This is a genomic window from Enterococcus sp. AZ128 (genome assembly GCF_051714485.1).
Lineage (GTDB): Bacteria > Bacillota > Bacilli > Lactobacillales > Enterococcaceae > Enterococcus_A.
In genome coordinates this window covers 1-115343 of record NZ_JBIORZ010000001.1, presented here as the reverse complement: position 1 = coordinate 115343, position 115343 = coordinate 1, and the positions used below count along the sequence as shown (strand labels likewise).

Below are 115343 nucleotides of genomic sequence, written 5' to 3'. Positions count from 1 at the left end.
TCTCTTCAACCTGATAGCTTCCTTGACCGTCTTCCAGATCACCACTTACATTTTGGAAAGCAAGATTTTCTGGCAGCTGATAAGATAGAAGCGTTCCATCCTCGATTGCGCCTTCTTCACTTTGCTCCCAATGGATCTTGGCTGTGACATCTGCACCGGCAGCCACCCGATTTTCATCAGTGACCTCATCACCGTCTGTATTCATCAATGTCGCTTCACTTATTTTAATTCCCATTGCTTGTGTCGTTTCTGCAAACACCTGCATCGGTAGAATATTCAACAACATCCCTACCAACACAATGACTGTATTAACCTTGCTTACTAATTGCTTCTTCACTTATTTATCCCCCTTAACAAAATGAGTACCAAAAAGAATTGAGCCGCTCATTCTGGAAAGGTATAGCGGCAATACTATTGAATCCTCCCCTTCTGGTAAATAGATGTCCTCTTCTAAAGTCATTATCTTGTCCTCAATATTCTTAAATTTTTTTCTGACCTCTTTTTCACTGTGATTCGAGATTACTAAAGTATTATTTGTCGTTTCCGCACTGAAATATTGAACTGATTTTTCTGAAGGATAGCTCTGTTCTTTGTACAGTTCATAATTTTCCACCCAGAAAGTACTTGTCGGAAAGAAGAATATCGTTGGAAAAAGCCAATATTTCCATTTTCTTTTATCCATGATTCCCTCCCCTTACGGTTAACAAGAGCGTCCCCAGCTCACCCCAATCATCGGGTGTAGGAGGGCGCTTCCAAATCATCTGTTCACAAGATAATCCTTCTATTGCAAAATCAGAGAGATATATTTGCGTTCTAGAGCTTAATTTTTCCTCATAAACAATATGCATACTTCGTAACGTTAACAACATCGAACAAATGTATTCGTTGTAGCTTGTTCCATGAGAAAAATCGATATAAACAAAAATCGGCTCTTCTAGTTTTTCGATTGGAATTTTTGTGATCAAAAAGAATAAGTAATCATAATAAAGCTTGTTCTTCTCTTGCGAATTCACAAATAATTTATTGTCCAAACCATCAATAAAACTTCGAACTAAATATTCAAATTTGGGATTTATTTCTTGAAAGTATTTAAGTTGAATCTTTGAAATAAATGTTGTCTCTCTAAAATGATAGGTTAACCATTTTCGGTTAATCATGAGCAAACCATCAAAAATTGTCTGCGAATTCTCTAAGTCCAGATAATCAAAATTAAAATCACACAATAATTTCTGTAAAAAATTTTGTGTATTTCTTATAGCAAATTGATCAACCTCTTCAAGTAAAAAATCATCCACGAATTGTTGACTGATATCCTCCAAACTCAAAAATAAAAAGAAGTAAGAAACTTCTTTATCACAAATCTGCTTATCAAGCGAAAAATGCGTTTGGATCATTCTAACTAGATAATCCTTGAAGGAATCATTTTTGACCGATACATACTCATTGCTGATCATGTGTCCTTGAGTCAGTCTAGTTAACCAAATATTGATAAAAAAATTCAATTTGTGTTCCTTCGTTTTTGAAATCGAAATATTTTGATAACTCACTAAATAATGAATAATTTTTGAGGTGATTTCCTTACATTTCTCAGGAAACGGGTTGCTGATTCCATTGAAGACATCATAGTAAAAACCAAAAAGAAAACTTCTTAAATGAAACTCTGAGCCGATAATCTGATTTTTAGATAACTTAAATCCTTCTTCTTTCAATAAGCTCTTAAGATATTTTTGATATTTATATGCCAGCGAACGACTGATGTGCAGCTTCTCAAGCTGCGCCTCGACACCCACTTCTTGCGTAATGAAATTATGAAATATCAAATAGTAGGGACTTTTTTTTAGGAAGTGAAGCTGCATTTTCTTTAACACTAAATTGGTTACACCCTTTAGATTCACTTCTCCTGTCGGCTCTACTTCGATACAAGCATTCGGCTCTATCATCGTAATTTCGATCTGCAATGCTTGGATATGTTTTTCTACTTTATACTTTGAAATCTCTAACAAATCACACAGTTGATCAATTGAACAATATGTTGACTTTTTTATCTCAAGCATTTGTAAAATATAGAGCTGATATCGTTCTTCTTCCATGAGTAAATCGCTTGTTATCATGATTCTCCTTTCTTTTTTTGATGAACCAACTTTATATTTTTATTAACTTGATTATTAAAATTATCTCATTGCGTTCACCTAAAATGAATAAGACTCAGTCTCCATTTTTTCCGAATAATAAAAAAAATGAAGACAAAATTAATCATCCTCAATCCATTATATCAAAACAATAACGTTAATTTAATATTTTTATAAATATATTTCTATATTTAGTTAATCTTATGATTGCACTTCGATATAATCAACTATACATATCACCGCTCGAATTATATATCTAACTACATTTGTCAGGCTATTACATATAACACAATATTCTGATCAGTTTTCAATATTTTTTAAATCAATAGTTATAATTATCCAAATAGTTGACTTCAGAGTATTGTCTATTTTCCGATCAAAAAAAGAAGGATTCAGAATCATAAAAAAATGATCCTGAATCCTTCTTTTTTATTACTCTCCCCAAACTTCCTTCGCTGTTTCAATAACCAATTTCAACTTCGCCCATTGATCTTCCTCAGTAACCTTGTTTCCTTCATGAGTGGAAGAAAAACCGCACTGTGGGCTTAAGCAAAGCTGTTCCAACGGAACAAATTGAGTGGCTTCTTTGATTCGTGCTTTTATTGTTTCCTTGTCTTCTAACTCGGGGGTTTTAGTCGTAACCAAGCCTAAGACAATCCGTTGGTCCTGAATATTTTTCAATGGTTCAAAGCTTCCAGACCGCTCATCGTCAAATTCTAAGAAGAAGCCGTTGAATTGTGTGATGGCTAATAAGCGTTCCGCAATTTTGTCGTAAGAACCGTTGTATAACCAATGAGACTGGAAATTCCCTTTACAAAAGTGGAAGGTCACGGATAAGTCAGCCGGCTTATTCGCCAAAACGGCTTCAGTGATATCGCCGAATTCTTGAATCAATTCATCCGGATCGTACCCATGGTTGGCGATCAATCCGCGAAAGCGTTCATCGAATAACCCGCCCCAGCTCGTATCATCTAGCTGCAAATAGCGACAGCCTGCATCATAAAAAGCTTGAATCGCTGCTTGATAGGTCGTGATCAGATCCTGAACAAATTCTTTTTTGTCTGAATAAACAGGATTCTCATGGTATTGCTTGGATAGGATGAAAGAATCCAAATAGATCATATTCGGTCCTGGAATGGTTTGCTTCGCGACTGTCTCTCCCGCTTGTTCCTTCGTAAATTTGAAATGATCTAAAAATGGATGGGCAGGATCAAAGGAAAGCGGTCCGCTGACAAAAGTTCCTTGTGCTTCCGTCACGATCCCAAAGGCTGTCGTCTCAAAATCAAAAACAGTAATCCCGTTTAGTCCGGCGATAAAGTCTAGGTGCCACCAGCGACGACGAAATTCACCATCGGTCACGGCATTCAAGCCAATTTCTTTTTGTTTTTGGATTACTTTGATGATTTCTTCATCTTCTACTTTGGTCAATGCTTCCTTAGTGAGTGCTCCTTGCTTGAACGCCTCACGCGCTTTTTTTAGCCTCTCGGGTCTTAACAAACTGCCGACTTGATCAAAACGAAATGGAATACTGTTCATAAAATCCTCTCCTTTTTCTTCTTAAAATAAAAATACCCTTAGACAGCCAAATAACTGTCTAAGGGTATAATTGATATACGTTACCACCTTGGTATGCAGCGCTCTCACGAACGACTGCCTCAATAAGTGCCCCAGTACTGGGAAACTTTTGTTGTTTAACGGAACATCCCGTACCTTCTTAACTAGTCAGAAGATCCACTCAAAAGCCATTTTCAAAACAACTGCTTTCCGTCTCTTTTCAGCTGCCGAGACTCTCTGGGGGAAATCATTATCTCTACTTTCTTTCTCATAGTGTTTTAATATGAATTTAAACTAAGGATAGCGGTCAGAAATGGATTTGTCAAACCTTTTTAAAGCTGTCCATCAATTAACTCCATAACACTGCGCCTAATTCGTCCACCTTACTGCTTGTGTTATGTCATAAATTTATTCCTAGTTTTCTATCATTTCCCCATGTCTCACCTGGGTTTTCTCTAATGAATCAAAGCTTTCTCCGCCATTCGTAACCAGAGTCAAGACAACGTCAGCTTTTTCAGCAGCTCGAACCTTTGCGAAATCCGCTGTAACTAATAACGTTGTTTCATCAACCGCTTGCCCTTCTTCCACATGAACTTCAAAAGGTTCACCTGCCAATTCAACCGTATCTAATCCGATATGAACCAGCACTTCACAGCCGGATTTACTGGTCATTCCGATCGCGTGTTTTGTTTGAAAGATCGTTGTGATCGTTCCTTTGATGGGCGCGTATATTTCTGAGGAAGCCGGTTGAACACCAAAGCCCTCACCCATCATTTTTTGTGAGAATACAGGATCAGGAACATCCGTCAATGGGACGAACTCGCCATCGACTGGCGCGAAAAAGTGATCTGTTTTTTTCTTTTTGAATCGCTCGAACATTTCTTATCCTCCGTTTCCAAGATTAATCATCGCGTCCTAATAATTGATTGATCTCTTGGCTGTACAAATCAGCTTTCCCGCCAAAAACGGCTTGAATACCGCCTTGAACTTCAAAAACAGCCGTCGCCCCAAGACGCTTGAACACAGGTTTTTGAACCTGCTCCCCTTGCTTTACTGCAACCCGTAAACGAGTCGCACACGCTGTAACAGTTTCAATATTTTCGTCTCCGCCTAGTGCTTCAATGATTTGCCACGCTTCCTCTTGCAAGCTCTTTGAACCAGAATCATCCACGACTTCTAGTACCTCGTCATCATTTTCCATGCCAGGAATCGCTACACGGAATTTCTTGATAAAGAAGCTGAAGACGAAGAAGTAAATCACTGCCCATGCAATCCCGAATGGAATCACTTTTATCCAGTTGGTTTTATCATTTCCTTGAAGAACACCGAACAGCAAGAAGTCGATCAAACCGCCAGAGAAGGAATTGCCGATTCGGATATTTAAAATATCAGCAAAATAGAAAGACAATCCATCTAGAAATGCATGAATCACATACAGCCAAGGAGCCACAAATAAGAACATGTACTCGATGGGTTCCGTAATTCCGGTTAGGAAAGAAGTCAACGCCCCGCTGAAATACAAGCCGCCGTTCTTCTTACGATTCTCTTTTGGAATCGCACGGTACATTGCGTAACACGCTGCCGGCAAACCAAACATCATTGTCGCGAAACGTCCTGCAAAGAAACGTGTTCCATAAGTAAACAATCCTGTATGACTAGAATCTGCTAACTGTGCAAAGAAAATATTTTGCGCGCCAGATATCGATTGTCCCGCTACTGTTTCTACCCCGCCTAAAGACGTGTACCAAAACATCGAATAAATCGTGTGATGCAATCCTACCGCTCCAGTTAAACGAAGCAGGAAACCATAAAAGAAGGAACCGATACTTCCCAATTGCGCTACCTGATGTCCAATACTAACCATCCCATTCTGAATCGGCGGCCAAATCAGATAGAAGACACAACCAATCGCGATCGCGCTGAAAGAAGAAACGATCGGAATAAAACGCGAACCGCCGAAGAATCCTAAAAATTGCGGCAGTTCGATCTTCCGATACCGATTGTGCAGGAATGCCACGGTCCCGCCGATAACGATAGAACCGACAACACCGGTATCAATGCTGGCATCTTTAGCTGAAAATAATTCCAATAATCCGCTGATCGTCGCCGTATAAACTAAAAATGCTACTCCGCCAGCTAACCCGGCCGTTCCCTTATCTCCTTTCGCTAAACCTACCGCGATTCCAATCGCAAAGATCAAAGCTAAATTGGCAAAAACCGCATTTCCGGCAAAACTCATGACACTCAGAATCGTTTGCAGCCACGGTTGATTTAAAAATGGATAAGCCGCCACCGCACTTTCATTGGTCAGTGCGCCTCCTAATCCCAACAACAATCCGGCCGCTGGTAAAATAGCGATCGGCAGCATAAATGCTCGCCCTAACTGTGAAAACTTTTTAAACATACTTCATTCTCCTCCTTGTATTCATCGGTTTGGTTCCTTGATGGATCTGTTAAATCTTAAATCTGTATCCTTTTATTTCGTTAACGCTTGGATAAATCGAGATGCAATCTCCTTCGGCCGTGTAATCGCACCGCCGACTACCACACCTGCAGCTCCTAAATCCTTAATTTTTCTTGCTTCCTCTGGCGTATGGATCTGTCCTTCGGCAATGACAGACACCCCTTCATCAACGAACGCCTTCACTAATTCAATTGTTGATAATGTGTCTGCTTCCGTATAGCCTCTTAATGTCGTGCCAACAAAATCCATCCCTGCTTGCCACGCATTGATCCCTTCTTCATACGTCGCGATATCAGCCATCAATAATTGCTCTGGATATTTTTCCTTAATTTGTTTGATAAATTGATTGATCGGCTGATTATCCGGTCGTTGACGCAAGGTACAATCAAGGGCGATGACCTCGACTCCAGCAGCGACTAATGCATCGATCTCTTTCATCGTAGGCGTGATGAACACCTCCGTGCCGGGATAGGTCTGCTTAATAATTCCAATAATCGGCAGATCCACTTTTTCTTTTATCTGCAGAATATCTCTTACGGTATTCGCTCGAATTCCAACTGCACCCGCTTCTTTTGCCGCCAATGCCATGAAAGGCATGATCCCTCCTTCCGCTGTGTATAATGGTTCTCCCGGCAATGCTTGACAAGAAACGATCAAGCCGCCTTTGACAACATTCAAAAAGTCTTTTTTCTCCACGCTCCATTTTCACTCCGTTTTTAATAAATTTTGGATTATTACTCCAAAAATATAGCATGCGCTTTCAAAAATGTAAATAGAAAATGAAAAAAAAACTGTTTTGACGTATAATTTAAATTGACGACGGAGATGTTAAAGGAGAACGAATGACCATTACGTATACGATTCAAGAAAATTACTCAACCTTAACAAAATCAGAAAAAAAAATCGCTGACTATATTTTATCCAGCGGTGAAAAAATCGTTCACAGTACCATGAGCGATATTCGAGAAGCAGCGAGTGTTGGTGATGGCACGATTATTCGTTTTTGCCAAAAAATAGGTTTTTCCGGCTTTTCTGATCTGAAAATCGCGATTGCGAAGGAAGATTTCAGCAAACAGCAGGAAAACTCGCAAGAATCCGATCTTTTCGATAAACGAATGAAAACAATCAACAATGCGTTAAAAACCACAAATAAACGATTGAATAGCGAGAAACTCAAAGAAGCTGTCCAATTAATCACCGCGGCGAATCAAATCTATATTTTTGGGGTGGGATCAAGCGGCAATACTGGAAATGATCTAGAAGCCATGCTGCTGCGCGTTGGTGTCCAATCTCGTTCAGTGATTGATCCGCATTTTCAATCACAGATCGCGTCATTGTTAACAGAAAAGGACCTAGTTATCGGATTTTCCTTATCTGGCAGAACCAAGGACACTCATGATTCATTGAATATCGCTAAGAAAAATCACGCGAAAATTATTGCGGTCACCAATTATCAACTATCCCCTATCGCGCAGCTGGCAGATGTTGTCCTGCAAACCGCGATCGAGGAATTTTTGGATGGCGCTTCATTAGCCGGGAAAATCTCCCAGCTGTATTTATGTGATCTGCTTGTTCAAGGTTATGAGATTGAGAATAACGTGAACTCCATTGAATTACGAGAAACAGTTTTACGTTCAATTTTGGATAAGAGTTTGGATTAAAAACAAAAAGGAACTGTGACAAAAGTCTTGTCACAGTTCCTTTTTCCGAACAAACGGTGTGTCAGAAGTAGCTTCTTCTTCGCAAGCTACGCATACAGTTACTGCTAAGTTTCACTAAGCAGAGCTAGCATTCGGAAATAAGCCGAAATTTCACAAAAATTTAAGAAGCAATTTTCGGAAATCCCTTCTTATTTCTTGAAGCTGACCACTTCTGTCACAAGCTCTTTTATTTACTTATGAACGTATTCAAGTTCGTTTGCCATAAAACATACTTCAATTTTATCGTTAAAATAAAAAAACTGCCTATCCTTTTTCGATAAGCAGTTTTTGAAAATTATTGTGCTGTTTGTTGATCTTGATCCGTTGTTGGTTGTGCCTCTTGATTAGCATCCGTTGTCTGTTGTGGATGGGTTGCGAAGTATTGCGCCTCCCGGTTTTCTGCATTTTGCTGCAGGTTATAGTAATAGAAACTGATGTCATTATTTAAATACGAACCGGCTGGATAAAGTTTTCGTGTGCTCTCCGGCATTTCATATTTAGCTTTATCAACGGTTGAAGACACCACTAGACCTCTTGTTCCATCAACAGTCGCGTCAGCAAGATTCATGACTTTGGTGTAGTCGCCCTCGTCATTTCGGACATAAGAACCTAGGTTTTCTTCAGCAGTCGCTGGTGTGCCATCTGTTTTCCAGTTGATCGGATTAATCGCTAGTGCGCCATCATCCCACGTTGGCAATTCACCAGTGAAATCTGGAGACACTGTATTGTAAGAAACAACAACACCGGTATCATCTGGACCAGTCGCGAATTTCACTTGCGGATTGTCGTTCATTTCTTGCTGCGTCACTGATTGGCCAAGGACATAGGCCGCGATCATGCGGTCGCTGACACCAGGATTATTCTTGAAATAATCATACATAATAGCCTTGATCATGCGGGCACCTTGAGAATGACCGACTAGAATAAATGGGCGATTGTTATTTTCATGCTTAATGTAGTAGTCAAAGGCAGCGTAAACATCGGCTTTTGGTACTCCATCAACGTATTCATTCTGCTCAGTTTTTGATTTTGTGTACAACCAATTTGCATCTAATTGACGATAATAGGGCGCGAAAATATTTCCGCTAGTATCAAAAGCAGAGCCTTGCGTCGCTAAAAACACTTGTGCACCAGCACGCATCGTAGCATTGTCAATTTTGGCCACAGGTGAAGAATTTTTATCCTTTTGTGCGTAAGCCGTCGGATAAAGCATGAAAACATCGGCTTGGCTCGTGAGCTCGGTAGGCTTTGCCAACCAGTTATTCGAATCGCTATAGTCGCTGGCTTTGATTGTCTCCCCCGATTTTTCTGGGTCTTTCGCTTTTTTTATCGTTGTTTTTCGTGTTTCTTGTTTTGGTGTATCCTCTTTGCCGAAAAAGGTTGTATACGCATAATATCCGCCAGTACCTAATACAGCTACTATTACTAATCCAATTAGGAATTTTTTCATCATGTCCTCCAAGTAAAAAAAATTATGTCCCTATCTATTATAGGGGAGTTCGGTTTTAATTGACAAATTTCGTTGGGATTTAATGAAAAAACAAAAAGAGCCGAGGCCCTTTTTATTTTTCTTTATTTGCTTCTAACGCATTAGACAATCGCGCAAATTCTTCCAATGACAAGGTTTCTCCCCGACGTTTTGGATCAATCTCCGCTTGCTGCAAACTAGTTTCCAGCCAAGCTTTTTTAGCATCGTCTTTGCCATAGCTATTTAATAAATTGTTCCACAAGGTTTTACGTCTTAAAATGAAGGCCGATTTGGTCAATTTAAAAAATTCCTTCTCATTAGTCACTTCGACTGCCGGTGTTTCTCGGCGAACGAGACGTAAAATCGCAGAATCCACATTTGGCTGTGGAATAAAAACGGTCTTCGGTACGATAAATGCGGTCGTTGCTTCCATGTAATATTGAACAGCGATCGATAATGAACCGTATGCTTTTGTGCCTGGTTTCGCTGAAATCCGATCGGCTACTTCTCGTTGCATCATGACGACCATTTCATCGACAGCAAGATCTGACTCCAAGATATGCATCATAATCGGTGTTGTGATGTAATAGGGCAGATTCGCCACGACCTTGATTGGACCCTCTTGATCAAAATAGTCCGTTTCTTTTTTCAAATCGACTTTCAAAATGTCGTTATGAACGACTTTGATATTCTCATAAGGACTCAAGGTATCAGCCAAGATGGGGATCAAACGATCATCGATCTCAAAAGCCAAGACTTGGTGAGCAGCCCGTGCTAAATGTTCGGTCAGCGCGCCGATTCCCGGTCCGACTTCGATCACATTCGTGTGCTCGTTGATCTCGGCGGTAGCGACGATTTTTTGTAAAATATTGGGTTCAGTCAAAAAGTTCTGACCAAGACTCTTCTTGAAGGAGAATCCGTGTTTTTGCAGGATTTCTCGCGTTCGCGAAGGCGTTGCTATATCTTTGTTCACAAAGTTTCCTCTACTTTCCTCATTGCCTCGTGCAGTTGTGCTTCGGTGATTCGAAACATCAGTAAACGTTTCTCTAATTGTTTGGCGTTCGTATAGCCAATCTTCAGCTCATCACCCAGTCGTTCACGACGTTCACGGGCTTGAGCTCCCGCTATTAAACCATAATCCAACAGCGTTTGTCTAGCAATTTTTTGATCGTCGCTCTCCGCTGGGGTCACAACCTTACACAATGCTTCTATGATCGCTTCGTCACTGGCATGTTCCACACCCAGACTTGCGCCGCGTTTTTGCGGGGCCGCCATTCTTCTAGACAAAAAAGCGTGCTGCGCATCAGGGATTGCTTCCATAATCGTCTTGCGAATCTTCTCACCAGAAAAATCAGGATCAGTAAAAACAATCACTCCGCGTGTTTCTTGCGCATGCTCGATTTGTTCTAGGATCGTTTCATTAATCGCTGAACCACGCGTCTCGATCGTATCAACATCAAAAACTTCCTTCAAACGTTTCGTATCATCCTTACCTTCAACGACGATGATCTCTTCGATTTTTTCTTTATTCTGCTTAGTCATTGGCATTGATCCTAAATAACCGATGCGCATTTTCTGTCGTTTGATGCGCAACCTCTTCCATCGGCAAATTGCGCAACTCAGCGATTTTTTCAGCAACATAGCGGGTATAACCTGGTTCGTTGCGTTTTCCGCGATATGGCATTGGTGCTAAATAAGGCGCGTCTGTCTCGACTAATAATTTATCCATTGGTACGATCGTCGCTGCTTCTTGTACATCCAATGCTTTCTTAAACGTCACGACACCAGAAAAAGAAACATGCATTCCTAAGTCTAAGAAACGTTTCGCCCATTCACCGCTGCCACTGAAGCTGTGCATAATCCCACCGATATCACGGATATCTTCCTCCTTCAAAATCTTATAGGTATCTTCCATTGCATCCCGTGTATGGATACTTATCGGTAAGTTCATTTCTTTCGCAATCGCGATTTGACGACGGAAAACTTTTGCTTGAACTTCCTTGGGATCTTCCATCCAATAATAATCCAGTCCGATCTCACCTAATGCCACCACCTTAGGTAATGTCAATTTCTTGATCAAGTCTTCTTCGATCGCTTTCGAGTAGCTGCCCGCTTCTGTCGGGTGCCAGCCGATAATGGAATAAATCCCATCGTATTGCTGATTCAGCTCCAAGCTTTTTTCAATCGTTGGTGTATCAAACCCGACCACAGCCATTTCCGTCACACCAAGTTCACGTGCCCGTTCAACTGTTTCTGGAATTTCTGCTTCAAATTGTTCCGCATTCAAATGTGTATGAGAATCAAAAATCATTTGTAGGCCTCCTACTATTTACATTCCGAATTCATTTAGAATCAACTCATTTTAACATAATGAGGTAAAACAGACTAAAATCTGGCTATTTTCTTCACTAAAAAAAAGAACCATAAAGCGAGAAGCTTTACCGTTCCTGTATTATTTGGTAGTTTAAAAAAATCAGTTAGGAAATTTCTGGAAAAGTTATGATCCCAGCAAAATAGCTATCATATCTAAAACACTTTCATGATTATTCGAACCAATGATGCCCTTCGAAACGTTCTTTACTTCTGGTTGAGCATTCTTCATAGCAAAGCTCGAACCTACATACGACAGCATTTCAATATCGTTGCCGCTATCCCCAAAAGCAGCCATGTTTGCTGGGGAGATCCCCCACGTTTTACTTAGCTTTGCCAGCCCATGTGCTTTGTGGATACCTGGAATGATCAGATCGATATCTCCATGTCCGCTGGAAACTGGGATCATTTCGCCTTTCAAAATTTCTGTTAAAGCCGCAAGCTTTGCCTCAATCTCCTTCGGTAAAAATGACAAGGCGAACTTAAAGATCTCATCCTCTTCTTGCGCTATATCTGTTAATTGGTCAAGTTTTTTGAGACTCGGATAATAAAATTTTACACTTCTGAACACGTCTTCCGGCATTTCCTTTGAAACATATGCACTCTTTTTCCCGCAAACCACGATCGCTATCGGGTCAAGTGTACAGATTCCAGCTAAGGCTTCCAGTACTTTTTCCAGCGGTAATTTAGCATTGTAATAGTTCTCCCCCTCAACCACAATGTTCGCGCCGTTCTCAGAAATGAAGGTCATTTCAGTATGAAGCTTTGGGAAAAAGCTTTTTAATTGATCGTACTGATTCCCGCTGGCAACTACAAATTTCACCTTTTGCTCTTTCATTCGTTGAAAAATTCGTTGAAATTTCTCACGGTTATACTCCTTCTGATCATTTAGAAATGTTCCGTCCATATCAACTGCAATCATTTTAATACTCATTTTTGCTCCTCCTATTTTCTTGACTCGGTTTCAGTTTGTTCATTGAACAAGACCAATTGACATTTATGAATAAAAAACGTAAATACGAAATAGTAGATAAAGAATGCTCCTACACCAACAACCAATAACATATAGGGTTGGTTGGCTATCGGAATCTTTCAACTTAATAGATAATCAACTAAACCTGAACTAAAACCAAATCCAGCTGTCCATTTGAAAAATGAACAAATGAATAATGATATCCCGGTTAATCCCGCATGCAGCAAAAACAGCGGTGGAGCACTGAACATGAACAACAGCTCAATTGGTTCAGATACACCCATGAGAAAAGCGGTAAAGGCATTTGCGATCAACAAGGATTTGATTTTTTCGTTTTTATTGGGGGCACTGCGATACATCGCTAAGGCCGCGCCTGGCAATCCAAACATCGTGATCGGGAAAAAGCCCGCTTGATACATACCTACGACCCCTTTTTCACCTTGTGAAGACCAAAAGTTGGCGATATCGTTGATCCCTGCGATATCAAACCAAAAGACCGAATTCAACGCATTATGCAGTCCGGTAGGGATTAGTAATCGATTGAATAGACCAAACAAACCTGCGCCGATGCTGTCTAAGCGGCTAATGCCCTTTCCAAAATCTATTAGCAGCGAAAAAAAGAACGGCCAAACGAAATACAGCAGGATTACCAATAGAGCTGTCGCTAAAACAGTTAAAATCGGAACAATCCTCGGTCCCTCAAAAAAAGCAAGATACTTAGGCAATTTAGTCTCGGAAAATCGATTGTACAAGTAAGCCACCAGAATTCCGATCAGAATCCCAATGAACTGGTTATTTAATTTTTCCAACGCATCCAGTTTTACTGCATCGGTTGTCAGTCCTATTTCTTTTAAATAAGGCGCCTTAAGCAAGTTTGAAACGATCAGAAAAGCCAGTGTTGCGCTGATAGGCAGGCAAACATCCTGCTCCTTCGCTAAGCCGATCGAGACAGATAAAGCAAATAAAATCGAAATATTTCCTAAAATGAAATTTCCTAAAACAATCAACCCGCCGGCTAAAAAACTATCGCTTTGAAAGGAATGAACCCATTGTCCGATCCCCAACATCAATGACGCCACGGGTAATACTGAAATCGCCGGTAACAGTGAACTGCCTAATCTTCTCAATTTCTCCACATGAGTTCCTCCTTTATCGTTGTTACAGCAATCATAAATTCTGGAACGCTTCCCATGTCAAGCAAAAATTGAGCAAAAAAGACTCTTATTTTCTGAAAATCCGCCGAAAGTCGGATGTTTCTTTCCGTTTTTCACTCTATACTAGGTATTGTCATTGGATATGCGACTTGAAATCGCCTATCTACTATTTAGAAAGAGGTGAGTTTATGCCTAATTTTCAACAGGATTTTCCGAATGCTGCACGCTACCTAAAACAAAGATATCCAGATAAGGAACCCTTGAGCAGTTTTTGGCATTGGGCGACATTAGTCTTATTTGCTATTTTATGTATCGTAACAATCAAGCAGCAATTATTATTGATCGGGATCTTGATCCTCGCTGCCGCATTGATCAAAGGACCCGGGATCTTACTTTTTGGTGTTGTCTATTCATTCTTAGTGAGTCTATTTCCGCCAATCGGAGTCGTTCTTTCAGCACTTTTCTTCTTATTTAATATTCGTTTATTGACTAAAAGCTGGCGCGTGAATATCGTGACCTCATTGTTCTACCTGTATCCATTGAGTTTGAGCTTATTACGCTACTTCACTCATTGGGATGCGGCCTGGCAGATCGCACTTGAATTGTTGCCTGGATTATTGTTGCTGCATTTCGTATTAATGCAGGTCTACTATTTCCATCCAAGTGCTCGCCAGGTTGCCTGGACTGTTTTAGCTACACCATTTGAGTTGATCTCACTACTATTACCTAAGCGCTTCAAGAAACCGTTTCGGACTATGGCACAACCAACTAGACTAAAGCGCAAAAAAAGTTATCGTTAAAGGAGGTTTCCCCTTCTTTAACGATTTTTTTGTTTAGGTATAAGAATTAAAAGAGCTCATGGTAAAATGAAGCTATACCTAACTTGAAAGGCGGGATTCCCACGAGCTCAAAATACGAACTTCCAACCAACGAAGCACACTTAGCCGAAGAATTTGAAAAATTGGGCCGCTGTTTCTTTGATAAAGTTGATGCAAAAAATTTTACCCAAGCTTATGAAATATTGGAGCAATTATCCGATACTACCCGCAGCTATCCGCAAGACACAAAGGTTTATGACAAAAATTCAAAACTTATCTAACCAGTCCAAAAAGACGACAAGAAGATCACTCGATCCTCTTGCCGTCTCTTTTTTTAAGAATTCTGTGGTCATTTAAGATACGTTCACTATTGGGCGGAACCGGACCCTTTCAACCAGCTAGCTTACTGATGAGCTGCTGTAATTGAAACACATCCTGATTCGTTAAGAATGGATCGATCACAACCGTTGGATATTCCTCTGGTACCTCTTCCACACTGCTGGAAGTGATTAGCGCGTCATATTTTTCCAATTCAGAACGATGGATGTCATTGCTTAATTTTTTCTCTACATAATGAACTTCAAAATTCCCATAGATTTGATTTTCAATTTGGTTGCCTAAAAAGAATTCTTCTGTCGGCGACAGCTCAGACAGCAGCAGCAGCTTCAACGGCCGATCGCAGCTGGCCAATAGCGTCAAGCTTTGCGGAACCATCGTAATCAAGATGTAGATATAGTTCAAAACAAAATCTTCTTCTTGATAGATTTGATACCGTCTGACAAAATAATCGACGATCTTCTTAACCTTTTTGACCGCTTGATCATGGGTCTCTGATAATTTCTCAAGGAAGATTTTTCGTTGTCGAAATAAAATATCGATCAATTGACCATTTGGTTCATAGATGCGATGCTCATTCAACAGGACGATCGCCAATTCTTGCTTCTTGTCATTGCCTAACGAAAAATTCAAAAGACTGTCGAATTCCTCGACCAGCTCTAAATGACGATAATAGTAGTCCGCATACTCGTCTTCTTTTTTTAATGCGCTATGCAGTTGACTCCTGCTGGCAACCACTATATCCGCATAAGACAACCAGAGACAATCCTTGATCTTGTCCGATGACAGCTTCACGCGAAAGACTTCCATCGCCATCCGTTTAAAGGCATCCAAGGCCTGTCTTTCCGGCAGCATCAAATCACTGTCCAGCTCTTCCTTTGGATAATAATGACCGTTTTTGATCCGCCATAGGCCAATGTACATGTTATACCCCAGACGTTTGCGGGAAATAAAATTATCCTCCAGTTTGTTCACTTGGATAAATTGATTCACCAGCTCCGTGATCGCCTTGATTTGAAACTCCTTCAAATCACGATACAGCGAATCCAAACGATCCGACTTCTCAATGAAATAGCGATAGTACATATGTCGGATCACACGTTCATTGCCTTCCAAACGCAGTGGCCGGTATTGTAGTGTGATTCCTGTTTTCAGCAACACACTTTCGATCTTCTTCAGGTTTCGCTGTGTTTTTGACGGACTTAAAAAAAGCTTCTTCGAAAGATCAATAATGTTTTCGCACTCTTCATACAGCAATTCTTCAATAATCTGGAACTCCGGCGACTGCTGGATCGTGTCCGCGTACAATCGATTAATACTGACATGTGATTTAATCTGCAGCTGATAAAGACCCTTATATTTCACGATTCGAAAGGCATCCTGCTGACTATTGATCAGTTTGACATCCTTTAATAAAACAGACAGTGAGCATTCTAATTCCTCTAATAATTGGTCGCTTGATAGACCTATCCGACATGCGTACAGCAATTCGACCAAACGCAGATGCCGCAAATTACTCACTCCTAAAATTTCTCTAAAATTCATATCCTCACCCTCTTCATTCACTCCTATGCTAAACGCCACCAACGATCGACTCCAAAGAGCAACCAGCTCTTTGTGTATGAACCAAAACCCCTTTCGCTTCATACTAAATCCTTAATTGCTAAACCGTTTATGCAATCAAACTAGTGTGTTTCCCTCCTTTTTCGCTTTCGCCTGATAAAAGAAAAAGCCAAGCAATCACGCAAATGCTGATTATTGCTTCGGTTTATCCGTTGCCTTACTGTATAATAATGGTAACTGATATGGACTTTCTCTGCTTTTCGCAAATAAAAAAAAGAGTTCGTTATCGAATGACATATTTAGCACGTCATAAATAGAATACGCAAAAACTCACTAGTTATTTAATTCACTTTTTAAATTTAAAATAAATTTTTTTAAAAACTAATAGTTAAATTTTTTTGTTTCGTTTGAATTAATGATATTTTTTAATGATTCTGAACAAAAATGAGCGTTTTTGTTTTTGCTATGTTCAAATAAAATTTGATTTATCCACTTTTAAATAATCTTATCCATCACAAAAAAGAGCAATCCCGCTAAAAAGGATTGCTCTTTGCTATATTAAGTCACTATTTGGCTGTACGAATAGTGACGAATTTGACATCCACGTATTCTTCGACTCCATATGTGCCGTTCTCACGACCAAATCCCGAGTGTTTCACCCCGCCGAATGGTGTAGCTGAGTTTGAGATAGCTGTATCATTTACACCGACCATGCCATACTGTAATTTTCTGCTGACATTTTCAACCGTATGGATATTGGTCGAGAAGAAATAAGAAGCCAAACCAAATTCTGTATCATTGGCATCCTCAATGACTTTTTCCTCATCCTCAAAGGTGATTAATGGAATCACCGGACCAAAGGTTTCTTGATAGAAAATAGCCATCTCTTTGGTAACACCATCTAAGACGGTCGGTTCAAAGAAATTGCCGTTCGCATAGTCACTGCCTTCCAGCTTATGACCACCAGCCAAAATTTTCGCTCCTTTATCCGTCGCATCCTTCAATTGCTCCATTACTTTTTCAACGCCGTCTTGATTGATCAGCGGACCAGTTGTCGGATCTTCTAACCCATTTCCAACGGTGACATCTTTGATTGCTTCCACGATCCGATCTGTCACCTTTTCCTTAATGTCCTTATGGATAAAGATTCGATTCGGTGACGTGCAGACCTGACCATTATTGATAAATTTCGTTTTAATCAGAGTTTCCACCGCACGCTCGATATCCGCATCTGGGAAAATGATATAAGGCGCGTGACCGCCTAATTCCATCGACACATTTTTCAAAGTCGGCGCTGCTTGTTCATTCAGTTTCTGACCCACAGCGGTTGAGCCAGTGAAGGTGATCTTTTGAACAGCCTCTGATTCTGAAAGAATCGTTCCGATCGTTGAAGAATCGCCTAACACGATGTTCACTACACCATCAGGAAAGCCAGCTTTATCAAACAATTCCATCAACGCTAAGGCTGAAAGCGGCGTTTCTTTTGATGGCTTCAAAATTACCGTACAGCCAGCCGCGATCGCTGGTGAAATCTTGCGAATGATCATATTCGATGGGAAGTTCCATGGTGTAATCGCACCTACCACGCCCACCGCTTGCTTGCGGACCTGCCATTGATTCGTCGCTGGTGAGGGAACGATTTCTCCTAATAAACGCTGCCCTTCCGCCGCGTTCCAGCGTAAATTCTCTACGTTTGTTTGAATTTCACCTTTAGCCTGTGCTAAGGGCTTTCCTTGCTCCATCGTCATGATGGTCGCCAAGCGATCCGTATCTTTTTCGACTAAATCAGCCATTCTATTCATTAATTTTGCTCGTTCAGCGGGCGACTTCCGTGACCATTCAGAAAACGCACTGTTCGCTGCCTCGATTGCTGAATAAACTTCTTTTTCGCCTCCAACATGAACGTCTGCTAATGTCTCTCCTGTCGCGGGATTCGTTACCGGCTTGGTTCCTTCTGAGCCTTCCACCCAGTTGCCATTAATATAGAGACGTGTTTCGACTGCTGGTAAACCTTGCTGTTTTGCCATATGTCTAATTTCCTCCTCGTTTATGGTTTTTAAATGAAAATCAGGATTTCTTCTGACCTTCAAACGTTCCGTTAGTACATAAATAACCGTAACACGGATAAAATGACAGTTCAAAAAATCAGCCTAAGGCTCTCTTTCGATTGAAAATTAAACGGCTTCTCGTGTATCCATCGTCTAGTTTTCTTTTCGCTTCCCTTTCTGTTTTATACTGCAAACACGAAAAAATTCATTACTTTATCGACTCTCGTTGTCATCTTTAGACATTTCTAATGTAGTATAGTCTTCTTTGTCAGCAAATTAGGCTGAAATAATTGAAAAGAAGGTGAAGTTAATGTCTTCCAGAATTACACATATTCGTTTCGCTGAAAACAATGCAACTTCTACTGAAGGTATAGATCAGGTAAAGTTAGACTCAGGGGAAGTGGAATCCGTTGAAGATTTAGTGAGGTATATCGATGATGTATCCATGATATTCTTTTACACATTATCCCGAGAAGAATCCGAATCATTCATTGAAACAGTTCAAACAAACCAGGGAAAAGCGTATATACGAACGAGATCGAGTCGCTCTCAAGACGATAATTTGTTAAAGCTTCCGAGGTTTTAAGTTGTCGTGAGACAGATGATCTAGAATACTTTCTTTTTTTTAAAGCGTCTATCGAACTTTCTTCATACTTTGATGTTAGATTGCTAGTGTGTCAAACAGACCGCGATAATTATTCTCTCATTGACACATCTTGACGGAAAATGATCTTCTTGTACATTGCAGCGTGCGGTCCGCTGCTTTTTTCCGTGGTGGAATGTATCGCACATTCATAAAATAGCGCCTATTGATGATTCCCCTTTGTTCTTGTACAATTTGAACAGAACAATAGTAGAGGAGCCTTCATCACAATGTTTTCGACCGTTTATAAATTTGAAGTTCGCAGACCTTTTTTAGCAGTATATTCATTACTTATTCTTCTTGGATTGGCGCTTACTATTGGACGTTGGTACAGTCAATTCACGGATTTTGTCATTATTAATTCGTCCATCAACTCCCATATCTCAAATTTCTCATTAAGTTTGATGGCGTATCTTGGAATCGGTTTTATTTGGCTGATGGGAGACATTAAGTTTCGTTTCATCATGGTTCTAGGTGTTGTATTTATCGCAGGAAATTTATTCTGTGAAACGGTGATGACCTTCTTAAACACGCCTGATATTATCGATGCCTATTTTGGTATCGTAGGCACATTGATCAGCTTTCTTTTTCTGCTAGTTACTAAAAAATTCGGACTCACTCCAATAAAACAGAAAGATTAGCTACGCTGAAGAGCCTCAAAATTTCAATTTTGGGGTTCTTCAGCTTTATCTATAAACGATTACTTTCAAGTCCTATATAGTAGACTTTTTTTGTTCATTTGATGAATGCATATTATACTTCCCATAAAGCTATTTAGAAATGCCTTAGGAAGGATTGTATATATGAAGCTAAATTTAACGCCATCAATGCAGTTAACACAGGAGCAAAGAAAACGAAATGTTTGGATATCACTAATAATCGGTATTGTAATTGTTTTTCTTGTCCAAGGGATTTCAATGATTCCTGCTGACTATATTGAAAACACTGGTGCCAAAGAAGTGTATATTCTATTTGCAAATATATTTGTAATCCTTGCAGTAACACTCTTTTGTCGTTTCTTCCAAAAGAGATCTCTAGCTTCACTGGGATTTAGTTCAAAAAAAATAGCAAATAGAATCCTCACGGGAACAACTCTCGCGATTATTTTTTTGACGATTGTTTTCTTGCTAAATTTATTTGCAGGTTCAATTAGAATATCTTCTAATTTGACAACAGTTAGTTGGATTTATGTATTGACCGCCTTCTTGGGGTATTTTCCACAAGGTTTAATGGAGGAAATAGTCTGCCGCGGATTTATCATGAATTCAATAAGCGCCAGATATAACATCTGGACTAGCTTACTAGTGAATTCTTTAATTTTTGCTATACTCCATGGGTTAAACCCAGATATCACTCGACTTGCATTGCTAAATCTATTTTTGGCAGGGCTGCTATTATCAACAATTTTTTATTTAACGGACAATATTTTGTTTGTTGGGGCTTTCCATGCAGCTTGGAATTTCATGTTGGGGCCAGTATTAGGGGTTCCTGTCAGCGGCCTTTCCATTTATTCCTCTTTATTTAAAACAACCTTGTTACCTGATCACTCCTTAATGAATGGTGGCGGTTTTGGTTTTGAAGGCGGCCTTGGATTAACTATTTCAATTATTATTGCTTTTATCACGCTATTCTTCCTCGTCAGAATAAGAAATAGACAAGAAGTTGGATAGCTACTTTTCAATATTTCTTCAAAGAAACTATTCTAGGCTTTCTTTCTACTTGTTTGATAGGTGTGCTTAATAAAATTAAATTCTCAACTCTTTTTTAGTATACTATGCTAAAAAGGAGTTTTTTGTTTAATGGGCCTACCAATATTCTTACTATCCTTTTGTATAATTCCGATACACTATTTACTATATAGGTTGGCTTTAAAAAGGTTCCCTAAATTGAATCTCTTTCTCAAATTGAATTTATCTGCAATCCTTAGCAGTGTCCTTTTGATAGTATTCCTAAATTTAGTTCTCGTATTACCTACAAGTCTTCGTGGCGGTTATGATTCAGCAGGAGGAGATTTAACTATTCTCCCTGTACTAATCATTTGTATCGGTTCCGTTTTGTTTTTGCTGTTGTATCTAGTAGTAGTTAATGTCGTTATGGCAATTAGAATAGATCGTTAAGTTGATCTAAACTCATTTAAATTGCGTATAGTTCTCCTCTCAATGATTTCTTCCGCTAGAAAAAATTTTGCAAAACTAAATGCATTACTTATTCATCAATTTTAAAAATTTTAATGAATAAAATTTTAAATGAATATACAATGAATTCAGGGAATGATTGGCCAATCTTCCAATAATACATTTGGAGGAACATACATGAATTATCTAATTGAATCACTACCATCTAAAACAGTATTTTATAAACGTCGAGTTGGTGCTTATGGACCTGAAAACTATGCTTTAATGGACTCTGTAAAAACTCATCTGAAAAAAGAAAAACTCTTCTCGGAAAATACGATTATCTACGGTATTGCATTAGATGATCCGAATAAAATCTCGGCAGAACATTGCCGTTATGATGTTGCTGTGGAATCGGATGCGGCTATCACAAACATGAACTCAAGAGAATTAGATTCAGGAGAATACGCAATTTTCCAAATCGACCATACTAGCAACGCTGTTTCTGCTTTTTGGAATACCTTTCCATCTTTATTAAGTCAAGATTCTTATACGATAGATTTTTCCAGACCTATTTTAGAGAGGTACAAAATTAGTTTAATTAACAATGAACGATGCGAAATGCTAGTACCAATAAAAATGAAATGACATTTATGTAGAGAACCTTTCATAGGTTCTCTTTCTACTTGATAGCTCCATCGACTGGAACTCTTCCATTAACATAGTTATGATTTAGCTGTTTTTATAATCGCTATTACGACACTGTTACATGTCTTGCAATACTGTTTGATACATCAAGCCTTTTTTAAGTTACTATGGTTCTAAATAAAGGAGTGATTTAACTAATGAAGTTTATTAAAAATTTTTTTTATTCTTGTCTTTAGGATTAATCGGATATTTTGTCATTACAAAAACAACATATGACTATCCTTATAGAACCTATAAGACCATTTACAAAATAGAAAAAAAAGTTGGAAAAATTGATAGAGAGAATTTGGTTATTTATAAAGAAATCCATAGACCTATCTACGTTTTCGAGGGAAAACTATCTAAATCTAGTAAAGTTATTTGTCTTGAGATTGAAGAATCTTCGTCATCACTAAAAGTAGTTGAGATCAACAAAAATAGAGCTATTTATGATTTATCGTTTAGTAACTTTCAGCGTGTACAAAAAACATTTCAATTGGAATAGTTTCCGTAAAACTATGTGATACCCTCGATTAACCGAGCTTTTTCATTAGATAAAACGTTAAAATTATGGTATATTATTAAGTGGAATTTCGTTATGAACGTTTTAGTTGCCTTTCGTCACTAATGAGAAAGGAGAATGCTATATGACATTCACTAACAACAAATTGGAATACCGCGTAACTTTAGATACTAACTTAAATCTATTTATTGTTTTCGACAAACAAGACGAAAACAAATTTGCGACAGGTACGACAATCGAAAATGCAGTACAAGAATTAGCAAAAATCGCATAAGGAGTGTAATTCTCTAATGGACAATTACTGTTCGTACTGAAAGCATCTACTGTAGATCACGGTAGATGCTTATTTTTTTCTGCTATATTTGTTCCAAATAGCGTTTTCCTAGCCGAGAAAACAAAAAACTCAGACCAATAAAAATTGGCCTGAGCGGATTCTCTATACAAAACTATTCTGTTATCTCCTCAACCGTTGGACTAATCCAGCCAAAATAATCCCTTTTATCGACCCATCACTCAGTCTGTTTAATACTCACTTTGATTACGACTATTAAGTTTTCCATCCTTTAATTCTATCGAAAATATTTTATTAGAAATACTCCATGTATAATTATCATAGGTATGCCCCCCATGACGCATGATCATCTCTGTATTTGGATACCCCATAGTTTCAATAATCTCTTTTTTGGAATAGTTCTCTCCGATTGTCATTCCATTAAACCCATCTAGAAATGCTTCTTTCGTTTCACCTTGTTTCTCACTAATAGTCAACGACTTGGATATAACTTTTCCGTCTTTACAAGTAATCATTGCATAAGTGATAGGGTCATCCCAAGGAAAATAATTCCAAGAATAAGAAATCGTTTTTTCTCCTGCATAATAATCTTCTGTCTTTGAATCTGGTTCTCCAAGCATTCTTTCGACTTGACTGCTCTTACTTCCAGCAACATCTGATTCTTCTTCTCCCACTTCTATTTTCTCAAAGACTTCTTTCAGAGATGGAAGATCATCGACTTTTTTATTCATTTTTTGATCATCTATAGAACTGGTTTCTTTACTTGTAATTGTCGGTTCACTCGATATAACAGTATCCTCTTGACTATTCAAATAACTGAATAATGCTAAAGCAAAACAGACGAGCAGCAGTCCAAGTACAATTAAAGAATTATAAAATATTTTCGAATTCCTTTTTCGCAAATTATCCTCCTCATGTTGCCACGTAATAAATGATTTTCTATGTATTTAATTTTAACTTATTTCCTTTTGCAAATAATCTCTTTTTAGAAAACATTTACAAATAATTTAGCTTTTTTTATTAATCAAAATTCGACTGTAACGTGCTCGGGCATCGTGCTTTTGGATACATTTATTCCATTCCTTTAATACAGCTTATTCAATTCTATAGGTATAATAAACTGAACAATGCTACATTAAAGCGATCCACGAGTTGTAAAACTAATCATAACACCTTATATTCAATAAACATTTTTAACCTATTCAATGATACTTATTTTTTCAGGTCGCATTTTTCTCTTTAACAATATATAATAAAAAAAGTTATGCTAATTCCCAAAAATAATTCTCTACAGAATTTTAGAGTCAACAAAACTTACAATTAGCACTATAAATATATAGGAGTGAGCGTTTGAACAACAATATCAAAAAGAAAGCATATAGAAATACACCTGCCTTTGTCCTTTTATCTTGGGGATCATTTATCTTCTTCTTAGTCTTAATACTTATTGGTTTGTATACGTTAAAGGAACCGTTAATGGTTAAGGGCTATTATTTGATGGGTTCAGTTGGCCTGATTTCGTCATCCTTTACGCTATCAAAAGTCATTAGAGACAATCAGGAAGATGAGGAACGACACAATAAAATGTTCCGTGCTCAAGATGATGATGAAGAATAAATGACATTCAAAACGGCATAGATCTATGCCGTTTTTCTTTTTAGTATACTTACCGCTGACATCTCATTGGAAAAATTTCTGGAAATGGTCGTTAGAGTTTTCTTCAGCAATCTTTATTTACAACCCCGATAACCTCTGTTATAGTTCGAGAAAAAGGAGCGTGTGAGGATTTGATTAAGATTATCGTACTTTGCTGCATTATTGCTTTGCTGCCTCCTTTCTCCCCATTAAAGAGGCTGTTCAAAAAATAAGTTGCTCTAGCAGCCTAATTGGCTGTTTTTTTACCTTTGATGGGCCAGATTAGGAGCGATTCCTTTTTTTGATTCCCTTATCATAGAGCAATACCATCTCCTCTGATTGCGTGGCTACTTGATTGTCTTCCGATCAGTCATTATTTTTTTACAATTTTTTCTACTCTCTGGTTCACTTCCTCTGTTTCCATTTTTTTCTTCTTAACTATTCTCAGTATTCCATTTTGCAATTGATTTGTGGTACCATTATTCAAATTACCACATAGGAGGACATTTAAGATTACGTTAGAACAATTTGATGAAGTGGACATGAGAGTAGGCACCATTACAGCCGTTTCCTTAAACAAAAGAGCCAGAAATCCCGCTTATAAAGTGACTGTAGATCTAGGAGAATTGGGCATTAAAAATAGTTCTGCTCAACTTACTAACTATACAGCAGAAGAAATTGTTGGCAAACAAGTCGTTTGTGTTTGCAGCTTTGACCCCATCCGAATTGGAGATGTCAAAAGCGAAATAAGAATATTAGGCAGCGATACTGAAGATGGATGCATTTTATTGACTTCCCTAAGTAAGGTTAAGAATGGAAGTAAAGTATTTTAAAGTTAGTCATCTTTAACCCTTGTGATAGGCTGCTTATCTTCGGGTAAGTAGGCCTATTTAACTTTGTTCTTCAATCAAAACCTAAATATAGTAACGAAGAAAAATCTACTTTCACTAAAAACAGAAAAACTCAGGCAGGCACTAAGCCTCCTGAGTTTTTCCACCCTATTCACTTTTTTGAAACCTCTTTTGCATTAGATACCTACATATTTTTTCGATTCAAGAAAAAGTAGAACAGTCCGACTATCGTAGAAATGCCGACCAAACCAGCAGAAACGATCATCATTTTATTTCGTCCTGTACCTCCGGTATTTGGTGTTTGTCCTTCAATTTTCTTATTCTTTACTTCTAATGTAATCTTATTTCCTTCCGCAGTAATACTGCCCGATCCTTCCACCAGATCATCATTCTCGATCGTAACAACGCCCAACTCAGAAATCGTGATCTCAATATCTTTATCTAAGCCAACATATCCACTTGGCGACTTTGTTTCGGTTAAGAGATAGCGTCCAGGTTTGAGCTGATCAAACGTAAATTTCGTTCCACCATCAAGTGTCTTATCATAGATGATACCGTTCGTTCCGCGCAGGCGGAAACTTGCGCCAGACAACAGTGTATTCGTGGTGTCCTTTTTCGTGATCTCCATAGTGAAGTCTTTCAATTTATTCGTGACTTTATGCCGTCCCGTTGAGCCGTTGACTTTAGTAATCAAGTTACCATTCGTGTCCTCTTCAACCGTAAAGACAAATTCAGGCATTTTTTCATAACCAGTCGGTACATCGGTTTCTGATACGATATACATCCCAACCGGCAGATTCTCAAAGGTCACTGTTCCCGCTAAATTTGGAGAAACATTCGTGATTTTCTTGTGAGACTTCGCATCCTCAACCTCGAAAACTGGATGGCTTCCAGCAGTTGGGAATGGCGTCTGTCCATCATTCTTAAACTTGTCAAATTGGAAATTAGTTTTCTTCAACGTATTGGTGACCTCAACAGTTCCACCGCCTAAATCATCTTTCGTAAATTCTGCTGGACTGTAGCTGACACTATGCCCCTGAGGAACTGATTTTTCCACTACGCGGTATCTGGAACCAGGAATATCAACAATATTAGTAAAGCTGTCACTCCAATTTTTGGCTTTGTTTAATACTTTTTCTTCGCCTATTTTCGTCCAAGTCGAACCATTCTGTTTCTGCAGCTCAACTGTAACGGATTCACGACGTCCCCAATAATCCTCGACATTATTGACTTTATCATTTGCCCAAACTTTCTTAACCGGAATCGAAATGATTTCGTCGGCTTTAACGCGAACAGACGGTACACCAAAATCTAAAATATCATTTGAACGTTCCGGCGTTGGTTGCAATGTGGTTGGACCATTAGTTTGATACCATACACCTTTTTGGTATCCGGGTTTTAACTTCACGCGGTAATCAATCTGAATCTGTTCTCCTTTTTTCAAGGATAAATTCGTTACAACGATCTCATTATTGGCATTTACCGTTGGTCCATTCGGCTGCGGATCAAGCGTAATTTGATTGCCATCTTTATCATAAGTCTTTTTCGTTGGACCAGAAACGAGTTCAAACATATCTCCGATTGGGTCGGTGATGATCCCATGATTGACTGTCGAGATAACTGTGTCATACCATTCCTTGATTCCAGCTGTTAAATCTTCTGTATCTGCGACAGTATTGAAGAAGTAGTCTGATGTATCGTTACCCGAAGTGTTCACCTTTTGCGTTGCCATTCTTGATAATCCTTTTTGTAAATCAGCGACTGGATGATCAGCGTTAGAATTTCTCGACATCCCTGCAGACACTGTATGAATCTCTATCCCCTCTTGCTTCAAATCATAAGCGGTTGAATTGGTCGTTGACAAGTGAGTACTCAAAGATAGCGCATTGTAATAGAGCAGCTTATCAAATTTGGTTTTATTCGCAGTTGCTTCTAAGTTACTACCATTATCTGCTTTATAGCCATTCGGCCGCTCTTGTGTTGGATCGTCCACCATCAACCAATTCTTGATGTGTACTTTATCCGGATAAATCGCATCATTTCTTGTCGCTTCTCGATTGTATGGATCTGGCAAAAAACTACTGTTGGGTGCACCGTCTGTCAATACAAATAGAAGTTTTTTACGTCCCAACGTATCAGAGTTACCACGATCAAAAATTCCTTTCGATTGTATCAACCCCCGTTGAGTAAAAGTCGGACCTTCTGGTGGTATTGCTTTATGATTTTTTACGATGGTATCCCAAGAAGTCGTATTACTACTTAACTCATAACTATACGGAGCTGAAAATCCTTTTTCATATTGACCACTACTAAAGAAATAAGCACCTACACGAATATTCTCATCGATCTTTGAACCTTTCAATTCATCGATCATTTTTTTTAGTGCCGCATTTGCTCTATCTCTTCTTGAGACCCCATTCGTTTTGGTACTCATTGTCCCTGTATGGTCAATCAAGAAGACAATATCCACCCCTGGTTTATACGTCGTATTCCCGCGAACATTCAAACGGATATTAAATTCATCTTCCTTATCCGTTTCGTAAGCCAATTTTCGGATCGCTAAGTTGGGATTTGAACTATCATCGCCGTAATTAATATAAGACTTCGAACGATCGTCTTGACTAACATTCCAACTGGTCAAACCATCCCAGCTAGTTGCTGGATCGGCGGAGTTTCCCCCTTGATGATTTCGAATCGTCTCTGATTGTCCATCAGGAGACCACGAATTCGTTGGGTATTTCCCGTCTTGTGCGGATTCTGTATAAGCTGGTTGTTTGTTCGTGTATTGATTTTGATATGCAGCAATTCCGCCGCCTCTAAATGTGGATTGTGTCGAAAGCTTAGGCCCAATCAGTCCCGTTTTTTCTTTGCTTTCAGCACTAGAAGAGCTGGTCGTTTCCTTTTTACTGGAACTTTCCTGCTTTTTACTTGAGCTTTCTTTTGTCGTTTCTGTCTGCACCTTCTTGCTCTCTAGTTTAAACGGTTTTTCCAGCTCCAAGGTATCTTCTTTAATTTCAGAATCCTCAGCTGTCCCCTTTTGATCCATTTCTACATAAAGCTTCAGTGCATCCATCGATTTAGGCAAATCTAAAACAATCTGTCCTTCCATCGCATCTGTAAAAGTCTCTTCTACTAACCAACTCTTGGTTTCTTTTATATTTTCAATAACAGGATAATCGATGGTCTCATTCTTTTCGTCCGTCACCTTTAATTTTAAACGTTGGTGAAGGTTTTCAGATTGACTTTGTCTTGCAAAAGTAATTTTCCATTGGATAGAATCGTCTTTCGTCTTATAGTCATATTCAAGTTTTAGCGCATCGTCATTTATTAATTCTACCTTTGTCGTTTCCGCGTGGCTGATTTGTGTATTCACAACATTTTCAACGATAAAAGAAAAAAGCATCCCTATTAGTATGATAAAATTGATCTTTTTCATCTTCTAAGCTCCCCTTTCCCCGTTTTATCCTGTATTCTTTCTATACCAATAGTAACTGATTCTTTTTTTTTTCGCTTTTCAACCCAACATTAATAAGTCGTTATTTTTAACGACTTAAACCTATAACAGCAACTTACCAAAGCAATATCAAGTTATTTGATTTAATAAATTAATTAATTATAAAGTAAATTAAAGTTCGTTTTACATATTAAATATTTAGTATTTGAATCAAAAAAAAGAGGCTGATAGCAACTTTTACCAGCCTCTTGCGTCAACTATTTAATTGAATCGTACGTTTTGTGAATATATAAATAAATACGAAATTTGAAGATATTTTCCTATAGCTAGAACTCGTTAACATTGAAGAACTGCTTATAATGAGCTACAGTTGAACACTTATCTTCGAATACTACCACTTTTCCCCGTTTGCGAGTTATTTCAAACCGTTCGCGGTTGACTCAAACATCTATTTTGATAAAATCAGTCTGTCTAGCGGAAACTAGGCATTGATCAATGTTAAGAGGTAGTCGGTGGTCGGCTGCCTTTTAAATTAATAATCCGATAATTTGTCTTATGATTAAGCAATCATTCCTTTTAGAATCGAGGTCATTTAACTGTGAGTATTGAAGAAGCTATTCTACTTGATACCTTGCGTTGCCGACTTAATTTCCTACGAACTAAAAACGAATACACCAAAAAACGAGTCGCTGACCAATTGAACATCTCTTTAGAAACATACGAGACTTATGAAGAGGGAGACGCATTACCCGATATTTTAGAATTGATCGACATTATCGATTTTTATGATGTAACACTAGATTATTTAGTTGGAAGAACCGAAAGCTGAATCATTCCGACTCGCGTTCGATTGCGTTCACTCATTTTTTCGCTCCGATAATATGTTAAACTAGAAGTGTGAATTACTGTAATGAAGGAGTGGGTAGTATGATTACCAGAGATATCGTCGCTTTTCTCATTTGTTCACTTGGTGCTATTTTGGGAGCATATACGATTGCTTTATTCGGCAAAAGATTGTCACTTTTGAAAATGTTTACCGCCGCATTCTTTTCTGGCGGATCACTCGTATTTTTTTATTATTATTTTGAAGGCTTTGATTCAAGCTTTATACCATTGATGTATTATGCAGTTGTTGTCACCTCTGCTGTACTCTTTTCAAAATTTAGAGACAAGCTGCACTCATGATCATCCAATTCTTTGGATGATTTTTTTATTTTCGATAAGTAACATCCAACTTGATTAGACTTTTACATTCACTTAACAGGGAATTAACATTCATAAGCTAAAATGAACCTAGAAGGGAGGCGCTAGCATGAACGAAACTAAAATGGAGGATCGTTGTATTTGTGTAACGTTCAACACGAAACTCAATCGATTCCTTGTGTATGATAAAAATGTTCCACATAATTTCGCGATCGGTGTTACCATCGAACAAGCAATCAACAAACTTAAAATTGCTGCTTAAGACAACTACTGAATTTCAGTAGCTTTTTTATTTTCTCTTCCTATTTAAATAGAGAAATTTATGATGGACGTTTTTACCTTCGATTTCATCCTCCTATCCTTAATAACTACTTTGATCATGTTTATCATCCTTGCTGATTGCCTCGATCACTAGACTTTTAAATTTACTCGATTAACCACTCTTGCGATACTCTTCCTTTTCAAAATCATAGAGAACAAATAAATTTTTTCTCAGATTTATTTTACAAACAAATTTCGTTTGTTACAATTATATTACAAGACACGAACTAGGAGGCCCATCCTGAAAAAGATGTATACATTTTTATTCCTGTCCCTATCACTTCTTACCTTGTCTGCTTGTAATAGAAATAATTCCACGGACACTAAGACAAAAGAACCTGCTGTAAGTACAAGTTCAAAGAAAAAATCCGAAGCGAAGAAAGAGTCTACTTCAAAATCATCAAAAGCCACCTCGTCTAGTTCGTCGCAAACAGCGCAAACGTCAGAGACATCTCAAGTTGAGCAGCCAGCCCAAAATAATCAGCAAGTACAGACTCCCGAGGCAAATTCTACCATTCCAAACCAAACAAATCAGACACCGCAAACGCCAATTGTTGAGCAACCGGCTCAAGAGGCAGCAACCACAAATGAGCAGACACAAGCCGCAAATAATTGGATGTCTCCTGAACAGAGAGAGAACTATATCAACGCAGGTCAGTTTGATCCTAATTATCTCGATAACTTGTCCCAAGCAGACTATCAACTTGCTGTTGATCGTGCACAACAAAGGTTAGAAGAAACCGGATTTGGTGATGTATCACTTATTTGGTATGAGCTATACAAAATGAATCCTGAGAGTACAACGCTTTATGACACTCCTCCCTATGATCCTTATGCAGAATAGTTTTTAGAGCTGATATTTCGTCAGCTCTTTTTTGGTTAAAAACATCAGATTTACTCTATGATAGGCTGAGTTAGTGTAATTCATTTTGAATTTCAAATTATTGTTTTTCCCACTAATCTTTTTTTGTTTAGAGAACTTGATAAAGAGGAATTACTAACTATGTCACTTAATGAATTCCCAAAGACCAATTTACCTGTTTCATTTCACCATTCTCAAAAATAGATTTTGCATAGCTGTTTCCCAACATCCTCATTGCTCATGAGCACCTTAGTTACCATTAACCTATTCGTATCCTATAACTAACTAATCACCTTTCGTTTTTCCAGCTAAAATACAAATTATTAACGTTTATTTTATATTATTTATCACTTACTACCGTTCGCGGTTGAAATTAGAAACATTCTCTTGTTAAAATCAATTTGTCTAAAGAAATTAGACAGATATTGTGCGCGAGCTAGGCTTCTTACCAATAAATTAATTTCCCCATTTCCTAGCTCTAAGACTGCCGTTTCATACCACGGCAGTCTTTTTTTTAGTTCCCAGCAATAATAATTAACTTAAAATTAAAAATATATTTACTTTGTAACCGTTCTATTGATATAATCACTTCATAAATTAATAATTGAGGTGATTGGTTTTGAACTTCTTTTTTTATAGCGATATTCCCAACCAAGCAAACGAACACTTGATTCACACTGATTCCTGCAAATCTTTACCTGAAGTTGCGGGTCGAAGTTTAATAGGAAAAGCAGCTTCCTATCAAGAAGCTCTAACGATTATCGAGCGTCAATGTCCTGAAAAGAATTTTTCATCATGCAAACATTGTTGTTTAACTTAACCAACTATTTTGAGCATCTTTTCTAGATGTTCTTTTTTATTGCCTCGGTCGATGAATTATTTTTTTCTTTCTGTTAGGTTATCATTCTTAGTCTCAACTCAAACTATGTTAGACTGAGAAAAATAGTTCCTTTTATAACGCAGCGTTTTGTAACAAGTCCATAGAGATAGAAAAGGAGATGTTCTTATGAAATTAGGTTTTATCAAGTCAAATTTTCCTCACGAACGCCGGCTCCCTTTACTACCTGAACACATCAAACACTTTGCCAATTCACTTTATATTGAGACTGGTTTTGGTGACTCTTTAGACATTCCTGATGAAGAGTATCTAAAGGCCGGATGTACCATCTTAACCCGTCCCGAAATTTTTGCTTTATGTGATAGCATATTCTCCCTAAAAAGAATCCCGCCATCCGATTATGACATGATTCGACAAAATCAAGTAATTATAGGTTGGACGCACCCGTTAGGATCTGGAAAAGAGTTTATGGAGTCTCAAGCGATTCCTAAAAAGCTCTATGTACTTGATATCGATAATCAAACTCCTTTGATGTACTATATGGGAAAGGCTTACAAAACACAGCTGATTCCTAAAAACTTTGTCTATCAAAATAGCTTTTACGCCGGTTATGCTGGTGTTTTGCATGCCTTGCTGAGTTTTGGATTACTGCCAGAAAGCGATGTGGATATAGCTATTTTGGGTTCAGGGAACACCGCTCAAGGTGCTTTTCACGCAGTCTCAAAACTCACTTCATCCGTTCAGCTTTTTTATAGAAAAACACTTCCAGATTTTAAACAGCAACTATCTAAATATTCGATTATCATTAATGGCATTAGAGTCGGTGATTCGGGTACCCCGATTATGACCCTTGAAGAGCAGGCTCAGACAAAAAAAGGCACCTTCATCATTGATATAGCAGCAGATGCTGGAAATGCAATTGAAGGAAATAGCTTTACAACTGTCGATAACCCAATCTATCAAAAAAATGGTCTTTACTACTATACTTTACCTAACACGCCTACTTTTGCTTATCGAAATATAAGCAGCATATTAAGCGAGCAATTCAGCCGATACATCTTTAAAAATGATATCTCAATCTTTATTGACGAAATTTCAGATTAGGTTTGTTAAGGAGTTCGTGTGGTTCAGTTTCACCTGACATAATTTCTGTAAAAAAGAAAGGAGATAATTTTATTTTTTTATGGCTGATATTTATACTGACGCCCATAAGCTTTGTAGTAACAATAGAGTACTATTAAAAGAGTCCAATTTATGTGGATGTTTTTACTGCCAAAGTCTATTCAACTATGACAAAATAACTGATTGGATAGGAGATACTGCTTTGTGTCCCATTTGTGATATTGATTCTATTATTCCAACAGGAAAAAACTATTCTTTCCCTGTTGATATTTTGCAAGGAATGTATGATAGATGGTTTTAACTTTTTTAAATCTGTAAATTACCGATAATTAACTACTTACCAACTCAAAAAAAAAACGAGCAAAAGGCCTCCGCCTTCTGCTCGTTTTTATCTTTCAATTAAACTTCAAACTGTACACGACGGTAGCGAACGATCGCTGCTGCCATCAAGCCTAGACCGATTACGATGAAGGCGATGATTCCCATACCACCTGTTGATGGTAATGTGCCGCCTTTAGTAATATTTTCAATCTCTTGGTCGGCTGCGCCTTCATAAGAGCCTTTTTCAACTTCGAATTGTACGTCACTTGTTAATTTTGAGAAGCCGCTTGGTGCTTTGGTTTCTCGCAAGTAGTACGTACCATATTCAAGTCCAGTTACTTCGAATTTACCATCAGCGCCAGAAACATATTTCGTAGCTGTCGCGAAATCTTCATTCGCTGCAACTGCTGTCCATGTCATTGAAGTAGCGCCAGCTGTTAAGTAGTAATCTACTCCGTTCACACGTTTGATAACGACAAATTCTGCGCCACCCAATGGTGCTTTGCTTGAACCCGCTTCATATTTGAAGAATTTCTTACCCCCAGTAGTGATTGGATCAATCGGTGGGTTCACTTTTGTATCGTCTTGTCCACCGTCATGGTTCATCGTTACTGAGAATTCGTTGTTAATGTCGCGGTCAACTGGTGTTTCATCAGTGAAAGATACCGTATAGTAGATTTCCATTGTTTGACCAGCATATTGACTTAAGTAGTTAGCTGTCGCAGGACCCGCCGCACCAGTTAAGTTCATCGCAATGTTAAACCCAGCATAACCAGAAAATGGTGCCGCTGTATTTGTATAAGTATCTGTTGCATTACTTAAGAATGTCGCTTCATTGATCGTTGTACCGTTCATCACGATCCGATCAATTCCTTCAAATCTCACGCCTACTGTGTCCACCGCATCGTTCATTTCCAATTTCGTATAACGAGGTGCGCCGTTGACGATATCACCGATTTGGTTAGGGATCATGAAGCTTGCACGGTAATGAATTTGTTGACCAACTTCAAAATCGTAAGCGCCGGCTGGACGTGATGGCAATGGATCGCCATTTTCATCCACTAATTCCTTTTCAGGATCTTCGCCTTCTACTTTATTCTTCGGATACAAATGAATGTTTGTGATCTCGCCATTCCCATCTTTAAGAGGCAACATTAAAACTAGTTTGTATGAACCAATCTCTACACCTGGTGATGCATGCTCTTCAAAGAAATAAACTTTGTAAGAACCGTCTGCATTTTTAGATGGCAGGTTCGCAAAATTTGCTTCGCCGTTTGCGTCAGTTGTTTGATCACCAACATCCACAGCATTTGGTGCTGCGTTTAAATCAAACGCATCCATGATTTGTTTTGCTTTCGTATTGTACTCTGCATCTGTTTCATTTCCCGTTAAGATAGCATCTAATGCATCATAGAAATCTTCGGTAATGTCCCAAGCAGTGAATGTAATCCCAGGCAATCCTTCATAGCGATCAAATTCCGTCATTTCTTTACCAGTATTTATCTGGCTGTCATTTGGAAATTCGTCCATTTTTTTCTTGTGCAATGTTACGTTAACTGAATCTGACGCATAAGCACTTTCCCCTCCACCTAGCACCCCTGCTAGTAAAGGAATCATGCATAGCAGCGTCGTTAATAACGCCATCCATTTTCTCTTATTTTTCATAATTTTTTTCCCCCTTGTTTTTGTTTAATCCAACTAAACCAACAATCATCAGCAACAACCCTAGAAAACAATAATTACGTATCAACTCATTTGTAGAAGGAAGTTCCTTTCCTGAGTAACTTTTTGGTCCCTCCCCTCCACTTGGTGTTCCAATTGTCTTTGGCAAGTCTTTCCTTGGTCCTGAGCTATCTGTTATCGGCGGTTCTGTCGATTTAGTTGTAGTCGTAGGTGTCGTCGACGGCGGTGGCTCTGTCGTCGGTATAGTCGGAATCTCATCATATTTGCAATTGAACAGCAAACTGGTGTATTCCCTTGTCGAATCAGCCAGCAGCTGCGGCAGATAGACGACGATCGGCAGCATATGATACTTCCCGGTTTCCCCTGAAGAAAGAATCAGGTATGCAGCATCTTTTTCGTTTTGATAGCGCGGTAACGTAATGCTCGCGCTGCCCTTATCATCCAGTACGAGCGATGTGCCATTGACCTTTTTCAATGCTTCGCTCGCAACAAATGCTGCTAATTTTTCTTTACTGGAATACGTGTTCATAATGTATTCCTTATCCGACTTTTCATTACTCGCCCGTTTGGAGCGCCATTCGGTCAAATCAAAAACATCGAGTGTAATGTTTTCGGTTCCTTCATGAACGAAGCCCTTTTCGTCTCGTGTATTTATCTGTATTTCTATCTGACTTTCCTCTGCAAAAGCAGTAACCCCCACGTTACAAATCCCCAGAATTAGTCCCAAGAGAAGAATCACTTTTTTCATTACGATCCCCTCCTCTTAGTGTGAAGCCAGTATAGGCTGCCCAGCAGGCCTCCTGCTGTTGAAATAACCCCGATTGCTACTTTGAAGAACATGGCCGTTCCCGATCCGCCTGTTCCAGGCAGCGGTCCTTGCCCGCGCTTCTTATTTGTGACAGTCAACTGAATAAGGTTCGGACTCCCCAGTCCCCCTGTTCCGCTGACATTTGAATTTGGCTGAATGGTGACATCGCCTGTTTGCGAGATACTGATCCTGACTGTCCCGCTCATTCCTTGATACCCATTCGGAACAACTGTTTCAGATAGACTATATTCACCAGGGCGTAACCCGGTAAATTCAAAAATCGGTCCGCCAGTTCTCGTTTGATCATAGCTGGTTCCCACCAACCGGAAGCTTGCTCCTCGCAAGTCATTCCCATCTTGATCTACCTTCTTGATCTTCAAGGTGAAATCGGCCAGCTTATTCGTTACTTTGTAAGGCGAAGATTTCCCATTCAAGGTAATGTTCAAGGCGGTTCCCGCTGCATTCTCCACTGCCTTAAGTTCGATATCTGCCATCTTTTCATACCCGGTCGGCACATTCGACTCTTCAACAATGAAATCACCCATTGGAATATCGTTGATCGCTACTTGACCATTTGCATCTGGTTCAAGATCTGCCGCTAATACCTTGCCGTCTGATTTTCGTTTGACGGTGAATTTCGGTTTATCTTTACTAAATGGTGTCTTGCCATCCTCTTGGTACTTACAGATCACCGCGTTACCCGTCAACAATTTATTCGTCAGCTTGACTCCCCCTGTTGGTACGTTCGCGGCAGTGAAACTGGTACTGTAATTGTAGTTAGGCTTCGCATACCCGGTCGTTCGTGCTTCTTCAACGACCCGATAAGCTGTATTTCCACCTTCGACACCTTGGAATACCCCTTTCCACTGGTCGATCGGCGTTAGAGTTAATGTTTCGACATCTTCCCAAGTATTTCCCGTTCTCTTTTGTAAGGTAACTCTTACGTAACTCGTACGAAGTCCCCAATAATTTTCTGTTCCCCGATGGCTGTCTGACCAGATTTTCTCTACTGGAATCTCTAAGTCTTTAGCCAATTTATTGATGACTTTGTAGGGCGAAGATTTTCCGTCCAACGTGATATTCAAGCTCGTTCCGGCACTATTTTCCACCGCTTTAAGATCTATATCGTCCATCTTGCTATAGCCCTGCGGCACATACGATTCTTCAACGATGAAATCCCCCAACGGAATATCAGGAATCGTTACTTGACCGCTCGCGTCCGGCTCCAGATCTGTCGCCAGAACTTTACCATCCGATTTACGCTTCACAGAGAATTTCGGTTTATCTCCACTAAATGGCGTCTTGCCATCTTCTTTGTACTTACAAATAATCGCCTTCCCCGTCAGCAATTTATTTGTGATTTGAACTCCTTTGCTCGGTACTGTTTTCGCGGTAAACTCATCCACATTGGAATCAGGCTTGGCATACCCAGTTGTCCTCGAGGGCTCAACGACCCGATAGACAGTGCTTCCACCTTCCGCTGTGAATGTATCTTTCCAATTATTTGCCGCATTTAATGTCTTCGTTTCAACATCTACCCATGAACTGCCACTTTTTCTTTGTAAAACAACTTTGACACTGTTCCCACGAAGTCCCCAATAGTTCTCCGTGTTCTTATACGTATCCGACCATTTCTTCTCGACAGGAATCTCGAACTTATTCGCCTTTCCCTTAACTGACGGTACGCCGAAATCTAACTTGTCTGTCGTCCGTTCAGGCGTTGGCGTTAAAGTCGTTCTCCCGTTCGTTTGATACCAAGTGTCGCCTTCGTAATTTGCAACATCCGTTTTCAAACGAAGCTTGTAATCCAATTGAACTTCTTGCTGCCCATATAAATTAATGTTATCAACTTTGATCGTATTGTTAGTAATAACAGGATCATTAGGCAGTTTATTCGTTTCAATTGCTGGAACACCACTCTTCTTGATTTCCTTAACAGTTGGCTTTCCTACTATCTCAAACATCTCTCCGATTGGATCTTCAATTACGCCCTTATCCACTGTCTGAATGACTGAGTTGAACCAATCATCGAAAGAAATATCAAAATCTCCGGTAGTATTAGCATGATAAAATTGGTAATCGCTTTGTGAGTCGCCAGTAGCATTGGCCTTTTTCGAAGCCATTCGATGCAATCCTGTGACTAGCTGTTCTGTTGAATGCTGTTCTACCTGAAGAGTCTTTTTGATATTAATCGCAATCGAATTGATCTCCATCCCTTGATTTTTGATATCTGCTGCTGTCGAATTGGCTGGCGTCAAATGACTATAAATACATTGACCCGTCCTGCTCAATCTGAATCCTGAAGGCTTATACGTCGTGTAATAATTAGTCAATGTTCCCGGTTCACGCAATGCGCTGCCTAAATATCGAGACGTACTTGTTGATGCAGAATTATTCGAAGTAATCCGAACTTGATCATAATAGATGCTTGAATCTGAATTTCCTGCTAACGGTACCTCACTCATATTAGGAGCACCATCGGTTAAAAGAAAGATAACCTTGCGTCGATTCGTCCCGCTTGCATTATTCAACATCGTTTGCGCATCCATTAATGCTCTTTGTGTAAACGTATTTCCATCTGCAGGTGTACTTTGATATCTATCCACTACGTTTTGCCAACCAGATGAATTATTTGACATAGGAACAATTCGATTAGAAGATGGATAATCCGTCGAAGAATAGATAACGCCGCCAATTCTCAAACTATCTGTATCTGGATCTGCTGCTTTAAACTTATTAATCAAATTTTGCAGTGATTTCATCGCTAAAGCTTTTCTCGTCATTCCGCCAATATTCCCACTGGACATAATCATCGAATTAGAATTATCCAACACAAAACAAACATCTACCCCAGGTTTAGGAATCGTCCTTCCACGAACATTTAACTTAACGTCAAACTCATCTGATTTAGCTGTTTCACCCGCGTATTTACGTAATTCAATATTGGGTTTCGATTTGTTTTCTCCATATTTAATATACGATTTCGTATAATCATCAGAAGTAACATCCCAGCTCGTCAATCCATCCCAACCAGATTCCTTTTCATAACCGCCTTGATGATTACGAACATTTGACTGCCCTGTCGGTGTCCAATAGCAAGTAGGATAGGTACCATTATTTGTCGTATACGCAGGTGTTTTATTGGAATATTTCGGTGGATCCATTCGAAGTAATCCGTTAGCTGGAACCGCCGTTGATGGCACTGGCTCTTCTTCTTCCTCTGCTTGCAGCGGTCCAATAAAGTCTTCCGAAGTTGTTGTCACAGCAGTCTTACTATCAGAAGTTTTTGTTTCTTCTTTTGTATCCTGTACTTTAAGAACAAAGGATTCTTTAACATCTAGAATATTCTCTTGTGTCTTCGTAACTTTTTCATCAGAAAGAGTCTGCTCGTCCATTTGAACATCCAAGTTAAGCTGCTTGGTCGTTTTGGACAGATCAAAAACAAGTTGCCCTTCCATTGAAGATGAAAAGTCTTTTTCGATCAGCCAGTCATCCTTTTCAGTCATGTTCTCAACAGCAGGATAAGTGATCGCTTTTCCTTTCTCGTTTGTTACTTTCAGTTTGAGACGTTGCTCTTTATCACTTTCTTCGCTTTGCCTGCTAAACGTGATTCGCCAACGATTCGAGTCTTCTTGCGGTTCATAATCATAGGAAACCTTTAAAAATGCTTCATCGATCAGTTCCGTTTTTGTAGTCTCAGCATGCGCGGTAACCTGTGACGGAAATATCTCAGCAATAAAAGAAAACAGTAGAACAACCAACATGAGTAAGTGCTTCTTTTTCATTTCATAAATTCCTCCTTTCATTCCTTTTTTCACCCACTCTCCCTTCCGCGTAACAATATGATAACTGATATAATTTCCTCTCGCTTTTTATGTTTTTTAATATTTTTTTGTTATTCAAATAGAGTGTTTTCGCATCATTTTATCGTTTTTAATATCAGTTAATGTTATTGCATCCAATTTTTTAATTTGTTATAAAGAATAATAAAGTTTGAATGTCGCAAAAAAAATTTGCCATTTGAATTATTCGTCAAAAACACGCAAAAAAATCCCTAGAAATAGATATTTCCAAGGATTTTATGAATTTAATGGCTAAAACCGAATGCCTTCACTTTTATCTACTTATTTAAACGAAGATTTTCTACTTACTTGTTCAAAGAAAAATCAAATGTGAAAAAAGAATCCGTACTCCAACAAAAATTGCCTTCCTCTTTTAAACAAGAACAGTCGCAGTATCCTAAGAAACTCAGTTCTCTAAACCTGTGAAAAATACGTTCCCTTTTGCTCACAAAAAAAAGATGAGGCAAAGTAGCTGCCTCATCTTAATAACGATTAACTTGTGTGACTATGCTGCATGTTGTGTTTTGCGGTAACGATTTACTGCGAATGCCATCAATGTTCCACCGATTAGCAAGAAGATCACGATACCGATACCACCGGTAGATGGTAAGAAGCCGCCTCTAGAAGTATTGGCAACCATGCCTCCAAGTAATGCATCTGATCCAGCATAAGAATCTTTGGTGATTTCAAATTCGAACGGTTGATCCAATTTTTGGAACCCATTTGGTGCTTTAACTTCGACTAATTCATAGTCACCATATTCAAGCCCAGTAATTTCAAACAATCCTTGTTCGTTAGAAGTGATTTTATGTGCATTTGGATAATCAGTTGCAACAGCTACCCACTCACGCTTGTTAGCGCCCTCTTTTAAGTATTGTTTCTTGTTAGGATCGCTAGGGTCTTTTCTAGTAACAACGAATTCCGCACCTTTTAATGCTTGATTCTCATGGTCTTTTTCATGTTTTTTGAATTTCTTACCACCAGTAGTTACGACTGGTAGTTCATCATCTGGAATTGTTTTCTTCTCATCATTTTCCTTATTTTTTAAATCTACATAGAAATTATTTTTGATATCTACATCTACTTCTGTATCATCTGTAAGTATCACAGAGTAAAGAATTTCAACTTTTTTACCGCGCCATCTTTCTAGATGTTTCGCTACCATCCTAGATTCTTCAAAATCTGAATTTTGTGATGAACCTTTTTTCGCTTCGTTGAATTTAAACTTAATCTCGAATCCCGCTTTTTGACCAGTTGGCAAATATCCCGGATCTTTATTTGTTTGAGTAAGATCTGCATAAATTGCTTTAGCAAATTCATTCAAAGCAACTTCTGTACCGCCGATTGTAACTTTTTCAATACCTCCGAATTTAACTCCATCTTTATCAATTTCATCTTTGAAGATCAATTTGCTATAACGTGTTTGAATCTCGTTGTTATCCGCATCTTTGATGATTTCACCAATTTGATTAGGGATCATAAATGAAGCTCTGTAATAAATTGGTTTGCCTACATCAAAAGAATAGCGATCTTCTGGAGGTAAAGGAGTCGTTTTATCATCTTCCATAACTTCTTTAGTTGGTTCGTTCTCTAATCTATTTTTTGGATATAAATGAATGTCATGATTAGGAGTTTCAGTATTTGCTTTTTTAGCTGGTAGCATTAAAACAACAGGTTGACCAAATTGTTCGTTATCTGGATTAGCAGTTTCTTGGAATAAATAGACTTTGTAAGTGCCATCCGCATCTCTATCAGGTAGTTTATCAAATACTACTTTCCCGTCAGTATCAGTTACATCTTGACCCTTTATTTTAGAATCAGGATTAGTTACATCGCTCAATTGGAAAGTCTTCAATAATGCTTCTGCTTTTTCTTCGTATTGTTTAGGCGTTTCATTGCCTGTTAGAATCAACATTCTATAAAAATCTTCAGTAACATCGTATACCGTAAATTCTACACCTGGTAGTGGGTCATAATTATCTTCAAATTCTTGAATCAATTCTCCCGTATTCTTTATTCCGCCATCTGGAAATTCATCCATCTTTTTCTTATGCAAAGTAACAGTGATATCTTGTGGTTCAGCCGCCGAAGCGCTATCCCCGAAACCAAGTAAACCCATGCCTATTGGCAGCAAACATACAAGTGCCATCAACAAACTGACTAGTTTCCCTCTTGCTTTCATTATTTTTCCCCCTATTTCTTTTTTTGTATTTTTTTGAAACCTAAAAGCCCTATTAAAATAAGTAACAATCCTAAGATCGTGAAGTTTCGAATCAAATCATTGGTCGATGGGTAATTCTTCCCGGTACTCGACCGATCGGAGCCCACAGGCACGGGTGTCTGACCTTGGCTGGATTCTTCCTCTGGTTCACTTGAGGAAGAGGTGATCGGCGGTTTGCTCGTATTTAAGTATTTACCGTTGATCAATAAGCGTACTGCTTCTTCATCCGATTCTGGATGCGTCTTTGGCAAATACAGAACGATCGGCAGCATCTTCTGATTTCCTGTTTCTCCGTCAGAGAGAATCAGATACGCTGCGTCCTTTCCAGCTTGATACCTGGGAACATCGAATAGGACATTCCCGCTGCCATCCACCTTATGCGGCTCCTGATTGATCTTCACTAATTTTTCTTCTTCTACAAATGACTTCATCGACTCTTCCGTTGGGTAAGTGTTCATCAAAAATTCTTGATCTTCTTTTTCATCCCCTCCACGTTGCTCGCGCCATTGCGTCAGATCATAGACATCGAACTGTAAATTTTCTGTCCCCTCTACTTTTTTCTCATTGACCCATGTATGGATCCACAACTCTACTACTTCACTCGTTTGCTCATCCATTTTTTCATCACTTTGCCCATCTGCTGCAAAAACCGTCATACCAAAACAACAAATTCCTAGAAGCAGACATACTATGAAGGAAATTCTTTTTCCCATTTCCAGCCCCCCTTCTATCGCGGAATAAGTGACTGCTGATCGTTTCTAAAAAGTACTAAAAACATGCTATCTCTTGGTGAAGTATGCGATAGCCGATGTATCAGCATTGATATGTTTGTATTTTTCAATACATTCACATTTCAAGTATTCCTCCTCCCACTGTTTTGCTGTTAATTCCTTGTCCATAACCATAGTAACTGATATTATTTTTCCGCGCTTTTTGGTTTTTTCGAAATTTCCAGTTATTAAATTTCAGTTATTAACGCGTTATTTCAGCCTTTCCATTTAATTAATGGGTTATTATATTCATTTTCTTAATTTTTTTTCCAAATAGTAAGACCCATTTGCTTTAATTTAAAGAACTCATTTGGATTAATGTTTCCTTCACATCGTTTTTTTGGTTCAACCTGACAAATCGCTGATTAATTGCTGCAACTGTACGATGTTTTGACTGGTCAAAAATGGATCGATAATCACAGTTGGATAGTCATAAGAGACTTCTTCGACACTGCTGGAAGTAACCAAGGCATCGTATTTCGCCAGTTCACGCATATCGATCCGAGTATCCCGTGCACGTTCTTCAACAAAATGGATCTTGAAATTGCCATAGATACGTTCTTCGATCTGCTCAGCTAGGAAGGTTTCCTCCGTCGGCGATAATTCAGAAAGCAGCAAAATCTTTAACGGCTGATCATTGGTCGCTAACAGGTTCAAGCTTTGCGGTACCATCGTGATCAATAAATAGGCATAGTTCCAGACAAAATCATTTTCCTGATAGATCCGATACTTCTTAACAAAAGCTTCGGCAATCTTCAAGACCTTCTTTACTGCTTGAAAATGAGTCTCCATCATTTTCTCTAAGAAAATCCCCCGTTGACGATAGAGAATATCGATGAATCTGCCTTTGGGCGCATACATTCGTTGATCGTTGACCAAAACGATCGTCAACTCGCTGCGTTCCAACTCATCAAGTGAAAATCCAATCAATCGATTAAATTCTTCTACCAATCCAAAGTGCTTTTGATAAAGATCGCGATAGGTGCGGCTTTGCTTCATAGCCGATTTCCATTGATCTTCACTAAAGATCAGCATGTCTGCGTAGGACAGCCACAAGCAATCCTTGATCTCCTCTTCTGTCAAACGAACTCTGAAGACTTCCAAGGCCATCCGTTCAAAAGATTCTAAGGTTTCTTCATCTGGCAAAGTCAGCGGGCTAATTAGTTCGTTTTCTGGAAAATGACGGTCATTTTTGATACGCCACAAACTGATATAAATGTTGTAGCTGAGCCTTTTTCTAAAGATATGACGATTCTCCAAATGATTGACTTGGATAAATTGATCCACCAAATCAGTGATCGCTTTGATCTGATAATCCTTTAGATCAATGAACAGGGATTCTAAACGATCCGATTTTTCTAAGAAGTAACGATAGTAGAAATGTCTGATGACACTTTCTTTTCCTTCTATTCTTAATGGCCGATAATCTAGACGAATTCCTGATTTTTTGAATGCCGTTTCGATTTTTTTCAAATAGCGCTGCGTATTCGAGGCGCTCAAATACAACTTGTCCGCAAGATCACTGATGCTTGAGCATCTTTCATAGAGCAGTTCTTCAATAATCTGAAACTCTGGTGATGTTTGAAGAACATCTGCGTATAAACGGTTGATACTTACATGCGGTTTGACTTGAATTTGGTAAAGTCCTTTGAATTTTTCAATACGAAAATCATCCTGCTCATCATTGATTATCTTGACGTCCTTCAATAGGATAGGCAATGAACACTCTAGTTCTTCAAGCAGCTGATCGCTTGGCAAGCCGACTTGACTTGCATAGAGTAGTTCAACAAAGCGTAGACGTCGTAAACTGCTTGCACCTAAAACCTCTCTAAAATCCATCTCCTCATCCCCTTTTCTTCCATACTCCACCAGTGAGACATCCCACTGTTCTCTCAAAAGTTAAAAAACATTAGTATCAACACATAAAGCCTATGCACCGATCTAATTTTTTCCTACCAACTGTGTCCTCTCATTTATCCTTGTCTGGAATGCCCCCACACTCCATGACAACTTCATAAGTGGGGGTTCCGTTAAGAAGAAACACGCCACTTTAGAATCCTATTTTTTGATCGTTTAAAATTTTTGGTGATTTAACCTTCCTATTTATGGGTATTTCGTGTCATTTTGCTTTAAAAACCTAGGAACTTTATTTTTTTGAAAAAAGAGTGTTTCTAAAATGAAATAACTCCATTTTCAAGAGTTTTTTTTATAAGAATCATCCAATTTTTTTACTATATTTCTCTATATACACATCATATCGAATCTTATTTTTTGACGCTTTTTCATTAACATTTTATTTATAGTTATTATAAAAGCTTAAAATCCTATTAAATAATAAGATTTTAATAATTTGTTGTTATTCAAATCTTTTTTTTAATAAGACATTAACTTTATAAATACTCAAATTACAGAAGTTTATTAAAAGATTTGAATTTAATCTTTCGAAAACAGTCAAAAAAAAAGAGTTTAAAAGCGTTCCTACAGCTTTTAAACTCTTTTATTCATATTTTTTTCAAGATTGAGAAAACTTTACTTTTTGCTTCTATTAAGATATAGCGTAGCGATACTCAACAGAATACCGCCAATAACCAGCAGCCCGGCTGTCAAAAACATTCCCTGAATTCCAATGGAACCTGTTCTTGGCAGAGCGCCTTCTCGAACACGCTTATTGGTTACCTTCAATTGAATTACATTTCCCGTATCACCAATCCCCCCAGATCCACTGACATTCGGATGCCCATTCACCGTAACTTTTCCATCCTGACTAATCACAAACGTAATCGGATCAATTATTCGCTCATATCCGTCTGGATTATCTGTTTCCGTTAGTGTATAGATCCCAGGTCGCAAGTTCGGAAAATCAAAGGTTGGACCATTAGATTTTATCTCATTATAATTAGGCCCCGTTAACCGAAAAGTTGCACCGGCTAGCCGTGTATCATTTTCATTGACCTTTTCGACAATTACTGAGAAATCCTTTAGTTCATTTCGTACAGCATAATCTTCCGTACTACCGCCTACTGTAAACACAAGCGATGTAGGCGGATTACTGCTACTTTCGGTCACATTAATCGTGAAGTTCGCCATTTTTTTGAACCCTTTTGGAACATAGGTTTCCTCAACTGTATAATCTCCAATTGGAAGTTGCGTGAGCGACACTTTTCCAGAACTATCCGGCTCTAGATTTTCTGCCAAAACTTTGCCATTTGAACGTGTCACTTTAAACTTTGGAAGATCGCTGCCAAATTTACCCTGTCCATCTCCCATAAATTTCCAAAACTGATAATCTCCCCGCAACAGTTCATTGGTGATCTTCACACCAGCCTCGCCCAAATTATCCGAGGTAAACTCACCTTTATTTACAGTAGGCTGCTTATACCCGCTGGTTCGAGCCGTTTCTACTACTCGATACTTGTTGTCTGAACCGCCTTCGACTGGCGAAAAGCTGGCCTTCCATTGAGACGTTCGTTTCAGCTCGATTGTTTCGACATCCTGCCAAGTGGAACCGTTCAACTTTTGCAAAGTAGCTGAAACTTTGTCTGGTCTCAAATTCCAGTAATTCGATTCTCCTTTGTATGTATCCGACCATACTTTCTCAACTGGAATCACAAAATCTTCCTTTTGATATCTAACAGATGGAACCCCAAAGTCTAACAAGTCATTCGTGCGTTCTGGCGTTGGTGCCAAAGTTGTCCGTCCATTTGCCGGATACCAGCGATTCGAAACAAAAGTATCATCATTAATTTTTAGACGAACCGTGTATTCTATCTCGATTTCTTGTTCCCATGCTAGATTAATATTACTAACATCAATTTGCCGGTTATTATTTGATAATGTAATAACCGGTCGATTTCCCGTTTCGATCTGTTTCCCCGAATTATCTACCTGTCTCCATGTCGGCGTTCCGACAAGTTCGACCATTTCACCTAATGGATCCGTTATGGTCCCTTTATCGACAGTTCGAACAATCGTCTCATACCAACTGTCAAAATAAGAGGTCAAATTGTCGCCATTTTCTACATCAAAAAAATGAAAGTCAGAAGCAACATCATTATTGGGTCCATTCGTCGCATTGGCTTTTTTCGTCGACATTTTATAGAGCCCTCGCATCAAAGTTGGTTTGATGCCTAATTCATTTGTGTTAACTGTAATCGCTAAAGCTATTGTATGGATCTCTATGCCCGCATTCTTCAAATCCATAGCGGTCGAATTCGTCGTCGTAATATGACTATTAATGACCCCGTTATAAGCTGGAGAAATCATCGTTCTAAAACTCTGAGCGCCTAAATAACTTCCTTTATTGTAATTTCCTTTAGTTCCTTTGTTGAAGTCTTTGAAGTGAAGTTGGTCATAGAACATTTCTGGATCGGCGGTTCCTCTATCAGCTGTCGTCCAACTCACATTGGGTGCTCCATCGGTCAGAACAAACAATAATTTATGACGTTCTTCAGAATCGGTAGCATCAGTAAAGATATCCCCTGCTTCAGCTAATCCTCGCTGTGTAAAGGTTGCTCCCATTGGATCAGCACGTGTATACTCATCCACTAATTTATCCCAATCAGCTGGATTCTTCGACATACTAAAAGTGCTTTTTTCACCAGATCCACCACTTGGCTTATACCCCCAGGCATTACGATCATAGTCGGAAAAGATATGTCCACCAATCCGAATATTTTCAGCAGCTGGTACATTGACGTCTTTCAATTTATTAACAATATCCTTCAGCGCTTTTTGTGCATTTTTTTTCCTTGATTGTGTTGAACCTGGTGATGCATTTGACATCGAATCTGAATTATCTATTAAAAATACAATATCCACCCCAGGTTTATAGGTCGTATTCCCACGAACATTCAGCTTAACTTTGAATTCTTCTGGATTATTGGTTTCTTGCGCGTACTTTCTCAATTGAATATTCGCATTATCCGCATCCCCATATTTTATATAAGACTTGGAGAAATCATCGCTTGCGACGTTCCAGCTTTCCACACCATCCCAACCTGATTGACCTGAAAGTCCTCCTTGATGATTGATAACATTGGTCTGTCCAGTTGGTTTCCAAGAAAATTCTGGATAAGTTCCCGCATCATGTTTATACTTCGTTACTTTATTTTCATATAACGGAGAATACATTCGGCCAGTTCCGTTTGCGGCAGTCGCAACTTGAGGATCACTCTTCTTTTGACTCTCTTTTTTTGGTCCTACAAAGTTTTCAGAACTCACGGTTGTCACTTGTTCTTCTTTCTTGATCTCTACTTTCTCCGAAGAGCTTTCTTTCGTTTTTTCCGTATTTTTTTGTTCTGCCTTCAGAACGAAGGGTTTCTTTCGCTCTAAAATATCTTCTTGGATCTTCGTTGCCTTTGACTCATCCTCAGTATTTTTTTCCCGTTGATCCATTTGGACATACAGCTTCAGTGTTTTCATCGATTGAGACAGTGTAAATGACACCTGTTCAGATTTCTCCTCTGAAAAATCCTTTTCGATCAACCAGTCATCCTGCTTGATCATGTCACCATCTGTCGGATAATCGATCACTTGGTTTTTTTCATCCGTGATTTTAAATTTTAATCGCTGTTCATGCGTATCATTCTCACTCTTATGCTTGAAATTCAAAATCCAGCGATTGGCATCCTCTTTCTGTTCGTATGTATATGAAAGCTCTAAAAACTCTTCATTAACTAATTGAATTTCCTTCGTTTCTGCGTGAACAGGAATTATTGATAAACCCGCTTCCACGATAATCGAAAAAAGAAGCATCACAAATAGCAATATGTTCGTCTTTTTCATATTACCCCTCCCCCTTTGTCGTTCCCTCATAGAACTTTAACCAATACCTTCAAAAATAGTTGTCCTCAGTAAAAATAGCGATTCCATCAATTGTTCTCAACTCAAAATTATTTATTCGTTATTTACGTCTTAAGAATAGCAGATAAAAAATTTTTTTTATTTTATGTATAGGCTAAAAGAAGCGTTATTGAAGCTTAAAAGAAGCACTAATTAATGACTATCAAATAAAAAAGAACGTTATCTATCCCCTTTCATTAATTGTGTATTAAAATAAATAATACTCATTTTCGAAATCTTAAATTAACTATCCGGATTTATAATTGTTTCACTTCAAAAAAATGAAGCGAAACAACAAAAGCCGTCAAGCATCTTTTTATTTAAAAATAAGAAAAAGTACTAATCTCGAAAGCTGGAGACTAGCACTTTTTTATTTACGGTCATAAGGACTAATAAATCAGACTCGACTTTATTCTTTTCCATTATTCGCGTGGTATGCAGATACACCACTCAGAATGACACCTAATATTACACAAAAGATTGCTGCTAAATAGAACTTGCGAATCCCAAAAGCGCCCGTATTTGGCAAAGCACCTTCTCTCACCTTTTTATTGACTACTTTTAACTTGATGCGATTGCCTTCTCCAGTGATTTCCGCTGCTCCGCTAACCTGTGAATGGTGTTGAATCGTCACCTTCCCATCGCTTTCGATCTCAAACAAAATCGGCTCCTTGATTCGCTGATACCTGTCTGGATTCTCCGTTTCTGTCAATGTATAGCTGCCCGGCCTTAAATTGCTGAAGGTAAATTCGGGCCCGCCATTTTGACTTTCTTCATAGTTTGGACCAGTCAGTTTGAAGGCCGCACCTTCCAAAGGCTCTCCCATCGGATCGATTTTCTCAATCACTAATGAAAAATCTTTTAACTCATTTATGACGATCGGCGGATCTGTATGGTCATCAACTTTGAAGATGAGCGCGATCGCTGAAGAATCTTCCGTGACCTTCACTACAAAGTCCGCCATTTTTTTGAAGCCTAATGGGACATGAGTTTCTTCTATTGTATACTCGCCAATAGGAATATTTTTTAAGGAAACACTACCTGAACTATCCGGCTTCAGCTTTTCTGCAAGAAGTTTTCCATCCTCTCGGGTCACTCGGAATTCCGGTAAGTCCCGGCTGAAGGTATTTTTCTCCACTCCCATAAATTTCCAGAACTGATACTCTCCCCGCAGCAATTCATTCGTAATTTTTATCCCCTCATTGGTCAATGTTTCAGAGGTAAAACGATCTTGGTTGATGCTGGGCGCTTTATAGCCAGTCGTTCGAGCAGGTTCGATTACACGATACGTAGTTTCAGCCCCGCCTTCAACAGGCGCAAAAGTTCCTTTCCAGTTCGTAGCAGCGCTTAAATCAATCGTTTCAACCTCTTCCCATTCCGATCCTTCCAACGTTTGTAAAACAGCCGTCACCTTCCGCGGTCGCAGGTTCCAATAATTCTCTGTTTCCTTATCGGTATCAGACCAGATTTTTTCAACTGGGATCACAAAATCCAATTTCTTATATCGAACTGAAGGGCTACCAAACTCCAGCTTATCGGTATTTCGTTCAGGTTTAGGTTCTAATGTAGTCGTGCCATTGGCTGGATACCACTGACTTGACACAAAAGAAGGGCTGGTGGTTTTTAATTTAACTGTATATTCGATCTCAATTTCCTGTCCGCCAGTCAAATTAATGTTGCTTATATCTATCGTACGTTTATTATCTGTTAAGTTAAAGCTTGGCATATTCTTACTTTCAATTTCCTCTGCGCCATTGCTTACTTGACTCAGCTTTATCGTTGCTTCAGGATCGGCCGCTTCAACAATGTCGACCATCTCGCCTAAAGGATCGGTAATTTTACCGCGATCAACGGTTCGTATAATCGTTTCATACCAATTTTTAAAAACCTCAGTCAGTTCATCTGGATTGCTCACATCATAATAGAAGTAATCTTCCTGACTATCCTCATCTCCGGTATTGGCCTTCTTAGTAGACATTCGATAAAGCCCTTTTTTTAATTGAGCGGTTGAATGATCGCCAGTCCCGGCTTCAATATTCACACCGATCGTATGAATCTCAACACCTTCATTTTCCTTAAGCCCCTTCGCAGTGAAATTGGTTGTAGTGATATGACTGCTGCCTAGTCCGCTAATTAATGGAAATTTTGTTTGATTTGCGACGGCATTCAATTTACTTCCTTGGCCGTAATCCCCCATAGAGCCCATATTCGAAAACGTAGTAATATGGAATGGATCATAATACATATTTGGATCAGATACGGCTTCTTTCGGTATCCAGCTTCTATTCGGTGCCCCATCGGTTAATAGGAAAAGCATTTTGTACCGCTCTCCAACGTTTGGCGCATCCAAAAAAATGTCTCCCGCTTCTCTTAACCCTCTTTGCGTGAAGGTACTGCCGACTGAGATTGTTCGACGGTATTCTGTCACCATACTCTTCCAATCCGTATGGCTAGCTGAAAGTGGAAATGTCATTTTCTCGTTGGATGTTTCGCCCCAGTAACCTGGCTCATAATCGGAAAAGATATGGGACCCGATTCGAATCCCTCCTTGATTATCGGGATACGTTTCCTGCAGCTTCGTAATGATCTTTTCGAAAGCTGCCTCAGTGTTCCTCTTTCTAGAAAGGGACGAACCGCTTCCAAAATTCAGCATAGAGGAAGAATTATCTAGTAGAAATACCAAATCAACCCCTGGTTCATAGGCCGTATTTCCTTTAACATTTAACTTGATCTTAAACTCATCCGGCTGATCCGTTTGTTGTGCGTATTTCCGAATACTGATATTGGGATTGGTATTATCCTCGCCATAGTTAATGTAAGATTGCGTATAGTCATCCGTTGCAATATCCCAACTGGTTATCTCATCCCACTCATTTTTATTCGCGTCTCCTCCTTGATGATTGATTACATTGAGTTGATTTTCTGGCTGCCAAGCATATTCAGGATACTCTCCGCCGGCATCAATCGTATAGTGAGGCTGTTTATTGGTATACATCCGTTCATACATTTTATCAATCAATGTATTCGTATGGACTGCCTGTGTATTAGCAGATGATTTTCCGCCCTCTTCTTTCGGTCCAATAATTATTTCAGAACTTGAATCGATAGCCTTATCTGTATTGTCCAAGTTGATGATAAAAGGCTGATCGTAATCAAGGATATTCTCCTGAACCCCTTTCTGATGATCAGCATTACTCTGTTGATCCATCTGGACAAATAACTGTATAATTTTTACCGATTGGGGTAAGTCAATTGTCACTTGCCCCTCCTGCTGCGCTGAAAAATTTCCTTCAATCAGCCAACCATCCTGCACTCTCATCTGATCTGTTTCTGGATAGTCAAGGTCTTGCCCTTTCTCATCCGTAATCCTGATTTTCAACCGCTGCTGGTCATTTTCTGTGCTTTTTCTCGCAAAGTTCAAAAGTAGTCGCTGCTGTTTTTCTTCATATATATAAGAAAACTTTAGTTCCTTTTCTTCAATCAGCTGAATTTCTTTCGTTTGCGCGTGTGTTGTCGCAATTCGTACAGTCAGCTCAGCTAGAATGGAAAAAATGACGAACATTAGTATCAATAAGCCGACCTTTTTCATCAAATACCTCCCAAAATCTCACATTTCTATAACAGAATAGCAGATAATCATTTTTTTTACTTCCTACAAAATATTTGGGTCGCGTTATTTAAAATAGACAAAAAGACTATTAAGTGAACATACATTCCAATAACAGAAGTTTAAAAATCCTATTTAATTACTCATTATCTAAAGAAAAGGTTTTTTATTTTGCAATAATTATCAAATAAATCGCATAGTTTATAGGCTATTGAACAAAAAAAGAGCGGTCAGCCTCTAGCTTGCTGCCGCTCTTTCCCTCTTTCTTCTATTATAAATATAAAATTCTCCACTCAGCTCTTCCACAAACTTCGAACAGCAAAAACCGAGACCTGCGAATACGCAAGTCTCGGCTGTAAATTAATTACTTAAATCTTCACCATTTGTTTCGATGACTTTTTTATACCAATCAAATGATTTTTTCTTACTGCGTTTCAAGGTTCCGTTGCCTTCATTGTCGCGGTCCACATAAATGAAGCCATAACGTTTCTTCATTTCACCTGTTCCGGCAGACACAAGGTCGATACAACCCCAAGTTGTGTAGCCTAATAGATCTACACCATCTTGATCAACCGCATCTCTCATCGCTTGAACGTGCTGTGCTAAGTAGTCGATGCGATAATCATCTTCTACATAGCCGTTTTCGTCAGGCGTATCAATGGCTCCTAGACCATTCTCTACGATGAATAATGGTTTTTGGTAACGATCGTATAAGTCGTTCATTGTAATACGTAATCCAAGTGGATCAATTTGCCAGCCCCATTCGCTTGATTCCAAGTAAGGGTTCTTCACAGATGCGAAGATATTGCCGCTGGTTTGTTCCAACAATTCCGGATCTGTTGTCGCCACGCGAGAAGAGTAGTAAGAGAATGAGATAAAGTCAACAGTATGAGCTTTCAATAGCTCTTTGTCGCCTTCTTCCATCTTCACGTCGATGCCATTGCGTTCCATTTCCTTCACAGCGTAAGCTGGATATTCGCCACGAGATTGTACATCAATGAAGAAATAGTTTTGACGTTCTTCTTGACGTCCTGCCCATACATCATCTGGTTTTGGTGTGTATGGATAATACGAACCTGCCGCTAACATACAGCCAACTTGGTTTTCCGGATCAACTTCATGAGCGATCTTCGTTGCGATCGCTGAAGCGACTAATTCATGGTGAGCTGCTTGGTATTTCACTTGTTCTTCATTTTCGCCTTCTTCAAAATAAAGGCCTGCACCCATAAATGGCGCGTGCAAGATCATATTAATCTCATTGAAGGTCAACCAGTATTTCACTAAGCCTTTATAGCGATTGAAGATTACGTGACACAAGTTTTCATAGAAACCGACTAATTCACGGCTGCGCCATGCACCATATTTTTCAACTAAGTGCATTGGGCAGTCAAAGTGAGTGATCGTTACTAATGGTTCGATGCCGAATTTTTTACATTCTTTGAAGATATCTTCGTAGAATTTCAAGCCATCTTCATTCGGTTCTTTTTCGTCCCCTTTAGGAAAGATCCGACTCCACGCTAATGACAGACGGTAGGTCTTGAAGCCCATTTCCGCAAATAGTGCGATGTCTTCTTTCCAGTGATGGTACATATCGATTGCTTCTTTTGCTGGATAAAAATGCGCGTCATCAAAATCGAACATTTTCTTTTTCCCCGCGATAACAGCAAAACGATCCTCACCGACTGGTGCTAAATCTACGTTGGCTAATCCGCGTCCGCCTTCGTTATACCCGCCTTCACATTGATTGGCAGCTGTTGCACCGCCCCATAAGAAGTCTTTTCTAAATCCCATAATTTCCCTGCTTTCTTTGTTCTATACTTTTTCTAAATCTAATTCACGTGCCACTTCATCTTGTACTTCGATCCCTTCTTTTTCAAGACGTTCGATCGTTTCTTTGAAGTTTGGCAAGAAGTCTTTATGTGCGATAAATAATTCGTCCATGATGCGTTGTGCTGTTTTACCAGAACGTACCATTGGATTGATCGTGAATGCTTGCAACGCTGTATTGTAATCACCAGTAACGGCTGCTTCGATGGTTAGTAATTCCATTGCTTTCATCACTTGCAGCCAGCCGCGTTCTGCTGTTGGCAATTCGCCGAATGCAACATTACGAGCGCCTTGTCCGCCGATATAAGCAGAAACTTCAACTACGCAATCCGCTGGAAGATCTGGTACTGCGCCATCATTTTTTGTTGAAACGACTAATTGTGTGTCTTTGTTAGAATAAATCGAAGCGATTGATTCACAAGCAGCATCAGAATAGTATGCTCCGCCGCGTTGACCCAATTGTTCTGGCTTATAGTCTAGGTTTGGATCTTTGTACAATTCAAATAATTCTGTTTCAGTTTGCTTCACTTGCTGCGCACGCGTACCAATTGTTTTGTATTCTTCTAACGCATGAGCAAGCGTTTCTTCTTCTTGATAATAGTAATGATGGTAGCCGCAAGGGATCATTTCCATTTGCTCCAAGATTTCTCTTGGGAACGGAATATCATGGATATTTTTCGGCATCCCTGTTTCATCGCCTTCATACATTTTATCAATAATAGCCATCGTGATGTCTTTTCCATGATCATCAGCAACCTTATGCCAATGGAAGTGATTCAAACCAGCAAATTTGTAGATTAATTCATCCACGTTTTTGCCAATCATCTCAGGTTCAACCATCGTGGCCATCACAGGTACATTACATAAGCCAATTACTTTGTCCCATTTACCATAACGAACAACTGCTTCAGTCACCATGCCGCTTGGATTCGCAAAATTGATCAACCATGCATCTGGACATAAACGTTTCATATCTTCAACGATTTCTAAAATGATCGGAACAGTCCGGAAGGCTTTGAACATTCCGCCGGCACCGTTGGTTTCTTGTCCTAGCATGCCATAATAAGCTGGAATACGTTCATCTTTGATCCGAGCTTCTAATAGCCCCACACGAAATTGAGTCGTTACAAAGTCAGCGTCTTTTAGGGCTTCTTCGCGATCTAACGTCATATGGATTTTTACATCATAAGGTGAAGCATCCCACATACGTTGTGCCATCGCACCAACGATCTCTAATTTTTCACGGCCTGCTTCAATATCGACTAACCAGATTTCTCTAACGGGCAACTCATCGTATCGTTTGATAAACCCTTCCATTAATTCCGGTGTATAGCTGCTTCCTCCACCAATCGTAGCGATTTTTACTCCTGCTGACATTCGATCGACTCCTTTTGTTTTTATTTACAATTCAATTATCTATCACGTAAAATTCCAATTCAATCCGTTCACAAATTATTCCATCTATATTTACAAACAAGCGAAAGAAAACGGTTTATTTTGTAAATGTCGGTGGATTTTTTTCGAAATTATTTCTATTTAGCCACATAGGTGTTTACAAATGCTCTATAATAAATGTAAATAAGAGGAGGGTTCATTATGTTACTAGCAGAAAAAATGAAGCAAACGGATTTTTCTAACGCAGAAAGTGCTTTAGTAGAATTCATTTTAGACAATGGCACCGCAATCGAACCCTTGACGATTAAAGAAATCGCTGAGGCTAATTTTGTCCACCCCTCTACCTTGATCCGCGTCGCAAAAAAATTGGGCTACAAAGGCTGGCTCGAATTACGAACCGAATTTTTAGCTGAGCAAACCTATCTGCAAACCTATTTTGACGATGTCGATGCCAACTTCCCTTTTCAATCGAATGACGGCTTAATGACGATTGCCAACAAAATCGCTTCATTAGAACGAACAACGATCGACGATACGCTAAGCCTGTTGAATCATGACGATCTGCAAAAAGCCAAGCAGCTTTTATTGAATGCAAGACAGATCAAGATATTCGGCAGCAACGCCAACCTCCTGATCTCACAAGATTTTGCGTTAAAAATGCGCCGTATCAAAAAGAATGTCGTTACTAGCCAAACAATGGGGGAAGATGCCTATGAAGCCTTCAACAGTCAGGAAAAGACCTGCTGTATTTTGATTTCTTATACTGGCGAAAATAATTTTATTTTACAAATCGCAAAGATTTTAAAAAAACGAAACGTTCCTTTCATTGCGTTGACAAGCATCGGCGACAATACGTTGGCTTCTCTCAGTCAAGCCGTGCTAAGAATGACTACCCGCGAACGCCTCTATACTAAGATCGCGAACTTTACGATCAATTCATCTATTTGCTACTTGCTGGATGTACTGTATAGTGTTGTCTTTGCCGAAGAGTATCAAAAGAATCTAAATCACCTGATCGAGATCAGTGAACTCGTTGATAAACGAAAAACCAGCTCCGCTATCATGGCCGAATCGCCAGAGTCAATGGTACAATTTTCTGAGTCCTTCCGACCAAATTAACGTCCTCAAGAATAGCTTCACGAACGAGCTTTAGCGGCGAGTTCGTGAAGCCAGACAACGTTAAGGACAAATCATCCTATTTTTTTTGCAAAACTAAACTAGCACTGTTAACAATTCATCTTTGCTGCAAACATCTTCTTGTTTGTCAGCTTCAATAATATCCAAGTAATCCGCTGAATTGGTTACGATAACTGGTGTCTCCACGCTGAAGCCAGCTGCTTCAATCGCTTCGATGTCAAAGCTGACTAATTTATCGCCACGTTTTACTTTTGCCCCTTGTTCTACATGTGCTTCAAAATATTTTCCATCTAATTGAACCGTATCTAACCCAATATGGATCAATAACTCCAGACCGTTATCTGAAATCAACCCAATCGCGTGTTTGGTCGGGAACATCGTCATAACCGTGCCATCAAATGGTGCCACGACTTCACCGACTGTCGGGTGAATCACAACGCCTTTGCCTAATGCTCCTTGAGCAAACGCTTCATCCTTTGCTGTTTCTAATGGCATCATATTCCCTTGAACAGGCGACGTCACGATTTCTTTACGAACACCCATTTCATTTTGAACTTCTGTTTTTTCTGTTACTTCTTCATCTTTCCAGAACAACATTGTTACTACAAAACTGAAGACCATCGCTACACCGACTGCGATAAATTGAGTGACCATGCTGCTGATGTCGCCTTTATTGATGTGGCTGACAAATCCGAAAACGCCTAGACCGCCCATCATATAGCTCTTTGCTCCAAATAATCCAGTGATCAATGCCCCTACAGCTGCACCAATCATTGAGATGAGGAATGGTTTTTTCTTAGGTAAAGTCAGACCATAAATTGCTGGTTCGGTTACACCGAATAATCCTGAGATGACTGCTGGAATTGCTAATTCTTTTAATTTTTTGTCTTTTAGTTTGAAGAACATTGCTAGTACGACCGCTGTTTGGGCGAAGCTTGCAGAGAATGAAGCGGCTAAAATAATATCAGAACCTAACGTTGAGAAGTTGATCATCGCTAATGGGATCAAGCTCCAATGCAAACCGAAGATTACTAGGACTTGCCAGAAGAACCCAACCACGACACTCATAAGTATAGGTGAGAATTCATACAATGCTGTAAAACCAGATCCTAAAATGTTCGTCAAGAACGTGATAACTGGACCAATAATCAAGAAACCAAAGAAGACTGAGATCATGATCGTAAACATTGGTACTAAGAAGGTCTGCAGCATTTCCGGAATCAGACGTTTCGCCAGTTTTTGAATAAGACTCGCAAACCAGATAACTAAAATAACTGGCACCACACTACTCGTATAGTTGTTTGCGATAATCGGTAAGCCAAACACTTTAATGAATACGGGACTTTCCAGAATAGTGTTGGCAAACAGTGTCATGATCGGCTTTCCAGCACCCAAAGCCGAAGCCTGGATCGTTGGATAAACCATCGCCATCCCGATTGCGATACCGGTAAAGTCAGCAACCTTGAATTTGCGAGCAGCTGTCAAACCAATGACGATCGGCATGAAATAGAAAATGGCATCGCCAGCAGCCGTGAAGAATAAATCTGTCCCACTACCTGCTTCATACAATTTCAGATATAGGAATAACGCATTGAACCCTTTCATCATCCCGCCAGCCGTCAACGCACCTAAGAATGGTTGGAAACAGCCGGAGATTAAATCGATTAAGCGGTTAAAGAGATTGCCCTTTTCGCCCTCATCTTCTCCACTGGATTCGCCTGTGATTCCCGCAACTTCTAATACCTCTGCATAAACTAACGGTACATGGTTCCCAATAACCACTTGGAATTGGCCGCCGCTCTTCATGATCGTTACAACGCCGTCCATGTTTTTCAACACATCTTCATTGGCCTTTGCTTCATCCTTCAATTTAAAACGCAACCGAGTGATACAATGCGTCACGCTGTTGATATTTTCCTTGCCGCCGACATTGGCGATAATTTTCTCCGCTAAATCATGATATTTACCCACTGTTTTTTCCTCCTAGTTTGTATTAAGGGATTCATTTTCCTTCAGAAAATGAGTCTGATTTCCACTACATTTGCTCTTCCACTAACCGACAACCTGGGAAATACTTCGAAAAGTGGAATTAGCATGGTAGTTCAATTCGTTAGAAACATTGAGTGGTTGTTCAGCGCTAAACAGTACACCCAAACGTTTATTGATTCATTTTTTGGACTAATCGTGCGATATGGATCGTTAAATATAATTTCTCGTCATTTGACATTTCATAGTGATATTTTTTTCTGATAAAATCAGCAATTCGTTCAACACATTGATACGCGTTTTGATATTTTTTTTGAATGATTAAAAGCAGTTCGTCATCCGTTTCATCAGTCAGCTGCCGATGGTTCATAATGCGAGAAGCAAAGAAACGTAAATGCGTCGTGAAACGATAGAAGTAGACAGATTCCTCATCCAATTGAACTTTAAAATAATAGCTGGTTATTTGTATAATCTCCTGCATCAATTCCGCCATCATATAGGCGTCTTCATTGTCACTTTCCGTTTGTGCATTCACTAGGTGCAAAGCAATATTTCCCGCTTCGTCTTCTCCTAAGTCAATTTTGAACTGTTCCTTGATCTTCTTTACAGCACTCACACCAACTGAAAACTCATCTGGGAATAAGCGTTTAACATCCCATAATAATAAATTTCGAACCCGAACGCCTTCTTTAACTCGTTGAATCGCGGCGTACAAATGATCAGTGATCGATATATAGAGCGAGTCATTCAACGGATTCTTCAATGTGACTTTTGCCTCATCAATAATGTCATTGGCAATTTCTACATAGGTGATTGGAACATCTACTAACAATTCTTGAAACTTATGGAACAGATCACTGTTCGCAAGATGATAGGTTTTATCGATCGCCGTCTCAGCGATCTCATCCCCAATTTTTTTCTGAAAGGCTAGACCACGCCCCATCGCGACAATCTCGTTATTTTTTTGATCGGTCGTGATGACTACATTGTTATTCAAAATCTTCTGAATCTGCATCCAATGCTCCTCCGTTCTGTGACATTCGCTACTAAAAATCATTTCCACCGACTTCGTTCACTTAAAATGATAGATACCTTTGTAATCGTTGTCAAATCCAATTTTGTTCTTTTTTGTAAAGTCACCTCCTGTTTTAGAGCAACAAAAAAACCCAATGAGGGCACGACAAATACATCGTACACATCATCAGGTTTAGCTTGTATTTAAACAATCACTATCCATCATTTGGTCTATTTAATTCAAAGTCAGCTTAACAAATCTAGAAAGCGCTGTCAACAACTTTTACAAAATTAATTTTTATTCTGGCGCTATTTGTGAATGGCAGTTATTTACTTTTTAAGTGTAGACAATGCAGCCTTTCCGCTTCAAATCAACGATCCAGTCAGGTAAATCCAGCATATGGTTCCATCTCAGATCCAGTCTTTGTAAATGAGTTAGATCCAATAAGCTTTTCGGTAATGCCCGTAATTGATTGCTGCGCAAATCGAGCTCGATCAACGAGGAAGCTTGACCAATCTCTTTTGGAATCGAAGATAAATTATTGTGCCGCAAATTGATCCGCTGCAAATTTTGCGTACGATAAAAATTGAGTTCGAAGTTAGTCAGGTTATTTTTTTCTAAATCCAAAACACGCAAATTCTTCCAATCGCTATCGAAAAAGACGAAATCAGCGATTTGATTGTCTTTTAGATAGAGCTCATGGAGATTATTGAGCCTGCCGATTGATTGCGGCAATCCCTTCAACTGGTTCTCCATCACACGTAATTCAATCAAATTATCTAAATGTCCAATACTTTCAGGTATCTCTGTTAAGTAATTTTCACTCAAATTCAAATACTCGATCGCTGGAAGCTTGTCGAATAAATCGGGTAATTGGCTCAATTCATTGTTATGTAAATAGACATAATCCTTTAAATTGATCAGCTTGAAAAAACTTGCAGGAATTTCTGTAATCTTATTGTGGCCAAAATCAATGTTTTTCAATTTATTTAGACTACCGATCGCATCCGGAATCCTAGTAATTTGATTCGCAGAGATATTTAAAACCTCAAGTTTAATCATCGATAATAACTCCGTCGGAAAGTCTTTGAAGTGATTATTGAAAATATTGACCTCTGTAAACATTTCGCTAGAAGCTTCTAGTCTAGGTAATTCTGATAAATTTTGATTCATCGCAATTAATTTCATAAAAACCTCCTTTTGATTAATTATATCAGCTAATCGGTACTCCTACCTGACAAACAGATGATTTGAATTCCCGCTACTTATCATTTAGGGTAATTATATTGTCAAAAGAAAGGATGGACATTCAATGACCAAGAAAATTGCAGCAATCGTCACAGATTTAGTAGAGGATGTTGAACTATCCTCTCCCAAAGAAGCGCTTGAAAAAGACGGTAACGAAGTCACAATTATCAGCTTCGAAGCTGACCAAGAAATCACAGGTAAAAAAGGAACCAAGTTCAAGAGTGATAAAGGCATTGATGACGTCAAACCTGAAGACTTTGATGCACTATTGATTCCTGGCGGTTTTTCACCTGATCAACTACAGGGTGACGCACGTTTTGTAGCCTTCGTGACCTATTTCCTAGACAAAAACGAACCATTATTCGCCATATGTCACGGCCCTCAAATCTTTATCCAAACGGGGCTTACAAAAGGCCGCACGATGACTGCCTATACAACAGTCCGGCCGGATGTTGGTTATGCGGGTGCGATCGTTAAAGACGAACCTGTTGTGGTAGATAATAAACTGGTTACTAGCCGTACACCCGACGATCTTCCTGCATTTAACGAGAAAATCGTCGAAGTATTACAAGCATAATTACAAATAAAAGGACTGGAATTTTTTCTAGTCCTTTTTTACGTATTTAAATTTTTCTGCACAAATCACCAAACAATAGATTCCCCGTTAAAGGAGATATGCCAAAATCAGAATCGCCAAAAAGCCAAGAAAGAATGGCGGCACATAGCGGAACACAAAATCGCTGCAAGCTTTCCCCGTTCTTCGCTCCGCTTCGTAGCTGGGGTCCTCTCTATGTCTGATAAAATCCCAAGGAAGTCTTGCGATAAACAGGCCATTGGTCAACTTCAGCAACACGCCAAAAAGCAGCAATAGGCCTGTAACCGCGATCCCGCCAAAACCGATTTGTTCCATCACATAGCTAGCCAAAACAACCACCCGCTCTCCCTGTTAAACTCACAATAAACACGTTACTATGAGCTGTTTTCATCATTCGCTCAACGCTTACACCTAGTCTACCACCAACCCTGTATTTGTTAAATAAAAAAACAGCCCTTAACAGGCTGCTAATACCTCGTTTAGATTATCTTACGTAGCCTACCGCAACACAGTTCAGTCCATTTGTTCCGACAAAAGTATTGATGACCGTTCCATTTTGCGGAAGATAACCATCTTTTTCTTTGTTCTTATTAAATTCCTTGATCGTAAAAACCACGATATGTTTAAAAGTCATACCCATACTCCTTTGTGTTAGATTAACTTTCATTTTATCAAATACAATCGGAGTATGTAAACGGAATCAATAAACTTTCTGACTCTAAAGGACTTGCCTAAGACCCTTAAAATCAGAAAGTTTGCATTTTTTATGCTGTACTATAATTTTTAACGAGATTTCGCAGCTTTGACCCGCTTATGGATCACACTGCCGACACCGACGATCAGTAAAAGACAGAAGATCGTGATCGCTAAATACTTATTTCGTTGAATTCGATCTGCTTCAGCAAGAGTCTCCTTCATCTCATCATCAAAAGGAATCCGCGTTCCTCGAACTAACAGCCGATGGCTATTAACCCCATAAGGCGTGCAGGTCATCAAGGTCACATAATCTTTATCTTCAACAATATTCAAGGCCTCGACTTCTGTGGGCTCGATGGTTTGGATCTGATCTACTTTGTAGGCCAGTGTCTGATTTTTATATTCCAGATAGAAGTGATGGCCTTTCTTCAGTTTGGGCAAATCACTGAACAATCGTGCTTCCTTTAATCCCCGATGAGATGTGATCACCGTGTGGGTACTTTTACCGCCATTCGGGTACGATGTTCCTTCCAGCAAAGCGGCCCCGCGTTTTAGAAAAAGACCGTCCGTCTGATCAAACACCGGTAACGCAACGCTGATTTTAGGAATTCGAATAACGGCAATCGTATGTTGCTGATAATAATCCTTTTCAAGTTTAGTCGCCTTTGCTTCCTTTTTAGTAAACGGGTCGCTGCCGGGGACATCCATCTTGGCAATTTTTTTGTTTTCTGCTTTAATTCGTTGTTGCTCCTGCTGGATTGCTTGGCGATTTTCAGCGTTGGATTTTTCTTGATAATAATTGATGACTTGCTGATTCCAAAAATTATTCAATGTATCTCCAACAACCGGATACAGCAGCGCACACAAGCCCCCGATCATCACTATGAACATCAGCATATCTACGAATAATTTTTTGTAATTTTTCTTCATCGAACCACCAATTTTCTTACTTGTCAGTCAATCGATGTCGTTGTTTGAAGTAGGTGATTCCGCTGACCAAACCAATGATTCCTATCACGATCAGTCCAACGATCCCCATTCCTCCAGTCATCGGCAGAATCCCTTTGGCTTTGTTTTCCACTCGCAGAATTTGACTTTCTCCGGCTCCGTCGGCGGTAAACGTCATATCTTTTAATTTTACGTAGCCAGCGGGGGTTTTTGTTTCAACCAAAGTATAATAATCCGCTTCATCTGATCCAAGACCATAAATCCCAAACTTTCCTTCATCGTCAGAAATGAGCCTTGTCGCATCCTTTTCATCAACAACCCAATTAACGACATAGTTTTGGGCATAACCTCTTACAGTCGGAACGAAATCTCCAGTATCTTCCGTCGTCAGTCTCATAAAATCGCCGGCTTTATTTTTTATCGCAAATTCGGCATCTTTTAATTTTTTATCTGATTTGCTATCGACTTTGACAAAACGTTTCGCATAAGTCTGGATGCGCTGCTTATCTTTCGAATCGCGGAAGCAATTCTCAAAGACCACATCATTGTCAATTTCTTTCAGATCCGTTCCTGCTTTGACTTTCATTGTAGCTTCAAAGGACAAGGTTTTCGTCGCATGGCGCGCTAAATTCCCTGGAGTAAATGTAATGCTAAATTGATTTGATCCCGGCGCCATAGCAAATTTCGGAGACAATCCCGTCGGTTCTCCACCATCTACTTTGATACTCTTTAAAATTTTTTCTTCACTGCAGCAAAGTTCCAGTCGCTTATCAAAGGTATCGATCAGTTTATATGTGTTATAGATTCCGACATCTTCAGGGATTTTTTTCGAAATAATGTAGGTGATCTCTTGCCCATTTCGAACGTCATTATCGTCTACCTCTTTTTTTACATTCGGTACCTTGAAATTATAGGCTTCAGCGATATTATCGCCAAATGGTTCTTCCAATTCCTTCGGCTGCAGCTGGTCATCATAATAATCGTATTTGGTTACTTTCCACTCATCTGATACAGTAACGGATACCTTTGGATTGATTCTAAAGTGAAATTTATAATCGTTCTCTGGATTCTCATCTTGCTTTTCAGATGTCGCTACATCACTTTCAATTTCATAAAATTCATAGATTCCTGGTGATAAGATCAGCCCTTCTGCTTTCACGATGCCGGCTTTATCAGAGATAAACTCCGCGGCACGCTCTTTATCGGCTTCCACTATATCAAAATCATTCGTAGTAGAATTATAGTAATTGCCGTCTTTTTTCTTTAAAATAAATTTCGCACCTTTTAGAACATCTTTCTTTCCATCCGAATCAATGCCGTATTTAATAAACTTCACATCATTCGTCGGCATTTCATTTTTTGGATAAACATGCACCTTCGTTCTTAGAACGCCAGCCTCATCATGAGAGGGCAGACCAATAACAAAGGGCTCTGATTTGGCTGGAACGACTCCCGCAGGAAACGTTGTCTGCTTGATCAAATAAATCGCATTTTCTTCTCCAGATTTTATTGGCAAAGCGAGTTCGGCTAATCCGTCACTGTCTGTCTTTGGAAAGGCATTTCCAGTTATGGTTGAAGTCTCTGCCTTTTTTGCCGCCTCGATCGCTGTGGTTTCTTTTGCTGCGTGGTCACCACTCGCCGTTTCGTAAGCTTTCCAATAAATATCGGTAACATCATAGGCGGTGAAGATCGAGCCTGCCAACGGTTCTCCTGTAAAATCGAGCATTTCATCGCCAGTATTTTGAATTTCATTTGGCAGTTTATCGTATTTTAAATTATGGATGACGACAGTCTGTTCACTATTTGTCCCAGCCTCAGCTATTCCAACAAATCCTAGTACCCCTTGTGACATTACCGATGCTAATAAACCGATCATGAGAAATAACTTTTTTTTGATTGTCATTTGATTATTCACTCCTTCTAGTTTTCCGCTTAAACGCTAGCACAATGACTCCTACGACTAGGCTTCCGCCGATCAAGATAAACAACAGATTTCGCGTATCATTCATTTTCGGGTATTGAGCAAGCGGCCCTGTAGCAAGTTTCTTTGTTTCTGTCGGACTAGGTTTCTCTGTTTGTTTGCTCGGCGGCGTCTCCTTTTGATTGACTACTTGCAGAATGCCCTTAGAAAACGTATAGCTGCTCTCAGAAACCTCAAAAGGAATTTCCTTTTTACTTACAAGATAGCCGTCTGGAGCTTTTATTTCTTCTAATGAATAGTTGCCGTAACGCAACCCCTTGATTTCAAAGAAGCCATCCTCATTCGATGTTCGCTTAAGTAGACTTGCCTCCTCTTTCTTTTTGGTCCACTGATACTCTTTTTCGCCTTCCAGCAAATACTCCCCTTTCGCGTTTTTAACAATAAACACAGCATCTGATAAGACGTGATCTTTCTCTATCGCATCGACCTTAATGAACTTCTTCCCGCCCGTTTTGACCTTTCTTTCCCGGACGATCGTATCAAAATCGGTTTCCAGCTCCGCTTGGTTGATGATGTCCTGATCAACTTTGCTCGGATCTTTTAAGGTCATCGTGTAGCTTATCGTTATCTTTTTTCCGATATGGGCCTTTAGTTTTGCCAGATCAAAGTTTAATGTAAACCCATGATCTGAAGTCGCTAATTGGTAACCGTCATAGTTTTCATCAGCTGTTTTGACTACGATCGATTGCGCATCCAGCAGCAAACTTTCATCGGCTTGATCTGAAATCAAAAACTTGGTGTACATCGATAGACTAGATGGCAGCTTCGTCGTCAATTCATACATGATTGGCTCCCCCAGCTGATAACTTGGTTGTTGACCAAGAATCTTTTTTTCAAAGGGCGGGTGAACGATCTCATTCTTGGGATACAGATGGATCGGCCCTTCAAGGAGTTCGCCAACTGGGTCGATTATAGGTAAGGCTACGACCATATCGACTGCTTTACTCTTAACGTCGCTTGGTGCGGCACTCTCGCGAAAAAGATAGACCGCATCCTCGCCTCCAGAAAGCTTTGGCAAATGAAATTCCGCGACCCCATCTTTGCCGCCTATTGTCGCTGTAACTTGTTGTGCGAGAAACGTCCGATCAGAAACATCCATATTTTGCAGCTCTGATTGAACTTTCTTCGCGTCTTTTTCTTCTGATTCAGCCAATAAGCGATAAAAATCGGCGGTCACATCGTACACGTCAAATGTCACACCATTCAGCCCGTCGTAATCCTTCAGGCGTTCGTCCCCCTCATTCTGACTGGCCTCAGGCATCCCGTTTTCTGGAAATACAAGCTTGTGCAAGGTAAATGCCATCGTGTCTGTCTCTGCTGCATCGGCCTGCCCGCCCATTCCCAAAAAGCCAGAAAAGAGAATCGCGAGCATCATGAGTGATCTAATGAACTTTTTCATGACAAACCCTCCTTTCTCTTCATTGGAAAGTGATACCACAGACCAATCAGCAAGCCGATCAGGCCTAAGGTAATCAGTAACGCCCCGCCAGCTCCGCCTGTTTTCGGCAAAGGTGTCCGTGGATTGTTTCTGGCAGTGAACTGGATTTGAGAATTCTGCTCCCCTTCGCCCTTGGTGACGCGGACATCCTGCTCATCAAGGTCATCGCCGTCATATGTCACAGTGACCTTTCCTCGTTCAGAGATTGAAATCGTAAATTCTCCCTTCAATTTAACGAAACCATCTGGCGCTTTTGTTTCTTTGACTGTGTAGTTTTTTCCTAACTGAAGCAGATACACGTTACCGCTATCATCGACAAACTTTCCGACACCATCTTCACCTGTCTCTGCTTTCGCCAAAAGCTGTTCACTGCCAGTCTCAGTTAATGAAAATTTGCCGCCCTTCAGACTGCGCTCACCAATCGCACTTTGCTTCAAGATCGATAGTTCAAAGGGCTTGCTTCGCTTGTTCTTATGTTCATGGAGGTATTCGTGATTCGGTGTCCTATCATCGATCGTAAATGTATGGACAGTGTCATCCAGCTCATACCCATCCGGCGACTTTGTTTCCTGTATCGCATAGGTGCCATAACGAAGGTTCGCGATTTTTTCAAGATCGATTGGTGCGCCATCTCCGATTTGAACGATCCGATCCTTTTTGACTTTGATGTTCGGCAGAAAATCGTGCAGCTCTCCATCTTTATCTACACGGAAAATCGCAAATTCAGCGATGCCATCGATCAATTCATTTTCGTCATCCACTTTTCTGATTTTTAATGCGCCGTCTACTCCACTAGAAGTTCCTGATCCTTGAGTAGACTTGACTTCTACCTTCTTGATCGTTTCGCTGATTTGCTGCTCCCCGCCAAAAAGGGTGGCACAATTGGCTATTTGCGTCCCGTTTTTGATCGCTGGATCAATGTTAGTATGGTACTCGATGATATAAGGCTCTGATATAGATTCGCCTAAAGAAATCGTTAATGTTTGCGTCCCCTTCTCAAGATCATTCGTAAGCGTCGCCGAACGCCCATCCTTAGTCAAATCAACGGGTTCGCTTTTTACGTATTGCCCATTTTGCTTGACTGCTTTATATGCTTCTACTTTTACTTTCCCATTTTCTTGTTGGAAGGTTTGTTCATTAATGGTTACTGTATCGGTAATGATCGGTTTATTGATGGTTCGACTGTCCTTATTCAGCACGATTTCATAATTTGCCTGCAGCATAGCCTCGCTGTCATTCATTTCTTGACTGCCGTTCTTGGTCAGCCAATTTCCTTTATAGCTTTTTTCTACAAATGCTTCGATTTCAAGTTTTTCACCTTCGAATTCCATAGACGCTTTATTTTTATACTTAAAGACATCCTCATCCGCCTTCACTTTAATAAAAAGTGCAAAAGGTTCATCAATATCTTTCAAAAGCTTGATATCAAAGCCTTCAGAACCATCTTCATTTGGAATACGCTCATAATCAACATGCTCCTCAAGTTTGGGGCCGAATCCTGTTAACCCATATTCGGGTCGACCATGGGTTACTTTGTGTATCTCGACCTCTGGATTCGTTTGCCCTTCATGGATATCCTCATGAATGATCGTTCCAGCCTTTAATTTCAATCCCCATGAATTTATCGGAACGGTCCAATAAACCGAATCTTCCGCTGGTTTTTCTCCTGCAAAAGGACTGACCTGATTTTTATATTCCTCTTTCACCCCTACAAATGCCCCATATTTCCAGCCATTTTGACTCATTTGGATGTCGAGCCACATCTCAGCTTCATCCGAATCGTATCCTTCTTCTCCATTTTCTTTCCAATACGTAACGATTGCGGAATTCATGAAATAGTTGCTTCTGCCTCGCGAATTTTCGCTTTGTTCTTCCATCATAAAGTGGGTATTGTAGCGCATTTGCAGCGTTTCACTCGTTTCCGCATACGCTCCGATCAGTTTAACCACGAAACCCTCTCGATAGTTTTCCCCTTTAGATACTAATTCGAAATCTTCTCCTTTTTTTAATTCACGAGCCTCATCAATGTCATTATCGTCTACGGGATTCTTTTTCAAAGGATATATATGAAGCGTCCCCTCATTCAATCGCAAAGCACTTTTATTACCGCCATCAACTCTGCTGTATTTATCTTCGATCACGGCATTTTTCATCACAACTTTATTCTTATTGATTGAGGTCCACCAAGTTATTTCTCGGTTCATGTAATCTGTTCCGGCGTGGTATTTGATCACCCCTAACAGATCATCATCCCCGACCCCGCTGCTGCCATCATATCGCTTCCCTTCGACCCATAAATAATTGGGAATTTCTTCGTTGGTCGGCAACGGCAGTTCAAATGCATTCGTTTGGTAGCTGAGATAATAAGTCCCCGCTTTCGCAAATTCGATCCCGAATCGTATGATCTGTTCCTTTCCATCATTGTCCTTTTTCGTTACCTCTTCTGCTTTAATAAAGTCCCAATCTTCTGGATCAAGCGGCTCCCCTCGAGCATTCGTGATCTTTAATGTTGATTGATCTAAATAATGCAGCGCTCCTTGCGGCCAACTATCATTTTTATACATCTGATCCACGATCGTCCCGCCAGCGTTATTGATCGTCGCCTTGATTCGCCAATCCAAGATTCCCTTTTCAAACTGAGAATCAATCAGGAATTTATAGCTGGGGATATCGACCAATGAGACAGTCGCTAGCGCACTGTTGGCTATGAAGTTTTTCCCTTCAATCGCGGCTGTATTTTGATAGTCATTCACGCTGACGGCATCCGTGATTTTCGAACGAATGATGAATTTTACCGGATGCGTTAATTTTTCATTCTCTCGATCTAAATTAGGAAACGTTAATTCAAAATAAGGTCTAGCTCCTTCTGGTCTAAACTGCAAGCACTGGTAAAACCCAGACTCCGCCTCTTTCCAGCCCCCCTGCCCATCGGGAACTTCACATTTTGTGCTTGAAAATTCAAGGTAAGCTTGTAACGTGTCTGTAACTTTGACATTCGACAGCTTTCGACTATTCGCATTGATAATAACTTCCCAGGTGACAACATGATCATCGCCAATGGAACCGGTTTTGGTGATATCAGCCTTAGCAATATCAACCTTTACTTCACCACTTGTATTTCCATCCTCATCAATCTGCTCTTCGGTAATGATTTCATTCCTGGATTGATCCACATCCAATTGTGTAAAAAGATGGACTGTTCCCTCACGATTACTTACTGCGGCTGCCTTGTCATTAAATCTGATGGTTAACAATCCATCAAGACTTAGGTCAAACGTTCCGAGGGATTCACCGCCTGGCACAGTATTTTCTAATGGCTGATTCTTTATCGTCTGATGCACCGCAAAATAGTCCTGCAGCTTATAGGTGTAGTAGTCACCAGCTTGAATCTCTACCTCATTGTCCAACATCCAATTAAAATCGATTTGAATATTATCGTCTCGAGTGGGTGGTTCCTCATTTGAAAAAGGATTGCCATCCTCGTCCAAAACCTGCATACCGCGGATTACCCAAACCTTCAATTCATTTAAATTTCTTCCTTCAGTTTGACGCCGATCATTCTCAAAATCATTTTCAACTGCTGTTTCAACAAACAGTGATTTCACTACTTGATTGCCAAAATCAAGTGCCACTTCTGAGACACCTGTTTTAGGTACTTGTGCTTGCAGTGTTAGGCTGCCTTGGTAGTGCTCAACAGAGTGATAGTCCGGAACCCTTTCATCAGCCGTCAGCTGATAATTTTGAGCGAATATAAATTGAACCACACCATCGCTTACTTGAAAGCTGCCCATCCCATCTGGCAAAGTGCCGCTTTGTTCACTGTAAGTCAGCTCTGCTGGCAGTATTAGTTGTCGGGTGTCGCCCTCTTCAATCAGGTCCGGACTGCTCATTTGCCACATAAGTTCAATGGATACGAAATCCTGCTCGTTGACCAGATGATTCGGTGTGTTAGGTTCTCCCTTCGAATTAAAAACGACCGCATCCGTCACCTTGATTTCGCTTTGAGTGTCCATGTTCTCGGCTCGACTGCCTGCATTTATCGGAACCAAACTAATCAATAAGCCAATTACTACCATCACACTTGTCATCCAACTTGCCTTACGCATATTTCTCATCTCCTCCTCCAAAGAATTCGGAACTATAATAAGTCATCAAAATTCAATTATAATTACTTGAAATCACTGGAATATAATAAAATTCACCTTAATTAAATCCTAACAACAAACTTTTTATTCATCAAACTAGCCTAAAAATGTTAAGTCCCTGCCAAAAAAAAGCTTTACTTGTAATTTAACAAGCCTATTTCCCCATTCATTCGTTAGATTTTTTTTTATCACTGTTATGAAGAAGCTAATTTTTAACATCCAAAGTCACTATCCTAAAAAAAAACTTACCAAATTGATTTTCCATGACGATTTGAAGTCGATTTTTGCCTGTATGACAGTCTTTTTTTAATTTTTACTTTGCTATAACGGTGAAAAACCTTTTCCCATTTTTTTTCAAAATCTTTATTAATTTGGTCAAAAAAAGACCTTAGAATCACGTTACTAAGTAACACGATTCTAAGGTCCCTAAAATGAACGATAGCCCGCTCAATTAAGAGCAGGCTATCTAACTAATCAATATTTGTTATTCTAAAGTTGAGGGTGTTGACTATTACTAAAAATTAACTATTTCTCGTTTAAACGATGTATTCCCAAATCCTTCTAATACATCCTTGTAACCCTATAGTTACGCCAGTTTGATTAAATTTCATCAAAATGAGTTAAAGTTGTCGCATAAAAATATTTTTCGTATTGATAATACTATAGCATACTTTTTTGGCAATTAGAAATACCCAAATGAAGCATTATCCAATTCTTTTCAATTATTTAATAATTTTATCGGTCTAAAATAATCCCGCGACCCAGAATCAATCTTGGAGAAATAAACAGTGAATCTGCCTAAAATCCCTTGTTCAGAGAAATCAAAGTCACAGCGAAGATTGACAAATGAAGAGGAATCACATATATTTATATGACTATATAAAATTTCCAGTCACATAAATCGGAGGATAATATGCCAAAATTTAGTGAACAAGAGCGGCAAACGATTGCCGCACGATTGCTTGACGTTGCAGAGGAGCTTTTTTGTGAGTATGGCTTAAAAAAGGTAACCATTGAAGAAATTGCTAAAGCCTCATTGATTGCTAAAGGTTCCTTTTATGCTTTTTTCCCTAGTAAAGAAGAGCTTTATTTTACCCTGTTAGTCAATTGTCAAAAAGATATGTGGAAGCAAATGGATAATTTTTTGTTAGAACATCGCACGTTAAAACCAAGAGTTCTGGTAAAAAAGACGATGGTCTTTATGTTCGAATTGATGTCGCATTATCCTTTAATTCAAAAAACAGACAGCGAAACAATGGCTGTGCTATTTCGCAAACTGCCGCCTGAAGTCGTTGAGGCTCACTCGGGAGAAGACGCAGAAGCTTTGGATCTCTTTATAAATTACGGCGTGCGCTTCACTGAGCCAATTGAGGTTGTTACGAAATCTTTCCAAGCACTCTATGGTGTAATCGTTCTATTGGAAGAAGAAACCGAGACATTACGCACACAAGTAGTGTCCGTCATGATAAACGGTTTAGTAAATCAATTAGTGGAGGAATAATAATGATCACGGTTGAGAAGCTTTTTTATCGCTATCCAAAGAATGACGAAGATACGTTGAAAAATATTAACTTCAATGTTCGAAAGGGAGAAATATTCGGCTTTTTAGGTCCCTCCGGTGCAGGTAAAAGCACCTTGCAAAAAATATTGACTGGTACCTTGTCTGACTATCTTGGAAATGTCTCCGTCATGGATTACTCACTTAACCATTTATCGGAGGACTATTATAATAAAATCGGGGTCGATTTTGAGTTTCCGAATTTTTATAGCAAATTCACTGCTTTAGAAAATTTGGCCTATTTTTCATCTTTATATGTGCAAGATATTTTAGACCCGCTCCCGCTTTTGAAACGAATGAACTTACATGATGCCGCTCATAAACCCGTCGCTCGTTTTTCCAAAGGGATGAAGACACGCTTGGGTTTTATTCGCTGTTTGCTGCATGAACCTGATCTGCTTTTTCTAGATGAACCAACTAGTGGATTAGATCCAGCAAATGCTCGGATACTTAAGGATATAGTCAAAGAACTTAAAGAGGCAGGAAAAACTATTATTCTCACGACGCATAATATGCATGACGCAGAAGAACTTTGTGATCGTGTCGCTTTTATCGTCGATGGAGAGATCCAAGCATTGGATACTCCTGCGGCCTTTCGCCATACCTTACAAGAAAGAAACGTCGTATATACATTTCTCAATCAAGAGAACAGGGAGGAAGAGCGAAGTGTTCCAGTAAATGCTCTCTATTTGAACACCCATTTTCAATCGATGTCGAAAGCTGAAAGAATCACTCGAATCCATTCCAGGGAGCAGACCTTAGAGGATGTTTTTATCGCGATAACAGGAAGGCGGCTAAGATGAGAGTATTACGGGTGATAAAAAATGATATGCGCTATCAGATAAGGTATGGATTTTATTCTATTTATCTTCTTCTAACGATTTTTTATATTCTGATCCTTTGTCAGATCAATGATCCAGTCATCAAAAGTATAGCTGGAACATTAATCATCCTTAGTGATCCTGCTGTTCTAGGTTATTTCTTTATTGGAGGCATTTGGCTGCTGGAAAAAGAAGAAGAGCTGCACAGTTACGCAGCGATCTCGCCTTTGAAAAATGCTGAATATGTATTAGGAAAAATCGTTTCTTTGGGAATCGTCTCCACCTGTTCTTCATTAGTCATTACTGGACTCACAATGCCTTGGGTGAATCTCTTTACTCTAACTGGAATCGTTTTTCTTTCCTCCTGCTTTTTTACTTTGATCGGACTGCTTTTGGCTACCTTCGCAAAAACAGTCAATAGCTACTTGATGATTAGTGTTCCACCCGCATTGATCCTTTTAACTCCTGGAATTCTGTCAGTTTTGGGAATAGATTTCCCCTTTAAGACCATTATTCCGGGTACACTGGTCTTTCAATTAATCAGAGGTACACTGAGAAAAGATTCTGAACCTGTTCTCTTACTCAGCTTGGGGCTGCTTTTATGGACAGCCCTTCTATTCCTCTGGACGATTCGTCGGATCGCTCATAAAATCAAGCCTTCAAGGAGGAATAGACATGCGTTCGACCTTTAAAGTGTTTTTGATCGGCTTTCGTGTGATCTTGCGCGATGTCATTATGCTGGTTTTAATTCCGGCTCCTTTTTTTGTTGGGATCGCTTTTCGCTGCTTGCTGCCAATAACGAATCAGCTTCTGACGCAGCATTTCTCTTTTTCGATCACTCATTATTATGCGTTGACCGATGGCTTGATGATGCTATTGGCACCCACTTTGCTGACGATGTCCAGTGCGTTTTTACTTTTGGAGGAAAGCGATGAGGGGATCAGCAGTTATTACCAGATTACACCTGCTGGCCGTCTGCACTATCTCATGGCCAGAATTGGAATCCCTGCGCTTTGGGGATTTTTTTGCAGTGTTGTCACAGGAAAACTTTTTGCTTTATCGACGCTTTCTTTTTCTACAATTTTTTTATTTTCTTTAATCGCTACCTTATTCAGCATCGCAATTGCTTTGATGATCGTCGCATTTGCAGCGAATCGCGTAGAAGGATTGGCGCTTTCAAAGCTTACTGGGATTACGATGGTGGGCCTCTTTATTCCATGGTTTATTTCCGATAGCTGGGGTTGGTGCATGAGTATTCTTCCTACTTTTTGGTTAGGAAGAATAACCCAAGAAACCTCCATTGAGTTTACTTTGTTCATGGGAATCCTAACAAGCCTGCTCTGGATCACTTTCTTTATCAAACGATTCTTACGTAAAATCAATCGTTAAAAAAAGGTCGAAACTCTCGAGAGTTTCGACCTTTTACGATCATTTTTATCCAACAATCGCGCCGTTTGGCATATCATTAGGTGCTTCGACGACCTTCAATGTGCCGTCTGGAGCTTCAGCCGAAAGGATCATTCCTTGACTGATCTCGCCGCGCATTTTACGTGGCTTCAAGTTGGCAACAATAATTAACTTCTTACCAACTAAACTTTCCGGATCTGCATAAAATTCTGCGATTCCAGATAGAATTTGGCGATCTTGTTTATCTCCTGCGTCTAAACGGAATTGCAATAATTTGTCAGCGCCTTCGACTTTTTTACATGCCATTACTTCCGCAACTTTTAGTTCGACTTTATCAAAAACATCAAATTTGATTTCTTTATCCTTCACTGAAACGAGTTCTGTTTCTTCCGGATTCCATTTGATTTTCTCTTCTTCCGGCTGACTGCCTTCAGACATTTTTTCTTTGATATAAGCCGTTTCTTCCTCCATGTCTAAACGAGGGAAGATAGGTTTGCCTTTCGGTGTCACCTTCGTATTTTCTGGGAACTCGCCGAAATGGATCGTCTCCAAGTTCATCATGTCCGCATTCAAACCTAATTGTTCAAAAATACGTTTTGGTGTTTGTGTCATGATCGGCTGCAAGAGAATCGCAACAATCCGCAAACTTTCCGCTAAATGAACCATTACGCTGTCTAGTTCTGCTTGACGTTCTTCATCTTTTGCTAGGACCCAAGGCTCTGTTTCATCAATGTATTTATTTGCTCGCGAAACCAACGTCCAAACTTCTGCTAATGCATTGTTGAACTCCATTTTATCCATTGATTCGCGGTAGCGACTCACAACATTCGCCGCTGTCGTTGACAATTCGCTATCGAAATCGGTAACCAATGATTTATAAGCCGGTACGGCACCCTCACAATATTTATTGATCATGGCAACTGTACGGTTTAATAGGTTCCCTAAGTCATTCGCTAAGTCATAGTTTACTCGAGCAACGAAATCTTCTGGAGTAAACACACCGTCTGAACCAAATGGGATCGCTCTTAATAGGTAGTAACGCACAGCATCTAGCCCATAACGTTCTACCAGCATTTCAGGATACACGACGTTTCCTTTTGATTTAGACATTTTGCCGTCTTTCATCATCAACCAACCGTGACCGTAGATTTTCTTAGGTAAAGGCAATTCCAGCGCCATCAACATGATTGGCCAATAAATCGTATGGAAACGAACGATTTCTTTTCCGACCATTTGAACATCTGCGGGCCAATATTTCTTAAACAGGCTATCATCATCAGAATCATAACCTAATGCAGTAATATAGTTTGATAGAGCATCAATCCATACATAAACCACGTGTTCAGGATTTGCGTTTACTGGGATTCCCCACTTAAAGGTCGTCCGTGAAACTGCCAAATCTTCCAAACCTGGTTTGATGAAGTTATTGATCATTTCATTTTTACGAGATTCCGGTTGGATAAACTCTGGATGTTCTTCGTAGTATTCCAACAAACGATCCGCATATTTACTCATCCGGAAGAAATAAGATTCTTCACGAACCAATTCGACTTCGTGACCACTTGGCGCTTTTCCGCCGATCACGTTGCCTTCTTCATCGCGGTAGACTTCATCTAATTGCGTTTCAGTGAAGTATTCTTCATCAGAAACTGAATACCAGCCTTCGTATTCTCCTAGATAAATATCCCCTTGTTCCAATAACTGATCAAAGATTTTTTTGACCGCCGCTTGATGATCTTCATCTGTCGTCCGAATAAATTTGTCATAACTGATGTCCAACGTCTTCCATAACTTCTTGATATCCGTCGCCATCTTATCCACATACTCCTGTGGATTTACGCCAAGTTCATCCGCTTTCTTTTCAATTTTTTGTCCGTGTTCATCGACCCCCGTCAAATAGAACACATCAAAGCCCATCATGCGTTTGTAGCGAGCAATCGCATCACAGGCAATCGTTGTATAAGAATTCCCAATGTGCAGTTTGCCACTTGGATAATAGATCGGCGTAGTAATATAAAATGTTTCTTTCTCTGCCATGAGGCTCCTCCTTTAAAAATAGATTCCTACGTAGTATACCACAAACAGCCATTTATTTTTTGCACTTAATGGTAAAAAAGACTGTCGCTGTAAATTGAACAAAGAAAGAAACTTATTTTTATGAAATTAACGACGTAGATAAAATCCTTTTGATTTTACGAGTCTTTTCTAATAAAGAAGCTGTTATATGCAAAATTGAAGGCAGCAAAAAAATAATCCAGAATGAGAGCTGTTCAAAATGTGCCTTCTCATATTCTGGATTATTTTCATTAATTTTGATATCTCAAATCTATTTAATTACATCCGTAAACAATTGAGTCCCATATACCATTGAACCATAACAATATACATCCATATATTCAAATCCTTTAAAAAAATTAAAAAGCTTGACCAATTTGGAACGCTATCATTGTTATATAATAAAGAAGCTAAGGTAACAATCGAAGGAAGATAAGAATTCATAAATTAAAAGGAGAGAACACTTATGCCAACAAAACCGGTGTCACAAATCACTCTATTTACTATGGGAAAAGAAAATCTAGAACGTCGAATTTCAAAGGTATACGCAGATTCGCCAGATGCGGATTCTGTTATCCAATATATTGTGGCAGTGCTGATCCGGCACTCGTTATGCATCAGTGATTTCTCTGATTTTTGCAATGAGTTGGTGAAGGAAATCTTCTTTTTTGCAGAGCCGTCAGATGTGCTGCGCAAACTTTGCCCCTTGTTCCGTGATTCTTTTCAAGGTGGAAAAGAATGGGAACAGGTTTTTCGTCGTTTATATAAGAATAAAAACGAATATCACCGCTTCAATAATCGATTGAGTGACTGCAAGAAGTATTTATTCACTGAAACAACGCCGGTAGAAGAAACCGATGGCCAGCAATATAAACTCATGTCGACCTTTGAGGATGCGGTAGGGAAAATTCACACCTGGAGCTTGCGGGATGCGGATCTTCATTCGTCAGGAATGAAAATCGACGCGGTTTTAGAGCTGCTGAGTTCCTTAACGATCTTTGAGAAGGACGGCATTCGCCGCTTTGTTAAACTAGAAAACTCTGATATCCAAAACTGCACCCGCCATCCTAAAGTCAAAAAAGGCGAGATCGTGGAGGAGACCGAACCACGCAAACCAGTTCAACCAATAACGGAAGCGGTATCCGGCGTTGACTTCGGTACGATGACGGAAGATGAAAAGCTGAAATTAGTGAAATTGTTATTACCAGAAGGGATGATTCTGACCGATACACGAATGAATGCGCTTAAATCTGAAGCCCCAAAGGAAAAGGAGTGTACTGAAAGTTCCGTTGTAACACCACAAGCAGCCGAACCAATCAGCGAAGGCACTGTTTCTGCAATAAAAGAAGAAGTAAAAGAAGCTCCAAAAGCAACAACTAAAAAGGCCTCTGAACCAAGACCAATGGCTCTTTCCACAACCGGAAATCCCAGTTTTAAAGAATATAAAAAGCCAAAAAGCGCGGGGCAACTGGAGCGGGAGCGCCGAGAAGGATTGTTGAGGCAGATACCCGAAGGGAAGAAAGCGTCTAGAAAAAAGAATGCAAAGAATAAGCGGAAAAATAAACGGAAATAGGCTATTTCCGCGGACCTGAGGGCGTCATTTTGTAAAAAAATTTCCTAAGCATGAAGGGTTATTTGTTGTGGAAAACCTTCGAACCCTTTACAACACCATTAATCCTAAAAAGCAGAACAACCACACTAGCATAATCGATAGTGTGGTCATTTTGCTATCAAAAAATGAAGCCGACTCATAAGTGTTCAGCGTCAAGAAATAAGAAGGCAATTCCGAAAATTACCAAGAAACACAGTGACGTAGGAACTGATGTTGAATGTTACCTACTGGGTGTTTCTCAAATTTTTGTGAATTTTCGGCTTATTTCTGCAGATGCTACTTATGAGTCGCCGTTTATTCGTGAATAGGAGCTGATCCAAATTATTTCCGCAAGATTTTTTCCATCTTTTTTCCTTTGGCTAATTCATCCACTAATTTATCCATATAGCGAATTTTTTGCATCAATGGATCTTCGATATCTTCTACACGGTACCCGCAGATTACACCTTTAATCAAGGAAACATTTTCGTTTAATTGGGGAACTTCAGCAAAAAAAGTTTCCAAATCGACACCAGCGTCGATTTGTTTTTGCAGACCTTCCTCATCGTAACCTGTCAGCCAACAAATAACCTGATCAAGCTCTTCTTGGTTTCGTCCTTTTTTCTCGACTTTCTGAATATACATAGGATAAATCGAAGCAAAGCTCATTTTAAATATTCTACTCATCATGAAAGCTCCTTTAGTTGATTATCGTGTTACGCCATCTTTTCTGGCAGCTTCTGCTACTTTCAGAGTAATTAAGTCTACCACATCTTCATCAAAAGCAGATGGAATGATATAGTCAGAATTCAATTCAGAATAAGGAATCGAATCCGCGATCGCGTGGGCACAGGCTAATTTCATACGAGGCGTAATTTTTTTTGCTTCTGCAGTAAATGCGCCGCGGAATAATCCCGGGAATGCCAATACATTGTTGATTTGATTTGGAAAATCCGAGCGGCCCGTCCCCACAACGGAAGCTCCCCCAGCAATCGCTTCGGCATAAGTAATCTCCGGCTCAGGATTGGCCATCGGAAAAACGATATTGCCCTCATTCATCGAAGCAACCATTTCTTTAGTCACTAAATTAGGTGCGGAAACACCAATAAACACATCCGCCCCTGCAAAAGCTTCTGCCATCGTTCCTGAAAAATCTTTTGGCGTGATCAATTCTAAAATTTCTTTTTCAACAAATGTCGCGTTCGTCATTTGCTCATTTAATGCGCCATCCTTATTAAAGGCAACGATGTTTTTCACACCAAGATCAACCAACATATGAATAATCGCGCTGCCCGCTGCTCCAGTTCCTGAGATCACGATTTTTAAATCCTGGGGTTCCTTTTTAACCAACTTCAACGCGTTGATCAAAGCAGCTGTCACGACAACCGCTGTTCCATGCTGATCGTCATGAAAGACGGGAATATCCAACGCTTCGATCAAGGCACGCTCAATCTCCACACAACGCGGAGCACTAATATCCTCCAGATTGATCCCGCCGAAAGTCGGTGCCATGGCCTTAACGATTCGGATAATTTCCTGCGGGTCCTTTGTATCAAGGCAGATAGGTACTGCATCAATGTCAGCGAATTCTTTGAATAGTAATGCTTTTCCTTCCATCACAGGCAACGCCGCTTCCGGTCCAATATCGCCTAGACCTAAGACTGCTGTACCATCCGTAACAACAGCAACACTATTGCCTTTCCAAGTATAGTCATAGGCCTTGTTTTTATCCTCAGCAATTTTACGACAAGGCTCTGCAACACCTGGCGTATAGGCTAAGGAAAGATCCTTTTTATTTTGCACTTTTGCTCTGCTGGTCACTTCGATTTTTCCGTGCCATTTCTTATGTGCTGCTAATGCTTCATCATAGATAGTCATCGTAATTTTCTCCAATCATTTTTTCCGGTCGAACCCAGGCTTCATATTCTTCTTCGGTCACATAGCCTAAGGCGAGTGACGCCTCTTTCAGCGTTGTCCCTTCATTAAAGGCTTTTTTTGCGATTTCAGCACCCTTATCATATCCAATGTGTGTGTTTAATGCCGTTACCAACATCAAGGATTGCTCCAGTAATTCGGCCATTCGTGCTTCGTTTACAACTAACCCCTTCAAGCAGTTGTCACTGAAGGAATGTAGAGCGTCTGTTAACAAACGAACACTTTGCAGTAAATCAAAGGCGATCAGCGGCAAATAAACATTTAACTCAAAATTCCCTTGTGAGGCTGCAACGCCAATCGCTGTGTCATTTCCCATCACTTGAACAGCAACCATCGCCAGAGCTTCACATTGCGTCGGATTAACTTTTCCAGGCATGATCGAACTCCCCGGTTCATTCGCAGGCAACGTGATTTCTCCTAAGCCACTGCGCGGGCCACTAGCCAGCCAACGGATATCGTTCGCCATTTTCATACAATTAGCCGCTAACGCTTTTAACGCGCCGCTGACAAAAACGACCGCATCACGATTGGCTAATGCGTGGAATTTATTGGCTTCGCTGATAAAATGAATCCCCGTTTCTTCTCTTAATGCTTCAACAAAAGCATCTTCATACGCTTTCGAGGCATTTAATCCCGTCCCTACCGCAGTTCCACCGATGGCTAACTGACGTAATTCCGCCAAACTATTGATCAGCATTGTTTCATTATGCTCCAATGCTGAACGCCACCCGCTGACTTCTTGGGCAAAGGTCACTGGCGTCGCATCCTGCAAATGCGTACGCCCGATTTTTATCACATGTTTGTTCTGTTCTTCCAAGTCTTCCAAAACACCGATCATCTCATGGATCGCCGGTAAGACGTTTTTCTCGATCGTAAAAGTCCCCGCAATGTGCAAAGCAGTTGGAAAAACATCATTAGAACTTTGGGACATATTCACATCATCGTTAGGATGGACGGCTAAATCTTTTTGACTTGCCAAATTAGCGATCACTTCATTGGCATTCATATTGCTCTGAGTACCGCTGCCTGTTTGCCAAACTACCAATGGAAATTCAGCCCAGTTCTCACCCTTTAGCAGCAAATCAGCCGCGTTTTGAATAGCCATGGCTTTTTCTGCGGCCAGCTTTCCTGTTCTTTGATTGGCGATCGATGCCGTCTTCTTGACCAAGACTAAGGCATGCAGCAACTCCGGCGGCATTTTTTCGCCGCCAATTTTAAAATTCTGACGGCTTCGTTCGGTTTGTGCCCCCCACCAAGCCTCTTTCGGCACTTCAATCGGCCCCATTGAATCCTGTTCGATCCGTGTTTCCATCTATTCGACTCCTTCATGTTCGTGTTTTTCAATCTATTTTGTTCAATTATCGCTTATTTAGTGAATAAAAGGTAGAGCTAGCTCAAATAAAAAGGAAATTCATTTTTCCAAAATCAGGAAAAATGAGCTTAGCTTCGTACGCATACGATTCCGCTAAACTCGATGCTTCTATATTAAGTTCAACAAATGAGATTCAGCTCAAGCTTTATATACTGCAAAAAGCTGGACTCGCAGCTAACTCATTTGAAAAATGTGCTTATTTTCGTTTGCATATCATTCAACTATACTTCATGTACTTAGTTTCAGTCTGAATGCTTGGTTGATCTCAAAAAGTAATAAACTGCGAAAAGTTAAACTGACAAAAAAAGTACAAAAGCTGGTTAACTTTTGTACTTCCATCGGTTATTTATCTCTTGTATCGAAAAGGATTGTGACAGGGCCATCATTGACCAGTGCTACATCCATGTCGCCGCCGAATTCGCCAGTTGCAACTGTTAAACCAGCTTGGCGTAATCCTTCGTTAAAATACTCATATAAAGGAATCGCTGTTTCAGGCCGTGCTGCCTTCACAAAGCTTGGTCGATTGCCTTTTTTAGTATCCGCATATAAGGTAAATTGCGAAACACTTAAAACACTACCTCCAACATCTTGCAGGGACTGGTTCATTTTACCCTCTTCATCTTCAAACACACGTAGGAGAGGAATCTTCCGAATCAAATAATCTGCATCTGCTTGGGTATCTTCTTCATGAATACCTAAAAGAATCATAAATCCGCGATCGATTTCACCAATGATTTTTTCATCAATCGTGACACTCGCTTTGCTCACTCGTTGAATAACTGCTCGCATAAAAACCTCCTGAAAACTATTGAAAATTTGTCCCGCTACCCTTGTGAAACGTCTAAATTGAACGGGGCCTACCCTTTCGTCCGCTTCACGCTATAAACATCAGGGACAGTTTTGATCTTATCGACGATCGAATAAAGATGGTTCAAGTTCTGGATCTTGAAGGTCAAGTTGATGACCGCCAAACGATCTTTGGTTGGTTTCGCTTCGACACTAACAAGTTTTTTGGTCATACCGCTAACGATATTCAATACATCATTCAACAAACCATCACGATTGAACCCATAGATTTCCAAATCAGCATTATAATCTTGAACGGAGTTGGTTGTATCTTCCCACTCCACTTCAATCAAACGTTCTTGGATATCCTTTTGTTTCGTGATATTTGGACAATCTGCACGATGGATCGAGATTCCCCGGCCCTTCGTAATATAGCCGACAATGCTGTCCCCGGGAACCGGATTACAACAATGACTGATCCGAATCAATAGGTTATCGATCCCCTGAATAACGATCCCGCCTTCATGGCGAACCTTGATTTTTTCAGGTTCCTTCGGGTTGCTGACCATTTCATCAACAGCATCCCGTTGTTTTTGCTTCATTTGTTCACGACGTTCTTTTTCCGTCAGACGATTGGCAAACGTCAATGCACTCATTTCACCAAAACCGATAGCAGCATATAAGTCTTCTTCGCTGTGGAAATTGAACTTGTCTAAGACATCAGAAAGTTTGTCCTTCGTCAGCATTTCCTTCGGCACAAACCCTAGATCATTGATGCATTTAATGACCGCATCATGGCCTTTCGAGACATTTTCTTCGCGATCTTGTGTTTTAAAGAAGCGTTTAATTTTATTTTTCGCCTTGCTGGTTTTTACTAGATTCAACCAATCGCGACTTGGGCCAAATGAATTAGCCGAAGTCATGATCTCGATAATGTCGCCATTCTTCAGCTTATAATCCAGCTGCACCATCTTGCCGTTTACTTTGGCACCAGTGGTTTTATTTCCAATATCAGTATGGATACTATAAGCAAAATCCAGCGGACCTGAACCTTTTGGCAACTCAGTAACGTCGCCTTTTGGTGTAAACACGTAAACCTTATCACTAAAGATGTCGCCTTTGACACTTTCCATAAATTCGGAAGCATCATAGCTTTCATCCTGTAATTCAATGATTTCGCGGAACCAATCAAGTTGTTTATTGTCCTGATTAGCATCTTGTTTTTCAGTTTTACCTTCTTTATAGGCCCAGTGAGCCGCAACCCCGAACTCAGCGATTTGGTGCATCTCATGTGTACGGATCTGAACTTCCACTGGATTGCCGCTTGGCCCGATGATCGTCGTATGCAGAGACTGATACATATTGGTCTTAGGCATCGCGATATAATCCTTGAAACGCCCAGGCATTGGTTTCCATTTCGTATGAATCGCACCCAGCACAGCATAGCAATCCTTGATTGAATCCACGATTACGCGAATCGCCAACAAATCATAGATTTCATCAAATTGTTTCTTTTGATCGCGCATCTTGCGATAGATTGAATAAATATGTTTGGGACGTCCATAAATATCGGCCTCGATCCCCAGTTCCTTGGTCGCTTCTTTGATCTCATTAACTGATTCTTCAACAAAGCCTTCCCGTTCATCGCGTTTGCTGCGCATCAGATGAACGATACGATAATATTGTTTTGGATTCAAATAACGCAGCGCCGTATCTTCTAACTCCCACTTGATCCGGCTCATCCCTAAGCGGTCAGCCAATGGGGCATAAATCTCTAACGTTTCCCGGGCGATCCGGCGTTGTTTGTCATCACGCAAATATTTCAATGTCCGCATATTATGCAAACGGTCAGCCAACTTGACCATGATGACGCGCAAGTCTTGTGCCATCGCTAACAACATTTTTCGGTGATTTTCCGCTAACTGTTCTTCATGAGACTTATATTTGATCTTCCCTAATTTAGTTACACCGTCGACTAGTGATGCGACGTCTTCACCAAATTCAACTTTTAAATCGTCCAACGTTACTGGCGTATCTTCCACAACATCGTGTAAAAAACCGGTCGCAACAGTATGAGGATCCATATGTAAGTCCGCTAAAATCCCTGCCACTTGAATCGGATGAATGATATACGGCTCTCCTGATTTACGAATCTGGGGCTTATGTGCTTCATAAGCAAAGTCGTAAGCCTTTTGTACAAACGCCACGTGCTCTTTTCCCATGTACGTACTAACCATCCTGATGACGTCAGGACCGGTTAATTCAACTTCTTTTGCCATGTGACGTTCCCCCTTTGTTTATTGGTGCCCCAAAAGCTGCTTCGAAAACGAAGTCGAAAGCTCACGAGAAATTGAGAAATGTTTTCAGAAATTTCCGTTTAGTTCTTGAAGCTTCACGCTTTTGTCCCAACCCTTTTTGAAAATGATTGCTCTCATTATACAAACTATAGTAAGCTTTTTCAATCAAATCAATGCAAGAGTTCATAATAAAAGCTTGCCGCACTCAAAAGATAGAACGGAGCCGTTTCTGTTCGCAAAATCCGAGGACCCAACCCGCAGAGTTTCGCTCCTGCTGCTTGAAAAAGCCCGATTTCTTTTGGCGTTAACCCGCCCTCTGGTCCAAAAACGACCAAAAGCTTTTGTCCAGCCTTCAATTGCTGAAAGGTTTGGACCAACTGCGCCTGTTCGCCTTGCTTGGCCGATTCTTCATAAGCGATCAAGACCGCATCATAATCAGTAAAACGAGCGATCAATTCTTTCTCTGAGGCAAAATTGACAACGGGCAATGCTTGACGATGCGATTGTTCCGCTGCTTCTTGCGCAATTTTATTCAAACGCTGCTGCTTCTTCTTTTGCTTTTTGGCATCCCATTTTGCGACGGAGCTTTCACCAGGAAAAGCAATGAAATCATGTGCCCCCAGCTCCGTCCCTTTTTGTACGATCAATTCAAGTTTCTCACCTTTTGGAAAACCGCTGGCGACCGTAATTTCGATCGGTAATTCTCGCTGCAAGCTTTCTTTCTCGAGTTCTTCCAATGTCACCTTCTCATTATCGATCGCAATGATTTTCGCTTTAATCGCTGTTTGATCATTGAAAACTAGAAAAACCTGATCATCCGCGGACATCCGCATCACCCGTGACATATGATGATGCGGTTCACCGCTGATTTCGACTGTTGACTGATATGCTTGATCAATAAAATAGCGCTGCATCTTACTCTTCCTCTGGTTTCTTCAAAATAATCGCGAACCAGTCTTTTTGTTGGAAGATTCGATCTATCTCAAAACCTTGAGTGTACATTTCCTCCAACACCATATCCTTTTTATCCTCAATGATTCCCGAAACAATCAATGTGCCATCGGGTTTCAATAAACGCCATGCATCTTCAATCATCAAAACGATGATATCCGCTAAAATATTGGCGACGATCACATCTGCTTCTTCCTCCACACCAACCAATAAATCATTGGCTGACACATGGATATTTTCAGTATTGGCATTCAAATCAACATTCTCTTGTGCAGAACGAACAGCCACCTCATCCAAATCATAGGCATAAATGTCCTTTGCTCCATATAACGAGCTGGCGATACTCAATACACCTGAACCGGTACCAACATCCAAGACTGTTTCGCCGCCGCGTAAAACAGTTTCCAATGCTTGCAAGGTCAAGTTCGTTGTTGGGTGTGTCCCTGTTCCGAAGGCCATGCCAGGATCTAGTGTAATGATCTTCTCATCTTCATGCTGCGCCTCGTAGGTTTCCCAGCTAGGAACGATCGTTAAATAGCGCGTCACACGAACAGGGTGATAATATTTTTTCCAGGCTGTTGCCCAGTCGCTTTCTTCTACTTCACTAACTTCCACGATATTTTTACCAATCTTCAATCCGAACTCTGGCAATTTTTCGATCTTCGTTTTGATAAATGGTAAAATCTCCGGCAAGAAAATCGTTTCCGGAAAGTACGCCATTACAATAGCGCCTTCCTTCAAACTTGAAAATGTTTCTTTGTCTAAGAGTTCGCCGTATTGATCCTCTTGATAATTTTCAAAATCCAACGCATCTTCAATCGCTACACCTGATGCGCCAGCCTCCATTAAAATATTCGAGACAGCTTCAACTGCTTCACTTTCCGTTGTTACCTTGACTTCATTCCATTTCATAGTCTTCGCCCCTCCTAGTTCATAGCCATGTATTCCGTTTTTATCCCTTAATTATTCCCATTTGCTTATCAGTATCGCCGAAAAAAACGTAGATATTTTGTTTTGCTAACACCTTTCAACTACAAACAGCTAATAACTTGGGCATGGCAGGTAGCTGCTGTCAGTCGGTTTGATCGATGCCTTGAATACAGCGTCGTCCCATTTCATTTCAAAAATTCCTTCTGGACTATCATCCGCCAAGAAATCCAATAGATCGCTTTGCCCTTCATCTAACACATCTTTCAAATAATCCACAACAGCGGTCAACTCATTTTTCTTCATCCCTTTTTTGCCTTCATAAGGAATCACTGCTAAAAAGTCCTCAGGGCTATAGACAGATTTTTCAGGATCAAATAGTAGAATCCCGTCTTCAAATTCAATGATCTCTTCTTCCGACGCTACGCCATCCACATCATCAATTTCAATCTTCTTTTTATTTTCCCCGTAAATGCGAAAGGCGATTTCAAAACTGTGGTCACGCGTATCCCACTCCAATGCTAACTCATAATCAGGAATTTTTTTGTTTAAGTAACTATCTAAATAAGTAATCATGGTTTCTTTTGCCATTTTTTATTTCCTCCATCCATTGTTTTCTTCTATTAATGCTTTGCGTTGATTTGTTATGTATGGATTCCCCTGAACAACATAACGTAAGGGTCGTTCAGTCCAAATGCCTTTATTAGGAATTCCAATACGCGGCAAGACAGCGATTTTTCGGGGCGTCCGGCGTTTTTCTGGCACTAAATGCAGTGAACTAGAAAAAATCGAGTCTCCATATAAATTACGCGTAATTCCTAAAGCCTCTACAAGTTTTCCTGGGCCATTAGAAATATCCGCATTTTTTCTGCCATGACGATTCAAAACCATTTGATCGATTCCTTCTGCAGGTTCGATGCCGCGGATCATTACACCTTGTGGCGTTCCCTCTGGCTGTGTGATCATATTCAAAATTAAATGTGTATGCATCGTATATAAATAGATTGTTCCCGGCTTTTCGTACATCGCACGTACACGCGGCGTATTACGCATTCCATAACTATGGGCAGCTTCATCATCCGGACCTAAATAGGCTTCACAATCAACAATGTATCCACCTAGTTTTCCCGCTGATGTCTCATGCTCTAGATACATCCCTAATAAATACTGCGCCACATTTTCAGTCGTCTCAGTATTAAAAAAATCGATTAATTGCTTCATTTTTATCACCTTCTACATGATACACAATAATTAGGACGCTTACCACGTCCAGCAATCAAATCTCAGCAAACCTAAATAAGCTTTTCATTCGGATCGATTCTCTAACAAAAAATGTTTATTCATTGATTATCCCTTCTGCTGACTCTCTTATCTTTCTCTCAATCTATAAAGTGTCAGCTCCTTTTCAATAAGGAATTTTCCTAACGTAAAAAGCTAGAAAATGCTATAATAAGAACATATATTCTGATTTTTGATCAAGGAGGTTTCTTATGCAACAGCCTTTAGCTTTTCGCATGCGCCCCCGTAACTTAGATGAAGTCGTTGGGCAGCAGCAGTTAGTTGGACCCGGAAAAATCATTCGACGCATGGTGGATGCCAGAATGCTTTCTTCCATGATTTTATACGGACCGCCAGGCACAGGGAAAACCAGTATCGCCAGTGCCATTGCCGGCTCAACCAATTATGCGTTTCGCATGTTGAACGCGGCCACAGATACCAAAAAAGATTTGCAGATTGTTGCTGAAGAAGCCAAAATGAGTGGAACAGTCATTCTATTACTAGATGAAGTCCATCGTTTAGATAAAACCAAGCAAGATTTTCTTTTGCCGCATTTAGAAAGCGGCAGAATTATCATGATTGGGGCAACGACAGAAAATCCATACATCACTATCAATCCCGCTATTCGCAGCCGGACGCAAATCTTTGAAGTAAAACCGCTAGATGAAGGGGATATCATCACTGCCGTCCAATCGGCTTTGGAAGACAAGGAACGCGGCCTTGGAGAATATTCTGTTGCGTTAGATGAAGAAGCGTTAACTCATTTAGCCCGTGCGACCAATGGTGACTTGAGAAGTGCCTTGAATGGTTTAGAGCTAGCAACAAAATCTACACCCAAAAATGATGAAGGAACCATCCATCTGACGCTTTCGATCATTGAAGAATGCGTACAACGTAAAGCCTTGACCCATGATAAAGATGGCGATGCGCATTACGATGTCATTTCTGCGTTTCAAAAATCAGTTCGCGGCAGTGATGTCAATGCGGCTCTGCATTATTTAGGACGATTAGTCGAAGCAGGTGATTTGCCGATCATCTGTCGCCGTTTAATGGTGATGGGGTATGAGGATATCGGTTTGGCTAATCCCGCAGCGGCCGCTCGAACAGTTCAAGCAGTACAAGCGGCAGAAAAATTGGGATTCCCCGAAGCACGGATTCCTTTAGCAGATGCCGTCGTAGATCTTTGTCTTTCGCCTAAATCGAATTCGGCCTACGTAGCCTTAGATGCGGCAATCACAGATATTCGAATGGGAAATGCCGGAGAGGTGCCCGATCATTTACGCGACAGCCACTATAAAGGCGCGAAAGAGCTTAATCGCGGGGTAGGCTATCAATATCCTCACAGTTTCGAAGGCGCTTGGGTCGATCAGCAATACTTGCCTGATAAAATCAAAAATGCTCGTTATTATGAACCAAAATCCACTGGTAAATACGAACAAGCACTCGGGCAGCAATATCAGCGGATCGAAGAGTGGAAAAAGAAAAAATAAGTCCTATAAAAAAGGTTCCAAGTTCAATTTCTGAGCTAGGAACCTTTTTTAGGTCGAAAATCATTCAATTGAGCTTTTCGTTTTATTTGTTAGGAAAATACTTGGAATGAAAATCAACACTAATACAACAACAGATACTAGAAAACCAGCATGATACGCGGATAGTTCGTGAGCAATCGTTGGCTGCGCACCTTGTAAGACAGTGGCCACCACAGTCGCGATCATCGCTGACCCAAAGCTTGAGCCCAGATTTTCAATAATATTGATGCCGACACCCGCATCGGGCAGTTCTTCATCCGCTAATCCAGTGTATGCGTCGCTAGTCAGCGGTAAATTGATTCCACCAAAGCTTGTCCCACGAATAAATAGAATCAAGCCGATCCAAATCATACTCGTCTTATCAGTGACAAACACCAATGGAATGGTTCCTATCAAAGAAATAATTAAGCTGACGATCACGACATATTTCGCACCGAGCTGATCAATCAGCTTCCCGATCAACGGGCGGGTCACCAGCATACCCAATCCTTGCGGAATTAGGGCGATCGCAGCCTCCATCGCAGAAAAATGACGGAAGTTTTGGAAGAACAGCGGTAAAATCAGCATCGGTCCCATAATGGCGATGTTAGCAAAAAACAAAGCAACACTGGATGCCCTAAAGCTTCGATGTGAAAAAATCGTCAGCGGTAAAACAGTCGCATGTTTTTTGCGGTGATCATAAAGAATATAGACAATCAGAAGCGTGACACCCACGCCTGTCCAGAACAATGATTCACTATTCTTGAAGGTCGCATGATCAGCCGCCTTTGTAATACCGTAAATCAACGCTGCGCTCATGACAGATAAATCGAGAATACCAAAGATATCCAATTTACTTTCTCGATTGAATGGTTCAAAAGCAGGCAGTGTCCGCATCATTAATGGAACAGCGATCAAAACGATAAAAACATTGATGAAGAAAATCCAGCGCCAAGAGGCCGCCTGTACGATAAAACCGCCTAGCACTGGCCCAAGGATCGGACCAAAAATCATCGGTGTACTGACGATGGCCATGACACGACCGATATTCTCAGGCCCTGCAGTCTTAACCAGAAGAGTCGACATCAATGGCGTGATGATCCCCGCAGTAAAACCTTGCAGTAGGCGAAAGACAATAAAACTAGCGACGTTCCAGCTGATGCCCGCAAGAACAGAAGTGAATCCAAATAGAATCACCGCCCAAATAAAAACTTTCTTGCCGTCAAAACGATTCATCAACCAGCCAGCGATTGGTACAGCGATGGCTAGTGCCAGCACATAACCAGTGATCGCCCACTGGATCGTCCCCAGTGTCGTATGAAAATTTTTGGTCAATTGATCGATAGCGATATTCACCATCGTAGAATCCAGCATTGGTGCAATGGCGCCGAGGGCAATCGCCCAGGCCGCAGATAAAACTTCTTTAGGTAATTTATTTGATTGAGTCATAAAAAACTCCTTTCTTTTATTGAGGAAATACGTTTTATTCCCAGTTCGAATCAGATATCGCCTATACGCTCCTGCTACGTTGTGAATGAGGCTAATGGTCCTCACTGATCCGAAGTTTTTTTGTTTCCCAGGAAACTATACACGCTGTTTGTTTCCGTGTCAACAAAAAAACTTCAAAAAAAAAAGCAGCCGTGATTGACTGCTTAAACTAGTTAAGGGTGATTCCCTGTTTTTTGATTTCTTGATCCAGGTGTTGGTTATACCGTTCAAGAAACTTTAGAAAGGCATCATACTGTTCCTCCGTGACTGGTTCAAAAACAACTTCATCACGATCCTCAAATTCCCGATGAAGCTGCTCATGAATATCGAAAACCTTTTTCCCCTCTGTAGTCAGTTTAAAATAAATTTCTTTCTTGTTATCCGTCTTTTGATAACGTTCGATATACCCTTTTTTCAGCATTTTTTTCGTCAGCTTACTGATCGCCCCACGAGTCATGTACATAGATTCCGCCATTTTCGTAACATTCGGATCTTTGTGTTTGCCGATGAACTCGATACAATGGACCTCTGACACAGTATAGCCTGCTAACGCCTTCTCCATTTTTACTTTATCCAACCACGCGCGCTTATTAAATACTTCGCTGAACCCTTCCAGAACTTCTTCTCTTTTGTTCATGCGTTTTTCTCCTATTCATCAGTACTGTTTTTTCCTGACATTCTGTTGAGTGCAAAACTATTCTAGGTTAATTTTGTTTCTTTTTCAACAAAATTATTCCACTTTTGTTGTTAATGTCCAATGAAAAGTCATGGGGTGATCGCCGCATTTCTGTTTTTCTTTCGGAATAGTTAAGAAGACGCCTCTAGTTTCGTCCCAATCATTTAAAGTCGTTGTTAATGAACCCGTTTGTGTAAACACTATCGCCGCTTCATTCAATGAAGCAATTTCCCCAGTTTCTTGAAAGAAGAGCGTCCCATTATCTGGTGCTTCAGCTTGCAGCGTTAACTGCCATGGCCCTTGTTCTACGCGGCTATCTTCGACCTCAAGCTTGCCAAAAATCTTCGGATAAAAAGTGGCTTTCTTTCCGACAGCTTGCTGACCAAAGTCGATCAATCCCGGAACAGAAAGCAATCTAAGACTTCCGGCCACTGGTTGAAAGTGTGCTCGAACTTGATAAAAATAGTTTTCAGATGGTTGCCATGAGTTTTCAGTCAGCACCCTGCTCTCATTATTACTAGCGATGATTTCGGCATGTTGAAAAGAGAACTCTTCCGTCTCAATAAACCTTAACTCAGGCATTATTTTACTGTCAGCAGGAATGACCAGCATTCCCTCCCTATCATTTGCTATTCCCCAAATAGATAACGGCAATGGCTGATTATCGGGCTTCAAGGCAGAATCGTGAACAATTTTTCCAGTCGGACTCATCACTTGATAGTCAATGATCGTGGAGGCGACAGCTAGCCCCGTATCATTAGTGGAGTCGCCGGTATACGTGTGGCCCAGCTCATCGAATCCGATAAAATTCTCCGGCGTTAATGAACCTTCGTTCCCTGCAAAAGTCATCACAGGATACCCTCTTTGCTGAGCAAATATTTTCCCTTCGATGGGTTCCAAATTTTCCGGCCTCAGCAAACGCCAAATTAGCTTTTTCGCTGGAATGAATTTTCGTAAAAAAATAGTGTGCGCTCCTGCCGGCGTGTGTAACTCTGCTCCTTCTGCTGCGATCAGACTCCCGGTTTTTAATTGCTCTACCCTTAAGTGCGCCGCTTCCGCTAAAAAGAGTTCTCCGTATTTATGATGATTTTGTTCAAAATTTGCGCTAGTCGCGCTGCTGCCATTGAGGATTGATTGAGCAAGTACTTCATTTGCGATCACTAGTTTTGTAAAATTGCTGATATTTCCAATTTGAGTTGTTTCTTGCTCCGTTCCTACAGCTATCGTAATCTGAACAGGACTGGTTTCAATCAAGCGATTACTAAATGTTGTCAGATCACTGCCAATGACCGTTCTGACTGATTGAGCCGCTAAAATATTGACAGCCAGTTCATGCGTCAGAAGACCTGCATAATTATTTTTGATCATGCCTTGAATCAAAGAAAAACTCCCGTTTGGAGCGTTGATTTTCAGATCAAGTGCCGGTGTATAGAGCGTCATTGGATTTTCTGCTCCATCTCCCAATACTTCGATTTCCGAAAAGGACGTTTCAGTTACTAGTTCGAAGGTGAGTTGTTTCTCCGTACCGCCGAGAAGATTTGTTGTTTCTGCATTTCTTGGTCGTCCAGCTGACACACCGAGCCCTTCCGCTAAATCTATCGTTCCTGCAAGCTTTAGCGAAACATTGCCGCTGACCATACCGCTTTTGGCGATGCCGCCCATGATTTGAGTAGCGTCATTACTTTTTCTAAATTTCCCGCCAGTTATAACAGTCTCAGCATCACCATCAATCATGTGATTTGATCGCAGGCCATATGAAGCTGCCAGTAGACCCAAAAACTCTCCGCCAGAGATTTTCCCATGGACATTTCCGATCAGTCGCCGATCCTGGTTGCTCCCTGCCACGGCGTAGCTCTCAACTTTTCCGCTAGTCATTTCAAGCACGCTGTTTCCATATATACGATAACAACCACCGCCCGCTCCACAAACTCCGCTAGCTTGACCAGCTTCAAAGCGAAGCAAACAATCCCCTTCGATTACTCCGCTGAAGCTGCCGCCAAAAGCATAGCTCAAAAGCGCCTGCCTAACGATCAGCTTTGTACTTCCTTTGACATAAAGAGCATTCTCCCATGGGTTTCGATTATCACCGCCGCCTGCAGCTCCGCTGAAACCATGCGTTGAACCAATATTTTCTTTATTTGTTAAATAATTAGGATCTATTCCTTCCTTTTGCGCATAGTCTCCCCACTGCTTGCTATAAACAAGACTTTCTTCTCCTAAAACCAGTTGAACTTCTCCATTAATTACCCCTGCATAACCAGCTCCGCAAACAGTGTAATCATTTCCTTTGCCACGACTGACACAGCCGCCCATCAAACGAGTCGTCACGTTTCCTTCAACAAAAAAAGCTGTTTGACTTCTTGCCATGGAAAACCGTTCTGTCGAATTCAGCAGATCATAAGCAAGTTCCTCAGCTGTTCTTTTTTGCGGATCTGCCAGATCAATATCAGGCATTAGGCTCGGTGAATTGGTTAAACTTCTTTTCTCCACGTCCATGCCGCCTGCTCCATCGATTCGTTTAAAGGACCCCTGAGACGCTTTTCCAGCGAAAATTTGATTTTCAATTCCGCCATAAATCGTCCCACTGTATTGATTGCCTCCCACAAAGCTTCGTTCACCGCTTTGAAAGTGACGCGTATCAATATTCGTCGTAATCGCCGTCTCTTCTCCATAAATCTCACCAGCTTGCGAACCGCCAATTAAAATTCCCTCTTCAGAAAAATTTCCAGCGCCGTTAAGCAAAGTGTTGATTGCTCCTGTTTTGCCAAAAGCTGCCCCGCCAACGAAATTTCCCAAAGTAAAATTTGACGAGCCAGAAGTTAATTGATTGGTGATTTTCCCACTCACTTCGACTGGATCAGCAGCTGTACCAAAACCACCTCCATAATAATTATTCAACGTCCCTTTAAGATTTTGAATTTTTGTTGTGATATTTCCTGAAATTTTTCCTTTCAGAGAACCTCCGCATAATTGCGTAATATCACCTTCTAAATCCAAAATTTGAGTTGTCGGGCTTCCCGTCAGCGTCCCCGCTTCATTTCCGCCATATATTTCCCAAGTGCCGCCTCTGACCTGCTGAAATATAATAGCAGGATCACCTGTCAAATCACGATTACTGCCGCCAAATAATTGAGTCTGCTGGATATGATGGATGTTTTCAAAGAAAAGCTGATGTCCATTCCCATAAATTTTTACTCCTTGTAAACTTAATGATTCAAAGTGACAATCCTGACCAAAAAAGCAATTGGCAGGTAGATACAGTTTAGCTTCCGTACCTAACCCTTTGAAATTCAATTTGGCTGAAATATTCACGAAGCTAATGGTCTCACGCGTAGGTTCATGCAGCATTTCGTTGTCACCAACTGTAGTCTGCCTTAGATCAAGAGTTCCTTCCAATTGAATCGTATACTGCGTGTCCGTGCCAAACTGATAAAGATCAAAAAGCAGTTGTTTGAACCCCTCCGCATTGGGTGAATAGTTTCCCTGCTGAGTCACCGGCGGAATGAGTTCCAATCTTTCCGCTTCTGCGTGCGCTGCAAAAGAACTCGATAAAAAAATGAAAAAAAACATAAGAAAATAAGCGAATTTTTTTGACATATTGTCCTCCTTTTATATACAATATACGTATAGAAGACGTAAATAATTTGGATCAATTCAAGTTTATAGATACGAGCCACTTCATTGCGTCTCAATAATGACTGTGCTATGATTGAGATGGAAATTCTGTGATGTGCGCGTTGCCTATTTCAGTGTTGACCGAACATTTTTATTGATATCTTGGGATCTGTCTTGTGTCAAAGTTGGTAACATGCCTTTTCATTTGGTAGTTCGATGCTTAGACCATGGAACCCACCTGCTAGATTTTGCGGGATCAATACTATCGGGTGAATAACGGCATCGACGGAATTTTCCATTTTTTATGGATTGAAAGCAATTTGCGTACTGCAAATTGCTTTTTATTGTATTGGAGGAAGAAAATGATCCGCATCCTATTATTTTTACTTGCCCTTATTTTATTATTCTGCAGCTATTATTTAATTAAAAAGCCTCAAGGTCTTCTAGTACTTTTTAGTAAAGATACCCAAACAGATTCACGCAGCTTCTTACGTCAATTTGGATATGTTTATGCATTGCTCGGAATCATCGGTATCGTTGTCGGTATCCTTAACCAGCGAACTTACTCAATGATGTATCTAATCGTTCTTCTAGTAGTTGCCGCTCTCTTTGCTTTATTGATGGGATCAAAAACAAAAAAAGGTTAACAGTACCATTTTTAAGAATTTTGATTTAAAATAAAAGATGAGATATGGATACCAACGATAAAAATTGGTTTCAGCAGCAAAATTAGTAGACGGGTTTACAGTTAGATGATCACACTTATTTTTCTGAGAAGAAAAACATTAAATTGAATAGGAGTTGGGAACGATGGATCAAGAATATACTAAAATTATGGTGGCAGTCGACGGTTCTAATGAAGCAGAGCTGGCTTTCAAAAAGGCCGTTAACGTAGCAAAACGGAATCAAGCAGAATTGTTACTTGCTCACGTCATTGATACACGCGCGTTTCAAACAGTTTCTTCTTTTGATAATGTTTTAGCAGAACAAGCAACCGACATGGCTAAACAAACGTTGGTTGATTATGAAGCCAACGCAAAAAGTGCTGGGGTTGAACATATCAGCAAAGTCATTGAATATGGTGCTCCAAAAGTGATGATCGCTAATCAAATTCCTGAAAACAACCAGATTGATTTGATTATGCTTGGAGCAACTGGCTTGAACGCTGTTGAACGTTTATTTATCGGTTCAGTTTCTGAATATGTTATCCGCAATGCCGATTGCGACGTGTTGATCGTTCGGACAGACTTAGATAATAAAGTCCCTGAAAAAGAAGACTAGCTTAGTGCCATAAACAAAACCTAGAATAAAAAAGAGGTCAATCTCAAATGTGAGATTGACCCTTTTTCTTGTCTTAAAAAAACCGCTCTTGTATTTCCTATAGCATTGATTTATATAGCGCAATGATTTCTTCAACTGTAGCATCGCGAGGATTCCCTGGCGAACAAACATCGCGAAAGGCATCGTCAGCAACTTTTGGAACATCGTCTTCCTTCATTCCTAGCTCTGCCAGACTTTGCGGAATCCCTACATCGATTCCAAGCTGCTTCACTGCTTGGACAGCCGCATCACGAACTTCTGCTAATGGCATATCTGCCGCACCCTTTACTCCCATGGCAACAGCAATATCACGATATTTCTCTCCTGTATCCGCTTTATTAAAGTCCATAATCAATGGCAGCAGCGTTGCGCAAGCTACTCCGTGAGGCGTATCATACCACGCAGATAATGGATGCGCCATTCCATGAACTAAGCCTAACCCGACATTTGAGAATCCCATACCGGCAATATATTGACCTAGCGCCATTTTCTCTCGAGCTTCCTGGTTTCCTGCTACAGAATCCCGCAATGCATGACTGATGATCTCAATCGCTCTGATGTGGAGCATATCGGTCATTTCCCAAGCCCCTTTTGTAATGTACCCTTCAATCGCATGCGTTAAGGCATCCATACCGGTTGAAGCACACAAGCCTGTCGGCATCCCCATCATCATATCACTGTCAACAAATGCAACGACTGGGATATCATGAGGATCGACACAAACAAATTTCCGCAGATTTGCTTTATCTGTAATTACATAATTGATGGTTACCTCAGCAGCAGTTCCAGAAGTGGTCGGTACTGCTAAAATCGGTAATGCGGGTTTTTTAGTATCCGCTGGACCTTCCAAACTGATCACATCCGAAAATTCAGGATTTGTCGTAATGATTCCGATCGCTTTTGCTGTATCGATGGGAGAGCCGCCGCCGATTGCTACAATATAGTCTGCTTCTGCTGCTTTACAAGCTTTGACACCAGCTTGCACATCTTCTATCGAAGGGTTCGGTACAATACCGTCAAAGATCTCATAACTCAACTCTGCCTCATCTAAAATCGCGGTGACTTTCGTAGCGACTTCAAATTTCAATAAGCCCTTGTCCGTAACCACTAATGCCTTTTTGAACCCGCGTTTCTTCGCTTCATTTGCTACTTCTTGGATCGCGCCCTTACCAAAATAAGACGTTTCGTTCAAAATCATTCGATTGACTACCATAGTTTTATCTCCTTTATTGTGTTCTATTTCACAACTGATTATCCCACATCTAGAAAACGTTTTCTATAACTTCTAATTGCAAATATTTGCTGCAAAATAATAAAATGTTGATCGTTTTAGCGATAATGCATTTCGTATTGACGAATAAATTCGTTGGCTTCGCTTTTCTTTTTGAAGAATATTTGCTCTTTTTTAACTTCCGTTTGCAGGTTGATGCAAAAATGCTGATTGATTCGTTCTAGTTGTAATCCTTTTATTTTTCCTACAGGCATTAAAAGAAACTGCCCATCGGTTAAGTCAAATAGCAAAAAATGTTGTGTTCCGACGATCTGACCTTTATTCACAACAAATTTCCGCTGCTTTTTGATTTCTTGGATCAACCTTTTATCTAATTGTTCCACATCAGAAAATTTTTGAATATCAAAATAATCCTTCAAATCATGCATGACTTGATTCTCGCTCAAGCTGTTCTTTTTCTTCTTAAGAAAGAAAAAGCCGACGAAAACGATCGCATAAAGTCCGAGAATCATTTGGATATCTTTGATTTGTAGATTTTTCTCGATCAGCCAGCCATTGATGAGGTACATCAATAAAATCATGAAGGCTCCTTTAAGAAAAAAGTTCAATTGATTGAGTGTCTTATCTAAGGTTACTTTACGTAACAGAATTCCTTGATTTCCCATTTTCTTCTCCTTATTCCTATTAATGTACTCATTTTTCAAAAAACGAGAAATGAGTTCGACTCTCAAACTTTTTAAGGGTTCGATCTTTTTTCTGCCTCACTAGCTAAATGAGCTGCAAAAAAATTGGAGTCATATCCTTATTGTTTATTCGCTTCTAATTGGAAATAATTCCGTATGTCCTTTTCATAATTCGCACCTTTCATCGCTGAAATAAAACTAGGGGTTTTAGCCAGCTCATAGAGATGAGTCACTGCCTTGATGTGACTCTTTTTATCCTTTGGTGCGATCACAACAATCAAGCTGATTGAAATATTTTCCGCAAAAGCAATTGGCTGATCCAATTTCAAAAAGGACATTCCGACCCGATAAACACCATCTTCTGGTCCCGCATGAGGGATCGCTAAATCAGGCGAGATCACTGAATAAGGGTATTCTGGGTCATAATGTTCAACCACTGTTTCGATATATTTTGGAGAGACATAGCCTTCATTGATTAACGGTTTTCCCGCAATCCGGATCGCTTCTTCGACAGACTGGACACTTGAATAAATTTGAATATGAGAAAGGGGCAATAAATCCTTTAAATCAGGGTTCTGATTTTGAGAGCTCAAGCCTTCATTAATTTCTGTCGCTAGTAAATAGTCTTGCATCTCTCGTATTAATTGCTCTTCATTGCTGATCTGTGCGTTCTTTTTAATAATTGACAGTAAATTTTGAACCACTTCCTGATTTTTAGACAGTCCAAACGTTTCATCGAAATCAATTCGTTTCCGTACATCGCTGATCAGATGCATCTTGTCTTCATCTGTTAAAAAATGCGGAATCAGAAAAACTTCCTTTTTGGTATTCACTGGAACCGTTGAGAAAACAACATCTCCTGTGTTGCTGCCTTCTTCATAGAATTCTCTTAACGACATGTTGCGCGTGAACTCAATCGTTGTAAACAACTGCTTTAATTCTCCCAATAACAGCTTTGAAACAGATACTCCGTGTTGGCACACCACTACCGCTCGAATTTTTCGTCGTTTTTGTTTTTCTAGTTCTTCATTGATAAAGCTCAAAAGAATGACGGACAGGTAGATCAATTCACCTTCTGGAAAAATAATTTTTAAATACTCTTCAATGATTCCAATTGATTGATGGACCAACGGATGGATAAAATCATAGTTCTCGACATTATCTAAAAAAAGCAGTTCATTATCCGGCAGACCAAATTTTATTCGATAATAGGCTGGAATGATATGCTGATAGATTGCCTCCTCCAACTGACTCTTGTTTTTGATATCCGTAATTCCTAAAATCTCAAAACTATTGATAAAAGATTGAATCCGCTGCATCAATTCCTGATCCTTATAATTCGAACGTATTTTGATCAAATTGGTACTTAATAATTGGATCGAAATAAAGTGAATTTCAATCAAATAATTTGGACCTTTGAAAAAGGGCTTTAAGGCGTGGCAAACTTTTGAGTAAAAATCCTTTTCCACCATTTGAACATAGTTGCCTAAAACACCCGCTGACAACTCATTTCCTTGTCCAAATCGTACGGAGCACATGTAACTGGTCAAATAGAGATCGACCAATTTGAACTCGGTGAATTCTAACCCTAATTCATATTCTAATGCATGGATACGTTCCTTAATCTCTGTTAATGTTTGACTTTTAATTCCGATCATCGCTAAATAGTGTTCAAGATTACTTTTGGATTTCTCAACCTCACGAATGAACTTGATTCCTAGTCGCCGAATCTCCATTTCATTTCCCACAAAATGAAAACCTCTTTTTCTGGAAAACTGAAGGTCGATGTTCACTGGTTTTAAGCAGCTCTCGCTTAACTTGCGTTTGTCGCTTAGAATGGTATTTTTACTGACAAAAAGTTTTTCAGCTAACGTTTGCAGTGTCTCGCCTTGATGAAGCAGAATAATCAGATAGAGATAGCATTCGCGCTCTCTATCTGATAAATGGATCGATGGCGAAACTTTCGTCAAATGGCTCTTAATCGCTGTATCCTGACCCTCCAAGAGAAAAAAAGACCCGTTTTTCTTGATTTTTCCTAAGCTAAAATCAGTTAATTCTTGATTAACCTTCTTGATGCGGTAATCTAACTGACCTTTAGTCAAATTGAACTTTTTCTCCAACGAAAGTGAGGTATGACTGCCTTTTAAAAGAAACAATTCCAACAATTGAATCGCCGTAACATCCATTTTTATTCCTCCTCGTTCTGGCTATTCTCTAAATACGAACGAGCATGTCACTCATTCCTCGTTCAAAATAATCATTCAAAACATCCCGTAACAAATATGGCGAACGTGGAATCGCATCAATCGTATCTCCAGCGATATGAGATGTAATAATTAAATTATCTAACGCTAATAGCGGATCATCTGAGCGGATTGGTTCTTCCCAAACAACATCCGTTGCAGCGCCAGCGATCATGTTCATTTGTAAAGCCTCCACAAAATCCGCTTTATCCACGATATCTGGTCGGGCAGTATTCACTAAATAAGCAGAAGGCTTCATTAACGAAAGCAGATCAGCATTGATCATATTCTTGGTCTCTGGTGTTACACGTACATGGAGGGAAACGATATCTGCCGTTTTAAATAGTTCTTCTAATCCGACAAAGGTTATTTTCAATCCTTCTTCTCGAATTTTTTCTTGGTTTACAAAAGGATCATAGGCCATGACCTCGACCCCTAAACTATTCAACCGCTTCACTACTAATTTTCCGATATACCCCAACCCTACCAAGCCAACTTTTAGATTAGTCAATGTCGTTTTATAGGGATCGTTAGCAAATTTTTTTGGCCATTTTGCTTCCTTTACCTGTTGATAGGAAAAAGCGATGTTTCTGGTCAACGCGTAAAACAAGCCTAGAGTAAAATCAGCGACTGGTTCCGCATTGCGAATAACGTGGATCAATGGAATCTGTCTTTTTTTCAATTCTTTTACTGCAACATGTTCAACCCCGCCACGACAAGTCCCCACTAATTTCAAGTGAGGTGCTGCCTCAATCATTGCTTTTGACACCGGAGCAATATGAACAAGCAAATACTCCGCATCTTCCAAGTCTTTCAAGATACCTTCTGGAATCTCAACCGCTTCTGGTCCTTTTTGTTCGATCCGTTTGATTTTTTCCTGAAACTGTTCCTTATTTAAATCAGCATACCAATGATACTTTACTACCTCTATCGGTTCTTCAATAGTCAGTTCCAACGCAGCTTCAGCTAAAGTCTCCGCAGAAACTAAACCATCTCCAACAACAACAATTTTTGTCATTTAAGCAGCCGCTCCTTCCTTGGACACTATGCCGGCTTCTTCCTCAAGCCTCGCCATATTCTCTAAATAAGCATGAATCGATTCTTTTTTCACCCGAACAAATGCATAAAGAACAATATAGACAACAACAGATAATCCAATCCAAAGCGGATTTTGTGTCATAAATATCAAGAACAAGATTCCCATAATATGATTCGTCATGACCGCAAAGCTGCAAATCATCATTGCCCCTTCCGGTAAGTTCACGCCGACATCAACAGCTACTTGTGTGAAGATTGGTGCTACTGCGGTAATAATATAGAGACCGCCGGCACACCAAAGCGCTCCGCTGATCAATGATTTGAAGATATTTCCGTTTGAAATACAGATTACCAATTCAATCATGTAAGGGATTGCAATTAAATCCACCATTGGCAGGGTCTGATTCCCTGGTAAGAAAATAGCCAATAATAAAACGATCGGAATCAGCAACATTCCTGTTAATAAAGTTGCAGTCTCACCATAACCAGCCGCATCATTGATGGCCAAATACCAAACACGGTCCTTACCGCCTGAAGTTTTCGCAGTATTTTTTGACGCGTCTGTGATTGCCGTAAATGCTGACGCAAAAATCCCGGCAATTTTAGGAAAGATCGCCATGATCGCTGAAGTTGAGATACCGATGACCATGATCTCTCCCCAACCAGTCAATGAACTCAAACGCATGAAGTTCCCCGCAAAGCCTAATGCCAAGCCTAAAATGAAACCCAATGAAGTTGGTTCGCCTAAAAAGCCCAATTTGTCCTGCAAGGTTTCTGGATTCCAACGAACCTTATTCGCTCCTAACCTGGTCAAGAGCCAATCCATCGCCATTGCCAACGGTACAGAACAAATATGGTGAGGTGCGCTCATTGTACAGCGAGGATACCCATAATATACAGACCAGCGTTTAGCGACGATTTCAGTAAAGACTAAACAATAAAGATTAGAAAGTACCATCAAACCGATTGAAAGCCAAAGATTTTTAGTGGAGATATAAAGCATTGATCCCCACAGCATAAAGGAGTAATTATTCCATAGATCGGACGGCATAAAAATATCTGTAAACTTGATAACAAATAAAATTGCTTGCAGTGCTAAACCTAACGCTAAGAAAATCATCCCTACTTGAGTCGAATAGGCCACGACACTCGTTGCTTGCCATCCAGTATCAAGAATCCGCAAATTAACACCTGTTTCTTCCACCATTCGATTGATCGCAGGTGTAACGATTGGTGTATAAGCACCAATGATCATATTGAATCCAGTCAATCCGATCCCTGCATTCAAGGCGGCATTAAACGCCTTTTTCGGTTTTACTTTCATCAGCAAAGCAATAAAGAAGATAATTACCGGTACCACGATCGCTGCGCCAAAGGCATCCATAATCTTCGATAAAACATCTAACATATCATTTCTCCTCTCTTTAGTTTACTAAGTTTTTAGAAGTCTCAAGCAGTTCTTCAAAGAATTCATCTTCTCCCATACCAGACAATAAACCTACCGCATTGATTGTTGGTAAATCATACTTTCCTTTCAGTGGACTAGTGTGGACAATCAAATCCCAAGAGCCGCTGGACAGCTGATCTTCTACCCCTCCAGGATTCACTTCAACAGTTTTTGCTTTAATCCCATGTTCCTCTAAAAAATCTCTCACCTTGCCAGCTACCATTGAGCTTGTTACTGTCCCAGAACCGCACACTGAAATCACATTTAATCGTTTAACCATTTAACCCATCCTCCTAATAACTTTTTCTATTTGCTGAATTGTCAAATTAATTGCAACATTTCTTCTTGAAAGACTTCCCAACAATTTTTCCAGTTCAATGTTTTTTTAGGACGCATATTTATCTTGCGTAATGCTTCCTGTTTCTCCGTAGGGGGTACCTTTGAAAAATCAGTTCCCTTAGGGAAGAATTCTCTAAATAAACCATTCCCATTTTCGTTAGATCCGCGTTGCCATGGGGAGTATGGATCACAAAAATACATAGGTACGTCTAAATCTTTCTCAATTTCTTTCCAGCAAGAAAACTCTTTCCCACGGTCGACCGTAAAGCTTAAAAATGCCTTGTGACTCCCTAGGTCTTGCACAAAAGCTTTAATCGCTTGTGCCATTGACTTCGCGGTACGATCCCTCATTGAGATCGCCCAATAAAAGCGTGTTTTCCGTTCAATAAACGTTGCTTCGCAGGCTTTACTTTCCCCTCTGCTAGAAACAACTGTGTCCAACTCCCAATGTCCAAATTCTTCTCGAGTTGACACAGAAGCTGGGCGTTCATCAATGGTATGCCCTACAGTCATTTTGCCTCGTGCCTCTTCTTGTTTTTCTTGTCTTCTGCCTTTATGTCTCAGACACTGTTTAGACACATTAAGAATACCGGCATAGAGCCAATTGTAAATGGTTTTGAATGAAACTATTTGACGATCATTCGCAATTTGTTCAGGGGACCAGCTGTCTTCAAGATCACATTCAATCTGATAAGCGAATTCAGAAGTCCATTTGGACTTCGCACCACAGGCACTGCGCTTCATTTCCGCATCTAATTGCGCATTGTCGGCATTATAGATCAAATCTTCGGGTACTCGTTTCAACTCACGATCAATCGTTGTTCGGCTAACACCAATTCTGTCCGCTATTTCTTGAATACTCTTGGCATCATAAATCATCGTCTCTATACATTTTCGATTATCTCGTGTAAGCTTTTTGTGTGAACCCATCAAAATCACTCCTAGTAGTTTGTTATCCTAAACTCATTTTACTAGAAATTTTTGATGGGTTCTTTGTTGCGATTAATATTACAATTCAGCATTTTATTGATTACTTTACCGTACTTCGTTCTTCTAAAATACCTGCCTTAGGGACAACACCGAACTGATCAGCTAAATCCCATAATTGATCACTTGTGATTTTTTGCTTGAATCCGCCAGGTACTTGAATCACGCGCATATAAATATCCGCCGCTTTTTCAACTGTTTCAACTAGTCCAAATGCGTCATCCATCGATTGACCCGCGCCCATAATGCCGTGATGCGGCCAAATCACTACCCGTGAATCATGCATTTTTTCAGCAGATGCCAAGCCCAATTTAACGGTTCCTGCCACCATCCAGGGCAGAACTGAAACACCATCTGGGAAAACAACTAAACATTCCGTGATCATTTCCCATAACGAACGCGTAAATTTCTTTTCATCCAAATCATGAATGAATGTCATCGCCGAGATCGCGATTGAATGGCAATGTAAAATCACCCGATGATCTGGATCATGTGCTAGCCGTACAGCATGACATTTTAGATGTGAAGCGAGTTCACTAGTTGGAACGCCCCCGTCTTCCAATCCCCATAACACATTGAAACTTTTTCCATCATCCGAAACTTTAACGATCGCCAGGTTTTTTGCCGGGTTTTTGCAGATATTTTTGAAATAACTGCCTGAAGCAGAGACAAGGAAAATTTTGCCTGCTAGTTCTTTGACTTCAAAATCCAGCTCCTTTTCTTTGACCACATGATCTAAATCGAGATACAGACGAACTTCGGCCTCATCTAACATGTAGCTGATATTTCCACCGTTGCGTTCATCCCAGCCGTTGCGCCATAAATTCTTGGTCACTTCACACATTTCTTGAATAAAAGGGGCTTCATAAATATCATGGATTCTCATTTCTCACTTCTCACTTTCTGATTTAAAAAATTGGGTTACCGTTGTCAAAATTTCCGTTTCACTAAACTCTTTTTCCAAACGCTCCATCATCTCTTCAGCCATAAACATCGCCATCAAATTTTGTAATAACTGCAATTGATCTTCGCCTTTATCAAACCCAAGAAAAAAGGCATACTTGGCAGCCACAAACTCATCTGTTGTTCCCATTTGTCCAAATGTTACTGGCTCAGCCAATTTGATAATATAGATAAAAGGCTTTTTAATATGGCTTGGATCGGTGTGGGGAATCGCTACAGCAAAAGATGGGGTCTGCAACCCAGTTGGATATTCCCGTTCTCTTTCTTTTAAAGCCTCTTGATAGGTTGTTTCAATAAATCCCAGGTCTGCTAATTTCTTGGCAGCATAATCAACTAACGCGTCCGATGCACCATTGCCCTTATACACATCAACCAATTCTGGGTAAAACATCTTATCAGTAATGATCATCCGCTATCCTCCTTTCCTAATTACATCGTAAGTTTAGCATCCACAAAATCTTTTAGTATGCGCTTTCATCACAAAAAAAACTTATGCTTAAAAAAAAACTGTGACGTTCTTATTTAACAACTTGAATATTTTTTAAGAAAAGTAAAATAGTTCCTATAAGAAAGGCTTTATCAATCATTCAAGTCCCTTTATGCGGGTCTGTTGAATACTTACCGAGAAAACAAAAAAAGAGCCGCAAGATTTCTGCAACTCATTTTTTTAAAGTTTTGACCCGATCACGATACCAATGAAACTTAACAACAGTCCTATCCCATAGGATCCGAATAAATAGCGATAAAACATCGGTCGATCATTTTTCCATAAAACAAATAATTCAAAATTATAGGTAGAAAATGTCGTATAGCCGCCCATGATCCCCGTTCCTAAAAAGAGATAAACCGGATCAGATAAATGTAGACCAAAGAAGATTCCCAGCAAAAAACTTCCAGTCAAGTTAATGAAAAAAGTTGCTCTCGGCAAACGCTTGGTCTGCGGTTCAAAATAATTGTTCAATGTAAATCGCAGCATCGCACCAATTGCCGCCCCGCTACCAACTAATAATGTCTCGATCATTCTTCTCCTACCCTTCTGTGGTAGATCGCCTCACCAAGCACAGTCATAGCCAAACCACCAACAAAAGACAACAGTAAGTAAAGAAAAGCCAAACCTATTTGACCTGCCTGTATTAGTTTCATCGTGTCTAAAGCAAAAGACGAGAACGTCGTCAACGCTCCGCAGAATCCTACCCCCAGCCCTAAAACTAAACGAGCAGAAATATCGATGTCATTTAGAATATGTTTTACAATCCAGCTAAAGATCAAGCACCCTAACAAATTGACTAACAATGTTCCTAGAGGAAAGCCGCCTACTGCGGGAATCCAGACACCTAACCAATAACGTGCTGTTCCCCCGACAAAAGCAAAGAGTGCGATGACTAAGTAATCCAGCATGCTTATCATCTCCATTATTTCATTCTTTCTCACTATAAAACGATTGATTTGAAGTTGCAAATATTACTATCTTTTTCATCAACTATTTTCAAAACATGCTAAACTAAGACTATCTTGGGAAAAAGGCAGGTTTATGTATGAAAGGTATTATTTTTGACTTTAACGGGACGATGTTTATGGATTCTGATCTTCATGAGGCCGCTTGGCTGTACTTGATCCAAAAATATGCGAATAAAGCAATGACCGAAGAAGATATTCTGAAAAATCTTCACGGGAAAACCAACGATGTGATCTTACGCAATTTTATTTCACAGGAACTAAGTGATGAAGAAGTACAGAAATTATCTGATGAAAAGGAAGCTTATTATCGTGATTCTGTCTTAGCCAGTACGGACCACAACGAATTTACAGACGGTTTGCGAGAAGTATTAGACTATTTGAAAAAAGAAAAAATCCCGATGACGATCGCCTCAGCATCACCTAGGATCAATATGGATTTCTATTTTGATTATCTAAACTTAGGGGAATGGTTCGACTATGAAAAAATGGTTTGCCACATAGGCAGTTTTCCTGGCAAGCCTGCACCAGATATTTTTTTGATCGCCGCAGAAAAAATCGATGTTGAACCTAACAAGTGCATAGTGATCGAGGACTCTTATTCTGGCTTACAGGCAGCACATAATGCCCAGATCGGCACGATTATCGCAATCGATCCAGAAGCAAAAAATCGTGCAGTTTTCGAAGCAGAAGGGCTGGCTCCAGATGGCGTCATCGAAGATTTCACAACCTTTATTTCAGACTACTTATAATAAAAGTTGTGACAACAGTGGTCAGCTTCAAGAAATTTCGACTTATTTCCAAATGCTAGTTCTGCTTAGTGAAACTTAGCAGTAACTGCATGCCTAGCTTGCGGAGAAGAAGCTGCTTCGGGAGCGACGTTTATTCGGAAAAAAAAGGAGATGTGACAAGAATTTTGTCACATCTCCTTTGCTTAAACAATTTTTGCCCCTAAGGTGTTCTTGAAATGGTTCAATGCCCAAGTATGTCCTGTGGCATCAAAACTAGCTACAGCGTGTTCTGGTATGACTAATTGATACCCCAAGTTATAGGCATCTACCGCTGTATGCAAGACGCAAATATCTGTACACACACCTGTCAAAAAAAGCTCAGTAATACCGCGTTCTCGTAAACGAATGTCCAGATCGGTTCCGCTGAAGGCTGAATAATGCCGCTTATCGATCCAATAGACATTTTTTTCTGTTCGGTTTGCTTGATAAAAATCAGCTAACGAACCATATAAATCACGTCCACTAGTCCCGATCACATTATGGGGCGGGAAAAGGTCTTTTTCAGGATGAAACAGATCACTTGGATCATGTCCATCAATCGCAAAGACGATAAAATCTCCCTGTTGAAAATATTCTTTTGTCACTGCGACCAGTTCTTGCTCGATCGCCTGCCCAGCCTCACCAGTCGTCAGCTTTCCATCCGTTGCAACAAAATCATTGGTGTAATCAATCGAAAGTAATGCCCGCATCACAAGTTCCCCCTCTGACAAAATCTACTTCTTTTATTTTTATTTCAAATGGTTCACAAACTCCATAACAAGCTGCGCAGACAAGGTGCCTGTCCGGTTCACAAATTCTTCGTGGGTTTCGGTCGCTTCGTTGTCAGCCGTATCGCTGATTGCGCGTACGATCAAAAACGGAATCCCAAATTGCGCCGCGGTGTGTCCGATCGCAGCACCTTCCATTTCAACAGCTAAAGCATCAGGAAAAGCGGATTTGATTTCACTGATTTTTGCTGGACTGCTGACAAAGGTATCGCCGGAAACGACTAAACCAACATGTGCGGCCTGATTCAATTTTTTGCTGGCTTCTATCATTTCGCCTTTTAAATAAGTAGAACCTTCATAATAAAGCGGCATTCCCGGTACTTGTCCAATTTTATAACCAAACGTCGTTGCATCAACATCAAAATAAGCGACTTTATCCGCAATCACTAAATCACCGATGGCCAATCCTTCTCCGATTCCGCCAGCAGTCCCAGTATTGATGACCATGTTGACTTTATATTGCTGGATCAAAACAGAAGTGGTGATTGAAGCCAAGACTTTACCGATTCCCGATTGTACGACGATGACTTCATGATTTCCTAACCCGCCTGAAATAAACAATGCCCCTGATTGTTCCCAAGATAAAGGATGATCTAAGCTTTCTCTTAATGCTTTTACTTCTGGTTCCATTGCACCAATAATACCGATTTTCATAAATGATTCCCCTATTTCTTATTAATATATTTTTTCGTCTGTTTTCCAGACTAGATAAAGAATACTGCTAACATTACCACAATCAAAAGTAGTAAAACAAAAATAATTGCTTTATTTAAAAAACTGCTACGTTCTTTTTGCTTCACTCGTTCACTGCTACGAGACTTAGTAACAGGTTTGTTTTTTTTCAACTCTTTGCGGTAGACTGTGCTGATTTCTTTTTCTCTTTTTTCATAGGCCTGTTCAGCGGCTTTACGTTGCTCTTCCGCCAAACGTTCCTGCTCTTCTTTTCGTTTCCTCAATTCGCTGCGCGTCACCAAGGGTGATTGGCTCATGCGTGATCCTCTCCTTAACTATTTTTCGTACTACTTCTAACGAAAAATTTGCTTAATTCTTATGCTGATTGCTACTATTTTTTAATTGCAGCAATTCCCAATAATTAACCGCAAAGATCGTCTTAGCATCACAAATCAAGCCATCTTGAATCGCTTGCTTCGCTTCATCCATAGTCAATTCGTAAAGCTCTAAGACCTCATCCTCATCTTGTGGTCGCGGATTCTCAACCTTGACCAAATCAGTTGCGGCGTAAATATATAATTTTTCATTTGAAAACCCTGGTGATAAATACATTTCATTTATGTACGTTAATTCTTCAGTACTGTATCCGGTCTCTTCTTCTAATTCCCGCAGCGCTGTTCTTTCCGGATGCTGACCTTCACCAGGATCGATTTTCCCAGCAGGAATCTCCATTACAACTTTTTCTAAAGGCTTACGGAATTGTTTAACCATGATCATTTTATTTTCTTTCGTTATAGGAATGATCCCTACACCGCCATGATGGAAAACCAATTCGCGTTTTGCAGTGCCTCCCATCGGCAAAGCCACGTCATCCAAATAAACATCAATAATCTTTCCCTTAAATAATTCTTTCCGTTCTATCGTCTTTTCTTCAAAATCTTTAAATTCTAACATTGAGACACCTTTCTTTCTCCTATTAAAGAATTCATTTTTTATTCTACAAAAAACTACGCCCAATTTTCCCTGTACATTCTAGCTAACTAAAAAGTTATTACTGGTAGTAAATTTTAGCAAGCTGTGAAAAGTTGGCTGGCAAATAGCTCTACCTAGATGGTTCTGCCCTATTGTATCACAGAAAATTCTTATGTTTTTTCTAAATCTGAAAAATCCATCTTTAGTCCGATACTATTTCTATAGATATTCATGCTATGATGAGCGTGTAAAGAAATCAAGCAATTTGAATGAATAATGTGAAGGGTTATTACTAGACTAGGAGGATTATTATGCGAAGGAAAATATTCCCTATCATCATCGCAGCAATCGGCATTCTCTCCTTTTTCGAAGGGGATTTCGGCGACTATATCGTCTTTTTAATGTTGGTCGTTGGTTTTTGGCTGATCTATCGTGGATTTAAAGGAAGAAAAATTCGTCCACAAAAAGAGGAATTACCATTTCTGACCAAAGAAAAAGAGGCTTATTATAGAAAATTGGATATGAGTGAACGTGAGATCGAGTTGTTCCGTGAAACAATGAATCTTTCGAAACAACAAGTTTTGCGTCTACAGCAGAATATCCAAAAAAATGCCAAGCTGAAAGCGATCGATTTGCGTCACGATACGCTGAAAGCTGCTAAAGCTTTGTTTAAAGAATTGGTAAAAGATCCAAAACGTTTACCAGAAGCTAGTCAATTTCTTTATACGCACTTGCCGAACATCGTCGATTTGACTGATAATTATGTTGAAATCAACGGACATGAGGTCAAGTCAAAAGAAGTTTATGGTAAACTAGAAGAAAGCGCACAGATCATTGATCAAATGGCAGATTTAATCGTGAAAGACTATCAACAATTCGTCGCTGAAGATTTAGAAGACATGGATGTTGAAATTTCGATTGCGAAAAAAAATCTAGACCACGATCCTGATTTGTCCACAAAATAAAAACAAAAATAGCTAAAAAGAAAAGCTTAATGGACTCGCCCAGCTTTTGAACAATAAGATTAAAATTTGTCGAGAAAGCTAGTTCATTGAGCTAAACATCAACAAAAAAATCTAGCTTAAGCTAGATTTTTTTCGAACAGGAGGACACACAGTGGAACCAGAAAATAAACCAGCAACCAAACCGGTCGACAGTACTTTAGACGATCTACTTAGCAACCCTTTTGGAACCGATTCATTAACACCGGTTCAACAACAAGAAATTTCCCACCTGCAGTCGCAAGAACAAGCGGACCGCTTAGTGGATAAATTACCTGAAGAACGCCAAGCACAAGCGCGTGAGCTTGCCAAGAAAATCGATGTCAACGATTCTCAAGCTGTCATCAGTTACGGATCAACAGCCCAAACAAAATTAAGTGAATTTTCACAATCAATGTTGAGCACCGTATCGTCGCAGGACATTGGTCCTATCGGTGATTCGTTGAACCAGTTGATGTACCGCTTAAATGAAGCTAATCCTGACGAATTACGTGTCGGCGAAGGCAACATTTTCCAAAAAATGTTTGGTAAAGTAAAACAATCGATTTACGAGATTACTACAAAATACCAAAAAATCGGTGCTCAAATCGATAAGATCGCAACAAAATTAAACGTCGAAAAAGACGGTTTATTACGCGATAATCAGATGTTAGAAACACTTTATAATAAGAATAAGGATTACTTTGATGCTCTAAATATCTATATTGCCGCAGCTGAATTGAAGATCGAAGAAATGAAGCTTACTACCATTCCTGCCGCAACAGAAAAGGCTCAAGCCTCTGGTGATCAAATGGACGTTCAGGTCGTTAACGACTATACGCAATTCTTAGATCGTTTAGACAAACGAACCTATGATTTAAAATTGGCGCGTCAAATTACGATCCAGCAAGCACCACAGATTCGCCTGATCCAAAATACAAATCAAGCGTTAGCAGAAAAGATCCAAGCTTCCATCAATACGGCGATTCCTTTATGGAAAAACCAAGTTGCGATCGCTTTGACCTTATTACGCCAAAAAGATGCTGCTACAGCGCAACGTCAAGTATCTGAAACAACCAACGACCTATTGAAGAAAAATTCAGAAATGTTGAAGATTTCAACGATCGAAACGGCCAAAGAAAACGAACGTGGTATCGTCGATCTAGATACATTGCAACAAACGCAAAATGATCTAGTAGAAACGTTGGAAGAAACGTTACGTATCCAAAAAGAAGGTCGCGAACGGCGCCATGTAGCCGAGATCGAGATCGGACATATGGAAAACGACTTAAAACAAAAATTAATGGAATTGAATTCCGAACAGTAATAAATAAAAAAAGCACGCCTCAAGGCGCGCTTTTTTTATGCTTTCATATAACCTAACACGACACCACCGACAATAATCAATAGACAGCCGATAATGACATAGTACATTTCTTTTTTTGTTTTGCGTTCGCCCAAAAGGAAAATACCACCTAGGGTCGAAATAATGATCCCCATTTGTGATAAGGAGAAACCAATCGCCAACCCGATGTTTTGAACACTCAACAGCATGCAAATATTTCCAATTCCCCATAATAGACCAGAAGCCATATTGCGCCAAACATAGCGATCAACCTTAGTCTTCCGAAAGGCAAAGAATCCAGCTCCGACTAGCATACCGACACTTTGCGGCAAAATAATAGCCAATGGGTCAAGTCCTGCCCATGTAATAATGATCGTATAAACGCCATAGCCTAAAGTTGAAAAAATCAATGCACGAAAGCCTTTGCCGAAGTTAAGCATACCATTATCTGTTTGAACACCGCTCTCGTCATCTTTTCGTGCCGTTAAATACGCACCTAAAACTAGCAATGCTAATGCGATAAAACCGAAAATAAAATCTTTTGTTTTTGTCCACTCATGAAAGAATACTGCACCGGCGACGGTATTCAAAATTAATTGAAAACCGGTTGAGATCGGCAATCCGACCGAAACTCCCATAAATTTCATCCCGTGAAACTGTCCGTTCTGACCAATTGACCAAAAGAAACCTGACAAGAAACCAATGAACACTATCCAACTACTCATTGCTGGCTGAACGATAATATAGGTCACGATTGCAAAAACAAACGCACCCATCGTCATTCCCAAGGTTTGTTGGTTAGCGTCACCGCCTAATTTTCCACTCACCAAAGCAATGCTTCCCCATGCTACCATCGGTATTAGGGCAATCAAAATACTCATAAACTTACTCCCTTCAATTCACAACTGGAATAGTTTAGCGAAAAAAAGGAAATTTAGCAATCGAAAACAGAAAATTTAACGTTCTTCATGATAATAATCTAATCGAGGGAAAAATAAAGTCATCGTTGTTCCTTCGTTCATTGTCGATTTTGCGGTGATCGCGACGCCTAGTTTTTCTGCGAGCCTTTTAGCTAAATACAAACCTAGTCCTGTCGAATGCTGCTGAGCCTTTCGACCATTTTCGCCCGTAAAGCCCTTATCAAAAATCCTGCCCAGATCTTCTGGCGGAATACCGACTCCGTTATCCTCCAAAATCAGTGAAGTCCCTGCACTTTTTGCTTCGATGATAATAGTGATCTGACCATGATCAGGCGTATACTTGATCGCGTTACTCAATAACTGGCGGAAAATAAATTCAATCCACTTTGCATCTGTCAGAACTTTCGCGTCATTCTCAGCTAAAGTCAATTGTAGATTTTTTTGAATAAAATAGTTGGCTTGGCTGCGAATAATCGGTTGAATAATTTTTTTCAACGAATATTCTTGAATCAAATAATCATTTACAAATTCATCTGAACGAGAATAATACAGTACCTGTTCAACATATTCATCAATTTGCTGAATCTCATTTTGCAGCAAAACATACTTCTCATCAGGAATATCGAATTCAATCGAATTTAAAATCAGGTCTACTGCGGCTAACGGAACCTTTATCTCATGAATCCAAGAATCCATGTAATCTTTCTGGTCCTTTTGGCTATTCAATAGCTGCTCCAGCATCAGATGGTGCTCCCGAACCTGCTGATTCACGTACTCTTGAATCAGCAGTTCCTCACTATTCGTCGCCGACTCGATAAAATGCTGCAAATGAGAATCTTCTTGCTTAGTAAATTCCATGTACCACTTTTTTCGTCGATAATAATCAATCGTAAAAAAAAGAAAGACCAAAAATAATTGCAGAACCAATAGATAGCTCAGGTTGTCCCAAAAGTTATGCATTCCAGGTGTGAGCCAAACCATAAAAATCAGCAATAAACTTAAAACAGCCCACCCCAACAAAACAAGTAGGCGATCCTTTAAATACTTGGTAAATGTCATAGCGGCTCCTTATGGGACGATATATCCTTGTCCAACCTTCGTTTGAATGTAATCGTCAATTCCAGCTTGTTCGATCTTGCGGCGCAGGCGATTGATGTTAACGGTCAATGTATTGTCATCAACAAAGCGTTCATCATCCCATAGTGCCCGTAATAATTTATCCCGGCTTAAAATTTTCCCATGCTGCTTCATCAAAATAAACAGTAAACGGTATTCATTTTTACTGAGGTCAACGACTTCCTCTTTGATCGTCATGCTGCTGTTGTCGATATTCAAAGTGATTCCGTTATGTTCCAATTCCTCGCCGCTTTCAGCATAATTGTATGAACGACGCAGTAGTGCGTTGATCTTCGCTACTAAGATATCGACTTGGAATGGCTTAGTAATATAATCATCCGCCCCCATATTCATCGCCATGATTTGATCCATGTTCGTGTTTCGGGAAGAAATAAAAATGATCGGAACTTTGGAGACTTCACGTATTTTTTGACACCAGTAATAACCATCATAAACCGGCAAATTAATATCTAATAAAACAAGCTGCGGCGCGATCTGCTCAAACTCCTCAAATACCTTATTAAAGTCCGTTGTTTGATAAACATCAAATCTCCATTTTGTTAACTCTTCACCGATCAATTGACGAATCACCGCTTCGTCTTCAACGATCATGATTTTTGCCATTTTATTCCCCCGCTTTCTGTTTCCATCATATCAAAGAACAGAAAAAAAATGAAAGACGATCCTTTTTAAATTAATTTTTGGTAAAATCGATGAACCCTAAATTATCATCGATCATTCCGCCATCACCAGATAAACTGAATGTACTTAAACGCGAGTTAAATTTTATTTTCATTTTCTCTTGCAAATCTTCTTTCGAATACCCTTTGATCCAAAAGTCGCCAATCTCTGACGGGATTTTTTCATCGTAATCTGTTTTCGCCATCTCCGGTGAAATAATGTTAATCGAAAACTGCGTTTGCATATGGATCATGGCATGTTGCGAATACGGTCCCACTCCGTCTTCAAAGGTTAACAATAAAACATTGCCTGTTGCTAAATATGCAGAAAGTTTTTCTTTTGCAGCTTCATCAAATGTTATTTGCATACTATAATATCCAATCTGATTTCTTTTAGAGGCAACAGTCCGCACAATCTTAGTCTGGAAAATTTGGTTTCGTTTTGGCTGGACTGCAGAAAATGAATATCAGAAAAAGCCCCTTTATCTGATTCATATCATCAG

97 protein-coding genes and 1 other RNA gene (1 of these 98 running past the window's edge) are annotated in these 115343 nt (G+C 39.9%); 30 read left to right on the top strand and 68 right to left on the bottom strand.

All coding sequences use genetic code 11. The annotated features are described in order from the left end of the window. The 7 genes from IGI38_RS00490 to IGI38_RS00460 form a co-directional block, all read right to left on the bottom strand. Window positions 1–337 carry the 5' portion of a Spy0128 family protein gene (locus tag IGI38_RS00490; RefSeq protein ID WP_438725533.1) on the bottom strand. The gene continues 4940 nt to the left of window position 1, outside the view, so 337 of the gene's 5277 nt are visible here — the first part of the coding sequence; the start codon lies at window positions 335–337; its stop codon lies off the left edge, out of view. Continuing rightward, window positions 338–682: a hypothetical protein gene (locus tag IGI38_RS00485; RefSeq protein ID WP_438725532.1), complete on the bottom strand. Its 345-nt coding sequence runs from the start codon at window positions 680–682 to the stop codon at window positions 338–340. It lies immediately after the preceding gene. After that, window positions 675–2090, bottom strand: coding sequence for a helix-turn-helix domain-containing protein (locus tag IGI38_RS00480; protein ID WP_438725531.1), 1416 nt, complete (start codon window positions 2088–2090; stop codon window positions 675–677). Before IGI38_RS00480 ends, IGI38_RS00485 begins: the two co-directional genes overlap by 8 nt. Before the next feature lie 471 nt (window positions 2091–2561). Continuing rightward, entirely contained in the window at window positions 2562–3665 is a 1104-nt protein-coding gene (locus IGI38_RS00475; protein WP_438725530.1) for a 5-methyltetrahydropteroyltriglutamate--homocysteine S-methyltransferase, read from the bottom strand. 432 nt (window positions 3666–4097) lie between these two features. After that, window positions 4098–4562 (bottom strand): PTS sugar transporter subunit IIA, encoded by a 465-nt coding sequence (locus IGI38_RS00470; protein ID WP_438725529.1) that lies wholly within the window; start codon window positions 4560–4562, stop codon window positions 4098–4100. Between the two features lie 22 nt (window positions 4563–4584). Then, window positions 4585–6087 carry a PTS transporter subunit EIIC gene (locus IGI38_RS00465; protein ID WP_438725528.1) on the bottom strand — a complete coding sequence of 501 codons (1503 nt, stop codon included), beginning with the start codon at window positions 6085–6087 and terminating at the stop codon, window positions 4585–4587. A 72-nt stretch (window positions 6088–6159) separates the two neighbouring features. Then, on the bottom strand, window positions 6160–6843 hold the full coding sequence (locus IGI38_RS00460) for an N-acetylmannosamine-6-phosphate 2-epimerase (protein WP_438725527.1): 684 nt from the start codon (window positions 6841–6843) through the stop codon (window positions 6160–6162). A gap of 146 nt (window positions 6844–6989) precedes the next feature. Here IGI38_RS00460 and IGI38_RS00455 point away from each other — a divergent pair, with 146 nt between their 5' ends. After that, window positions 6990–7808, top strand: coding sequence for a MurR/RpiR family transcriptional regulator (locus IGI38_RS00455; protein ID WP_438725526.1), 819 nt, complete (start codon window positions 6990–6992; stop codon window positions 7806–7808). A 334-nt stretch (window positions 7809–8142) separates the two neighbouring features. On the opposite strand, the gene IGI38_RS00450 is transcribed toward IGI38_RS00455, so the two are convergent. From IGI38_RS00450 to IGI38_RS00425, 6 genes are all read right to left on the bottom strand, one after another. Continuing rightward, complete coding sequence (locus tag IGI38_RS00450; protein ID WP_438725525.1) at window positions 8143–9297, bottom strand: DUF3089 domain-containing protein; 1155 nt, start codon at window positions 9295–9297, stop codon at window positions 8143–8145. 112 nt (window positions 9298–9409) lie between these two features. Further along, window positions 9410–10288: a 16S rRNA (adenine(1518)-N(6)/adenine(1519)-N(6))-dimethyltransferase RsmA gene (rsmA, locus tag IGI38_RS00445; RefSeq protein ID WP_438725524.1), complete on the bottom strand. Its 879-nt coding sequence runs from the start codon at window positions 10286–10288 to the stop codon at window positions 9410–9412. After that, window positions 10285–10857, bottom strand: a complete 573-nt coding sequence (rnmV, locus tag IGI38_RS00440; RefSeq protein ID WP_438725523.1) for a ribonuclease M5 — start codon at window positions 10855–10857, stop codon at window positions 10285–10287. The genes rsmA and rnmV overlap by 4 nt, the downstream gene beginning before the upstream one ends. After that, a complete protein-coding gene (locus IGI38_RS00435; protein WP_438725522.1) occupies window positions 10850–11626 on the bottom strand; it encodes a TatD family hydrolase in 777 nt (258 codons plus the stop codon). Before IGI38_RS00435 ends, rnmV begins: the two co-directional genes overlap by 8 nt. A gap of 186 nt (window positions 11627–11812) precedes the next feature. Then, a complete protein-coding gene (locus tag IGI38_RS00430) occupies window positions 11813–12619 on the bottom strand; it encodes a Cof-type HAD-IIB family hydrolase (RefSeq protein WP_438725521.1) in 807 nt (268 codons plus the stop codon). A 158-nt stretch (window positions 12620–12777) separates the two neighbouring features. Beyond that, window positions 12778–13794, bottom strand: a complete 1017-nt coding sequence (locus IGI38_RS00425) for a PTS transporter subunit EIIC (protein ID WP_438725520.1) — start codon at window positions 13792–13794, stop codon at window positions 12778–12780. 206 nt (window positions 13795–14000) lie between these two features. Here IGI38_RS00425 and IGI38_RS00420 point away from each other — a divergent pair, with 206 nt between their 5' ends. Both IGI38_RS00420 and IGI38_RS00415 read left to right on the top strand, forming a co-directional pair. Further along, window positions 14001–14612 (top strand): hypothetical protein, encoded by a 612-nt coding sequence (locus IGI38_RS00420; RefSeq protein ID WP_438725519.1) that lies wholly within the window; start codon window positions 14001–14003, stop codon window positions 14610–14612. A gap of 83 nt (window positions 14613–14695) precedes the next feature. After that, window positions 14696–14911 carry a hypothetical protein gene (locus IGI38_RS00415; RefSeq protein WP_438725518.1) on the top strand — a complete coding sequence of 72 codons (216 nt, stop codon included), beginning with the start codon at window positions 14696–14698 and terminating at the stop codon, window positions 14909–14911. Between the two features lie 109 nt (window positions 14912–15020). Here the strand turns inward: IGI38_RS00415 and IGI38_RS00410 are convergent, their stop codons facing one another. Then, window positions 15021–16511 (bottom strand): helix-turn-helix domain-containing protein, encoded by a 1491-nt coding sequence (locus tag IGI38_RS00410; RefSeq protein ID WP_438725517.1) that lies wholly within the window; start codon window positions 16509–16511, stop codon window positions 15021–15023. 584 nt (window positions 16512–17095) lie between these two features. Beyond that, window positions 17096–18556: an NAD-dependent succinate-semialdehyde dehydrogenase gene (locus IGI38_RS00405; RefSeq protein ID WP_438725516.1), complete on the bottom strand. Its 1461-nt coding sequence runs from the start codon at window positions 18554–18556 to the stop codon at window positions 17096–17098. Window positions 18557–18887: 331 nt separating this feature from the next. Between IGI38_RS00405 and IGI38_RS00400 the strand changes: the two genes are divergently transcribed. From IGI38_RS00400 to IGI38_RS00380, 5 genes are all read left to right on the top strand, one after another. Continuing rightward, window positions 18888–19163 (top strand): DUF3892 domain-containing protein, encoded by a 276-nt coding sequence (locus IGI38_RS00400; RefSeq protein WP_438725515.1) that lies wholly within the window; start codon window positions 18888–18890, stop codon window positions 19161–19163. A gap of 287 nt (window positions 19164–19450) precedes the next feature. After that, window positions 19451–19861, top strand: coding sequence for a hypothetical protein (locus IGI38_RS00395; RefSeq protein ID WP_438725514.1), 411 nt, complete (start codon window positions 19451–19453; stop codon window positions 19859–19861). 162 nt (window positions 19862–20023) lie between these two features. Further along, entirely contained in the window at window positions 20024–20890 is an 867-nt protein-coding gene (locus tag IGI38_RS00390; RefSeq protein WP_438725513.1) for a lysostaphin resistance A-like protein, read from the top strand. A 642-nt stretch (window positions 20891–21532) separates the two neighbouring features. After that, window positions 21533–21982, top strand: a complete 450-nt coding sequence (locus IGI38_RS00385) for a GyrI-like domain-containing protein (RefSeq protein WP_438725512.1) — start codon at window positions 21533–21535, stop codon at window positions 21980–21982. Between the two features lie 686 nt (window positions 21983–22668). Then, window positions 22669–22818 carry a hypothetical protein gene (locus tag IGI38_RS00380; protein WP_010743699.1) on the top strand — a complete coding sequence of 50 codons (150 nt, stop codon included), beginning with the start codon at window positions 22669–22671 and terminating at the stop codon, window positions 22816–22818. Between the two features lie 248 nt (window positions 22819–23066). Here IGI38_RS00380 and IGI38_RS00375 read toward each other — a convergent pair whose 3' ends face one another. After that, entirely contained in the window at window positions 23067–23738 is a 672-nt protein-coding gene (locus IGI38_RS00375; protein WP_438725511.1) for a DUF3862 domain-containing protein, read from the bottom strand. A gap of 460 nt (window positions 23739–24198) precedes the next feature. On the opposite strand from IGI38_RS00375, the gene IGI38_RS00370 reads away from it, so the two are divergent. Next, window positions 24199–24453 carry a YiaA/YiaB family inner membrane protein gene (locus IGI38_RS00370; protein ID WP_438730214.1) on the top strand — a complete coding sequence of 85 codons (255 nt, stop codon included), beginning with the start codon at window positions 24199–24201 and terminating at the stop codon, window positions 24451–24453. 488 nt (window positions 24454–24941) lie between these two features. Then, entirely contained in the window at window positions 24942–25304 is a 363-nt protein-coding gene (locus tag IGI38_RS00365; RefSeq protein ID WP_438725510.1) for a tRNA-binding protein, read from the top strand. Window positions 25305–25506: 202 nt separating this feature from the next. On the opposite strand, the gene IGI38_RS00360 is transcribed toward IGI38_RS00365, so the two are convergent. Then, the gene (locus IGI38_RS00360) at window positions 25507–28758 is read right to left on the bottom strand and encodes a SpaA isopeptide-forming pilin-related protein (protein ID WP_438725509.1); all 3252 of its coding nucleotides are present in this window, start codon (window positions 28756–28758) and stop codon (window positions 25507–25509) included. A gap of 616 nt (window positions 28759–29374) precedes the next feature. Here IGI38_RS00360 and IGI38_RS00355 point away from each other — a divergent pair. From IGI38_RS00355 to IGI38_RS00330, 6 genes are all read left to right on the top strand, one after another. Further along, window positions 29375–29605: a helix-turn-helix domain-containing protein gene (locus IGI38_RS00355; protein ID WP_438725508.1), complete on the top strand. Its 231-nt coding sequence runs from the start codon at window positions 29375–29377 to the stop codon at window positions 29603–29605. 98 nt (window positions 29606–29703) lie between these two features. Next, entirely contained in the window at window positions 29704–29961 is a 258-nt protein-coding gene (locus tag IGI38_RS00350) for a hypothetical protein (protein ID WP_438725507.1), read from the top strand. Between the two features lie 127 nt (window positions 29962–30088). Next, entirely contained in the window at window positions 30089–30241 is a 153-nt protein-coding gene (locus IGI38_RS00345) for a hypothetical protein (protein ID WP_438725506.1), read from the top strand. 309 nt (window positions 30242–30550) lie between these two features. Further along, window positions 30551–31144, top strand: a complete 594-nt coding sequence (locus IGI38_RS00340; protein WP_438725505.1) for a hypothetical protein — start codon at window positions 30551–30553, stop codon at window positions 31142–31144. Window positions 31145–32168: 1024 nt separating this feature from the next. After that, window positions 32169–33104, top strand: a complete 936-nt coding sequence (locus tag IGI38_RS00335) for a N(5)-(carboxyethyl)ornithine synthase (RefSeq protein ID WP_438725504.1) — start codon at window positions 32169–32171, stop codon at window positions 33102–33104. A 79-nt stretch (window positions 33105–33183) separates the two neighbouring features. After that, window positions 33184–33423 carry a cytoplasmic protein gene (locus IGI38_RS00330; RefSeq protein ID WP_438725503.1) on the top strand — a complete coding sequence of 80 codons (240 nt, stop codon included), beginning with the start codon at window positions 33184–33186 and terminating at the stop codon, window positions 33421–33423. A gap of 98 nt (window positions 33424–33521) precedes the next feature. On the opposite strand, the gene IGI38_RS00325 is transcribed toward IGI38_RS00330, so the two are convergent. The 10 genes from IGI38_RS00325 to IGI38_RS00280 form a co-directional block, all read right to left on the bottom strand. Further along, on the bottom strand, window positions 33522–35108 hold the full coding sequence (locus IGI38_RS00325) for a SpaH/EbpB family LPXTG-anchored major pilin (RefSeq protein ID WP_438725502.1): 1587 nt from the start codon (window positions 35106–35108) through the stop codon (window positions 33522–33524). After that, window positions 35098–35874, bottom strand: a complete 777-nt coding sequence (locus tag IGI38_RS00320; RefSeq protein ID WP_438725501.1) for a hypothetical protein — start codon at window positions 35872–35874, stop codon at window positions 35098–35100. The genes IGI38_RS00325 and IGI38_RS00320 overlap by 11 nt, the downstream gene beginning before the upstream one ends. Beyond that, complete coding sequence (locus IGI38_RS00315; protein ID WP_438725500.1) at window positions 35874–39719, bottom strand: SpaA isopeptide-forming pilin-related protein; 3846 nt, start codon at window positions 39717–39719, stop codon at window positions 35874–35876. The genes IGI38_RS00320 and IGI38_RS00315 overlap by 1 nt, the downstream gene beginning before the upstream one ends. Window positions 39720–40281: 562 nt before the next feature. Further along, window positions 40282–41958 carry a SpaH/EbpB family LPXTG-anchored major pilin gene (locus tag IGI38_RS00310; RefSeq protein ID WP_438725499.1) on the bottom strand — a complete coding sequence of 559 codons (1677 nt, stop codon included), beginning with the start codon at window positions 41956–41958 and terminating at the stop codon, window positions 40282–40284. 11 nt (window positions 41959–41969) lie between these two features. Then, a complete protein-coding gene (locus IGI38_RS00305; protein ID WP_438725498.1) occupies window positions 41970–42710 on the bottom strand; it encodes a pilin N-terminal domain-containing protein in 741 nt (246 codons plus the stop codon). Window positions 42711–43112: 402 nt separating this feature from the next. Then, window positions 43113–44606, bottom strand: a complete 1494-nt coding sequence (locus IGI38_RS00300; RefSeq protein ID WP_438725497.1) for a helix-turn-helix domain-containing protein — start codon at window positions 44604–44606, stop codon at window positions 43113–43115. Window positions 44607–45296: 690 nt separating this feature from the next. After that, the gene (locus IGI38_RS00295; RefSeq protein ID WP_438725496.1) at window positions 45297–48551 is read right to left on the bottom strand and encodes a SpaA isopeptide-forming pilin-related protein; all 3255 of its coding nucleotides are present in this window, start codon (window positions 48549–48551) and stop codon (window positions 45297–45299) included. 466 nt (window positions 48552–49017) lie between these two features. Beyond that, complete coding sequence (locus IGI38_RS00290) at window positions 49018–52197, bottom strand: SpaA isopeptide-forming pilin-related protein (RefSeq protein ID WP_438725495.1); 3180 nt, start codon at window positions 52195–52197, stop codon at window positions 49018–49020. A 378-nt stretch (window positions 52198–52575) separates the two neighbouring features. Beyond that, window positions 52576–54006, bottom strand: coding sequence for a 6-phospho-beta-glucosidase (locus tag IGI38_RS00285; protein ID WP_438725494.1), 1431 nt, complete (start codon window positions 54004–54006; stop codon window positions 52576–52578). Between the two features lie 21 nt (window positions 54007–54027). Next, entirely contained in the window at window positions 54028–55419 is a 1392-nt protein-coding gene (locus tag IGI38_RS00280; RefSeq protein WP_438725493.1) for a 6-phospho-beta-glucosidase, read from the bottom strand. Window positions 55420–55638: 219 nt separating this feature from the next. On the opposite strand from IGI38_RS00280, the gene IGI38_RS00275 reads away from it, so the two are divergent. After that, window positions 55639–56556 carry a MurR/RpiR family transcriptional regulator gene (locus tag IGI38_RS00275; protein WP_438725492.1) on the top strand — a complete coding sequence of 306 codons (918 nt, stop codon included), beginning with the start codon at window positions 55639–55641 and terminating at the stop codon, window positions 56554–56556. Window positions 56557–56649: 93 nt separating this feature from the next. On the opposite strand, the gene IGI38_RS00270 is transcribed toward IGI38_RS00275, so the two are convergent. The 3 genes from IGI38_RS00270 to IGI38_RS00260 all read right to left on the bottom strand — a co-directional run bounded on the left by IGI38_RS00270 (window position 56650) and on the right by IGI38_RS00260 (window position 60763). Continuing rightward, window positions 56650–58545: a beta-glucoside-specific PTS transporter subunit IIABC gene (locus tag IGI38_RS00270; RefSeq protein WP_438725491.1), complete on the bottom strand. Its 1896-nt coding sequence runs from the start codon at window positions 58543–58545 to the stop codon at window positions 56650–56652. 187 nt (window positions 58546–58732) lie between these two features. Beyond that, window positions 58733–59575, bottom strand: coding sequence for a BglG family transcription antiterminator LicT (gene licT, locus IGI38_RS00265; RefSeq protein WP_438725490.1), 843 nt, complete (start codon window positions 59573–59575; stop codon window positions 58733–58735). A 336-nt stretch (window positions 59576–59911) separates the two neighbouring features. Then, on the bottom strand, window positions 59912–60763 hold the full coding sequence (locus tag IGI38_RS00260; RefSeq protein WP_438725489.1) for a leucine-rich repeat domain-containing protein: 852 nt from the start codon (window positions 60761–60763) through the stop codon (window positions 59912–59914). A 124-nt stretch (window positions 60764–60887) separates the two neighbouring features. On the opposite strand from IGI38_RS00260, the gene IGI38_RS00255 reads away from it, so the two are divergent. Beyond that, window positions 60888–61400 (top strand): type 1 glutamine amidotransferase domain-containing protein, encoded by a 513-nt coding sequence (locus IGI38_RS00255; protein ID WP_438725488.1) that lies wholly within the window; start codon window positions 60888–60890, stop codon window positions 61398–61400. Window positions 61401–61487: 87 nt separating this feature from the next. On the opposite strand, the gene IGI38_RS00250 is transcribed toward IGI38_RS00255, so the two are convergent. The 6 genes from IGI38_RS00250 to IGI38_RS00225 form a co-directional block, all read right to left on the bottom strand. After that, window positions 61488–61748, bottom strand: coding sequence for a hypothetical protein (locus IGI38_RS00250; RefSeq protein ID WP_438725487.1), 261 nt, complete (start codon window positions 61746–61748; stop codon window positions 61488–61490). A 154-nt stretch (window positions 61749–61902) separates the two neighbouring features. Next, window positions 61903–62052: a hypothetical protein gene (locus IGI38_RS00245; RefSeq protein ID WP_438725486.1), complete on the bottom strand. Its 150-nt coding sequence runs from the start codon at window positions 62050–62052 to the stop codon at window positions 61903–61905. A 149-nt stretch (window positions 62053–62201) separates the two neighbouring features. After that, window positions 62202–63044, bottom strand: a complete 843-nt coding sequence (locus IGI38_RS00240) for a class C sortase (RefSeq protein ID WP_438725485.1) — start codon at window positions 63042–63044, stop codon at window positions 62202–62204. Window positions 63045–63060: 16 nt separating this feature from the next. After that, window positions 63061–64965, bottom strand: a complete 1905-nt coding sequence (locus IGI38_RS00235; RefSeq protein ID WP_438725484.1) for a SpaH/EbpB family LPXTG-anchored major pilin — start codon at window positions 64963–64965, stop codon at window positions 63061–63063. A gap of 4 nt (window positions 64966–64969) precedes the next feature. After that, complete coding sequence (locus IGI38_RS00230; RefSeq protein WP_438725483.1) at window positions 64970–66442, bottom strand: SpaH/EbpB family LPXTG-anchored major pilin; 1473 nt, start codon at window positions 66440–66442, stop codon at window positions 64970–64972. Continuing rightward, window positions 66439–70587 (bottom strand): SpaA isopeptide-forming pilin-related protein, encoded by a 4149-nt coding sequence (locus tag IGI38_RS00225; protein WP_438725482.1) that lies wholly within the window; start codon window positions 70585–70587, stop codon window positions 66439–66441. The genes IGI38_RS00230 and IGI38_RS00225 overlap by 4 nt, the downstream gene beginning before the upstream one ends. Window positions 70588–71539: 952 nt before the next feature. Between IGI38_RS00225 and IGI38_RS00220 the strand changes: the two genes are divergently transcribed. From IGI38_RS00220 to IGI38_RS00205, 4 genes are read left to right on the top strand one after another with little or no spacing between them, the layout of a single operon-like run. After that, on the top strand, window positions 71540–72127 hold the full coding sequence (locus IGI38_RS00220) for a TetR/AcrR family transcriptional regulator (RefSeq protein ID WP_438725481.1): 588 nt from the start codon (window positions 71540–71542) through the stop codon (window positions 72125–72127). A gap of 2 nt (window positions 72128–72129) precedes the next feature. Continuing rightward, entirely contained in the window at window positions 72130–72987 is an 858-nt protein-coding gene (locus tag IGI38_RS00215) for an ABC transporter ATP-binding protein (RefSeq protein ID WP_438725480.1), read from the top strand. Beyond that, complete coding sequence (locus IGI38_RS00210; RefSeq protein ID WP_438725479.1) at window positions 72984–73697, top strand: hypothetical protein; 714 nt, start codon at window positions 72984–72986, stop codon at window positions 73695–73697. Before IGI38_RS00215 ends, IGI38_RS00210 begins: the two co-directional genes overlap by 4 nt. Next, the gene (locus tag IGI38_RS00205; RefSeq protein ID WP_438725478.1) at window positions 73681–74394 is read left to right on the top strand and encodes a hypothetical protein; all 714 of its coding nucleotides are present in this window, start codon (window positions 73681–73683) and stop codon (window positions 74392–74394) included. The genes IGI38_RS00210 and IGI38_RS00205 overlap by 17 nt, the downstream gene beginning before the upstream one ends. Before the next feature lie 45 nt (window positions 74395–74439). On the opposite strand, the gene metG is transcribed toward IGI38_RS00205, so the two are convergent. Further along, window positions 74440–76449: a methionine--tRNA ligase gene (gene metG / locus IGI38_RS00200; protein ID WP_438725477.1), complete on the bottom strand. Its 2010-nt coding sequence runs from the start codon at window positions 76447–76449 to the stop codon at window positions 74440–74442. Window positions 76450–76933: 484 nt separating this feature from the next. On the opposite strand from metG, the gene IGI38_RS00195 reads away from it, so the two are divergent. Next, entirely contained in the window at window positions 76934–78040 is a 1107-nt protein-coding gene (locus IGI38_RS00195) for a glycosyltransferase family 1 protein (protein WP_438725476.1), read from the top strand. Between the two features lie 360 nt (window positions 78041–78400). Here the strand turns inward: IGI38_RS00195 and IGI38_RS00190 are convergent, their stop codons facing one another. From IGI38_RS00190 to IGI38_RS00150, 9 genes are all read right to left on the bottom strand, one after another. Next, on the bottom strand, window positions 78401–78745 hold the full coding sequence (locus tag IGI38_RS00190) for a DUF2200 domain-containing protein (protein ID WP_438725475.1): 345 nt from the start codon (window positions 78743–78745) through the stop codon (window positions 78401–78403). A gap of 21 nt (window positions 78746–78766) precedes the next feature. Next, on the bottom strand, window positions 78767–79936 hold the full coding sequence (locus IGI38_RS00185; RefSeq protein ID WP_438725474.1) for an NAD(P)-dependent malic enzyme: 1170 nt from the start codon (window positions 79934–79936) through the stop codon (window positions 78767–78769). After that, window positions 79923–81305: a class II fumarate hydratase gene (gene fumC, locus IGI38_RS00180; RefSeq protein ID WP_438725473.1), complete on the bottom strand. Its 1383-nt coding sequence runs from the start codon at window positions 81303–81305 to the stop codon at window positions 79923–79925. Before fumC ends, IGI38_RS00185 begins: the two co-directional genes overlap by 14 nt. Window positions 81306–81707: 402 nt before the next feature. Continuing rightward, entirely contained in the window at window positions 81708–82154 is a 447-nt protein-coding gene (gene dtd / locus IGI38_RS00175) for a D-aminoacyl-tRNA deacylase (RefSeq protein WP_438725472.1), read from the bottom strand. Between the two features lie 68 nt (window positions 82155–82222). Next, window positions 82223–84430, bottom strand: coding sequence for a RelA/SpoT family protein (locus IGI38_RS00170; protein WP_438725471.1), 2208 nt, complete (start codon window positions 84428–84430; stop codon window positions 82223–82225). Between the two features lie 188 nt (window positions 84431–84618). Further along, window positions 84619–85362 carry a 16S rRNA (uracil(1498)-N(3))-methyltransferase gene (locus IGI38_RS00165; protein WP_438725470.1) on the bottom strand — a complete coding sequence of 248 codons (744 nt, stop codon included), beginning with the start codon at window positions 85360–85362 and terminating at the stop codon, window positions 84619–84621. A 1-nt stretch (window position 85363) separates the two neighbouring features. Further along, window positions 85364–86311 (bottom strand): 50S ribosomal protein L11 methyltransferase, encoded by a 948-nt coding sequence (prmA, locus tag IGI38_RS00160; protein ID WP_438725469.1) that lies wholly within the window; start codon window positions 86309–86311, stop codon window positions 85364–85366. A gap of 129 nt (window positions 86312–86440) precedes the next feature. After that, complete coding sequence (locus IGI38_RS00155; RefSeq protein ID WP_438725468.1) at window positions 86441–86917, bottom strand: DUF3013 family protein; 477 nt, start codon at window positions 86915–86917, stop codon at window positions 86441–86443. Window positions 86918–86920: 3 nt separating this feature from the next. Next, the gene (locus tag IGI38_RS00150; protein ID WP_438725467.1) at window positions 86921–87547 is read right to left on the bottom strand and encodes a DNA-3-methyladenine glycosylase; all 627 of its coding nucleotides are present in this window, start codon (window positions 87545–87547) and stop codon (window positions 86921–86923) included. A 269-nt stretch (window positions 87548–87816) separates the two neighbouring features. Here IGI38_RS00150 and IGI38_RS00145 point away from each other — a divergent pair, with 269 nt between their 5' ends. Beyond that, window positions 87817–89094 carry a replication-associated recombination protein A gene (locus IGI38_RS00145; RefSeq protein ID WP_438725466.1) on the top strand — a complete coding sequence of 426 codons (1278 nt, stop codon included), beginning with the start codon at window positions 87817–87819 and terminating at the stop codon, window positions 89092–89094. A 60-nt stretch (window positions 89095–89154) separates the two neighbouring features. On the opposite strand, the gene IGI38_RS00140 is transcribed toward IGI38_RS00145, so the two are convergent. The 3 genes from IGI38_RS00140 to IGI38_RS00130 all read right to left on the bottom strand — a co-directional run bounded on the left by IGI38_RS00140 (window position 89155) and on the right by IGI38_RS00130 (window position 94873). Next, entirely contained in the window at window positions 89155–90561 is a 1407-nt protein-coding gene (locus IGI38_RS00140) for an MDR family MFS transporter (protein ID WP_438725465.1), read from the bottom strand. Between the two features lie 208 nt (window positions 90562–90769). Beyond that, complete coding sequence (locus IGI38_RS00135; RefSeq protein WP_438725464.1) at window positions 90770–91237, bottom strand: MarR family transcriptional regulator; 468 nt, start codon at window positions 91235–91237, stop codon at window positions 90770–90772. 93 nt (window positions 91238–91330) lie between these two features. Beyond that, window positions 91331–94873: a hypothetical protein gene (locus IGI38_RS00130; RefSeq protein WP_438725463.1), complete on the bottom strand. Its 3543-nt coding sequence runs from the start codon at window positions 94871–94873 to the stop codon at window positions 91331–91333. A 120-nt stretch (window positions 94874–94993) separates the two neighbouring features. Between IGI38_RS00130 and ssrS the strand changes: the two genes are divergently transcribed. The 3 genes from ssrS (at window position 94994) to IGI38_RS00115 (ending at window position 96172) form a co-directional block, all read left to right on the top strand. Continuing rightward, a non-coding RNA gene (gene ssrS / locus IGI38_RS00125) (6S RNA) lies at window positions 94994–95187 on the top strand. Window positions 95188–95253: 66 nt separating this feature from the next. Continuing rightward, window positions 95254–95538: a hypothetical protein gene (locus tag IGI38_RS00120; RefSeq protein ID WP_438725462.1), complete on the top strand. Its 285-nt coding sequence runs from the start codon at window positions 95254–95256 to the stop codon at window positions 95536–95538. Between the two features lie 163 nt (window positions 95539–95701). Beyond that, window positions 95702–96172, top strand: a complete 471-nt coding sequence (locus IGI38_RS00115) for a universal stress protein (protein WP_438725461.1) — start codon at window positions 95702–95704, stop codon at window positions 96170–96172. Window positions 96173–96269: 97 nt separating this feature from the next. Here the strand turns inward: IGI38_RS00115 and fucO are convergent, their stop codons facing one another. The 11 genes from fucO to crcB form a co-directional block, all read right to left on the bottom strand. After that, window positions 96270–97424 (bottom strand): lactaldehyde reductase, encoded by a 1155-nt coding sequence (gene fucO, locus IGI38_RS00110; protein WP_438725460.1) that lies wholly within the window; start codon window positions 97422–97424, stop codon window positions 96270–96272. 116 nt (window positions 97425–97540) lie between these two features. Beyond that, window positions 97541–98107 carry a hypothetical protein gene (locus IGI38_RS00105; protein WP_438725459.1) on the bottom strand — a complete coding sequence of 189 codons (567 nt, stop codon included), beginning with the start codon at window positions 98105–98107 and terminating at the stop codon, window positions 97541–97543. 137 nt (window positions 98108–98244) lie between these two features. After that, window positions 98245–100311, bottom strand: a complete 2067-nt coding sequence (locus IGI38_RS00100) for a BglG family transcription antiterminator (protein WP_438725458.1) — start codon at window positions 100309–100311, stop codon at window positions 98245–98247. 28 nt (window positions 100312–100339) lie between these two features. After that, window positions 100340–101386, bottom strand: coding sequence for a 2-hydroxyacid dehydrogenase (locus IGI38_RS00095; RefSeq protein WP_438725457.1), 1047 nt, complete (start codon window positions 101384–101386; stop codon window positions 100340–100342). After that, the gene (locus tag IGI38_RS00090; RefSeq protein WP_438725456.1) at window positions 101387–102814 is read right to left on the bottom strand and encodes a PTS galactitol transporter subunit IIC; all 1428 of its coding nucleotides are present in this window, start codon (window positions 102812–102814) and stop codon (window positions 101387–101389) included. A gap of 16 nt (window positions 102815–102830) precedes the next feature. Beyond that, window positions 102831–103133, bottom strand: a complete 303-nt coding sequence (locus IGI38_RS00085) for a PTS sugar transporter subunit IIB (RefSeq protein ID WP_438725455.1) — start codon at window positions 103131–103133, stop codon at window positions 102831–102833. Between the two features lie 41 nt (window positions 103134–103174). Beyond that, window positions 103175–104122 (bottom strand): IS30 family transposase, encoded by a 948-nt coding sequence (locus IGI38_RS00080; protein ID WP_438725454.1) that lies wholly within the window; start codon window positions 104120–104122, stop codon window positions 103175–103177. A 100-nt stretch (window positions 104123–104222) separates the two neighbouring features. Next, the gene (rhaD, locus tag IGI38_RS00075; protein WP_438725453.1) at window positions 104223–105065 is read right to left on the bottom strand and encodes a rhamnulose-1-phosphate aldolase; all 843 of its coding nucleotides are present in this window, start codon (window positions 105063–105065) and stop codon (window positions 104223–104225) included. A 3-nt stretch (window positions 105066–105068) separates the two neighbouring features. Then, window positions 105069–105551, bottom strand: a complete 483-nt coding sequence (locus IGI38_RS00070; protein ID WP_438725452.1) for a PTS sugar transporter subunit IIA — start codon at window positions 105549–105551, stop codon at window positions 105069–105071. A 258-nt stretch (window positions 105552–105809) separates the two neighbouring features. Continuing rightward, on the bottom strand, window positions 105810–106163 hold the full coding sequence (locus IGI38_RS00065) for a fluoride efflux transporter FluC (RefSeq protein ID WP_438725451.1): 354 nt from the start codon (window positions 106161–106163) through the stop codon (window positions 105810–105812). After that, window positions 106160–106540: a fluoride efflux transporter CrcB gene (gene crcB / locus IGI38_RS00060; protein ID WP_438725450.1), complete on the bottom strand. Its 381-nt coding sequence runs from the start codon at window positions 106538–106540 to the stop codon at window positions 106160–106162. The genes IGI38_RS00065 and crcB overlap by 4 nt, the downstream gene beginning before the upstream one ends. 137 nt (window positions 106541–106677) lie before the next feature. Between crcB and IGI38_RS00055 the strand changes: the two genes are divergently transcribed. Further along, a complete protein-coding gene (locus tag IGI38_RS00055) occupies window positions 106678–107349 on the top strand; it encodes an HAD family hydrolase (protein ID WP_438725449.1) in 672 nt (223 codons plus the stop codon). 182 nt (window positions 107350–107531) lie between these two features. On the opposite strand, the gene IGI38_RS00050 is transcribed toward IGI38_RS00055, so the two are convergent. The 4 genes from IGI38_RS00050 to IGI38_RS00035 are packed head-to-tail and all read right to left on the bottom strand — an operon-like array spanning window position 107532 to window position 109781. Continuing rightward, window positions 107532–108077, bottom strand: a complete 546-nt coding sequence (locus IGI38_RS00050; RefSeq protein WP_438725448.1) for a cysteine hydrolase family protein — start codon at window positions 108075–108077, stop codon at window positions 107532–107534. Window positions 108078–108116: 39 nt separating this feature from the next. Next, window positions 108117–108809: a 5'-methylthioadenosine/adenosylhomocysteine nucleosidase gene (locus tag IGI38_RS00045; protein ID WP_438725447.1), complete on the bottom strand. Its 693-nt coding sequence runs from the start codon at window positions 108807–108809 to the stop codon at window positions 108117–108119. A 50-nt stretch (window positions 108810–108859) separates the two neighbouring features. Continuing rightward, entirely contained in the window at window positions 108860–109144 is a 285-nt protein-coding gene (gene macP / locus IGI38_RS00040) for a cell wall synthase accessory phosphoprotein MacP (protein WP_438725446.1), read from the bottom strand. A 52-nt stretch (window positions 109145–109196) separates the two neighbouring features. Then, a complete protein-coding gene (locus IGI38_RS00035) occupies window positions 109197–109781 on the bottom strand; it encodes an NUDIX hydrolase (protein ID WP_438725445.1) in 585 nt (194 codons plus the stop codon). A 329-nt stretch (window positions 109782–110110) separates the two neighbouring features. Between IGI38_RS00035 and IGI38_RS00030 the strand changes: the two genes are divergently transcribed. Together IGI38_RS00030 and IGI38_RS00025 are read left to right on the top strand one after the other, a co-directional pair. Further along, a complete protein-coding gene (locus IGI38_RS00030) occupies window positions 110111–110764 on the top strand; it encodes a 5-bromo-4-chloroindolyl phosphate hydrolysis family protein (RefSeq protein WP_438725444.1) in 654 nt (217 codons plus the stop codon). A gap of 151 nt (window positions 110765–110915) precedes the next feature. After that, window positions 110916–112106, top strand: a complete 1191-nt coding sequence (locus tag IGI38_RS00025; protein ID WP_438725443.1) for a toxic anion resistance protein — start codon at window positions 110916–110918, stop codon at window positions 112104–112106. Window positions 112107–112141: 35 nt separating this feature from the next. Here the strand turns inward: IGI38_RS00025 and IGI38_RS00020 are convergent, their stop codons facing one another. The 4 genes from IGI38_RS00020 to IGI38_RS00005 all read right to left on the bottom strand — a co-directional run bounded on the left by IGI38_RS00020 (window position 112142) and on the right by IGI38_RS00005 (window position 115208). Continuing rightward, window positions 112142–113005: a GRP family sugar transporter gene (locus IGI38_RS00020; RefSeq protein WP_438725442.1), complete on the bottom strand. Its 864-nt coding sequence runs from the start codon at window positions 113003–113005 to the stop codon at window positions 112142–112144. A gap of 75 nt (window positions 113006–113080) precedes the next feature. Next, window positions 113081–114103, bottom strand: coding sequence for a two-component system sensor histidine kinase SapS (gene sapS / locus IGI38_RS00015; protein ID WP_438725441.1), 1023 nt, complete (start codon window positions 114101–114103; stop codon window positions 113081–113083). Window positions 114104–114112: 9 nt separating this feature from the next. After that, window positions 114113–114784: a two-component system response regulator SapR gene (gene sapR, locus IGI38_RS00010; RefSeq protein WP_438725440.1), complete on the bottom strand. Its 672-nt coding sequence runs from the start codon at window positions 114782–114784 to the stop codon at window positions 114113–114115. 70 nt (window positions 114785–114854) lie between these two features. Next, the gene (locus IGI38_RS00005; protein WP_438725439.1) at window positions 114855–115208 is read right to left on the bottom strand and encodes an iron-sulfur cluster biosynthesis family protein; all 354 of its coding nucleotides are present in this window, start codon (window positions 115206–115208) and stop codon (window positions 114855–114857) included. Window positions 115209–115343 lie beyond the last annotated feature (135 nt).

What these genes read in the sequence shown, in the direction of transcription:
- IGI38_RS00430 (WP_438725521.1), bottom strand. Translation starts at nt 12,619, where the DNA reads ATGAGTATTAAAATGATTGCAGTTGATATGGACGGAACATTTCTAAAT.
- IGI38_RS00435 (WP_438725522.1), bottom strand. Translation starts at nt 11,626, where the DNA reads ATGATTTTTGATTCTCATACACATTTGAATGCGGAACAATTTGAAGCA.
- IGI38_RS00210 (WP_438725479.1), top strand. Translation starts at nt 72,984, where the DNA reads ATGAGAGTATTACGGGTGATAAAAAATGATATGCGCTATCAGATAAGG.
- IGI38_RS00225 (WP_438725482.1), bottom strand. Translation starts at nt 70,587, where the DNA reads ATGCGTAAGGCAAGTTGGATGACAAGTGTGATGGTAGTAATTGGCTTA.
- IGI38_RS00285 (WP_438725494.1), bottom strand. Translation starts at nt 54,006, where the DNA reads ATGGGATTTAGAAAAGACTTCTTATGGGGCGGTGCAACAGCTGCCAAT.
- IGI38_RS00130 (WP_438725463.1), bottom strand. Translation starts at nt 94,873, where the DNA reads ATGTCAAAAAAATTCGCTTATTTTCTTATGTTTTTTTTCATTTTTTTA.
- IGI38_RS00020 (WP_438725442.1), bottom strand. Translation starts at nt 113,005, where the DNA reads ATGAGTATTTTGATTGCCCTAATACCGATGGTAGCATGGGGAAGCATT.
- rhaD (WP_438725453.1), bottom strand. Translation starts at nt 105,065, where the DNA reads ATGAGAATCCATGATATTTATGAAGCCCCTTTTATTCAAGAAATGTGT.
- IGI38_RS00395 (WP_438725514.1), top strand. Translation starts at nt 19,451, where the DNA reads ATGTTTTCGACCGTTTATAAATTTGAAGTTCGCAGACCTTTTTTAGCA.
- IGI38_RS00205 (WP_438725478.1), top strand. Translation starts at nt 73,681, where the DNA reads ATGCGTTCGACCTTTAAAGTGTTTTTGATCGGCTTTCGTGTGATCTTG.
- IGI38_RS00065 (WP_438725451.1), bottom strand. Translation starts at nt 106,163, where the DNA reads ATGATCGAGACATTATTAGTTGGTAGCGGGGCGGCAATTGGTGCGATG.
- IGI38_RS00455 (WP_438725526.1), top strand. Translation starts at nt 6,990, where the DNA reads ATGACCATTACGTATACGATTCAAGAAAATTACTCAACCTTAACAAAA.
- IGI38_RS00090 (WP_438725456.1), bottom strand. Translation starts at nt 102,814, where the DNA reads ATGTTAGATGTTTTATCGAAGATTATGGATGCCTTTGGCGCAGCGATC.
- IGI38_RS00340 (WP_438725505.1), top strand. Translation starts at nt 30,551, where the DNA reads ATGTATACATTTTTATTCCTGTCCCTATCACTTCTTACCTTGTCTGCT.
- IGI38_RS00380 (WP_010743699.1), top strand. Translation starts at nt 22,669, where the DNA reads ATGACATTCACTAACAACAAATTGGAATACCGCGTAACTTTAGATACT.
- IGI38_RS00070 (WP_438725452.1), bottom strand. Translation starts at nt 105,551, where the DNA reads ATGATCATTACTGATAAGATGTTTTACCCAGAATTGGTTGATGTGTAT.
- IGI38_RS00335 (WP_438725504.1), top strand. Translation starts at nt 32,169, where the DNA reads ATGAAATTAGGTTTTATCAAGTCAAATTTTCCTCACGAACGCCGGCTC.
- IGI38_RS00290 (WP_438725495.1), bottom strand. Translation starts at nt 52,197, where the DNA reads ATGAAAAAGGTCGGCTTATTGATACTAATGTTCGTCATTTTTTCCATT.
- IGI38_RS00305 (WP_438725498.1), bottom strand. Translation starts at nt 42,710, where the DNA reads ATGGGAAAAAGAATTTCCTTCATAGTATGTCTGCTTCTAGGAATTTGT.
- IGI38_RS00165 (WP_438725470.1), bottom strand. Translation starts at nt 85,362, where the DNA reads ATGCAGCGCTATTTTATTGATCAAGCATATCAGTCAACAGTCGAAATC.
- IGI38_RS00310 (WP_438725499.1), bottom strand. Translation starts at nt 41,958, where the DNA reads ATGAAAGCAAGAGGGAAACTAGTCAGTTTGTTGATGGCACTTGTATGT.
- dtd (WP_438725472.1), bottom strand. Translation starts at nt 82,154, where the DNA reads ATGCGAGCAGTTATTCAACGAGTGAGCAAAGCGAGTGTCACGATTGAT.
- IGI38_RS00465 (WP_438725528.1), bottom strand. Translation starts at nt 6,087, where the DNA reads ATGTTTAAAAAGTTTTCACAGTTAGGGCGAGCATTTATGCTGCCGATC.
- IGI38_RS00330 (WP_438725503.1), top strand. Translation starts at nt 33,184, where the DNA reads ATGGCTGATATTTATACTGACGCCCATAAGCTTTGTAGTAACAATAGA.
- IGI38_RS00185 (WP_438725474.1), bottom strand. Translation starts at nt 79,936, where the DNA reads ATGACTATCTATGATGAAGCATTAGCAGCACATAAGAAATGGCACGGA.
- sapR (WP_438725440.1), bottom strand. Translation starts at nt 114,784, where the DNA reads ATGGCAAAAATCATGATCGTTGAAGACGAAGCGGTGATTCGTCAATTG.
- IGI38_RS00005 (WP_438725439.1), bottom strand. Translation starts at nt 115,208, where the DNA reads ATGCAAATAACATTTGATGAAGCTGCAAAAGAAAAACTTTCTGCATAT.
- IGI38_RS00155 (WP_438725468.1), bottom strand. Translation starts at nt 86,917, where the DNA reads ATGGCAAAAGAAACCATGATTACTTATTTAGATAGTTACTTAAACAAA.
- fumC (WP_438725473.1), bottom strand. Translation starts at nt 81,305, where the DNA reads ATGGAAACACGGATCGAACAGGATTCAATGGGGCCGATTGAAGTGCCG.
- IGI38_RS00450 (WP_438725525.1), bottom strand. Translation starts at nt 9,297, where the DNA reads ATGAAAAAATTCCTAATTGGATTAGTAATAGTAGCTGTATTAGGTACT.
- IGI38_RS00385 (WP_438725512.1), top strand. Translation starts at nt 21,533, where the DNA reads ATGAATTATCTAATTGAATCACTACCATCTAAAACAGTATTTTATAAA.
- prmA (WP_438725469.1), bottom strand. Translation starts at nt 86,311, where the DNA reads ATGAAATGGAATGAAGTCAAGGTAACAACGGAAAGTGAAGCAGTTGAA.
- IGI38_RS00405 (WP_438725516.1), bottom strand. Translation starts at nt 18,556, where the DNA reads ATGGCAAAACAGCAAGGTTTACCAGCAGTCGAAACACGTCTCTATATT.
- IGI38_RS00170 (WP_438725471.1), bottom strand. Translation starts at nt 84,430, where the DNA reads ATGGCAAAAGAAGTTGAATTAACCGGTCCTGACGTCATCAGGATGGTT.
- IGI38_RS00095 (WP_438725457.1), bottom strand. Translation starts at nt 101,386, where the DNA reads ATGACAAAAATTGTTGTTGTTGGAGATGGTTTAGTTTCTGCGGAGACT.
- crcB (WP_438725450.1), bottom strand. Translation starts at nt 106,540, where the DNA reads ATGCTGGATTACTTAGTCATCGCACTCTTTGCTTTTGTCGGGGGAACA.
- metG (WP_438725477.1), bottom strand. Translation starts at nt 76,449, where the DNA reads ATGGCAGAGAAAGAAACATTTTATATTACTACGCCGATCTATTATCCA.
- IGI38_RS00215 (WP_438725480.1), top strand. Translation starts at nt 72,130, where the DNA reads ATGATCACGGTTGAGAAGCTTTTTTATCGCTATCCAAAGAATGACGAA.
- IGI38_RS00055 (WP_438725449.1), top strand. Translation starts at nt 106,678, where the DNA reads ATGAAAGGTATTATTTTTGACTTTAACGGGACGATGTTTATGGATTCT.
- IGI38_RS00145 (WP_438725466.1), top strand. Translation starts at nt 87,817, where the DNA reads ATGCAACAGCCTTTAGCTTTTCGCATGCGCCCCCGTAACTTAGATGAA.
- IGI38_RS00045 (WP_438725447.1), bottom strand. Translation starts at nt 108,809, where the DNA reads ATGAAAATCGGTATTATTGGTGCAATGGAACCAGAAGTAAAAGCATTA.
- IGI38_RS00255 (WP_438725488.1), top strand. Translation starts at nt 60,888, where the DNA reads ATGACCAAGAAAATTGCAGCAATCGTCACAGATTTAGTAGAGGATGTT.
- IGI38_RS00345 (WP_438725506.1), top strand. Translation starts at nt 30,089, where the DNA reads ATGAACGAAACTAAAATGGAGGATCGTTGTATTTGTGTAACGTTCAAC.
- IGI38_RS00480 (WP_438725531.1), bottom strand. Translation starts at nt 2,090, where the DNA reads ATGGAAGAAGAACGATATCAGCTCTATATTTTACAAATGCTTGAGATA.
- rnmV (WP_438725523.1), bottom strand. Translation starts at nt 10,857, where the DNA reads ATGACTAAGCAGAATAAAGAAAAAATCGAAGAGATCATCGTCGTTGAA.
- IGI38_RS00245 (WP_438725486.1), bottom strand. Translation starts at nt 62,052, where the DNA reads ATGACTTTTAAACATATCGTGGTTTTTACGATCAAGGAATTTAATAAG.
- IGI38_RS00235 (WP_438725484.1), bottom strand. Translation starts at nt 64,965, where the DNA reads ATGACAATCAAAAAAAAGTTATTTCTCATGATCGGTTTATTAGCATCG.
- IGI38_RS00135 (WP_438725464.1), bottom strand. Translation starts at nt 91,237, where the DNA reads ATGAACAAAAGAGAAGAAGTTCTGGAAGGGTTCAGCGAAGTATTTAAT.
- IGI38_RS00320 (WP_438725501.1), bottom strand. Translation starts at nt 35,874, where the DNA reads ATGAAAAAAGTGATTCTTCTCTTGGGACTAATTCTGGGGATTTGTAAC.
- IGI38_RS00390 (WP_438725513.1), top strand. Translation starts at nt 20,024, where the DNA reads ATGAAGCTAAATTTAACGCCATCAATGCAGTTAACACAGGAGCAAAGA.
- IGI38_RS00350 (WP_438725507.1), top strand. Translation starts at nt 29,704, where the DNA reads ATGATTACCAGAGATATCGTCGCTTTTCTCATTTGTTCACTTGGTGCT.
- IGI38_RS00470 (WP_438725529.1), bottom strand. Translation starts at nt 4,562, where the DNA reads ATGTTCGAGCGATTCAAAAAGAAAAAAACAGATCACTTTTTCGCGCCA.
- IGI38_RS00080 (WP_438725454.1), bottom strand. Translation starts at nt 104,122, where the DNA reads ATGGGTTCACACAAAAAGCTTACACGAGATAATCGAAAATGTATAGAG.
- IGI38_RS00105 (WP_438725459.1), bottom strand. Translation starts at nt 98,107, where the DNA reads ATGGGAAATCAAGGAATTCTGTTACGTAAAGTAACCTTAGATAAGACA.
- IGI38_RS00260 (WP_438725489.1), bottom strand. Translation starts at nt 60,763, where the DNA reads ATGAAATTAATTGCGATGAATCAAAATTTATCAGAATTACCTAGACTA.
- IGI38_RS00035 (WP_438725445.1), bottom strand. Translation starts at nt 109,781, where the DNA reads ATGTTAGAATTTAAAGATTTTGAAGAAAAGACGATAGAACGGAAAGAA.
- IGI38_RS00485 (WP_438725532.1), bottom strand. Translation starts at nt 682, where the DNA reads ATGGATAAAAGAAAATGGAAATATTGGCTTTTTCCAACGATATTCTTC.
- macP (WP_438725446.1), bottom strand. Translation starts at nt 109,144, where the DNA reads ATGAGCCAATCACCCTTGGTGACGCGCAGCGAATTGAGGAAACGAAAA.
- IGI38_RS00475 (WP_438725530.1), bottom strand. Translation starts at nt 3,665, where the DNA reads ATGAACAGTATTCCATTTCGTTTTGATCAAGTCGGCAGTTTGTTAAGA.
- IGI38_RS00315 (WP_438725500.1), bottom strand. Translation starts at nt 39,719, where the DNA reads ATGAAAAAGAAGCACTTACTCATGTTGGTTGTTCTACTGTTTTCTTTT.
- IGI38_RS00195 (WP_438725476.1), top strand. Translation starts at nt 76,934, where the DNA reads ATGCCAACAAAACCGGTGTCACAAATCACTCTATTTACTATGGGAAAA.
- IGI38_RS00300 (WP_438725497.1), bottom strand. Translation starts at nt 44,606, where the DNA reads ATGGATTTTAGAGAGGTTTTAGGTGCAAGCAGTTTACGACGTCTACGC.
- IGI38_RS00410 (WP_438725517.1), bottom strand. Translation starts at nt 16,511, where the DNA reads ATGAATTTTAGAGAAATTTTAGGAGTGAGTAATTTGCGGCATCTGCGT.
- IGI38_RS00240 (WP_438725485.1), bottom strand. Translation starts at nt 63,044, where the DNA reads ATGAAGAAAAATTACAAAAAATTATTCGTAGATATGCTGATGTTCATA.
- IGI38_RS00085 (WP_438725455.1), bottom strand. Translation starts at nt 103,133, where the DNA reads ATGGTTAAACGATTAAATGTGATTTCAGTGTGCGGTTCTGGGACAGTA.
- IGI38_RS00150 (WP_438725467.1), bottom strand. Translation starts at nt 87,547, where the DNA reads ATGAAGCAATTAATCGATTTTTTTAATACTGAGACGACTGAAAATGTG.
- IGI38_RS00280 (WP_438725493.1), bottom strand. Translation starts at nt 55,419, where the DNA reads ATGTCAGCAGGAGTAAAAATCGCTACGATTGGTGGAGGAAGCAGCTAT.
- licT (WP_438725490.1), bottom strand. Translation starts at nt 59,575, where the DNA reads ATGCAGATTCAGAAGATTTTGAATAACAATGTAGTCATCACGACCGAT.
- IGI38_RS00325 (WP_438725502.1), bottom strand. Translation starts at nt 35,108, where the DNA reads ATGAAAAATAAGAGAAAATGGATGGCGTTATTAACGACGCTGCTATGC.
- IGI38_RS00220 (WP_438725481.1), top strand. Translation starts at nt 71,540, where the DNA reads ATGCCAAAATTTAGTGAACAAGAGCGGCAAACGATTGCCGCACGATTG.
- sapS (WP_438725441.1), bottom strand. Translation starts at nt 114,103, where the DNA reads ATGACATTTACCAAGTATTTAAAGGATCGCCTACTTGTTTTGTTGGGG.
- IGI38_RS00140 (WP_438725465.1), bottom strand. Translation starts at nt 90,561, where the DNA reads ATGACTCAATCAAATAAATTACCTAAAGAAGTTTTATCTGCGGCCTGG.
- IGI38_RS00295 (WP_438725496.1), bottom strand. Translation starts at nt 48,551, where the DNA reads ATGAAAAAGACGAACATATTGCTATTTGTGATGCTTCTTTTTTCGATT.
- IGI38_RS00400 (WP_438725515.1), top strand. Translation starts at nt 18,888, where the DNA reads ATGTCTTCCAGAATTACACATATTCGTTTCGCTGAAAACAATGCAACT.
- IGI38_RS00190 (WP_438725475.1), bottom strand. Translation starts at nt 78,745, where the DNA reads ATGAGTAGAATATTTAAAATGAGCTTTGCTTCGATTTATCCTATGTAT.
- IGI38_RS00120 (WP_438725462.1), top strand. Translation starts at nt 95,254, where the DNA reads ATGATCCGCATCCTATTATTTTTACTTGCCCTTATTTTATTATTCTGC.
- IGI38_RS00275 (WP_438725492.1), top strand. Translation starts at nt 55,639, where the DNA reads ATGTTACTAGCAGAAAAAATGAAGCAAACGGATTTTTCTAACGCAGAA.
- IGI38_RS00050 (WP_438725448.1), bottom strand. Translation starts at nt 108,077, where the DNA reads ATGCGGGCATTACTTTCGATTGATTACACCAATGATTTTGTTGCAACG.
- IGI38_RS00230 (WP_438725483.1), bottom strand. Translation starts at nt 66,442, where the DNA reads ATGAAAAAGTTCATTAGATCACTCATGATGCTCGCGATTCTCTTTTCT.
- IGI38_RS00360 (WP_438725509.1), bottom strand. Translation starts at nt 28,758, where the DNA reads ATGAAAAAGATCAATTTTATCATACTAATAGGGATGCTTTTTTCTTTT.
- IGI38_RS00115 (WP_438725461.1), top strand. Translation starts at nt 95,702, where the DNA reads ATGGATCAAGAATATACTAAAATTATGGTGGCAGTCGACGGTTCTAAT.
- IGI38_RS00420 (WP_438725519.1), top strand. Translation starts at nt 14,001, where the DNA reads ATGCCTAATTTTCAACAGGATTTTCCGAATGCTGCACGCTACCTAAAA.
- IGI38_RS00100 (WP_438725458.1), bottom strand. Translation starts at nt 100,311, where the DNA reads ATGGATGTTACGGCGATTCAATTGTTGGAATTGTTTCTTTTAAAAGGC.
- fucO (WP_438725460.1), bottom strand. Translation starts at nt 97,424, where the DNA reads ATGGTAGTCAATCGAATGATTTTGAACGAAACGTCTTATTTTGGTAAG.
- IGI38_RS00030 (WP_438725444.1), top strand. Translation starts at nt 110,111, where the DNA reads ATGCGAAGGAAAATATTCCCTATCATCATCGCAGCAATCGGCATTCTC.